The sequence below is a fragment of the Bradyrhizobium sp. USDA 241 genome (genome assembly GCF_049739505.1).
In the GTDB taxonomy this organism is placed as follows: Bacteria; Pseudomonadota; Alphaproteobacteria; order Rhizobiales; family Xanthobacteraceae; genus Bradyrhizobium; species Bradyrhizobium liaoningense.
This window is the reverse complement of record NZ_JBMGPZ010000005.1, coordinates 1650858-1763695: the sequence shown is the minus strand read 5'-3', so window position 1 is coordinate 1763695 and position 112838 is coordinate 1650858. Positions and strand designations below refer to the sequence as shown.

Here is a 112838-nt window from a genome sequence, read left to right as displayed (position 1 = left end):
TACGTCGAAGCGCACGGCCAGGAACTGTTCACGTAGCTCTTCATCTAGCAAACGTTCACCAGAAGGGCGAAGCACTCGCCCCAGTACTGAGACCAGGGAGACAAGGCCCATGCTGAATACCGCGACCAAGTCCGAAGCACCGGGCACCGAGCAGGAACTGACGGATGGTTTTCATCTCGTCATCGACGCGCTCAAGCTGAACGGCATCAACACGATCTATAATGTGCCGGGCATCCCGATCACGGATTTGGGCCGCATGGCGCAGGCCGCCGGCATTCGCGTGATCTCCTTCCGCCACGAGCAGAACGCCGGCTACGCCGCAGGCATTGCCGGCTATCTCACCAAGAAGCCCGGGGTCTGCCTCACGGTCTCGGCGCCCGGCTTCCTCAACGGTCTCACCGCGCTCGCGCATGCCACCACCAACTGCTACCCGATGATCCTGGTCTCGGGCTCCTCCGAGCGCGAGATCGTCGACCTGCAGCAGGGCGACTACGAGGAGATGGACCAGCTCGCGATCGCGAAGCCGCTGTGCAAGGCGGCCTATCGCGTGCTGCACGCCCAGGACATCGGCATCGGTTTTGCGCGCGCCATCCGCGCCGCGGTCTCGGGCCGTCCGGGCGGTGTCTATCTCGACCTGCCGGCAAAGCTGTTCGGCCAGGTGATGAACGCCGAGGCCGGCCGGAAGTCGCTGGTCAAGGTGATTGACGCTGCGCCCGCGCAGATCCCCTCGCCGGCTTCAGTGAAGCGCGCGCTCGACGTGCTCAAGAGCGCGAAGCGCCCGCTCATCATCCTCGGCAAGGGCGCGGCCTACGCGCAGGCCGACGAGGAGATCAAGAGCTTCGTCGAGAAGAGCGGCGTGCCCTTCCTGCCCATGAGCATGGCCAAGGGCCTTCTCCCCGACACGCATCCGCAATGCGCCGGCGCGGCCCGCTCGACGGTGCTGAAGGACTCCGACGTCGTCATGCTCATCGGCGCGCGGCTGAACTGGCTGCTGTCGCACGGCAAGGGCAAGAGCTGGGGCGAAGCGCCGAAGAAGTTCATCCAGGTCGACATCGAGCCGAAGGAGATGGACTCCAACGTCGAGATCGTCGCGCCCGTCGTCGGCGACATCGGCTCGGTCGTCTCCGCGTTCAACCAGGCGCTGGCGTCGGGCTGGACCGTCCCGCCCGCCGAATGGACCAAGGCCGTCGCGGCCAAGCGCGAAGAGAACGTCGCCAAGATGGCGCCGAAGCTCATGAACAACAAATCGCCGATGGACTATCACGGTGCGCTCGGCGTGCTGAAGAACGTCATCAAGGAGCACCCCGAGGCGATCCTCGTCAACGAAGGCGCCAACACGCTCGACCTCGCCCGCGGCGTCATCGACATGTACCGCCCGCGCAAGCGTCTCGACGTCGGCACCTGGGGCGTGATGGGCATCGGCATGGGCCAGGCGATCGCAGCCGCGCTCGAGACCGGCCATCCCGTGCTCGCAGTGGAAGGCGACTCGGCCTTCGGCTTCTCCGGCATGGAGGTCGAGACCATCTGCCGCTACAACCTTCCGATCTGCGTCGTCATCTTCAACAATGACGGCATCTATCGCGGCACGGATGTGAACAGCGCCAACGCCGACCCGGCGACCACGGTGTTCGTCAAGGGCGCGCGTTACGACAAGATGATGGAAGCCTTCGGCGGCGTCGGCATCAACGCGACCTCGCCGGACGAGCTCAAGCGCGCCGTCAACGAAGCCATGACGTCCGGCAAGCCGACGCTCGTCAACGCGGTGATCGATCCGGCTGCGGGCTCGGAGAGCGGCCGCATCGGCAACCTCAATCCGCAGAGCGTTCTGCAGAAGAAGAAGTAAGTCCACCCCTCAACCCAATATTCCCTGCCGGGTGCAGGGGCAGACCAAGAGTACGGAGCAACACGATGACCAAAGCGCTCGAGGGCGTTCGCATTCTCGACTTCACCCACGTCCAGTCCGGGCCGACCTGCACGCAGTTGCTGGCCTGGTTCGGCGCCGACGTGATCAAGGTGGAGCGTCCGGGCGTGGGTGACATCACCCGCGGCCAGCTGCAGGACATCCCGAACGTGGACAGCCTGTACTTCACCATGCTCAACCACAACAAGCGCTCGATCACGCTCGACACCAAGAACCCCAAGGGCAAGGAAGTCCTCACCGAGTTGATCAAGCAGTGCGACGTGCTGGTCGAGAATTTCGGCCCCGGCGTGCTCGACCGCATGGGCTTTCCCTGGGAGAAGATTCAAGCGATCAACCCGAAGATGATCGTCGCCTCGATCAAGGGCTTCGGCCCCGGACCGTACGAAGACTGCAAGGTCTATGAGAACGTCGCGCAGTGCACCGGCGGCGCCGCCTCCACCACCGGCTTCCGCGACGGTGTGCCGCTCGTCACCGGTGCGCAGATCGGCGATTCCGGCACCGGCCTGCACCTGGCGCTCGGCATCGTCACCGCGCTCTATCAGCGCACCCACACCGGCAAGGGCCAGCGCGTCACCGCCGCGATGCAGGACGGCGTGCTCAACCTCTGCCGGGTCAAGCTGCGCGACCAGCAGCGCCTCGCCCACGGGCCGCTCAAGGAGTACAGCCAGTTCGGCGAAGGCGTGCCGTTCGGCGATGCCGTGCCGCGCGCCGGCAACGATTCCGGCGGCGGTCAGCCCGGCCGCATCCTGAAGTGCAAGGGCTGGGAGACCGATCCCAACGCCTACATCTACTTCATCACCCAGGCCCCGGTCTGGGAGAAGATCTGCGACGTGATCGGCGAGCCCTCGTGGAAGACCGATCCGAACTACGCCAAGCCGGCTGCGCGCCTGCCGCGTCTCAACGAGATCTTCGCCCGCATCGAGCAGTGGACGATGTCCAAGACCAAGTTCGAGGCAATGGAGATCCTCAACAAGGACGACATCCCCTGCGGCCCGATCCTGTCGATGAAGGAGATCGCCGAGGACGAGTCGCTGCGCGCGACCGGCACCGTGGTCGAGGTCGACCACCCCACCCGCGGCAAGTACATCTCGGTCGGCAACCCGATCAAGCTGTCGGACTCTCCGAGCGACGTGCAGCGCTCCCCGCTGCTCGGCGAGCACACCGACGAGATCCTGCGTTCGGTGCTGGGCTTCAGCGACCACCAGGTCGCCGAGATCCACAAGTCCGGCGCGCTCGACCCGCCGCAGAAGCAGGCCGCGGAGTAAGCCAAGCCGCATCGAGTATGACGAAAGGGCCGCCCGAAGGGGCGGCCTTTTTGCTTGCTAGCGCCGTGCCATCACAGGCCTCAATTAAAAAACTGAAAAACAACCCCATGCACAGTAGCCAACCCTTTGACCCAGAATAGATTTCGTATTTTGCGAAGTCGGTTTGACGCGTCGGGCAAAACAGGGGTATTATGCCATCATCCGAAGAAACAATGTCGTGCCTGAAAAATAGCAATTCGCAGCGCTGGCCATAGTCGCAAGGAGAAACTACCTAATCGTGCCGGCGTGGATCGCGAGATGCTGAGAGCTCTCCGAGCTGCTCGCGAAAGAACCGAGCTATGCGGGAAACTGGGTGATGACGGAATGAGATAGGCGGCGTATCGAGGCGGGTGTCGAGCCTGCCAGAACCTCAAGGAGAGCGATACGCCATGAACGAGCATAGCAACATTGTCCCACTGCGTCAGCCCGATGAGATCGACGATCCACTGACGAATATTTTGCGATCTGGAGCTCGGCAGCTGCTTGCGCAGGCTGTCGAGATGGAAGCCGAGGCGTTTCTCGCCGCGATGAAGGGCTTGAAGCTTCCCGATGGCCGCGACCGCCTCGTGCGACACGGCCATGGTCCAGTGCGGACGATCCAGACGGGGATCGGCGCCGTCGAAGTCGCCCGGGTAAAGATTCGCGATCGCGCGGTGACCAGCGATGGCGAGCGGATCCGCTTCACCTCGGCGATCCTGCCGTTGTGGGCACGGCGCACGAAGAGCTTGGATGCACTTTTGCCGGTTCTGTACCTGCGAGGCATCTCGACGGGCGACTTCCAGGAGGCGCTGGCGGCGCTCTTGGGCAAGGATGCGCCGAATCTTTCTCCGGCGGTGGTTTCCAGACTGACGACGGAGTGGCAGCTCGAGTACGAGCGTTGGCAGAAGCGCGATCTGTCGGCGCGCCGGTACGTATACGTGTGGGCGGACGGCGTCTTCCTGCAGGCTCGCATGGAAGACCACAGCGAATGCATGCTGGTGCTGATCGGCGCGACGCCGGAAGGCAAGAAGGAACTCATCGGCTTCCAGGTCGGCGTGCGCGAGAGCACGCAGAGCTGGCACGAACTGCTCGTCGAGGCGAAAACCCGAGGGCTGAAGATCGCCCCGGAAATCGCCGTCGGTGACGGCGCGCTCGGCTTCTGGAAGGCGCTCGACGAGGTCTTTCCCGCCACGCGACATCAGCGGTGCTGGGTGCACAAAACCGCGAATATCTTGAACAAAGTCGCAGTGTCGGTACAGGCCAGCATGAAGAAGGACCTGCGCGAGGTCTATTTGGCGTCCAACCGAGCTTCGGCCGAAGTGGCGATCGATGTCTTTGCCGAGAAATACGGAGCGAAGTACGACAAGGCGGTCGAGTGCCTGACGAAAGATCGCGACGCAATGCTTGCGTTCTACGAATTCCCCGCCGAGCATTGGGACCACTTGCGGACGACGAATCCCATCGAAAGCGTGTTCGCGACGGTCCGGCACAGAACGGTGCGCACGAAAGGTTCGTTATCGTCAACGACTGCCAAGTTGATGGTGTTCAAGCTGCTCTGCGCCGCATCAAAGACCTGGCGGCGGCTGAAAGGCACAAATCAGTTGCCGAAGGTCGTCGCAGGTGTCAGATTCGAAAACGGCATCGAGGTCATCCAAGTGCCGGAAAACCACGCCGCCTGATCGCCTCGTCACCCAAAATCCCGCATAGCTCGAAAGAACCTGGCTACCGCCGCATTAAACTCGCGATGAAAGCCTGCCCGGTCGAATCCCGCTGGCGTGTCAGTGCAGATGCGCGGGACGGCCGCCGCGAGCTCCGGCGAGCAAGGTGCCAGGAATGCATAGTGGCCGGCCGCCGCGACGTGGACCTCAGGCTTGCCCGGCAATACCTCCGCGACGCGCGCCGTGCCCGAACCGTCGCCGACGCCAGGACCACCGAACTGCGACCGCCAGAACTGGAAAGGCACCTTAACGGCGGCGAGATTCTCCCGCGTCAGGACCGTCGGCGGAGGGTCGACGATCACAGCGGTGCGGATACGCGCATCCTGTATCGGATCAGGCGGCGTCTCGCCATTGTGAAGCTGTGCGCAAGCGCCGGTCGTCTCCTTACAGAGGCTGGCGACCCTTGCGAAATCCGGCTCGGTCCCCATCAGCACGAGGCCGGTAGAGCCACCGAGCGAGAACCCGAAGAAGCCGACTTTGGCAGGATCGATCGTCGCCCTGTCCTTCCAATCGTTCAGCATGAAATCAAGCAAACGAACAACGTCCCTCGGGCGCGATCCCCACACAGACAGGGTGTCGCGCCGCGAGGAGTCACTGTATGTGTCGCCTGGATGATTGATCGCCGCAACGATGAAGCCGGCATCGGCCAGCGCCTCCACTGTGTCATGATGTTGGCCGAACCATCCGCCACGGCCGTGCGAGAAGATCACCAACGGCAGCTTTGTGCCAGTAACGGGACAATCCTTGGAGCCTTGCAAGTTGAAATCGGCACCGACAGAAAGACGGCCAAGCGCCACATGCGTCGGCTCCGCCGCGCAAGGATACCAGATCGCGCCTGACAGCGACGGATCGGCGTCGAGCAGCTGAATGCCCGCAGCCTCGGCCGGCGAACCAAGACAGCAGAGCGTGATGGCAAAAGCCCAGAGCGTGCTGCGCAACGGAAGCCCCCTGATTTCCCGCAAGAGTTGAACGAGAAAATGATAGCGGAATTGTGGTTTCGGCTTGTCAAGCGCGCGCACCTTGCCACCGCTGTTGGCGTTGGGGCAAACTACCGCAAGAAGTCAGGGCTATCGCATATGACTGGTGGCGGCCTGCGCGCACGCCTCGCCCTTCGAGACGGCGCTCACGCGCCTCCTCAGGATGAGGCTAATCGGCGTCAGTGCTCGTTGAAGCTGCTGCCGCGCACTCCGTCCTCATCCTGAGAGCCTGACGCAAAAAGCGCAAGAACGCTTTCAAGGTCTGGCCAGTCGGCGAATTAGGCCCCTCAGATGGGCGATGAGCAGCCATGCGAGCTCGGTGGCGGCCGAGCCTTCGAAGTCTTTGGACAGGCGCCGGCATCTGCCGAGCCATGCAAAGGTACGCTCGACGACCCAGCGCCTGGGCAGGAGCTGGAAGCCTTTGACTCCGAGCGGTCGCTCAACGATCTCGATCGTCCACGGCCCACAGCCGGAGAGTGCGTTGACAAGCTGTTTGCCGCGATAGATCCGGTCGGCAAAGACATGCTCAAGCCTTGGGAAGCGGCCTCGCAAGTCCTCCAAACAGGGGAACGGCACCATGGACGTCCTGAATGTTGGCGGGATGAACATATGCAGCCAGCAGAAAGCCGTTGGTGTCGGTCACGATATGGCGCTTGCGCCCATGGAGACGCTTGCCGGCGTCGAATCCACGCGGCCCGCCGGCCTCCGTTGTCGAGGCCGTCTGACTATCGATGACGGCAGCTGTCGGTGTGGGCTTTCGTCCTAGCAGGCTGCTGCAAAACTGTTCTCGACGGCGATAATGACCTGTGATTCCGTGGAAGTGAAGGCACGGGGAGATTTGCATGCGAGGACGGGACGACCAGTCGGAAGGTTTGTTCGCATATGTTCGGCTTGAGGGGCGGATTCCGGCGGATCACCCATTGCGGGCGATCCGGGGATTGGCGGATGAGGCGCTGGGTTCGCTGAACAAGCGTTTTGATAGGCTTTATTCCTCGACGGGGCGCCCCTCGATTGCGCCAGAGATGCTGCTGCGGGCGACGCTGTTGCAAGCCTTCTTCTCGGTGCGCTCTGAGCGAATGTTGGTGGAGCAGATCAGCTACAACCTGTTGTTCCGCTGGTTCGTGGGGCTGCCGATGGACGCGGAGGTTTGGCATGCGACGGTGTTCACCCACAATCGCGATCGGCTTTTGGAGGCGGAGGTGGCGCGCGAGAGAGCTGGCCCCGCAAATTCGGACAGTAGCTTGAGTGGATTTTCTGCCTGACAGCGGCGAGGATTCTTGCTGCGAATCAGGAGCGAAGATGACGAAGAAGAGCCGCCGGACGCATTCTCCGGCATTCAAGGCGAAGGTTGCTTTGGCTGCGGTCAAAGGCGACAAGACACTGGCGGAGCTGGCGCAACTGTTTGATGTTCATCCGAACCAGATCACGATCTGGAAAAACCAGCTCCTGGAAGGCGCCGCCGGCGTGTTTGGGCATGACAAGACATCGGCCGAGACGCCGGTCGATTTGAAGGCGTTACATGCCAAGATCGGCGAGCTGGCGTTGGAAAACGATTTTTTGTCCGGCGCGCTCACCAAGGCGGGCCTGCTGAGCGCAAAGCGATGATCGACCGCGATCATGATCTTTCTATCGTGCGCCAGGCGAAGGTCCTGAAGCTGGCTCGCAGCACGGTCTACTATGAACCTCGGCCAGTTTCGGCCGAGGACCTTGCCTTGATGCGTCGGCTCGATGAGCTGCATCTCGATTATCCCTTCGCGGGAGCGCGTATGCTGCGATCGTTGCTGCGGCGGGAGGGCGTATACGCCGGTCGCCGCCACATCGCGACGCTGATGAAGCGCATGGGGATCGAGGCGGTCTATCGTCGCCCGAACACGAGCAAGCCGGCTCCGGGTCACAAGATCTACCCGTACCTGTTGCGCGGATTGAAGATCGAGCGGCCCGACCATGCGTGGGCAATGGACATCACCTACATTCCGATGCGGCGTGGCTTCGTCTATCTCGCGGCGGTCGTCGATGTGTTCAGCCGACGGGTCCTGGCCCATCGCGTCTCGATCACAATGGAGGCGGCCTTCTGCGTCGAAGCGGTCCAGGAGGCGTTGGCGAAGCACGGCAGGCCCGAGATTTTCAACACGGACCAGGGCAGCCAGTTCACCAGCCTCGAGTTCACCGATGTGCTGCTGGACGCGAAGATCGCCATCAGCATGGACGGCAAGGGCGCCTGGCGCGACAACGTGTTTGTCGAGCGGCTCTGGCGCACGGTCAAATACGAAGAAGTTTATCTCCGCGCCTACGACAGCGTGTCCGAGGCGCGAGCGACAATTGCCAAGTATCTGGCCTTCTACAATCAGGGACGCCCTCACTCGAGCCTTGACGGGCGCACGCCCGACGAGGCTTACTTCGGCACGCAAGCTATGGTGATGGCCGCATGACCGTCGCCGACGAAGCCCCGCGTTCAGCATAACCCGGCAGGAATCCACTTAAATCCAGCGGGGCGCTGTCCAAACAACCGGGGCCAGCTCTCACTTCTCGGTCGACGGGACACTGATCGATGCCTGGGCGTCGATGAAGAGCTTCCGACCGAAGGATGGCTCTGGCGAGCCTCCGGCGTCGGGCCGCAACGGCGAGCGAAACTTCCATCAGGAAAAGCGTTCGAATGAGACCCATAGCTCAACCACTGATCCCGACGCCCGGCTCTATCGCAAGGCGGCTGGCCGTGAGAGCCGGCTGTGCTTCATGGGGCATGTTCTGATGGAGAACCGCAACGGGCTTGCAGTCGATGCGATGCTGACACACGCGACGGGGACGGCGGAACGAGAAGCGGCGCTGACCATGGTCGATCGTCGGAAGGGCAGGAGGAGGAAGCAAAAGCGTCGCATGACGCTGGGCGCGGACAAGGCCTACGACGCGACCTCTTTTGTCCAACATTTGCGTAAGCGCGAGGTGACGCCGCACGTTGCGATCAACGGCACGGTCAGCAAGCATGGCGTGGTCCGCAAGACGGCGGTCGATGGCCGCACCACGCGGCATGCGGGCTACGGGATCAGCCAAATCTCGCGCAAGCGGATCGAGGAAGTGTTCGGCTGGATCAAGGCGCAGGCCGGCCTCGATCAGGTCAAGGTGCGAGGACTTGCCAAGGCCAACGCGGTGTTCACGTTTGCGGTCGCTGCCTACAATCTGATCCGCATTCCAAAACTACTGGCTCCAGCCATCGCCTGAGACAAGGCGACAGCGTTCCAGCTCGTTTGTCCGACATCCGATCTCGACCCGCCCCTGCAAAACGACTTAAATCACACGAAAGCGAGACTTCTTCAGCAGCCTGCTAGTTTCCGACGCGCCTTCCGAACCAAGGCTTCGACGATCTCCTGCCATCTACCCGTGTCGCGCCAAGCGTAAAAATAGCCCTGCACCGTCGAGTATGGCGGGAACTCCTTCGGCAAGGCTCGCCATTGGCAGCCGCTCGACAGAATATAGAAGATTGCCTGCACGATCTCGCGTAGGTCGACCTCCCGCGGCCGGCCCAATCGCCGGCGCGGCGGCATCTTCCGGGCGATCAACGCCCATTCTGCATCGGTCAGATCACTTGTGTAACGCAGCCCACTGCGCTGATACTGGAGACGAGCGGCTTTGGTCCACGGCATGGTGTCCTCCCTCGAATCTTTGCAAATCCGAAGGAATCACAGGCCCGCCAAAACCGCTCACCCTTTTTCGGTCAGGCTCTGAGGAGCCCGCCTGAAGCGGGCGTCTCGAAGGATGGCCGCAGGGAAAGCTCTCAAATGCGATAGCCCTGCGCAAAAGGGAGGTCAGCATGTCACTGCTCGGCAAGGCCGCCGTTGCGATGTGGTGGAGCGTTCGCCCGGAACAGCGCAGCGAGTTCAGCGACTGGCACTCGCATGAGCATTTTCCGGAGCGGATGAGCATTCCCGGCTTCCGGCGGGGATCGCGCTGGAGCAGCACGACGGATGCCGAGGGCTTCTTCGTGCTCTACGCTGGAACGATATGAGGTGCTCACGTCGCAGGAATATCTCGACCGGCTCAACGCGCCGACGCCGTGGTCGAGGAAGATGATGCCGCATCATCTCGGCATGGTCCGCAGCCAGTGCCGGATCATCGCGAGCTTTGGCGGTGGCGTGGCGGCCTCGCTTGCGACCCTCAGGCTTTCGCCGCAAGCTGGACGCGCTGCAGAGCTGCAGGCGCACCTCCTCGATACGCTCGGCGCCCTTGCGTCGAAACCGGGACTGACGGGCGCTCACCTCCTGCTGACCGATACACCGAAGACGGGTTTGCCCACCACGGAACAGCAGATCCGGGGAAAGGACGGCGCCGCCGACTGGATCGTGCTGCTGTCGGGTTACGACGCCGATGCCGTCGAGCGTGCCGTGATCGCGCAGTTGGCGTCCTCGGTGCTTGATGCGGCGGGCGCTCAGAATCAGACGGAGGGCCGCTACCGGCTGGCGTTCACGATGACGCCACAGGACGTGGCGGCGATTTGACATCGAAGTAAGGCCGGCCGCCGCCTGCCTTCGGCGAAAGCCCGCCAGCGCGGGCGGCTCTTCCTGGCGCAACTAACGCTTGAGCTCTCTGATGAGGTTCGCCAACCGTGGATCGTCAGGCCGGAGGAGCGCCAGTCGCTCGGCATAACCCAGCGCGGCCGCGATGTCTCCCTTCTCCCTGCTGATGTTCAAAGCGGCTGAAAGCAGCTCCATATTGTTCGGATGACCCCGCAGGCTCTGGTTCAGCACAGAAAGCGCATCGTCACGCCGACCGATTCCGTTCAGTCCTACAGCATAGACGTAGGCGTACCGCATTTGGCCGGGGTCAAGAGAGGCAGCCCGACGCAGCTCGTCGAGGGCCTCCTCGCTGCGCTTCTGGCGCACGAGTGTCAGACCAAGCGCGTGGTGGAGAGATGCGTCCTGCGCCGACGCGGAAAGCGCTTCTCGCAGGATTTTCTCCCCGTCACTGTCGCGTCCGAGTTGCCGGTACAGGTCGGACAAGTTGACGGCGGCCGCCGCAAACGAGGGATCGAGCCTGAGGGCGGCGCGGTATTCGGCTTCCGCCGCGCCGGGATTGGCCTGGCGCAGGAAGAAGTTGGCAAGCGCCGTTCGCGAATCCGGCCGATCAGCATTCAGCTTCTGCGCATCGACGAATTCGGCAGCCGCCCGCGCGAACTTGTCGCGATCGGCCGCTGGCTGGCGCGCTGGAGGCACGGCGGCCAGAAGTTCGGCGGCGCGAATGCGCACACCATGCACGGGATCGCGCAGCTGCGGCGAGACGACCGGCCAGAGCTGATCGGCGGGCGCTCCTTCGAGCCGATCGAGCCCGCCGAGCCTCACGAGCGGATCGGAATCGGAAAGCCCATGCCGGATCAGATCGAGAATCGGTGCCGGAAGCTCCGCCAGCGCGCTGGCCCGGACGATACCGGGAACGTCAGCCGATTCAGCGACTGCGGCAAGTTGCGCTTGCGCGTCGGCAGCTTCGCTCCAGGCAGCATGAAACGCACGCGCATAGGTCTGGTGGCCCCGCCGCTCCGGCCCGAACCAATCCTCGATCTGATGCGCTGCCCAGGCCGCTGGCTTGTCGCGATGACAGTCGTTGCACGCATTCGGTGCGCCCGTCTGCTCCGAGAGATCGGGACGCGGAACGCGGAAGCCGTGGTCGTGGCGGCGATCGAGGATCATGTAGCGGCGCTCCGGCATATGGCAGGCCGGACAGCCCAGCGGCGGCGAGACATGGGCGTGGTGCCGGTGCGCCACGGATTCATATTTGGCGGGCGTATGGCACTGCGAACAAACGCCGTCTCCGGGCGCCTTCAACGTTGCGCTGTGCGGGTCGTGGCAGTCACTGCAGGTCACGCCCTTGGCGAACATCCTGCTCTGTTTGAACGGCGCGTAATTGTAGGTCTCCTCGTCGTCGCGCATCTGGCCGTCGGCATAAAAGCGGTGTCGGTCGAGCAGCGATACGCGGTGTGTGTCAGAGAGCGGTCGGCCCGGTATCCAGTCTTCCGAAAGCTGCCCGCGGCGCGCGTGGCAGCGCCCGCAGGTCTCGACCTCCTTGCGCAAGCCAGGTGGCGGCGCGCTGCGTACCGGCGTCAATTTGCCCGCGGATGCGGCCCAGGTGATGCCGGTGCGCTCGTCGAAGCGCACCTGCAGGCCATCGTCAGGGCCGCGCGCCGCCGGGTTGGTACGAGCCCAGGTGACGTGGCGCGAGCCAGCGCCGTGGCACGCCTCACAGCCGACGCTGATCTCGGAAAAGGTGGTCGCGAAGCTGTCCCGGTCGGCATTGTAGCCCTTGTTCACGTTCGTCGAATGGCACTCCGCACACATGAAATTCCAGTTCTGGTTCAGCTTCGTCCAGTGCAGGGAATCGCTGCTGGTGACGGCGTTGTCCGGGTAGAGATGAAACCAGCGCTGACCGCCCTGCTGTTTCGGCCGCGTGTCCCAGGCGATGGACAGAGCCTGGACGCGGCCATCCGGGAATTGGATCAGATATTGCTGCAGCGGATCGATGCCGAATGTGTATTTCACCTCGAAGGTCGCGAGCTTGCCATCAGGCCCATCGGTCTCGACCAGGAACTTGTCTTTCTTGCGAAAGAAGCGCGAGCGGGTGCCGGCATAGTCGAAAGTCGCGTCGTTGAAATCGCCGCGCACGGACTGCGCCGTCGCATGATCCATGGCACGGCGGTGCTGCGAGGTCCGCCAGAGCCTTGCTTCCGCTTCGTGACAGCCAGCACAGGATTCGCTCCCGACGAAGGCCCATTCGGCAGGCGCTGACGTCTGGACGGGAGCCTTCGATGGTTCGAACCACAGCAGTCCGCCGGCGATCGCGGCAACAACTGCGCTCGCGCCGAGGATCCAGCGCCTCGCAGCGCCGTGAGGGACTTGCAGCGGCTGCGGCCCGGACTGCACTGGTTCGGGCGCTGGCGCCTTGCCGAGCTTGTCGCCCTTGCGGTTCTTTCGCGAGCCTCGTGTCACGTCCGCTTACCGCTCCAGCCGTTCCGCCACTCGGCTTACACGTGAAGGTCATTGTCGTGAAGCGCAATTCTGGTTTCGCGCGCCAGATCGACGAGGGCGGCGCTGAACATCAGCATGGCCGCCATGAACAGGATCGCCACGCCGTATTCGTGTGCGATTTGCAGGAGCGCACTGACGAATGCGACGAAGATGATGAGCGCCGTGAGGATCGCTGCGACGACGGAGCAGAACAGCGACCGGTTCAGAAGCCGCGGCAGATCGCCTTTCAGGAAGACTCTTGCAGAATCGCCTGCGGGAATACCGTTAATGAACTGCGAGCGGTCGATCACTCGGTTAACCCGTGAGATCACGACCGAGATGAACGCACCGACCGCGCCGAGCAGAAATGCCGGGGCAGCGACATTGGCGATGATGCGGCCAAGTTCGTCGATCGAAGGGGTGATTGGGATCAGATCGGTTACGCTTTGCATGTTGCCGCCGTTCGATGCGGTGCCGCGCGCGTCGTCACCGCAGCGGTTCGACCTTGGCGGCCATGTCCGGCGCGCGGCTCACCCGATAGCTCGCATTGCTGCATCTGAGCACCCAGACCGCATGATCGGCCCTCGAGTGCGCGGTGTCCTTCGTCGCGCCGAGCGCCTTGTCACACGTAAACCCTTGCGACCGGATCTGTGCGGCGAGCATGTCCTGCACCGTCTCCGCGCCCTGCGCCACAGCGCGGCCGACAGTCGGGGCGTCGATCAGTGCAAGCGCTGACAGGAATATCCAACGGCCGTTTGTCATGAGCTTCTCCGATCGTGCATCGCATGCATTTGGCCGACGGCAAGCCGGTTGGCTTCCCGTCGGTCTTGCGCCGAACTATCGGCGAACACATTCCTGAACGAACTTGACCCGGTCCACCATGCCAAGTCCCTTTGCCTCGGCATCCTTGCGGCAACCCTCGCGCTTGTCGATCCGCAACTGGATCTTCTCGACCAGGTTGAGGCCGATATTGCTGGAGACCTGGGGTTCCGCCGAGCCCATTTTTCCGGCATCCGCAGACGGGCCGTCGCCGGCCGCACGCGCGGCTTCCTCCATCCGCTTGATATCAGCCGGGCTCAGCTTGGGTCGGTCGATGTCCAGGGCGATCCTGTTGATCTTGCCGGTGAAGGCAAACGGTGCCGCGTAGTCGTTGTCGTCGACCGGCGTGCCGGTGTCCGAACCGATGTCCAGTGCTTCGTCCCATTGCAGGATGAAGGGAAGCGTGTGCTCCATCTTCTCCGTCGCCACCACATTGCCGTCGACCTTCAACGTGCCGGTGCCGCCCTTTCCGATGCCGCTGTAGTCGCCGAACAGCATCGTCGCTGTGCCGAGACCGTCATACGCGAAGGCAAACTCGATCACGTGCTTGCCGGGCGTGAGCTCCGTCCCCTCCCAGCGCACGCGCTTGAGGTCGACAAGGTTCCAGGTAAAGACGGCCTTGTTCTTGAGGACATAGAACCCATACCCGCCGAAACGGCCGCCCTGGGTGATCAGCATGCCCTCGGCACCGCCCTGAGGAATCTCGATGTCGGCCTTGAAGACATAGGACGCATTGAGCAGGCTCGGCGCGTCTCCGTTCGGCGTGCCGGTGAGCGGGCGCGTCCAGACGAAGCTCGTCCGGCCGGCGCTGAGACTCGGGCGCGGCAAAATAAGCCTGGTAGCCACTGAGCTGTCGAGCGGCAGCACCTGATACTTCTCGGCTTCCTTCCAGAACAGCGCCTGCAGCTCCTTCAACTTGTCAGGATACTTGGCGGCGACATCCTCGGCCTGCGTCCAGTCGTTCTTCAGGTCATAAAGCTCCCAAGGGTAATCGGCCAGGCTTGGCAGCTTGACGCCTGCAGTCACCCAAGGCGGTCGCAACACCTTGGTCGAGGCGATCCAGCCGTCATTGTAGATCGCGCGATCCGCAAACATTTCGAAATACTGGGTCTTGCGGGTCGACGGCGCGTTCGCATTGCTGGCGTCGAACGTATACATCATGCTGACGCCCTCAATCGGGCTCTGCTTGATACCGTCGACGATGTCAGGCTGCTTGATCTTCGCGGCCTCGAGGATCGTCGGCACGACGTCGATGACGTGGTGGAACTGGCTCCGGATGCCGCCCTTGTCCTTGATCACCGCCGGCCAGGAGATTGCCATACCCTGCCGCGTGCCGCCGAAATGGGAGACGATCTGCTTGGTCCAGGAGAACGGCGTGTCGAAGGCCCAGGCCCAGCCGATCGACATGTGGTTGTAGGTACGGTCGGTGCCCCAGACGTCGTAGAAGTACTTGAGCTGCTCCTCGACCGACGGGTTGATCTGGTTGAACATCGCCACTTCGTTGGGCGTGCCGTTCGGCTGCCCTTCGGCGCTGGTGCCGTTGTCGCCTTCAATGTAGATGATCAGGGTGTTGTCGAGCTTGCCGAGATCGTCGATCGACTGGATCACCCGGCCGATTTCGTTGTCGGCGTAGGCGGCAAAAGCGGCGAACACCTCCGCCTGACGGATAAACAGCTTCTTCTCGTCGGCGGAAAGCTGGTCCCACTCCTTGATCAGGTCCTTCGGCCACGGCGTGAGCTTTGCGTTCTGCGGGATGACGCCGAGCTTCTTCTGGTTGTCGAAGACTGTCTCGCGCAGCTTGTTCCAGCCCTGGTCGAACAGGTGCATGTCGCCGATCTTCTTCACCCACTCCTTGGTCGGATGATGCGGCGCATGCGTCGCGCCGGGCGCGAACTTGATGAAGAACGGCGTGTCGGTCGACAGCGCGTTCATGCGGTTCACATAGTCAATGGCGTCGTCCGCCATCGCCGTCACCAGATTCCAGCCGGGATTTCCTTGGTAGGGATAGATTGCCGTGGTGTTGCGAACGAGATTGCCGGGCTCCCACTGATTGGTATCGCCACCCATGAAGCCGTAGAAATATTGAAAGCCCATGCCGGTCGGCCACTGGTCGAATGGGCCGGCCTGGCTCGCCTGGTATTCCGGCGTGTTGTGGTTCTTGCCGAACCATGCCGTATGATAGCCGTGGTCGGTCAGGATGCGGCCGATCGTGGCCTTGTCCTTGGTGATGATGCTGTCGTAACCGGGGTAACCGGTTGCCTGCTCGGCAACCACGCCGTAGCCGGCGGAATGATGATTGCGTCCGGTGATCAGCGCGGCGCGCGTCGGCGAGCAAAGCGCCGTTGAATGGAAATTGGTATAGCGCAATCCGCTTTGCGCGATACGGTCGAGTGCAGGCGTTGGAATGACGCCGCCGAATGTGCTTGGCACGCCGTAGCCGGCATCATCGGTGATGATGAGCAGCACGTTTGGTGCGCCCTTCGGCGGCACCACGCGCGAGGGCCAGAAAGGTGTCGAATTGCGCGCATCGCGCTCGATCTTACCGCCGAATTTCTGCGGAGGCGGCGGCAGCTGATCGCCGGGAATAGTGATGGTCGCCGCAGGCGATCCGGGCGGCGGCGCAGCTTGTTGGACTTGTTGTGCCAATGCTGGCGCCGAAATCGCAAAGGTCAGTGAAAATGCGACAAGAAAGAAAGATCGGGCAGTGCTCATCGCAATTCCTCCCTTCAAATGAGGCGCCATCATTTTCCAGCGACCAGAAAAAGGCTTGATATGGATCAACAGATCAAGATGACGGATCAGAAGCGGAGACGTTGGAGACAGAGGAGCGGCGTCCGTAAATTCCCGGGAGCGCATCTCAATGCCCGTTGGTATCATAACGCTGCAGTGTTGTACCGTTACCACATCTGGCTGCCAAATATTCCCGGCGCAACGGAAGCTATGGCCTGCCCCTCGCCTGGATCATACTATCAGCAACAAATCAGGCGCTCCCAGGAAGCTGATCTGGTGTTTCGGGAGGGGTCACCATGCGAGTGACGAACGCGTTTGCTGGCATTGCATTTGCGGCCTTTGCATCGATACCGGCGATAGCCTTGGCCGATGAAAGCGGCATCAGCTTCTGGATTCCCGGCATGTTCGGCAGCCTTGCTGCGACGCCTCAGCAACCGGGCTGGACGACGGCTGCGATCTACTATCACACCTCGGTGTCCGCCGGCGGCGACGTGGCGCGTGCACGCGAAATCCAGATCGGCCGCATCCCCGCAAACTTGACGGCCACGTTGAACGCGAACCTCAACGCGAATGTGGATCTAGTACCCGGAATCAGAGCTGAGTGATACGGCGGCCTTTGAAACGGCGTTGACGGACCTTTTTCTTGGTCCAGACGAAGGGCTCGGCTCTGTCGTTGTATGCGTTGACGTAGGCATCGATGTGTTCCTGAAGCTGCTTGAGGCTCGTGAAGGAGGTGCCGCTGAGCGACTGCCCCTGCAAGATGGAAAACCATACTTCGACCTGATTGAGCCATGACGCACTTGTCGGCGTGAAATGAAATTGCACGTTGGGGTGGGCCTTGAGCCAGTCCTCGTTCTTTTTATGGGTGTTGAGGTTGTCGAGGATGACGTGAAGCTTGCGGTTCGGAAAAGCCGCGGTGACGCTGTTCATGAAATCGAGAAACTCGACGCGGCGCCGGCGTTTTGAATGGGTCGCGATGATCTTTCCGGTGGCGACTTCGAGCGCCGCAAACAATGTTGTGGTGCCATGCCGCTTGTAATCGTGGCTTTGGCCGGTCAAGGCGCGGCCATTGGGCAACTTCAGATAACCCTGCGCTCGCTCCAAAGCCTGGATCGAGGGCTTCTCGTCCACGCACAGCACAATGGCCTTCGCCGGCGGCGCGACATAGAGGCCGACAACATCGGCGGCTTTGGCCGTAAAGTTCGGGTCGTTGCTCTCGCACCAGGACTTGCGAGCCACCAGGTCAATCTTGTGGCTGCGCAGGAACCGCCAGACATATTGGACATCGACATCGCCCAGCGCCTCGGCCAGCAGGGGGCCGGTCCAGCGCGCAAACCCTTGCGGTGGCGGCTTATCCAGCAGCTTCAGAATCCGCTTGTCGGTCGTCTTCGTATAGATCGGCTGCTTGCCAGGCCGCGGCTTGTCTTGCAGCCCTTCAAGGCCATGGTCGGCATAGCGATGCCGCCAAAGGCTGACAATCCGCGGCTGGACCCCAACTTCCTTGGCGATCGACCGGGTGCTGCGCCCATCCGCCGCCAACAGAACTATCCGCGCCCGCTTCAAATCGCGCTGCAACGTCACCGGTGAGCGACAGCACGCCTCAAGCACCTTGCGATCTTTCCTCGAAAGGTGGACTTCTCTTGCTTCGGGTATCATCCCGACCTTGAATCACGACTCACGTTCCAAGAAAAGTGGGTACTAGGGATAGCTTCTGCATCATACCCGCTTTTAGAACGCCTATAAGCTACGCCATGGTTTGGTCGCAATCCAGACCTCCGTCGCCCGTTGGAATCCGGATATGCGTTCAATTAAATCGGCGACCAAAGTCGGCCGCGCACATAGCATCGCCGCAGACATAGCATGTTTGGGCACGAATAGGAACGATCGTTCCTAGAACGATCATTCCGGCTCAGTTCCCATATCGCCATGGATCTCAAAGAGATCATGGCTGTGAACTTGCGTCGGAAACGCCACGATCTACAAATGACGCAGGAGGAACTGGCCGAGCGCGCGGGTCTAAGTGCCCGTTACGTCGGCGCCATCGAGCGCGGCGATGTATCCGCAAGCGTCACCGTGCTCGGGCAGATTGCTGAAGCATTGGGGGTCGAGCCTGGGGACCTGCTCAAAAGGGCTGCGCGGCTTAGCAAATCGTAGGCCGCATCAGGCCGACCGCGAAGCGCCCCGCCCGGCGGACCGGACGGGGCTTGGTGGAGTGGCCCTACTCGCCAGTCTTGCGCGGCCGCGAGCAGAGCAGCGTGTAGCCTTCACCGCCTTCGTCATCGAACAGGTTCGCGTAGATCGGCGCGTTGAACGAGGGGTCGTCGAGCTTGAGCGAGAGGTAGTCGCGGCCTTCCTCGGAACGCTTCGACCAGGCCGCGCCGATCTCCGCGCGCCCCACATAGATGCGGTGGCTGGGTGCGTTGTCGTTGGACCGGTTGGTCTCGGCGACGATGCGGACGCCCTTGGTTTGCAGGCTCAGGGTGACGATCTCGCCCTGGAAATCGTTGCCGACCTTCTTGAAGGAACCGATGTTAGCCATGTCACTTCTCCTGTTGTGTTTCGAGCCCGAGACCACCGCGGCCTCGATGGCGATCTAGGGCCGAGGACGATCGGCGACGCACCCGCACGGGCCGGAGCGCGGCGGAGGACGTCGTTGTGGCGACTTTCTTGTCTCGCGAGGAATGGGCGAACCCCAGGGGAAGAAAGTCGCATCAACGGCGTTGCGGCTTAGACGATCGAGGCGAAGCCGGTCTTCGGCCAGATCAAGCCATCAACGAAGCCACGTGGGTCGCGTGCTGAACCACAATCTCTGGAGAAGCGTGGCTATCCCGGTTGTTTGCGAACAAGAGGTCGGAACGATTCAGCGAGAAAAGAGAAACAATCTGCTGCAAAGGGCGGTATCGTCTCCGAAGAAACGATCGAGACATCGCCGCTCCGCCTCAGTCTTAGTTGACCGTACAAAATGGGTGCGATTTGGTCTAGGCACTCCGACTGCCCCTCCCCCCTCATAAGCCGATCATCTCTCGTTCAATGCGCCGATCTACGTGAGTCTGCTCGACGACGAGTGCGCTGAACGGTCACGCCTCGCGCGTGGCAGCCGGAAGAACTGGTTGTGACGGATTCTCCACCACCCCGGCCAGTTCGAACGGGCGGGGCTCAGCAAAAACGATCAAGCGCATCCACGCTGTTCCGCCAACACAGACCGCACCCGGGCAGGCGAAGATCTCACGCCAAGCCAGCGAGGGCATGCCGATCTGGGACAGGGCGAACGCCACATGAAAGCCGGCGACGGCAGCGGAGACAGCAAATGCGGTCGCGATGGCGATGGCGATGCGCAAGGTCAAGGACGGGGTAATGGCAACGGCGACCTGACCCAAGGACGAGCGTCAGTGCGCCGCCCGCCGTTGCGATAAGCAGCGCACCAATGAGGCCGGCGCCGCTCTGAAACGCCGTCATTCCGATACTCAGTGCGACGAAAAACGGTAACGCATACACAGCGAGCGCAAAGATCGCCCAGCAGAACAAGCCGATGCCGAGTGTGTTGAGAACAAGCCCAAGGCCGAGCATGGTGGTGGCTCCATGTGCATGAATCTAGCCCGTCTTATTCGTAAGAGTGCGCCTGAGGGCTGGCGAGCGTGGTGTAAAGCGCTGATGCGGCGTAGGATTCGGTTGCGAAGCCACCCCATCACCTTCAACCGCGAACGCCACGCCCGCCATGACCGACGATACGATTCCGCCCTTCTCGTTTCCAGCCGTTCACGCCAAGAAAGTCACAGCTGCCTTCGATGGCGGTCGCCTGACCTCGAACGGGGGCGTGATGCTTCTGGCGATGGCCGAGCGGCGTCTCGGCTTGGCCGACAATCTGGCCCGGGTGTTCCCGGATCGGCGCGATCCGACGCGGGTCGTGCACAGCCTTGTCGATATGTTCCGCGCGCGCATGTTCGCGATCTGCTGCGGCTACGAGGACGCCGACGACCTCGATCATCTGCGGTCCGATCCCGCATTCAAGCTGGCCTGCGGACGGCTGCCGGACACGGGCCGCGATCTGTGTTCCCAACCGACGCTGTCGCGGCTGGAGAATGCTCCGCGCCTGCGCGACGTGATCCGACTGACCTACATTTTGGTCGACGCATGGATGGATAGCTACCCGCGCGAGCCGGCATCCGTCACGCTCGACATCGATGATACCTGCGATGTCGTCCACGGCCATCAGCAGCTCTCGCTGTTCAACGCTCATTATGACGAACGCTGCTTCCTGCCGATCCACGTCTACGACACGGAGAAGAGCCGTCCCGTGGCGGTCGTGCTGAGGCCCGGCAAGACGCCGGGCGGCGTCGAGGTGCGTGCCCTTCTGCGCCGCCTGGTACGGCATATCCGCACGCGGTGGCACAACACGCGAATTACGTTCCGTGGCGACGGGCACTATGCCCGGCCGGAGGCCATGGCGTGGTGCGAGACCAACGGCATCGACTACATCTTCGGTCTGTCCGGCACCAAGCCTCTCGCCAGAAAAGTCGACGAGGTCGCCGACGACATCCGCACCCGACGCGCCATCGAGAACCTGCCGGTTCTGCGTGGCTATACCGAGACGCGCCACAAGGCAAAGTCCTGGGATCGCGAACGGCGCACCGTCGCCCGTATTGAGGCGACGATGCTCGGCCTCGACATCCGTTTCGTCGTCACCAGCCTCGATGTCGGCTCGGCCGAGTGGATCTACGACAGCCTGTATTGCGCGCGCGGCCAAGCCGAGAATCTGATCAAGCTGCATAAGACGCAGCTCGCCTCCGACCGCACCAGCTGCCGTTCGGCGCTCGCCAACCAGGTCCGTCTCGTGCTCCATACGGCCGCTTATTGGCTGATGCTGACCGTGCGCGACGCCATTCCCAAAGTCCGGGAATTGGCCGCTGCCGAGTTCGCGACGCTGCGTCTTCGGCTCTTGAAAATCGCCGCCCGTGTCGTCGAGACCACGAGCCGCATTCGCCTTGCGTTTGCCGCGGCATGTCCCGAAGCCGACCTGATCTGCGGCTTGCCCGGCGCGCTGCTGCCGCTCGGTCCTTGACCGGCGGGGCGTCCGCCCCCGTTCGCCCAACCCATCCCTCAAGCGCGTTGCAAAGTACCGGTCGTCAGGCGGCGAAAAGCCGAAGGCAATCCTGTGCGCCTCGTCAGACAAGATGTGCGGCCGCATCAATCGGGCCCAAAAGCCGCACTCTCACGAATAGGACGGGCTAGCGGTCGCGACTTCCACCACCACGGCGCAACCTGGAAATAGGATCGAAACGAGGCAGAGTTGCGGCGCATGCACCTCGCTCCAATTGTTTGGAGGTGAGAAGACGGTACTCACGCGCCGCCGAACCTCCAGACGGGGATGCCGAGCCGCTTCGCCTTGTCCGCGAGATTGTCCTGGATTCCCGTGCCCGGGAAGTGCATGACACCGATAGGCAGGAGTTCGAGCATGGCGTCGTTGCGCTTGAATGGGGCTGCCTTGGCGTGCTTTGTCCAGTCAGGTTTGAAGGCGATCTGAGGCACCTTGCGATTGGTCGCCCATTTGGAGGCGATAAGCTCCGCACCTTTGGGCGAGCCGCCATGGAGCAGGACCATGTCGGGATGCTTGACGTAAAACCTTGTCAAGGCGGTCCCAAATGAGGTGGTGGTCATTGAAGTCGAGCCCGCCGGTAAGTGCGATCTTCGGTCCTGCCGGCAACAAGACCTCGGTTTCAGCGCGACGCTTGGCTGCGATGAAGTCGCGGGAGTCGATCATTGCTGCGGTCAGCGTGCGGTGGTTTACCAGCGATCCTGATCGAGGGCGCCAGGACGATCCGGTGTGCGCTTCAAAGCGTTCGATGGCCTGGTCGCGGAAGAGCTCCAGGCAGTTGCGGCGCTCGATCAAAGTGATGCCCTCGGCCGTCAAGCGCTCGAGTTCGACTGATCGGACCTCAGAGCCATTCTGCTCGCGCTGGCTCTTCTGCTGCGCCTGTTCGTTGTCGTCGAGTTGGCGTTCGATGCGGTCGACGGCTCGATGGAACAGGTTGACAGTCGACCAGAGCAGATCGCCCAGGTCCGGCTCGAGCCGCGTGTCGCTCAATGTCGCGACCAGGGCGTCGAACACATCGGCGACGGCGCCAACGATCATCTTGCCGTCGGGAAGTGGTCGTGGGTCAGGCTGGTCGTCGAAGGGACGGTAGCCGAAGAGCTGTAGTTCGGTGAGGACGTGGTCAGTTGGAGAAGAGGTGTGCGGCGGTTCAACGTCGTCGTGGTCGATCATTGGAGGGACCCTTTGCCGGATCGGCCGCGCCCATCGCGGCCTTCGTGGCGATCCTCTGACGGCAGGCGGAACGGGCCAGAACCCGACAGGGCCGAAGCGACAGCAGAGGATGGCGGAGGCCGGCTATTTTGCTTCGCGATGCAAAGCGCGCCCGTTTGACGGCTGTTGTGTCTGCACATCGCCGGCGCGCGGCGGAAAATATCCGGACGCAGCCATTGTCGACCCGGGCCGCCTGCCGTCCGATCGCCCTCGAGAAGGCCGAGGACGCGTGCACCTTTCGGAGGCGGCCTCGCGATGATCGATCTGTCCACGCCGATCGAAGCACCAGAGCTATCCAGCGGTTACTGTCGACCGATGGAGGAAACGGACAAAGTCCTCTGGGGCCAATTGAAGCCGCATCGCTGCTCGAAGGGCATCGGAGCCGAAGATTTGCAGATCCTCGTTGAAGTCACCCAGCTGCGGCGATAGCGGGATCACCTCAATGTTAACAGCTTCCGCGCGTTGGGTGAGAATAGCCTGTGCGGCATCTCCAGCGGCATCGGCGTCACGTGCGATATAGAGCCGACGCAGGCCAGTCGGCAGCAACATCGCTGCGAGGTGACTGGCCGAGAGCGCGGCTGCCATCGGCAAGGTCGGCAACACGTGGCGCAGCGACAGCATGGTCTCGAGACCCTCGCCAGCAGCGAGCACATCGTCCACCACGCCGAAGCGAACGGCGTTGCCGAGCAGGTCGCCCATGGCCCGTCGTGGCGTGTCAAGAGGAGCCTTGCCAAGCCGCTTCCGATCGAAGTCACCTGGATCGAGCCAGGTGCGGTGCACCCCGGTGATGCGACCATCGAGATCCGTGACACGGGCGATCATCGCTGGCCAGGTCTCGGTCGGCGAATGCTCGTCGGCTCGATAGTAACATCGTGGGTGGAAGCGCAGGCTGCCATCATCGTGGATGCGGGATATTCCACGACGCTGCAAATATGTTTCCACCGCCGTTCCCCCAATCGGGTTGGATATCGCAAAGAGCCGGAGGGCGGCCTTCTGAGATCCTGCCGGCACTGTTGGACGAACGAGAGTTGGGGAAGATTGCCGCTCCGAACGAGGTAGCTTCAGAAAGCGTCTCGCCTCTTCGGCGACCTCGCGGAAACTGCGCAAGCCTAGGCTCTCGCGGATGATGTCGAGCAGATCGCCGTGTTCCGTGGTCGCAGCATCGATCCACTTGCCCGGTGGGCCTTTAGGTGCTTCTTGGAGTGGGAGTGTCAGAAGTTTTGTGTAAGAGCGTCTCTGTGAGGGGTTTGCGGGGTCAGCGGACTGACCCCATGGGGTCAGTCCGCTGAGCCTGCAAAGCGCTCGCCGAACTGGATGGCAAACTGGCCCATTGCGGCCGTCCATGCAACCGGTCGTCGCCAATGGATGCCGGCATTTCTGATGGCGAGGTAAAGCAGCTTCATCGCCGCCTCGTCGTTGGGGAAGCTGCCGCGTGTTTTGATGATCTTGCGCAGCGAACGGTTCAGCGCCTCGACCGCGTTGGTGGTATAGATCATTTTGCGTATCTCCGGCGCGAAGGCGAAGAACGGAATGACGTGCTCCCACGCCCGGCGCCAGGCCGCCCCGATCGCGGGATAGCGCTTGCCCCACTCGGCTTCGAAGTCCTCGAGCCTGAGCAGAGCGGCGTCGGCATTCTCGGCATGATAGATCGCCTTGATCGAGGGAAGGATCGCCTTGCGATCCTTCCAGGACACGAAGGATAGGCTGTTGCGGATCAAATGCACGATGCAGGTCTGGACCATCGCCTTGGGAAAGACGCTGTTGATCGCCTCGGGAAAGCCCTTCAGACCGTCGACGACGGCGATCAGGATGTCGGCGACGCCGCGGTTCCTCAGATCGTTCATGACCTTGAGCCAGAATTTGGCGCCTTCGGTTTGCTCGATCCAAAGCCCGAGCACGTCTTTCTCGCCCGATGCAGTGATGCCCAGCACGACGTAGACTGCCTTGTTCTTGACCATCCCCTCATCGCGAATCTTGACCCTGAGCGCGTCGAAGAAGACCACCGGATAGATCGCTTCCAGCGGCCGGCTCTGCCATTCGCGGACCTCGTCGAGAATCGCGTCGGTGACCTTGCTGATCAGATCGGGGGACACCTCGGTGCCGTAGAGCTCGGCCAGATGGCCCTGGATCTCCCGTACCGTCATGCCCCGCCCGTAGAGACTGATGATCTTCTCGTCGAAGCCGTCGAAGCGGGTCTGGCCCTTCGCGACGATCACCGGTTCGAACGTGCCGGCGCGGTCGCGCGGCACCTCGATCTCGATCTCGCCGTCGTCCGTCAACAGCGCTTTGCTGCTTGTGCCGTTGCGGCTGTTGCCCGACCCGCGGCCCGCCGGGTCGCCCTTCTCATAGCCAAGGTGGTGGGTCAGCTCCGCACCCAGTGCGCGCTCCAGAAGCGCCTTCTTCAGTCGTCTGAAAAGCCCGTCTTCGCCGGCTAAGTCTTCTGGCTTGAGGCTGCCCCCGGCAAGAAGCTGGTCCAAAATCTCAGGTGAAAAATCCGTAGCCATGTGAGTCTCCTGTCAAAGGTAAACTCACAGAAACCATCTTACACCGAGTTACTGACACCCTCCTTGGAGTCGCACGAACAGCGAACGGCCCGGAGTGTTGTGGACGTCGCCGACAACCCAGTACCGACCCGACCGCTTGCCATTGGAGAGATAGTGTCGGCACACTGCCTCCGCCTCGCGCGCGAGGCGGCGTGCCAGTTCGGACGCATCGCGGGACATTACGCAGCCTCCCGGTCGCCAATGGGTACAAGCGGATAGCTGTCGACCACTATCAACCTGATCTCGATGCCGCTCACATCCGCGAGCACGTACATGCGCAGCCTCCAGAAGATGATCTCGTTTCCACCGAGACCTCCCTCGCGTGCGACAAAAGGTGCAGCCTGCACCTTCGCCATTTGCTTCTGCTTCGTGAGAAGTCCAAGTGCGCGGCAGCGAATGCCGTCTGCCGGCACCTCAAACATGCCAGTTTCATCGACCTCCACCTCCACAATCGGCCGTAGGTTGAGGCTCTGCGGCAGCGAACGCCGCGTGATAGTCTTGGCGAATTGCTCGATGAAAATCGCGGACCTAAGGGGCCGAACGTTCCATTGTCCGACTACCGGTTTGCAGGATGGGATGTCGCGTGAAGACGATTGTGTAAATTTTCTGGCAACCTTGGTCATCTCGATTCTCCATGACAGGCGGCCGGGAGCCTCTCTCTCGGCCTCCAACCCGTCGCGGAAAACCGCGCAACCCTTTCACTCTCCTCCAACCTCCCGCTCCGCTCGTGGTCATCATGTCGACCACGGGCCCGGCAAGGCTCCAAGGAGCCAGTTCATGACTTTGCTAGCTTGTGGAGAAGCTAGCCCGTCCTATTCGTGAGAGTGCGGCTTTTGGGCCCGATTGATGCGGCCGCACATCTTGTCTGACGAGGCGCACAGGATTGCCTTCGGCTTTTCGCCGCCTGACGACCGGTACTTTGCAACGCGCTTGAGGGATGGGTTGGGCGAACGGGGGCGGACGCCCCGCCGGTCAAGGACCGAGCGGCAGCAGCGCGCCGGGCAAGCCGCAGATCAGGTCGGCTTCGGGACATGCCGCGGCAAACGCAAGGCGAATGCGGCTCGTGGTCTCGACGACACGGGCGGCGATTTTCAAGAGCCGAAGACGCAGCGTCGCGAACTCGGCAGCGGCCAATTCCCGGACTTTGGGAATGGCGTCGCGCACGGTCAGCATCAGCCAATAAGCGGCCGTATGGAGCACGAGACGGACCTGGTTGGCGAGCGCCGAACGGCAGCTGGTGCGGTCGGAGGCGAGCTGCGTCTTATGCAGCTTGATCAGATTCTCGGCTTGGCCGCGCGCGCAATACAGGCTGTCGTAGATCCACTCGGCCGAGCCGACATCGAGGCTGGTGACGACGAAACGGATGTCGAGGCCGAGCATCGTCGCCTCAATACGGGCGACGGTGCGCCGTTCGCGATCCCAGGACTTTGCCTTGTGGCGCGTCTCGGTATAGCCACGCAGAACCGGCAGGTTCTCGATGGCGCGTCGGGTGCGGATGTCGTCGGCGACCTCGTCGACTTTTCTGGCGAGAGGCTTGGTGCCGGACAGACCGAAGATGTAGTCGATGCCGTTGGTCTCGCACCACGCCATGGCCTCCGGCCGGGCATAGTGCCCGTCGCCACGGAACGTAATTCGCGTGTTGTGCCACCGCGTGCGGATATGCCGTACCAGGCGGCGCAGAAGGGCACGCACCTCGACGCCGCCCGGCGTCTTGCCGGGCCTCAGCACGACCGCCACGGGACGGCTCTTCTCCGTGTCGTAGACGTGGATCGGCAGGAAGCAGCGTTCGTCATAATGAGCGTTGAACAGCGAGAGCTGCTGATGGCCGTGGACGACATCGCAGGTATCATCGATGTCGAGCGTGACGGATGCCGGCTCGCGCGGGTAGCTATCCATCCATGCGTCGACCAAAATGTAGGTCAGTCGGATCACGTCGCGCAGGCGCGGAGCATTCTCCAGCCGCGACAGCGTCGGTTGGGAACACAGATCGCGGCCCGTGTCCGGCAGCCGTCCGCAGGCCAGCTTGAATGCGGGATCGGACCGCAGATGATCGAGGTCGTCGGCGTCCTCGTAGCCGCAGCAGATCGCGAACATGCGCGCGCGGAACATATCGACAAGGCTGTGCACGACCCGCGTCGGATCGCGCCGATCCGGGAACACCCGGGCCAGATTGTCGGCCAAGCCGAGACGCCGCTCGGCCATCGCCAGAAGCATCACGCCCCCGTTCGAGGTCAGGCGACCGCCATCGAAGGCAGCTGTGACTTTCTTGGCGTGAACGGCTGGAAACGAGAAGGGCGGAATCGTATCGTCGGTCATGGCGGGCGTGGCGTTCGCGGTTGAAGGTGATGGGGTGGCTTCGCAACCGAATCCTACGCCGCATCAGCGCTTTACACCACGCTCGCCAGCCCTCAGGCGCACTCTTACGAATAAGACGGGCTAGCACCATTGCGCGATTGTCTTCAAAGGCCGCCGTATAAGCCCGCCATGGCAAGATTGCGTACCACGAGAGAATGCAAAATCTGCGACACAGACTGCTAGTGCTCCATTCGTGATGGGATTGAGGTGGTTGGACTGCACGCGTGGGCCGGGCGCGCGCCAACGGCACGTCGCCTCAACCGAAAATGGCACCCGGAGAGCGTGAGCATAGCGACCCGAAGGGGCACGCGGGTCCGAGTGCAGCAACGAGACCGGTTCAATAGCGGCACCCGGGAACGGGGCAGTGATAGCGATCGCCGCAGGCGAGCCCCTTTCCCGAGTGCCCCCGGCGAGGAGCACCGCTAGTCCTTGCGCGAGGGATCGACGCCGCGCGGCCGAGACGCAAAGCGGCTCGGTTCAACGAGAGCCCGGTGCGGCGGCAGCCGCACGCGCGCAATACCAGTCGGAAGACCGAAATTTCCTGACGCACACCCCTTTGCGTTTCGCAAATCTTGATCTGGAGCACGGGAAAATGTTCTTCAGCTCTTCTCTGAACTGGCGTCGCCTCCGGCCGCAAGTTCGGCTTTGAATCGACCGCTTTTCTTCAAACTATAGCTGAAGCCGACAGTTCACGGCTCGCTTGCGCAATGAGGCCGTCGGGAATGATCGGGCCGTTCGATAAAAGAGCGACCGGGCACATGCTCGAATCTTCGCTGCGTCGATAAAAGCCGGTCTGGTGCGGGGCGCACGCCCGAATTCCGACACCGGGAAACGCCCCGATATACTTAATGCAAATCCACTGGCGAATCTGTCGGAAAGGCCATTGATGATGCATCTAAAACAGTTGACTGCCTGCTAGCGGCCCCCGGGACCGAGAACTTTCGCTATCGGGATTTCGCCGACAGAATTTGGCTCTCCCGAGAACTGCACGCCAGGGCCTCCTTTTCGCGCGCTAATCTGGCCTATCCCCGCCTGGCTGCTCTGTGCAGTAGAGCGGAAAGCTCTTCGATCGTAAGAGTTCGCTCTATGACTCACCGCGACTCTCACTCCACCGACCACGAATAGGCATCAATCCAGATCTTTCAGACCGGACGTCATTGCGCAGCGAATTCAGCTCTTGCTTGCATCTAAGCGGGCACCCTCAGTGAGATCAGATCGCCCATCTTCACCACGCACAGCACTGCCTGCGCGCTACCCACCCGCTGGAACATGGCCCGCGATGATGAGAGCGGACATGGCTGCCGCCTACCTTGACTTTCGAGATACGGGCGAACTTGCGCGCGCGATCCGCCGGGGAGACGCACCGCCGCCGGTCAGCTGTCGCGGAACGGGTCGGCGGCGGCAGCCAGTCTGGTCGAAGACGACGATGGACCGCTTCGCAACCCCCATTGGAACAAGAGATGCCAGGGAGCCGGAGGACCTCTTATGTCTGGTATGACATCATCTGATGCGGCCGCAAGACTTCCGCGATATTGTCGACGAAAGTTGTTAGCAGATCATACGGTGGCCTATTACTTTGAACCGCCGATCTGGGCTCGCCGACAGGGCTGCCACCTAAGCCCTCAAGCCTTGGGAAGCGATTACGCAAGTGCGGTCGAGCGGATGGAAAAGGTCCTCTTACCAGCATTCGACAGTTGGCGCTCACGAGGTCTGACCGACATGATGCCAGCCTCACCCGAACCCGGGACGTTCGATTGGCTAATCGGCATCTTCCAAGCGCATCAGAAGTGGAATGAACTCGATATCACGACCCAACGTCAGTACAGGAAGAGCCTCGCACTCTTCGCCAATCACGAGCTGAAAGATGGAAGTCGCGTTGGGTCGAAGCAACTGTCCGATTTCACGAAGGCCTTCGTCGACGCAATTTATGGAAAGCTACTCGTCGTAACAGAAGTGAGCGACAATGGAGAGGTCGTTGTCCGCGAGCGCCGTCGCTATGCAAATGTCGCGATGGCGAGCTGCCGGCGCGCCTGGTTCGTTGGCCATCGCGCTCAAGAAAGAATGGTACCAGCGAGCAATCCATTTTCGCGGATGGGGTTAAGATCAAGGGCGCCCGGCCAGCCGATACGGCCCACACCAACCGCAACTTGGGACGAACTCGTCGCGTTCAGGGCTGCTGCGAAAAGGCTCGACTATCGTTCGATCGCAACCGCCGCTCTGTTGTCATGGGAATGGCTGCAACGAGAACAGCATGTGTTCGGCTCTTTCGACATCTCGCACTATCGACCTACCGAGCGCCCAAATAGCGTCAGGATCGTGCATCCAAAAAATGGAGAGGAAGCCTGGTGGCCGCTGCTGGACGAAACAGGCATCCCTCTTTTTCCTGAACTTATGGACGAGCTCGACAAGATTAAGCATATCTCGCCGCAGGGCCTGGTATTTCGACGCGACCATGCGCATCGTCGAGCGGCAACCCCGCTTCCATGGATGACGCCCCGTAAGGACCTGCGCTATCTGCGCAGCGTGGTCAAGAAGATAATCGCAGAGGCTGGCCTTCGTCAGGAACTCTCCTTTACTTCCTTTCGGCACGGAGGATTCACCGAGGGTGCCGACAGCGATCTCACGGATGCAGAGTTGCGCGCTGCGGGCCGTCATAGATCAAGCCGCCAACTGCCGACCTACGCCAAGCGCACCGGAAAACAGTTGATTACCGCCACAAAGAAACGGCGCGAGGAGCGGACTAGATCACTTTTTATTCGACTAAACGCCAATCGTTCCTCGGATTAAAGGCACGTCGATCAAACCGAAGCGTCACGTGCGCTGACATGTTCGCCTATCTTCCTGTCCATGACGGCTTTCGCTTCTCGCTGAACGCCTTCAACCCCTCCTTGGCGTCCTCGGTCATCGCCAGCAGCGCGATCTGGCTTTCGGTGTAGGCGATGCTCTCGTCGAACGACATCGAGGCGATTGCGCGCATGGCGTATTTGCCGCGGCGGATCGCGGTCGGAGATTTGTCCACGATGCGGCCGATCAGCCAGTCGACCTTGGCATCTAACTCGGCCGTGGGCACGACGTAGTTGAGGAGGCCCGCGGCCTGCGCGGTCTTGGCGTCGAACGGTTCGCCCGTGAGCGCCCATTCGTTGACGAGGCGCGGCGGCGCGATGCTCTGGAGCAGGCTCAGCACCTGCATCGGGAAGACGCCGACCTTCACCTCCGGCAGGCCGAAGACGACGTGATCGGCCGCGACCGCCATATCGGTCATACACAAGAGGCCCATGCCGCCGGCCATGCAGACACCACCGACCCGCGCAATCGCCGGCTTGGTGGCGTTCTGTGACAACCGCAGCAGATCGGCATAGTCGACATTTGGCTTGGAATGATCCAGTGCGAAGGCCGCGCCGGAGTTCTGCAAGTCGGCGCCGGCGCAGAACGCCTTGTCGCCGGCGCCCGTCAGCACGATGACGCGGACATCCTTGTCGTCATGCGCGTCGCGATAGCCTTTGCTGATGCCGGCGATCACGTCGCCGTTCAGCGCGTTGCGCTTCTCCGGCCGGTTGATGGTGATCCAGAACGCCTGCCCGCGCTTCTCGGTGATGACGGCTGTGGTGTCGGTCATGGCACGCTCGCTTCCCTGGCTCCGCTTGCAGCCATTTGCGGCAGCTCGGGCAGGAGGTGCAAGCGCAAACTGCGGCGGGCCGCTGCTTTAGCGCCTCGACACAAATTGCCGGCCGATTGCTGTGCGCGCTCAGGCGGCGACCGCTTTCCTGATCCAGACCTTGTTGTCGTGGAACGCGGCCCCGCCGATCGGCGCGATCGTGTCTGCGCCCGTCAGCATGTTGATGCCGCGGCCGCCGATGTGGTTCTTGTTGGGATGAACGGACTCTGCGATCAGCACACCGCGCCGCACGCCCTCAAACAGCGTTGCGACCAGCGTGGTCTCGCCGCGGCTGTTGCCGAGCGTCACGGCGTCGCCATCGGCGATGTCGAGCGCGGCCGCATCCAGGGGGTGGATCATCACACTCGCCTTGCCCTCGCGCGCCTGAGAGGACGGCGTCTCGTTGAACGTGGTGTTGAGGAAGCTCCGCGAGGGACTGGTCGCGAGCCGGAATGGGTGGGCCTGATCGGTGTGCTCGATTGCCGCCCAATGGTCCGGCAGCGCCGGCATCTTGTCGACATCGCCCATGGTCACACCGAACGGCGGATGCGCCCAGTCAGCCTTGAAGTGGAACTTCTTGTCGGCATGAGCAAAGCCATCGAGATAATGCGAGGTGCGGAAATCCGGCTGCAGGTCGCGCCAGAGATCGGCTTCGAGGCCGGCGATGTCGCCGTGATCGCTCAGCTTCAGCGTCGCATCGATCAATTCGCGCGACGTCATCTCGAAACCCGGATGCTTCGCGCCGAGCCGCGGCGCCAGCGCCTGCAAAACCTCATGGTTGGAGCGGCATTCGCCGGGGGGATCGATCAGCTTCGGCCCGACCGAGATGTGCTGGTGGCCGCCGCCGTAATAGAGATCGTCATGCTCCATGAACATGGTCGCCGGCAGCACGATGTCAGCCATTTGGGCCGTCTCGGTCATGAACTGCTCATGCACCGCGACGAACAGATGCTCGCGTGCAAAGCCCTGCCGAACCAGCGCCTGCTCAGGCGCAACGGTCATCGGGTTGGTGTTCTGAATCAGCATCGCCTTGACCGGGCCCTTGCCTTGCAGCGCTTCGGCATCGCCGGTGAGGATTCGGCCGATCTGCGACTGGTCGAGCGCGCGCGTCGACTTGTCGATGGCGTCGTGGGCTTCAATGATGGATTCGTTGAAGTGCCACAGCGCGTAATTGTTGAAGAACGCACCGCCGCCTTCGTATTGCCAGGCGCCCGTCACCGCGGGAATGCACAACGCCGCATGCATCTGCGTCGCGCCGTTGCGCGAGCGGGTGAAGCCGTAACCAAGGCGCAGGAAGGTCCGCTTGGTCTCGCCGACGGCCCTGGCAAAGGCCTCGATCTCCGCCACCGGCACGCCGCAGATGGCAGACGCCCATTCCGACGTGCGCGTCTTCAGATGCGCCTCGAGCTCGGCAGGACAGTCCGTGTACTTGTCCATGTAGGCGCGGTCGGCATAGCCGTCGCGGAACAGCACATGCATCACGCCGCAGGCGAAGGCGCCGTCGGTGCCCGGGCGCAGGATGATCTTGATGTCAGCCTGCTTCATGGTCTCGTTGTCGTAGATGTCGACCGCGGCGATCTTGGCGCCCCGCTCCTTGCGGGCACGCGCGGCGTGCGTCATCACGTTGACCTGGGTGTTGACGGGATTGGTGCCCCAGATCACGACGAGGTCGGACAGCGCCATCTCGCGCGGATCGACGCCGGCGATCTTGCCGGTGCCGATCGCAAAGCCGATGCGCGCGACATTGGCACAGATGGTCTGATAGAAGCGCGAATATTTCTTCACATGGGTGAGGCGATTGAGGCCGTCGCGCATCACAAGGCCCATCGTGCCGGCGTAGTAATAGGGCCAGATCGATTCCGCGCCGAACTCGCGCTCGGCGGCATTGAAACGCTGCCCGATCTCGTCCAGCGCCTCGTCCCAGGAGATCCGCGCGAACTGTCCGGAGCCCTTCGCACCCGTTCGGCGCATCGGATATATCAGCCGTTCGGGGTGATGGATGCGCTCGGCGTAACGGGCAACCTTGGCGCAGACCACGCCGGCCGTGTAGGTCTGCTTTTTCGAACCGCGGACGCGGCCGATGCTGCGGCCTTCGATCACCTCGACATCGAGGGCGCAGGCCGAAGGGCAATCATGCGGACAGGTCGAATGGCGGATTTCGATCTTGGCGTGCTGGTTCATGTCCCAGTTCGTAACACCAAAATACCAGCCAGCCGAGCGCATTTATCCGGCAAGGCCCATGCGATTTGCTCAAAGCGCACGCGCCGCGGGTTCCTGCTGCAACCGCGAAGACGGCTTGGTCAGGGAAAGAAGCGGAGGTTGCGCGCCGGCCGATTTCCGACGGACGCGCGCCGCCAGCTATACGGCCAGATGCGAATGTCTTCCCTATTTGTGCAGCTGGGTGAGACCAGTCGGCGGGCCGTCGACCGCCGTCCAGCCGCCGTCGACGAACAGCGTGCTGCCGCTGACATAGCTCGCGGCGTCCGAGGCGAGATAGGCCACCGCGGTAGCGACCTCGTCGGCACTGCTCCAACGGTTGAACACGGTATGGCGGGCGTAGAGATCGTAGATGTCGGGGCGCTGCTTGAACGGGCCGGTCAGCGCGGTCTCGGCGATGCTCGGCGCAATCGCGTTGACGCGCACGCCTGCGTGGCCGACCTCGGAGGCAAAGCCCTTCACCAGCAGGCCGATCACTGCCTTGGTCGAACCGTAGACGCCGAGGCCCGGCTCGATGGTGACCGCGCGCACCGAGGAGCAGGCGATGATGCTGCCGCCCTTCTGCTCGACCATGATGCGGCCAAAGGCCTGGAAGAACCAGACCGTGCCCTTGACGTTGAGGTTGAGGACGCGGTCGAGGTCCTCCTCGGTGTAATCGAGGATGGTCTTGCGAATGTTGAGCCCGGGCGTCGTCACCGCGATGTCGAGCCGCGGAAACTTCTGCATCACGGTCTTGGCGAGCGCGTTGACCTCCGCAGCACTGGCAGCGTCGCAGCTGGCCGCCTCCGCCCAGCCGCCCTTGTCGCGGATGCCGGCGGCGGTCGCCTCCGCGGCGTCAAGCGCGCGATCGGCGCAAACGACACGGGCGCCGAGCCCGGCCAGCGCCTCGGCCGACGATTTGCCGATGCCCGAGGCGGCGCCGAACACCACGGCCGTCTTGCCGGTGAGATCGAAGAGCTTGCGATAGTCGGTCACTGATAGCTTCTCCCTGGTACTGCTAGCCCTTGTAGCCCATCAAGAGGCGCGGCAGCCACAGCGAGAATGCAGGGACATAGGTCACGAACATCAGTGCTGCGATCAGCGCGGCATAGAACGGCAGGATGGTGCGCATCACGGCACCGACCGAGATGCCGCCGATGGCACAGCCGACGAACTGCGTGGTCCCAACCGGAGGCGTGTTGAGCCCGAGGGCACAGTTGATCAGCATCAGCATGCCGAACTGCACGGGATCCATGCCCGCCTTCATCGCGATCGGCAGGAAGATCGGGGTGCAGATCAGGATGGTCGCCGCCATGTCCATGAACGTGCCGAGCACGAACAGGATGACGTTGATGAGCAGGAAGATCATCCAGGGTTGCGTGGAGACCTTGCTCATCATTTCGCCGGCGAGGTCGGCAACCTCGTAAAGTCCCATCAGATACTGGAACATGGTGGAGACGCCGATCAGCAGCAGCACCACGCCCGTCGTTTTGACCGCCTTGGCGGCGGCGCGCAGGAAGTTGCCCCAGGTCATGCTGCGGTAGATGAAGAAGGTCAGCAGGATCGTATAGGTGACCGCGATGGCCGCCGACTCAGTTGCCGTGAAGACGCCGGACAGGATGCCTGCCAGGATGATACCGATGATCAGAAGGCCCGGCAGCGCGGCCGCGAGCGAGCGGAAAACCTCGCGCCAGCCAGGAAACTTGCCGGCCGGATAGCCGCGCTTCACCGCGACCGCGTAGGCGGCGACCAGCATGCACACCATCAGCACCAGTGCCGGCAGCAGACCCGCCGCGATCAGCGCTCCGATCGAGACCTTGCCGCCGGCGGCCAGCGCATAGATGATCATGTTGTGGCTGGTCGGCATCAAGGCTCCGACCAGCGAGGCATGGGTAGTGACGTTGACGGCATAGTCGGTGTCGAAGCCTTCCTTCTTCATCATCGGGATCATCACCGCGCCCATCGCCGACACGTCGGCCACGGGCGAGCCGGAGACGCCGCCGAACAGCGTGCAGGCGACCACGTTCGACATGCCGAGGCCGCCGCGGATGTGTCCGACGAGGTTCTTGGCGAGTTGCACGATCTTGTCGGCGACGCCGCCATGCAGCATCAGCTCACCGCTGAAGACGAAGAACGGAATGGCGAGGAACGAGAAGATGTTCATCCCCGACATCATCTGCTGGAAGATGACAGCGACCGGCAGGCCTTCGTAGAGGATGGTGCAGATCGCCGACAGGCCGATCGCAAAGGCGACGGGGACGCCGAGGATCAGGAAGCCGAAGAACGTGGCGCCGAGGATGATCAGTTCCATGAGGGCACGACCTCTTCGCCGCGCACGAGAGCGACAATGTGCTCGATGGAAAAGGAGACGATCAGGACGCCGGAAGCGATCAACGGCACGTAGCGGATGACTTCAGGCAGACCGAGATTGGGGATCTTCACGGTGCCGACCGACGCGCCGAGGATCCAGCCGTTATAGGCCATTGCAATGCCGAACACGGCGACCAGAGCGTGGATCACGATCTCGATCTTCTCCCGCACGTGATCCGGAAGCATGACCAGCAGACTGTCCATGCCGATGTGCCCGGCATCGCGCACGCCGACCGCGGCGCCGATCAGCGTGACGTAGAGGATCAGGACCAGGGCCAGGTTCTCCGTCCAGGTCGGGCTGGAGTTGAGCACGTAGCGGCCGAACACCTGGTAGAAGACAATCGTGACGATCACGAGCAGACCGGTCACCGACAGATACATCCCCACGCGCGCAACGGGGGCGTTGATCCGCGACAGCAGGCCAGTGGACGGGCGTGCCGCTACGGTGCCCTGCTCGTGGCTTGCGACGTGTGGGTCTGTCATCCCGCGCCTCCATGCGGAGTCCGGTGCCGCCTCGCGGCGACGCCGGACCCGGTCGCCGCCGTGTCTTACTTCGTGTCCTGGATACGCTTGACGAGGCTCTGGAGCTTCTCGTCGCCGGCGAACTTCTGGTACACCGGCTTCATCGCATCGACGAATTCCGCCTTGTTGGCGATCGTGACGACCTGAACGCCGGCGGCCTCGACGGTCTTGCGGGAGGCCTGCTCACGCTCGTCCCAGAGCTTGCGCATGACGGGCACCGATTCCTTGGCCGCCTTGCGGATCATGGCCTGATCGTCCTAGCTCAGCGTGTCCCAGACCTTCTTCGAGATCACGAGAACTTCCGGAGCGAGGGAGTGCTCGGTGATGTTGTAGAACTTGGCAGCCTCGAAGTGACGCGAGGATTCGTAGGACGGCCAGTTGTTCTCGGCAGCGTCCACGAGGCCGGTCTTGAGCGCGGTATAGACCTCGCCGTACGGCATCGGCGTCGGGTTGGCGCCGAGGCTCTGGATCATGCCGACCCACAGGTCGGACTGCTGGACGCGAATCTTCAAACCCTTCAGATCCGCAAGCGACTTGACCGGCGCCTTCACGGTGTAAATGGACCGGGCGCCGCTATCGTAATAGGCAAGCCCCACCAAGCCAGCGGGCTCCATCGCCGCCAGGATCTCGTCGCCGATCGGCCCGTCGAGGACGGTGCGCATGTGCTGCGTATCCCGGAAGACGAAGGGCAGGCACAGCGCGATGGTCTCAGGCACGAAGTTGTTGAGCGGCGATGCGTTGATCCGCATCATGTCGAGCGCACCGATCTTGAGCTGCTCGATCGTGTCCTTCTCGGAGCCCAGGGCGCCGTTCGGAAACACCTTCACGCCGAGCTTGCCCCCGCTCGCCGCCGCGAGCTGCTTGCCCATGAACTTGACGGCCTCGACGGTCGGATAGTCGGCGGGGTGAATGTCGGCGGAACGGAAGTCGCGTGCGGTCGCCAGGGGCGCTGAAACCGCCAGTGCAACGGCCATGATAATGCCGGTGATTCTCTTCATCTGGGCTCTCCTCCTGGATTGATTATATCGTTGTCGGGGCAGATGCTCGGCCGCCTTGGGTCGCTCCCCTTCTGGTGTGAAGTCAAGCGCCAATGTCGTCCCTAGGGCGGACGGCATTCTCTGTCCAAGCCAAATCCGGCATCGATCAATGCAGGAGTTGCATCGATCAATCTGGCGCAGTTCTTGGAGACGACGGACCGGGTTGACGTCGCCGGCACGTGACTTGACCCAACCAATGGAGGCCCCTCAAGATGCCGGAAACTTCGGACGATCTCGAGGAATACCCATGCCGCGGAAGCTGATCGATATCTCGGTGCCGCTCACGAACGACGTGACCGCCGATCCGCCGGGCAATCACCCGACGATCCAGTATATCGATCACCAGCAGGGGCTGCCGCGCATGCTGCAGTTCTTCGACGGCCTCAAGGCGCAGGATCTGCCTGATGGTCAGGGTTGGGCCGTCGAGCAGGTCTCGCTGTCGACCCACAACGGGACGCATCTCGATGCGCCTTGGCACTTCCATCCGACCATGAACCGCGGCGAGCGGTCATGGACGATCGACGAGGTACCGCTCGAATGGTGCTTGCAGCCCGGCGTGAAGCTCGACTTCCGGCATCTGCCCGACGGCTACGTGGCAAGTGCGGCCGACGTCGAGACGGAGCTGAAGCGCATCGGGCACACGCTGTCGCCGCTGGAGATCGTCGTCGTCAACACCAGCGCCGGCGCGAAGTTCGGAAAGGCCGACTACGTCAATTCCGGCTGCGGCATGGGCTATGAAGCCACCATGTACCTGCTCGAACGCGGCGTGCGGCTGACGGGCACCGACGGCTGGAGCTGGGACGCGCCGTTCGTCTACACCGCGCGGAAGTATGCCGAAACGAAAGATGCCAGCCTGATCTGGGAAGGCCACAAGGCGGGACGGCACATCGGCTATTGCCATCTCGAGAAGCTGCACAATCTCGACCAGCTGCCATCGACCGGATTCACGATCTCGTGCTTTCCGGTGAAGATCGAGCGCGCGTCCGCGGGCTGGACCCGCGCGGTCGCCATCATCGATAGCTAGCCCGTCTTATTCGCGAGAGGGCGCCTGAGAGGCTGGCGAGCGTGGTGTAAAGCGCTGATGCGGCGTAGGATTCGGTTGCGAAGCCACCCCATCACCTTCAACCGCGAACGCCACGCCCGCCATGACCGATGATACGATTTCAGACCACTATCGAGAAGCAAGAATTCAACACAAATAAAACCTCTGCCTCGCGCTCGATCTCTTCATGCTTGATAGTCTCGTTTCGGAGGCTGAGCACCTACCGCGTCTAATAGGCCGCTCGCGCCGGTTTCTTTGGACGCGGCACGACCGCGACTCCACGTTTCGGCACAGAAATGATCGGGAGTCACTCAATCTTTCTTCAACTTAACCCGTCTTATTCGTAAGAGTGCGCCTGAGGGGTAAAGCGCTGATGCGGCGTAGGATTCGGTTGCGAAGCCAACCCCATCACCTCCAACCGCGAACGCCACGCCCGCCATGACCGACGATACGATTCCGCCCTTCTCGTTTCCAGCCGTTCACGCCAAGAAAGTCACAGCTGCCTTCGATGGTGGGCGCCTAACCTCGAACGGGGGCGTGATGCTTCTGGCGATGGCCGAGCGGCGTCTCGGTTTGGCCAACAATCTGGCCCGGGTGTTCCCGGATCGGCGCGATCCGACGCGGGTCGTGCACAGCCTGGTCGATATGTTCCGCGCTCGCATGTTCGCGATCTGCTGCGGCTACGAGGACGCCGACGACCTCGATCATCTGAGGTCCGATCCGGCATTCAAACTGGCCTGCGGTCGCCTACCGGACACGGGCCGGGATTTGTGTTCCCAGCCGACGCTGTCGCGGCTGGAGAATGCTCCGCGCCTGCGCGACGTGATCCGGCTGACCTACACTTTGGTCGACGCATGGATGGATAGCTACCCGCGCGAGCCGGCATCCGTCACGCTCGACATCGATGATACCTGCGACGTCGTCCACGGCCATCAGCAGCTCTCGCTGTTCAACGCTCATTATGACGAACGCTGCTTCCTGCCGATCCACGTCTACGACACGGAGAAGAGCCGGCCCGTGGCCGTCGTGCTGCGGCCCGGCAAGACGCCGGGCGGCGTCGAGGTGCGTGCCCATCTGCGCCGCCTGGTACGGCATATCCGGACGCGATGGCACAACACGCAAATTACGTTCCGTGGCGACGGGCACTATGCCCGGCCGGAGGCAATGGCGTGGTGCGAGACCAACGGCATCGACTACATCTTCGGTCTGTCCGGCACCAAGCCTCTCGCCAGAAAAGTCGACGAGGTCGCCGACGACATCCGCACGCGACGCGCCATCGAGAACCTGCCGGTTCTGCGTGGCTATACCGAGACGCGCCACAAGGCAAAGTCCTGGGATCGCGAACGGCGCACTGTCGCCCGTATTGAGGCGACGATGCTCGGCCTCGACATCCGCTTCGTCGTCACCAGCCTCGATGTCGGCTCGGCCGAGTGGATCTACGACAGCCTGTATTGCGCGCGCGGCCAAGCCGAGAATCTGATCAAGCTGCATAAGACGCAGCTCGCCTCCGATCGCACCAGCTGCCGTTCGGCGCTCGCCAACCAGGTCCGTCTCGTGCTCCATACGGCCGCTTATTGGCTGATGCTGACCGTGCGCGACGCCATTCCCAAAGCCCGGGAATTGGCCGCTGCCGAGTTCGCGACGCTGCGTCTTCGGCTCTTGAAAATCGCCGCCCGTGTCGTCGAGACCACGAGCCGCATTCGCCTTGCGTTTGCCGCGGCATGTCCCGAAGCCGACCTGATCTGCGGCTTGCCCGGCGCGCTGCTGCCGCTCGGTCCTTGACCGGCGGGGCGTCCGCCCCCGTTCGCCCAACCCATCCCTCAAGCGCGTTGCAAAGTACCGGTCGTCAGGCGGCGAAAAGCCGAAGGCAATCCTGTGCGCCTCGTCAGACAAGATGTGCGGCCGCATCAATCGGGCCCAAAAGCCGCACTCTCACGAATAGGACGGGCTAGAGAAAGCCCCCACCCGCGCCTTCGGTGCGACCTCTCCCGCAAGCGGGAGAGGTTGCACCGAGCCCGTGGCAATCGATTTGACCTAAACCATTCCGCTTTAGGCAGACGCCGTCAGTCGTCGTCGAGGCCGCTCTCTGCGAGCTCGCGCAGCGCGTCCGTATCCAACACCACGATGGCGCCGTGCTCGAGGCGAACCCAGTTACGTCCGGCCCAGACGCGCAATTGCTTGTTGATGCTCTCGCGCGTCATCCCCACCATTTCGCTGATTTCCTGCTGCGTGATGGCGAGCGTGCCGCTGCCGGAATCGAGCTTGCGCTCCTCGGTGAGGCCGAGCAGCGCACTCGCGAGCCGGCCCGGCAGATTCTGGAGGATCACCTGCTCGACCTGCTGGCTGGTCCAGCGCAGACGCGCGCACAGCAGCTCGATGAATTTCATCGCCAGCGCCGGCTGGCTCTTGACGAAGGGCAGGAAGTCCCGGCGATCGATCACGTAGAGCTCGCAATTGGTGTTGGCGGTCGCATCCGCCGACCTGGGGGCGCCGTCGAGTACCGCGATCTCGCCGAAGATTTCACCCGGACCGATCAGATTGAGGATGGCGTTCCGTCCGTCGGGCGACGAGGACGAGATCTTCACCGTCCCCGCGACCACCGCGAACAGGCTGTTGCCGGGATCGCCCTTGGCGGCGATCGTCGCGCCGCGCTTGACGGTGGTGTGCTTGGCGTAGCGGCAGAGCTGATCGAGCGCTTCCGGCTCCAGATCCGCGAAGATCGGGTGCTTGCGCAGGACCGATAATTTGCTGCCCGCCGACTGTCGGGGATCGCCGGTCTTGTCCTGAGGCACGCCGCGGGGCTCCTAAGACTACGAGGCATTGGGTTCCTGCGTAGTCAACGTTATCAGGCTTTTCAACCGGAAAGCACGCGCGCGATTTGCGGTAAATGCCACCAAAAGGACGTGGTACGGCCGAGAATTCACATCCAAAGGATGCATGAATGCGTCTTGGCCGACGCAGAGTTGCGGGCAGCACTGGCTGTGATTGCGTCGAGCTGCCGCCGAGGGTCAGCGCCGGCCCGGCAAGAGCCGGCGGTCGACACGCCGGAAGCGGAGGAAGACCTGCGGCGCTTCAGCTTCAGCGCTTGGAATCCGGATCGAGCCGGCCCGCGCTGGTTTGCCGGTCTGCCCAAGCCAGAACCGCGGCGAATGCGACGAAGATCGCGACGACGACGATGGTCACCAGCAATGCGTCAGCAGGCATCATGCTCCTCCCGGATTGTTTGCAGCATTGTTTTGCTGCGCACGGCCGGCGTCATTGATCGGGATCAAATGCCCTGGGGCGTTGTGGACGGGAGGTCAGGCCGCAGCCATGGCCTCGACGCGAGCCGGATCGAGCAGGCTGATGCCGCCGTGGATGATCTCGATCACGCCCTGACGCTCCAGCTTGGTGAAGGTGCGACTGACTGTTTCGATGGTCAGGCCGAGATAATCGGCGATGTCCTGACGGCTCATCGGAAGCGGCACCGTGTTGGAGAGCCCCTTGAGCGCGACCAGCCGCTCACGCCAGCCGAGCAGAAAGGTCGCGACCTTCTCGTCGGCCGAGCGTCGGCCGAGCAGGACCATATGGTCGCGAGCCTGGCTCAACTCGCGAATGGCCAGCTCGTTGATTCGCCTGAGCAGCTGCGGCCGGTCCTCGATGAAACGGCTGAAGGACGCCTTTGCGAATTGGCACACGGTCACCGCGCCGATCGCATCGGCCGAGAAGTTGTGCCGGCCGGACAGATTCATCCCAAGGAAGTCACCGGGCAAGGCAAAGCCGACGATCTGCCGCCGGCCGTCGGGCAGCAGCTTGTACAGCCGCATGACGCCTTCGAGGACGTTGTAGAATGAGGTCGTGATCTCCTCCTCGGAGAACACGGTCTCGCCCGAGCCAAAATGGACGCGGCGGCCGAGATGTTCGAATTCCCTGAGCTCGGCCGCATCCAGCGACGAACAAACCGCAGCTCCGCGCACGGCGCAATCGTCGCAAAAATGTCCGGTCGGCTCAATCGTGACCACGGAAGGCTTCATCCACCGCTCCTCGCGCGGGCTGCCCACACCAGGCCGAGTCCACCGCGCGGCTGCATTTTACTGCATCGCGCCAAAGCCGATTGACTCAGATCAAATTTGAGTGGCATCCCCGTCTTATTCTGGCCCCACGGTTCGACGGGATCACCTTCCATGCTGCAAAGCGCTCTGCGCCACGGCCTGATCGGGCTGCTTCTGACCACGCCTGCGCTGGCGGCCCCCACGGCCGAACAGCGCGGCAAGGCCTTTGCTCGGGCCAATTGCGCGCGCTGTCACGCCATCGACCGCGTCTCCAAGAGCCCGGTCGAGATCGCGCCTCCGTTGCGCACCCTGCATCGCCGCTATCCGATCGACAGCCTTGGCGAGGCGCTGGCCGAGGGCATCTACACCGGTCATGCCGACATGCCGGTCTTCGAGCTCAATCCGGACCAGATCCACGATCTTCTGTCCTACCTGAAGACGTTGGAATAGTCGGCCTCACACCGCCTGCACGGTCCAACCGATCAGCTCCTTTACGATGCGCGCGAAGGCCGCATCGAAGGCGGCGACCGCCGCGGCCGGCTCGACCTTGTCGAGCTTTTCGCTGGTCTCAATGAGGCGCGAGGCAATCACCTTGCCGTTCTTGTCCACGATCCGCGCCGACAGTCCGATCTCGGCCCGAGTCTCGCCCTCCGTGACGATCCGGAAGCGCCGGATATCGATCAGGAGCTGGTAATCCGCCTGCCCGAGGTCCGACGTGCGCAGCGGGGCGTGGGCGATGTCGTAGTTCTCGAAGCTGTCGATCAGGCGCGCCTGCACCAGTTTCGGAATGCTGTCGGCCCAGAGGAACTCCCCAAAGCCCGGCCTGTCCCCGGCGGGCGCGAACAGCATCCGCTGGGTCTGCAGCATTGCGACCGCTGTCGGCTCGGGAATCGCCAGTGAAGCGGCCAGCGTCTTGCCGGCCGGTCCGAGGTTCTGCGGCGTGCGCAGGTCGTAGGTGATCTTCTGCGCGGGCGTGCCGCCGCCGGTCATCTTCTCGAGGCCCGCCAGAATCCCGTCGATCTTGCCGGTGTTGCGCGCGAGCCCGTCGGAGAAGGTCTTGAAATTCGCAATAGTGTCCTTCAACGGGCCGGAATTGTCCTCAAGCACCGTATCGACACGCCGGAGCGCGTCGCGCGCCGCCTGCGTCATGCTCTGGCCGGCGCCGGCCTCCGCGATCAAGGTCAAGGGCTCGCCGGATTTGGCGACGATCACGCCGCCCTCCAACGTCACCACCGGCACACCGGTGAGGCCCTGGAATTCGAGGCCGACCTTGGTGTCGGAGCGGACCGGCGTCGCGGTGGCAACCGAGATCGTCGCATTGACGAAGCGCGGGTTGTCCGGCGCGAGCCCGAGCTGGGTCACCTCTCCGACGCGAATGCCGTTGAACAGCACGCCGGCGCCGACCAGGAGGCCGGGCACCGGCCCCTGGAATTGCACGTGGTAGTTCGTGCGCGGCCCGATGCCGCCGGTGTTGTTCAGCCAATAGACGAAGCCGAACACCGCGAGGATCGCGGCCAGCACGAAACTGCCGATCAGCACATAGGGAGCGCGGGTTTCCATCTCTCATCTCATCTCGTGTTGCAGCATCTGCGAGCGCTTGCCGTGGAAATAGGCGCGCACCCAGGGATGCTCGGATTGCAGCAATTGGCGCATCGGCCCGATCGCCACGATCTTGCCGTCGGCGAGCGCGGCGACGCGGTCGCAGACCGTGGTCAGGCTCGCGAGGTCATGGGTCACCATGAACACGGTCAGCTCCAGCGTCCTTTGTAGCGTCTTGATCAGCACGTCGAATTCGCCGGCGGCGATCGGATCGAGGCCCGAGGTCGGCTCGTCCAGGAACAGGATCGGCGGATCGAGCGCGAGCGCACGCGCCAGCGCCACGCGCTTGGTCATGCCGCCGGACAGCTCCGACGGATATTTGTCGGCGTCCTCGGCGCGCAGGCCGACCATTTCGAGCTTCGCGATCGCGATCTCGTCCATCAGCTCCTGCGACAGGACGAGATTCTCACGGAGCGGAAACTGGACGTTCTGGCGCACCGTCAGCGAGGAGAACAGCGCGCCCTGCTGGAACAGGATGCCCCACGCCATCGCTGCGCCTCGACCGTGGTCGCCGGCGGATCGCCCCATGACCTCGATGGTCCCGCCGCGGCGCGGGATGAGGCCGATGATGGTCCGCATCAGCACCGACTTGCCGCCGCCGGACGCCCCTACGAGCCCGAGGATCTCGCCCCGGCGAACGTCGAGCGACAGATGGTCCAGCACGGTCTGACGACCGAAGCCGACCACGAGGTCACGGACGCGGATCGCGAACTCGTCTTGCGGTCCGTCCATCGTCACATTCCGATCGAGGCAAAGAAGACAGCGAACAGGCCGTCGAGCACGATGACGAGGAAGATCGACTTCACCACCGACGTCGTGGTCTGCCGCCCCAGCGACTCGGCGCTGCCCTTGACGCGCAAGCCCTCGCTACAGGCCACGATCCCGATCACCAGCGCCATGAATGGCGCCTTCAGGATGCCGACCTCGAAATGCGTAACGGAAATGGCCTCGTGCAGCCGTGCGATGTAGATCGCCGGTCCCATGTCGCCATAGAACTGGGCAACGAGGCCGCCGCCATAGAGCGCGGCAATGGATCCGATGAAGGTGAGGATTGGCAGGGCAATGACCAGGGCCGCAACGCGCGGCAGGATCAGGACGTCGACGGGATCGAGCCCCATGGTCGAGAGCGCGTCGATCTCCTCGCGCATCTTCATCGAGCCGAGCTCGGCGGTGTAGGCGCTTCCCGACCGGCCCGCGACCATGATGGCGACGATCAGCACGCCAAGCTCACGCAGCACCAGGATGCCGACCATGTCGACCGTATACGACTCCGCGCCGAATCTGCGGAAGTGGAAAAAGCCCTGCTGCGCGATGATGGCGCCGATCAGGAAGGTGATCAGCGCGACGATGGGGATCGCCTGCCACCCGATGCGGTAGAGCTGATAGACCAGTGACGTCAGCCGCAGCGAACGCGGCCGGCGCAGCACGCCGATCACGGCCATGAACAATGCGCCGAGCATCTGGAGGAAGATCGTGATGTCTTCCCGCGCTCCGACCGTGGACTTGCCGAGATCGCCCAGCCTCGCCAGAACCGGATTGGGCGCAGGCGCCGGGGCCGGCGTGTGGCGGTTGACCTGGCGCACCTCGTCCATCAGCCCGCTGAAATGGTCGGCGACGCCGACGAATTCAGCCGATCTGCCCGACGATGCGGCCCTGCGCGACAGCTTTTCAAGGACCCAGGCACCGAGCGTGTCGAGCGCGCTGATGCCCGACATGTCCAGTGTGACGACGCGCGACCGGTCGACGTCGCCTCCGACCGACCGGGACAAGGTTTCGAGCGTCACCACATTGGCGGCAGTCCAGGGCCCTTCAGGGCGCAATTTCAGCTCGTCGCCGGACGGCGTCGCGAGCAACAGCGGTTCGTGGTTCACGCTTCCACCTCATCGGGACAATCGGTCCCCATTCAGCCGGCATTTCTAGGCTAGCATGTGGCGGCCGGTTTGACCTGTCTCAAGAGACGAAGACGCCCTGCCTCTTGACGCAAATCAAGCGCGGTCGCACGGGTGGGTCTTAGACTTGCTTCGATTCAACGAGGATACCAGATCCATGTTCGACAGTGACAGGATGGGCGAAGAACTGCGGGCGCTGAAGGTCGACGTCACACGCCTGCTGAGCACCGCCGGCGAGGAGATGTTCGAGAGCTCGAAAGACCGCGCCGAGGCGCTCGCCGATCAGATCAGGGCCGCGCTCACCGAGCTCGGGGAGACCGCCGAACAAGAGCAGGAGCAGCTCCAGGGCCTCGTTGCGGAGCGTCCGATCACATCGCTCGCCTCCGCCTTCGCGCTGGGCGTGGTCGTCGGCTTCATGTTGAGGAGACACTAGGTGAATACCGAGAATGTCGTCAAACATCTGCGCGTGCTGTGGCGTACCGACAGGATCATCGCGGACATCAGGCTGCGCCATCTGCTGATCGGCCTCGGGCTGCGCGCCTTCGCGGCGCTGATCGCGGCGTTCGGGCTCCTGATGCTGGAGTTGTCCGCCTATTTCGCGCTGGTGCAGATCTGGAGCGCAATTGCCGCGGCTGCGATCCTCGGCGCCGTCAATTTTGTCATCGCGGCCGTTCTCTTCGTGATCGCCGGCCGCGCTCCGTCAGGACGTGACATCGAGCTTGCCAACGAAATTCACGGCGCCTCGATCGAAGCCCTCCAGCTCGAGGCGCGCGCGCTCCAGGCCCAGGTGTCGGGCGCGGTGCATCATCCGCTCAGCACGATCGTGCCGGTGCTGCTGCCGCTGATCGCAATCATCATCAAGAACCTGCGGACGCCGGCCAAGGCGTCCGCCGATGCGACATCGGCCGAAGCGCGCTCCTGAAGCCCCGCACCTTGCGCCGACATGCTCCAGCGCACGCTCAAAGCTTCAACTTGACGTCGCAAAGGTCAGGCTCGGACGGATCCGGCTTGACCTCGAAGCCGAGCTGCCGGCACATGTCGAGCATCACGGTGTTCTCCTGGAGCACGTCGCCCGATATGGCCTTCAGTCCTTCCGACCGCGCATAGTCGATGATCAGCTGCATGAGCGCCCAGCCGAGCCCCCTGCCCTTGAGATCGGACCGTAGCAGGATCGCGTATTCGCCGCTCTCGTAGATCGAGTCCGAATGGAGCCGGACGACGCCGACCATTTCGCCGGTGGCCTCGTCGAATGCGATGAAGGCCATCGCTCGCGCATAGTCGAGCTGGGTCAGGCGTGCGATGAATTCGTGGGTGAATTCCTTCATCGGTGCGAAGAAACGCAGACGAAGGTCATGCGGGGTGACGTGGCCCAGGAATTCGTGGATGATCGGCTCGTCCTCGGGCCGCATGGGCCGAACGAAGATGCGCCAGTCGTCCTTGAGCTTGAGACGGCGCTCCCATTGCGACGGATAGGCGCGAACGGCGAAATTGGCCGGGCCGGAGCCGACAAACTTCCGCTGCGGCGGCCCAACCGCAACGCGGGCATCGACCGCGGTCACGCCGGTTTCGTCCGCCAGCAGCGGATTGATGTCGAATTCGCGGATCTCGGGAATGTCGGCCGCCATCTGCGCCAGCTTGACCAGCACCATGGCGACGGCGTCCGGCTTCACAGCCGGCACGTCCCGGTAAGCGCGGAGCAGCCGCGACACGCGCGTGCGCTCGATCAGGTCGCGGGCCAGCTGCAGATCGAGCGGCGGCAGCGCGAGCGCCTTGTCATTGATGATCTCCACCGCCGTCCCGCCCCGGCCGAAAACGACCACCGTGCCGAAGGTCGGATCGTCGGCGAGGCCCAGGATCAGCTCGCGCGCTTTTGCCTTGACGACCATCGCCTGGACGATGACGCCGCCGATGCGCGCCTCCGGACGCAGCTTTTTCGCGCGCGCGATAATGCCCGTGGCGGCCACTCGGACTGCTTCAGGCGTGGTCAAGTTGAGAACGACGCCGCCGACGTCGGATTTGTGGACGATGTCCCGCGACATGATCTTCAGCACGACGGTGTCGCCCTGTGCGAAGATGTCGTTCGCATAGGCAACCGCCTGCTCGACATCGGTCGCCGCATAGGTCGGCACCATCGCGATGTCATAGGCTTCGAGCAGGTGCTTGATCTCGACAGGCTCGAGCCACTCACGGCCATCCGCGACCGCGGCAGTGACGATCTGCCTCGCTCCCCGGGCGTCCGGAACGAAGGTATCAGGCATCGCGGGAGGAACCTGGCTCAGCTCCTCCACCACCTCGCGGTGCCGGACCAGATACATGAAGCCGCGCACGGCGTCGTCCTCGGTCGGATAGTTCGGCACACCGGCGCTGGAGAGTGTCTGGATGATGTGCTGATCGGCTCCAACCCAGGCCGCCAATACGGGCTTCGCCCAGCTGCGGTGCTGCTCGCGATATTTTCTGACGAGCTCCGTCACGGTCGTGGCGATCTCGGCGGCCGAGGCGATCGCCGTTTGCACGTTGAGGACCAGGACTGCGTCGTTGTCGCGATCGGCCAGCAGTTCCTCCAGCGCCACCGCGTAGCGCGCGGCGTCGGCATCGCCCACGATGTCAACGGGATTCGCACCGGACCAGGTCGGCGGCAGCGCTGCATCGAGCTTCTTGCGCGCCTCAGCCGAGATGGTTGCCGGAATCCCTCCGAGTTCGACCAATCGATCGATAGCAAGGACGCCGATGCCGCCACCGTTGGTCAGGATGGCGAGACGCTTTCCCGTCGGCGATTCGACGCGGCCAAGTGTCTCGGCACAGTCGAACAGCTCACGCAGATCGGAGACCCGCAGGACACCCGCGCGGCGGAACGCCGCGTCGTAGACAGCGTCGGCGCCGGCGAGCGCACCGGTGTGCGTGGCAGCCGCCTTCGCGCCCTGCGCCATGCGGCCGGACTTCACCACGACGACGGGCTTGACACGCGCCGCGGCGCGCGCCGCCGACATGAACTTGCGCGCGTCCTTGATGGCCTCGATGTAGAGCAGGATCGCGCGGGTCTTGTGATCCATCGCGAAATGGTCGAGCAGATCGGCAATATCGACGTCGATCTGATCGCCGATAGAAACGATGCCGGAGAATCCGACGCCGCGCTGCGCGGCCCAATCGACCATGCCGGCGGCAATTGCGCCCGATTGCGAGATCAGCGCGAGGTTACCCGCCCCCGGCATATGCGCGGCGAAACTGGCATTCAGGCTGACGCCGGGCATCATGATGCCGAGACAGTTCGGCCCGATCAGGCGCATGCCGTGTTTTCGGGCAGCAGTGCTTGTGGCCTCGTGCAGCGATCCCGGTCCCTGGCCGAGCCCGGCCGAGACGATCAGTGCGCCCGCAGACCCGAGACGCCCGGCTTGGTCGACAATGCCTGGAATCTCGCCTGCGGGGGCGGTGATGACCACGAGCTCGGGCACGAAGTCCAGCCTGTCCAGGCTCTTCACCGCCGCGACGCCGCCGATCTCGGCATGGCGCGGATTGACGAGGCCAAACTGCCCCTTGAATCCGGCCTTGCGAATGTTCTCCAGAACGGCGCGTCCCACGGACCCCGAACGGGCGCTCGCCCCGACGAGCGCGACCGAGCGTGGCGACAGCAGGTTGTTCAGACGATAGGTTGACATGAAAGAAAATGCGCCGGGTCAGCGGCGGTTCCGATTGGTTGACGATCAGGACGAAAGAAGGAGCCTAGTGCGAGATCATAACCCAGCACGGTGGCTGGCCAATGACGGTCTTTGTCACACCGCCCCAGACGATCTCGTTCAGGCGCGAGTGATGATAGGCGCCCATGACGATCGCATCGATGCCATGGGAATTCGCCCAGCTTCCCAGTACCTTGCCGATCGAGCTGCCGCCGCATTTCGTGGTTTCGAACGAGGCATCGACCTCATGTTCCCTCAAATGATCGACGAGAGCCGTGCCGGACTGCACGACCGCCTCGGTCTTGTCGTCCGCCACGGTCACCACACGGACCGAGGTGGCAGCCCGAAGAATCGGCAACGCGTCACCGACCGCACGCGCGGCGCGAGCAGAGTGATCCCAGGCAATCATGACGCTTTCGAATTCAGGCCGAAGTTCGTCCGCGAGATGTTCGGGACAGAGCAGAAGCGGCCGGCCGGATCCGAACAAGAAGGCTTCGACAATACCCTCTGTTCGTGTCGTGCGGTTTCACGGGAACCAGCGTGAGGTCGCTGAAGCGGGCATGCTCGGCAAGGATCGCGCCGATCTGATCCGCAGGCACCTTGCCCGATCGGCTCTGGGCGCGAATGTTGGCGCGGGAAGCGGCGCTGGTGAAGGCATTCAGGAGCTGCTGCATGTCGCCGGCCTCGGGGCCGGCGTGCTCGGAATCGCGATCGTAAGGCAGCATCACCCTCGGTCGCTCGAAGACTTCTTCCTCGAGCGCGAGCGCGGTGATCCTGGCGCCGAGATCGGCGGCAACGGCCACGCATTTCTCTATCGCGGCCACAGCCGGCCCGCGCGGCTCGCCGACAAGGGGCAGAAAGACGTCCTTGATGGGCATCCGCATTCTCCTGGGGTCGCCACGATAGGCCGGCGCTCGTCGAGGCACTTGATCCTCGTCAAGGGCAAACTCTATCCGGTCACCCGGGAATAGGCGTTGACCGGCATCAAGGACTGGTCGCTTGGTCATTCTATGAATAATTCAATCGGAGCGGTTCGCCCCGGAGAGACTCATGCGTGCGATGGTGTTGCCCGCTCCACGAGCGCCGCTCCAGATGGAGGAGCGGCCTGATCCGATTCCGGGCGAGGGCCAGCTCCGGGTGAAGATCGGCGCCTGCGGCGTATGCCGGACCGATCTCCATCTCGTCGATGCCGAGCTGCCCGACATTCGCTATCCGATCGTGCCTGGGCACGAGATCGTCGGCCGGGTCGACCTCGTTGGGCCGAATGTGACAACACATGCGCCTGGCGACCGGGTCGGCATTCCCTGGCTCGGCTTCACCTGCGGAAAGTGTCGATTCTGCCGGGAGGGCATGGAAAACCTTTGTGACGCACCGCTCTTCACGGGCTATACGCGCGACGGCGGCTACGCGACCCACACCATCGCCGACGCACGCTACGCTTTTCCGCTCGGTGAGGCCGGCAGCGACGTGGAGATTGCGCCCCTGCTGTGCGCAGGGCTGATCGGCTGGCGCTCGCTGGTTCTGGCCGGCCCCGCCGACCGGCTCGGCCTCTACGGCTTTGGCGCAGCCGGCCACATCATTGCGCAGGTCGCGGTTTGGCAGGGACGATCCGTCCATGCATTCACGCGACGCGGCGACGCCGCTGCACAAGACCTTGCACGCCGTCTCGGCGCGGTCTGGGCGGGGTCATCGGACGAAGCGCCCGACGAGCCGCTCGACGCCGCCATCATCTACGCACCAGCCGGCGAGCTCGTTCCGGCCGCGTTGCGCGCCGTCCGCAAAGGCGGGCGCGTCGTATGCGCCGGCATCCACATGACCGACATTCCAAGCTTTCCGTATGACTTGCTCTGGCAGGAACGGCAGTTGGTCTCGGTCGCCAATCTGACCCGGCAGGATGGCCTCGATTTTCTAAAGGTCGCCCCGCAAGCCGGCGTGCGTACCGAGACGACGGCGTTTCCGCTCGATCAGGCCAACGAGGTTCTTGGCATGCTGCGGAATGGCCAGATTCTCGGCGCAGCCGTGCTGACGCCGTGATGGTGCTTCGGATGCCCGCTCCGATCGAGGATGAAACGGCGGCCCAGGAGCGCATCTTCCAGATGCTGACCGACCATCCCGGCGTGACGCGGATCGACACGCATGGAGCCTCGGTGTTCCTGGACGCAAAGCGCGCGCTGAAGATCAAGCGCGCCGTCCGGTTTCCCTTCCTTGACTATTCGACACTCGAGAAGCGCAGGGCGGCCTGCGAGGAGGAGATCAGGATCAACCGGCCGCTGGCGCCGCAGATCTATCACGGCGTCGTGGCGATCACTGAAGAGCCGGATGGATCTCTGAAGGTCGACGGCGCCGGCCGGCCGATCGAGTATGCGGTCGACATGTCGCGTTTCGACGAAAACAGGACACTGGATCATCTGGCAAAGGCCGGTCCGCTGGAGGCGAAGCTCGCCTCGGCTGCCGCTGACGCAATCGTGGCGTCGCACGCGGCGGCGACACGCGCCGACGGAGAAGCCTGGGTCTCATCCATCCCGGCCCTGATCGACGGCAACAGTGACGGCCTGCGGGCCGGCGGACATTTCAACACGGAAGACATCGAAAGGCTCGGCAAGGCGTCGCACGAGGTATATCTGCGTATTCGTCCCCTGCTCGCAGAACGCGGCCGCCAGGGCTTCGTGCGCCGCTGTCATGGCGATCTGCACCTCGCAAACATCGTTCTGATCGACGATCGGCCCGTGCTGTTCGACGCCATCGAGTTCGATGCGCAGATGGCAACGGTCGACGTGTTCTACGATCTCGCGTTCACCCTCATGGACCTGTTGCAGCACGACCAACTGCGCGCGGCCAATACCGCCCTGAATCGCTATCTTGCAGCGACGCCGGCCGACAATCTCGACGCGCTGTCGGCCCTGCCGCTGTTCATGTCCATCCGTGCGGCGATCCGCGCCCAGGTGGCCCTGGCACGGTTGAAGCGGCCGCATTCCGATGGTCCCGGCATTCTCGACCAGGCACAGCGCTATTTTGACCTCGCCAGGATGCTGATCCGTCCTCCTGCTCCGCGTCTGATTGCGGTCGGGGGACTGTCCGGCACCGGAAAGACCGTTCTGGCGTACGCGCTCGCGCCGTTCGTCGCGCCGCAGCCGGGAGCCGTCGTGCTGCGCAGCGATCTCGTCCGCAAGCAAATGTTCGGGGTCGAGGACACGCACCGCCTGCCGCCATCCGCCTATACGCCGAAGGTCACGGCCCACGTCTACGACACGCTGGCTCAGCACGCCCGGCGGGTGCTGGCGCAAGGCCATTCGGCGCTCATCGACGGCGTATTCGCCCGCGAAGACGAACGCGACGCGATCGCCGCGCTGGCGCGCGAGCGCAACGTGGTGCTGAACGGTCTATTCCTGGTTGCAGACCTCGCGACCCGGCAGGCGCGGATCGGAAGCCGCCGGGGGGATGCATCGGACGCCACGCAAGAGGTTGCCGCGCTGCAAGAGCACTATAAGATCGGCCATGTCGGCTGGGCGACCATTGATGCATCTGGGACAGAAGCGCAGACGCTGCAGAACTGCCGGAACGCGATCGCCAAGGGGCAAACAACGCAACCTGATTGATGCAGGCAAGGATGTCGGGACCCACCACAAGCTCGAGGTCGACCACGCGTGCCAAGCCGGCGACGCGGCGCAATACCCTGCCCGGCCGGCTCAGCCCCGGCATGGCCTGCGACACGGCCTTCCGGATCATCGCCCGCCGTCACCTCGATGCCGTGATCGCTCAGCACGACGGCACCTGCCGCGGCGATCCCGAAGCTCTGCACCAGATCCGGATCGCACTGACGCATCTGCGTACCGCCATCCGCTTCTTCTCGCCGATAGTCGACGACGCCCTGCGCCCGCACGTCTGGGCCGAACTGAAATGGCTGAACGGCCAGCTCGGCATGGTGCGAGACCTCGACGTGGCGATCGAGCGGGTCGTCGCCGAGAGTGGCGACGAACTCGCCGTGGTTGCCGAGCTTCAGCACTGGGACGAGAAACGGGCCGAGAGCCACCGGCTGCTGGCGCGCGCGCTGCAATCCGCACGGTACCGCCGCCTGGTCGAGCAGACCTCGACGTGGATCGAAAGCGGCCCCTGGTCAACGCGGCGCAGCAAGGAAGCCATTCGACTGCGCCGCCGCACGCTCGCCGAACACGCGATGGAGCGGCTGACCGAGTGGGAGACGAGGCTGCTGAAGAAAGCGCGAAAACTCCGCAATCTCGACGTCGAGAAGCGACACAAGCTGCGGCTTCTCAACAAGCGGCTGACCTATTCGATCGAATCGCTCCAGGATCTGTTCGCCGCGGAAACGCCGACGAAACACAAGTCCATCCTCAAGCAATTGCGCAAGGCACAAAGAGCACTCGGACAATTGAACGACGATGCACGAGGACAGGCGCTGGCCGCGTCCTTGAACGGCGCCGGCCTCGGTGCCGCCGGTCGCTTTCGCAACCGAAAGCGGGAAAAGAAGCTGTTGCGAACCGCGTCGGTGGCCTACCGGAAATTGGACAAGGCCAAGCCGCTCCGCTCCTCGGACCTCGCGCCGGGCTCCGAGCCGGAGGTCTAGGTGTGAACATAGTCTCCCGGCGCATCGGGCAGGCCGGGTGCGCCTCCAAGCCCGATCTGCGGCGGATCGCAGGGCGCGCCGGAGCGCGCCGCGAGCCATTTGGCCCATTCCGGCCACCACGACCCCTCAACTCGCGGGGCCAGCTTCAGCCATTCGTCCGCGCCGACATAGGGCGCATCAGCAGCCTTGGTCAGCACCTGATAGCTGTGGCCGGGCTCCTCCGGAGGCGCCACGACACCGGCATTGTGACCGCCGCTGGTCAACAGGAACGTCACGTCGGCATCGACCTGATAGTGGATCTTGTAGACGGATCGCCACGGCGCCACGTGATCGGCGAGCGTGCCGACCACGAACATCGGCACGTGAATATCGGAGAGCGAAATGCTCCGGCCTCCGACGAGATAGCGCCCTCCCGCCAGATCGTTGTCGAGGAACAGCTTGCGCAGATACTCCGAATGCATGCGATAAGGCAGCCGCGTGGCGTCGGCGTTCCAGGCCATCAGGTCGCTCGGCGACGCGCTCTCGCCCATCAGGTAGTCATGTGACAGCCGCGACCAGATCAGTTCGTTCGAGCGCAGCAGCTGGAAGGCGCCGGCCATCTGCGTCGTATCGAGATAGCCGCGCTGCCACATCATGTCTTCGAGAAAAGCCACCTGGCTCTCGTTGATGAAGAGCGTCAGCTCTCCGGCCTCGGTGAAATCGGTCTGCGCGGCAAGGAGAGTGACCGAGCCGAAGCGGTTATCACCGTCGCGCTCCATCGCGGCGGCAGCGATCGACAGCAATGTGCCCCCCAGACAATAGCCGAGCGCATGGGTCTTCCGACCCGGCATGATCAGGCCGATCATGTCCAGCGCCGCCATGACGCCCAGCCTGCGATAATCGTCGAAGGCGAGATCCCGATCCCTCGCATCCGGGTTGCGCCAGGAGATCGCGAACACGGTGAAGCCTTGACCGGTCAGATATTTGATCAGCGAGTTATGCGGCGACAGATCGAGGATGTAGTATTTCATGATCCAGGCCGGCACGATCAGGATCGGCTCGGGCCGCACCTGCGCGGTGGTCGGATAGTACTGAATCAGCTCGATCAGCTCGTTGCGGTAGACGACCTTGCCGGGTGAAACCGCCACCGTCTTGCCGACCACGAACTGCCCGTCGTCCGCCAGTTTCGAGTTGGAGAGCAGGCGCATCAAGTCGCTGCACCAGTTCTGCCAGCCGAAGACGAAATTCTCCCCGCCGCTCTGGAACGCCTTCTCCAGCACCTTCGGATTGGTCGCAGCGAAGTTCGACGGCGCCAGCATGTCGAGCAATTGACGCATCGAGAACTCGACGATGGCTTCATTTGCGTGCGACACGCCGCGTACGCCCGTCGCAGCATCGCGCCACCAGCGCTCTGCGAGCAGAAACGCCTGCGCCAGCAGGTTGAACGGCGGGGTCTCCCATTGCGATCCGCTGAAACGGCGATCCCGCTGCTGCGGCGCGATCACAGCCCACGGCTTTTGCCCAGGCGACATCGCGTGCGCAGCAGCTTCCACGAGCCGGCCGCTGTCGCGAAGGATGTTACGGGAAATCTCCATCTGGCGCTGCGGCGCCGCGGCGAGATGCGAGCTCCAATCGAGCCAGGCGAGCGACAAGGCAAGCGGCGATATCCCGCCTGTGAACCGCGCCAGCATCGCGTGAAAAGCGCGGTCAAAAGGATATGGCTCCGATCCAGGCAGAGGACCGGCGGCAACCGGCATGTGTTCGAGCCTTTTGGGGCTCGCCGTCGAGGCCTCCGGACCGGCGACGGGATGGGTGGGGAGAACCTGAACCGACGGCTCTTCTGCCCGTGGAAATATCTGCACGACGCTCATGGTCAAATTCCTGCGGGCTTCAGTTCAACGTCGGCAGCAGGATACGGCTCGGCCTCGACGACGTGTTGAGCTGCATCAAATCCGGGTCCGGATCGCAATTGCTACATCGGGATCAATCCATGTTCGCCCGATTGACTTGAGTCAAACCGCACTGCGATACCCGAGCTAGGTTTCGCGCATCGGAATCCCAACAAGCCAACGGAGTTATCCATGCGCGCCCACCAGATCATGACCCGGTCGGTCATCTCGGTCACCCCCGACACCAGCATCGTCGAAGCGGCAAACATCATGCTGAAGCGGCATGTCAGCGGTCTCACGGTGGTCGACGAGACCGGCAAGCTGGTCGGCGTCGTGTCGGAAGGGGATTTCATCCGCCGCAGCGAAATCGGCACCGGCCGCAAGCGCGGACGCTGGCTTCGCTTCATCCTCGGACCGGGCAAATCCGCGAGCGATTTCGTCCATGAGCACGGACGCAAGGTCTCGGAAGTGATGACCGACTCGCCCGTGACGATCACGGAGGATACGGCGCTCGCGGAGATCGTCGCTCTCATGGAGCGCAACAACATCAAGCGGCTGCCGGTCGTGCGCGGCGACAAGGTCGTCGGGATCGTATCCCGCGCCAATCTGCTGCAGGCCGTGGCGGGGCTCGCCCGCGAAGTGCCGGATCCGACCGCGGATGACGACCACATTCGCAGCCGCATCATCGATACCATGGAGAAGAGCGACTGGTGCCCATTCGGGCTGAACGTCATCGTGCGCAACGGTATCGTTCATCTCAGCGGCGTCATCACCGAAGAGCGCGCACGGCAGGCCGCGATCGTCGCCGCGGAGAACGTCGAGGGCGTGAAGAAGGTTCACGACCATCTGTGCTGGGTCGACACCATGTCCGGCGTCTATCTGAACTCGCCCGAGGACGATGAGCTCGCCAAAGCAAGCTAACCAAGGCGAGCTGACCAACAGAGCCGATCCCGGCAGATTTCAGCCAGGAATGACGGCGGTGGCTTCGATTTCGACGCGCGCCGCCTTCTCCACGAGGCGGACCACCTGAACCAGCGCCATCGCAGGATAGTGGGCTCCGAAGACGTCGCGATAGACCTTGCCCAGTTCCTTCAGATTGGCCAGGTACTCGTCCATGTCGACGACGTACCAGGTCAGGCGCACGAGGTGCTCGGGCCGGGCACCGGCCTCGGCCAGGATCGCGGCGATATTGCTCAAGGTCTGACGCACCTGCGCGACGAAGCCTTCCGCGAGGCGCTCTTCCGCGTCCCAGCCGATCACCCCGCCGGTGACGACGATGCGCCCTTCGGCAGCCATGCCGTTGGCATAGCCTTTCGGCACCGGCCAGCCTGACGGCTGGAGGATCTGCGCCTTGATGCGCGCTCCGTCCTCGGCTGCCGTCGGCAGCACCGCGAGTTGCGAGCCTTTCGGGGGCGTCACGGACAATTCTCTATCCTTCTCTCATTCCGCAGCGACGCCTGAGGACGTCGCCGCAGCCTGCGCCAGCTGCCGCAGGGCAAAGCGCTTCAGCTTGCCGGTTTCGGTCTTCGGCAATTGCGTCACGAACTCAATCGCGCGCGGATATTTGTACGGCGCGATCTCGCCTTTGACATGCTCCTGCAGCTCCGCCACGAGCTGCGCGTCCGCAGTCACGCCGGGCGCGGTGATGACGTAGGCCTTTACGATCATGCCGCGCGCCTCGTCGGGGGCGCCGACCACACCGCACTCGGCGACCGCCGGATGCGTGAGCAGCGCCGCTTCGACATCGGTCCCTGCGATGTTGTAGCCGGCCGACACGATCATGTCGTCGGAGCGCGACTGGTACCAGAAATAGCCGTCGCTATCCATCAGATAGGTGTCGCCAGTGATGTTCCAGCCGTTCTGGACGTATTTCCGCTGCCGCTCGTCGGCCAGATAGCGGCAGCCCGTCGGCCCGCGCACCGCGAGACGGCCCATCGTCCCGGGCGGCACGTCGCGGCCCTCATCGTCGACGATCTTGGCTTCGTAGCCCGGCACGGGCTTGCCGGTGGCGCCGGGGCGGATCTCGTCCTCGGTCGCACTGATGAAGATGTGCAGCATCTCGGTCGAACCGATGCCGTCCATCAGCTTGATCCCGGTCGCCTGGAACCAGGCATCGAATGTCGGCTTGGGCAGCGTCTCGCCTGCGGAGACGCATTTGCGAAGCGAGGAGATGTCGCGGCCCGGTAGCTTGCCGATCATGGCGCGGTATGCGGTCGGCGCCGTGAAGCAGACTGTGGTCTTGTACTGCTCGATCGCCGACAGCAGGTCGTCCGGCGTCGTCTTCTCCAGCACGACGAAGGAGGCGCCGATATGCATCGGAAACAGCACGCCGCCGAAGCCGAATGTGAAGGCGAGCGGGGCCGAGCCGATGAAGCGATCCTTCTGCCCGGCGCGCAGGATGTTGCGCGCGTAACCGTCGCAGACCGCGAGCATGTCGCGGTGGAAATGCATGGTGCCCTTGGGATCACCTGTCGTGCCCGATGTGAAAGCGATCAGGCAGATGTCTTCGGACGCGGTATCGACGGCTGTGAACTCAGAGCTGGCATCGGCGATCAGCGCCTCGAGTGAATTGTCGGTGTCATTGCCCCAATAGACGACACGCTCGAGACCGGGCGCGGCGGCCTTCGCCTTCTCCATCTCGTCGGCGAGTTTTCCGTCGCACAGTGCCAGCGTGATCGCCGCTTTCTGGATCGGATAGGACAGCTCCTTGGCGCGGAGCAGCGGCATCGTCGCCACGACGATGCCGCCGGCCTTGATCACCGCGAGATAGGTCGCAACCATCATGGGGTTGTTGGCAGAGCGCAACAGCACCCGGCCGCCGGGAACGAGCTTGAGCTTGCCGACCAGCACGTTGGCGATGCGATTCACCAGCGCCTGCAACTCGCGATAGGTGTAGCTGACGGAAGGGCTGATGACGCAGGGCGCCTCGCCATGTCCCTGCTCGACCCAGCGATCCAGGAAATAGCTGACGCAGTTCAGTCGCGGGGGGTAGTGCAGCTCCGGCCGCGTGAAGATGAATTCGGGCCAGAGCTCGCGCAGCGGCAGATGTTGCCGCGCGAACGTATCGACATGGGCCGTCGCGGCGTTGCCGTCACACGAACCCGACATTTGAATCTTGGCGGCGTTGGCCATCGCACGCTCCTTTCAGCATGGATTGCACCCGGCAGCACGATCTGGAAACATTTTAGGCTTAAAACAATTCGGCGCAATAGCGGATTTTGGGCACGCCGTGCTTTTTCCTGCGGCAAGAGGGATCGGCGATCCGCCCAGCGGCGGGGCTTACGACCGGCGGCGCGCGGCCGATTTCTGCGCGGACGCCTTCGTCTTGGCCAGGAGCCGCATCAGCTCGCGCACGTCCTTCGGGGTCAGGTCGGCGAAGAGATCGGCGATCCAGGTTTCGTGTTCCGCAGCCATTCGGCGAAACTCGGCGCGTCCGAGCTTCGTGAGTCGGATCACCTGGACGCGGCGGTCCGTCTCCGAGGTCCGGCGGTCGAGATGGCCGGAGTCCACCAGACGCTCCACGAGGCCGGTCACATTGCCGTTCGACACCATCATGCGCTTGGAGACATCGGACAGCGTCATGCCGTCAGGCGCCTTGTCGAGCTGCGCCATCAGGTCGAAACGAGGCAGCGTGACGTCGAATCGCTGCCGCAGCCGGCCGCGCACCTCGCCCTCGATCAGCGTCGTGCAGGTCAGGAGCCGCAGCCACAGCCGGAGCTCTTCGGCGTGGTCCTCCGGCGTTTCGACGGCCTTGGTCTCGGAATCGAGCATGTTGATGCAGCCACTCACGGCCGGCATTGGCGCCGGCACGGATTCCCCAACGTTTTGAGCTTCAAATAAATCGGAGCCGGCTGCAAGTCCAAAGCTGCAACAATCAACCGCAGGACAATTTCTTTAGGCTTCAAATAATTGGCGCGCCGCTTGCATGCGGCACTCCCCGCAGAATGCGACGCCTCGAGCTCGGCTTGCCGCGGCGACCATCATCGGCATAAGTTTGAATTTGGAGTACGTGGCTTGCAGCGCAAGCCAATCGTCACGAGGGACAGATCATGAAGACGCAAATGACCTTGGCCGCAGCCGCCGTGCTGCTCGGCACCGTGGTGACCCCTGCCCTTGCCCAGGACAAAATCAAACTGGGTGTGATCGTGACCCTGTCGGGGCCTGCCGCCGCGCTTGGCCAACAGGTTCGGGACGGCTTTGCGCTTGCAGTGAAAGATCTCGGCAGCAAGATGGGCGGCCGCGATGTCGAGGTCGTCGTCGTCGACGACGAGTTGAAGCCGGATGCAGCGGTGACCAAGGTCAAGGGCCTTCTCGAGCGCGAGAAGGTCGACTTCGTGGTCGGACCGATCTTCTCCAACATCCTCCAGGCGATCCACCGGCCCATCACGGAATCGAAGACCTTCCTGATCAGCCCCAATGCCGGGCCGTCGACCTTCGCCGGCAAGGACTGCAACCCGTTCTTCTATGTGACTTCGTATCAGAATGATCAGGTGCACGAGATCCTCGGCAAGGTCGCGCAGGATCGCGGCTACAAGCGCATGTACCTGATGGTCCCGAACTATCAAGCGGGCAAGGATTCCGTGGCGGGCTTCAAGCTCGACTACAAGGGCGAGATCGTCGAAGAATCCTACATGCCGCTGAACACGCTGGACTTCCAGCCGGAGTTGTCCAAGATCTCGTCGCAGAAGCCCGATGCACTGTTCACGTTCATGCCCGGCGGCCTCGGCGTCAATCTCGTCAAGCAGTACCGGCAGGCCGGCCTTGCCGACACCATTCCGGTGCTCTCGGCTTTCACGGTGGATGAATCGACCCTGCCGGCGCAGCAGGACGCCGCGGTCGGCATGTTCGGCGGCGCGAACTGGGCGCCCAATCTCGACAATCCCCAGAACAAGAAGTTCGTTGCCGCCTATGAGGCCGCTTATAACATCGTGCCCGGCACCTACGCCTTTCAGGCCTATGACGCCGCGATGCTGATCGACAGCGCGGTCAAGGCGGTGAAGGGCGATCTATCGAACAAGGACGCGGTTCGGGCGGCGCTCAAGAAGGCCGACTTCACCTCGCTGCGCGGCACCTTCAAGTTCAACACCAACGGCTATCCCATCCAGGATTTCTACCTGACCAAAGTCGCCAAGCGTCCGGACGGCAAGTTCCAGACCGAGATCGTCCAGAAGGTCTTCGAGAACTACGGCGACCGCTATGCCAAGGACTGCAAGGCGGCGAATTAAGGCCGCGTATCGCGTTACGGGAGGACTGCAATGAAGAGCGAAATCACCGGCATCACCCGGGCGAATGAGGGCATCCAGGGCATTTCCTGGAACATCCTCGGCCAGACCTATGTGCCGAAGAGCTACGCCGAACACAGCTTCTCCTGGCATGCGACACTTCCGCCGGGCACGTTCGTGCCGCCGCACATTCATCCCGATCAGGATGAGTATCTCTACATGCTGGAGGGCAAGCTCGATTTCGTGCTCGGCAATTCGGAGTCGCAGGCGACCGCCGGCGACCTGATCCGGCTTGGCATGGGCGTGCCTCACGGCATCTTCAACAAGTCGGAGCAGACCGCAAAAGTGCTGTTCTGGGTCTCCCCAAGCCGCAGGCTGTTCGACCTGTTCTGGGGCCTTCACAACATGAAGGAGCAGAAGCCGGAGGACGTGGTGACGATGGCCGCCGAGTTCAACATCCACTTCCTGCCGCCGCCTCCCGGCGGCTAGTACCCACTTTTCTTGGAACGTGAGTCGTGATTCAAGGTCGGGATGATACCCGAAGCAAGAGAAGTCCACCTTTCGAGGAAAGATCGCAAGGTGCTTGAGGCGTGCTGTCGCTCACCGGTGACGTTGCAGCGCGATTTGAAGCGGGCGCGGATAGTTCTGTTGGCGGCGGATGGGCGCAGCACCCGGTCGATCGCCAAGGAAGTTGGGGTCCAGCCGCGGATTGTCAGCCTTTGGCGGCATCGCTATGCCGACCATGGCCTTGAAGGGCTGCAAGACAAGCCGCGGCCTGGCAAGCAGCCGATCTATACGAAGACGACCGACAAGCGGATTCTGAAGCTGCTGGATAAGCCGCCACCGCAAGGGTTTGCGCGCTGGACCGGCCCCCTGCTGGCCGAGGCGCTGGGCGATGTCGATGTCCAATATGTCTGGCGGTTCCTGCGCAGCCACAAGATTGACCTGGTGGCTCGCAAGTCCTGGTGCGAGAGCAACGACCCGAACTTTACGGCCAAAGCCGCCGATGTTGTCGGCCTCTATGTCGCGCCGCCGGCGAAGGCCATTGTGCTGTGCGTGGACGAGAAGCCCTCGATCCAGGCTTTGGAGCGAGCGCAGGGTTATCTGAAGTTGCCCAATGGCCGCGCCTTGACCGGCCAAAGCCACGATTACAAGCGGCATGGCACCACAACATTGTTTGCGGCGCTCGAAGTCGCCACCGGAAAGATCATCGCGACCCATTCAAAACGCCGGCGCCGCGTCGAGTTTCTCGATTTCATGAACAGCGTCACCGCGGCTTTTCCGAACCGCAAGCTTCACGTCATCCTCGACAACCTCAACACCCATAAAAAGAACGAGGACTGGCTCAAGGCCCACCCCAACGTGCAATTTCATTTCACGCCGACAAGTGCGTCATGGCTCAATCAGGTCGAAGTATGGTTTTCCATCTTGCAGGGGCAGTCGCTCAGCGGCACCTCCTTCACGAGCCTCAAGCAGCTTCAGGAACACATCGATGCCTACGTCAACGCATACAACGACAGAGCCGAGCCCTTCGTCTGGACCAAGAAAAAGGTCCGTCAACGCCGTTTCAAAGGCCGCCGTATCACTCAGCTCTGATTCCGGGTACTAGAGTGGAAAGTTGGGCTTGTGAAGCGCGGCCACCTCTCCCCAACGGGGAAAGGTCGGATTGCGGAGCAGTCCGGGTGAGGGCCGCAGCGATCAGCGAGATTGTAACCCCTCACCCGGATCGCATCGTTCGATGCGATCCGACCTCTCCCTATGGGAGAGGTGATTTGCGTTCCGGGCTGGCGCCGATCCTCAAATTCATCCCGTTCTACCGGCGACTTCAGGCGCGTACCGCCGCAAGTCCCGGGACGGCGGCAAAGCCGGCCTTGGTGGCGTAGCCACGCACGATCGCCTCGCGCTGGGAATAGCTCAGGACGTTATCGACATTGTCGAAGCCATCAGGCGCAAGCTGCTCGACAGCGTCGATGCCCCCCTCAGGGCCGCCGCGCCGGTTGGAGCGAACGATATCCGCCGTCATCGGCAGGCGCTTCTTCTCGTATTCCAGCAGCGCCTGGCGCGGATGCTCGGCACGCACCAGCGCATCCGCAAGGCAGCGCGCGTCGAGGATCGCCTGCGAGGCGCCGTTCGAGCCGACGGGATACATGGGATGCGCGGCATCACCGAGCAACGTGACGCGCCCGGACGACCAATAGGGCAAGGGGTCGCGGTCGCAGGTCGGATACTCGTAGAATTCGGGCGTCGCCGAGATCAGGCTCTTGACGTCAATATACGGCACGGAGAAGCGTGCCACATGCGGCATCAGTTCCTCGCGCCGCCCCGGCCGCGACCAGTCTTCTTTCCGCGGCGGCGGTGCATTGCCCTCGCCCACTTTGACCAGCACCGCCCAATTGGTGAGGCGGCTTGCCGGGCTCGATCCTTCCGCGATCGGATAGATCACCACCTTGGCATTGAGACCGCCGGCCACGATCATCGATTTGCCGGTGAGGAACAGCGGCCAGTCGCGGGCGCCGCGCCACAGCATCAAGCCGTTCCAGCACGGCGGCCCCTCGTTCGGAAACAGCGTCTCCCGGACGCGTGAGTGGATCCCGTCGGCGCCGATCAGGATGTCGCCACGGGCGGTGTGGACATGCGCGCCGGCACGATCAAAGAAGTAAGCGGTGACGCCGCCCTCATCCTGCGTGAAGGCCCCGAGCCGGCAGCCGGTGTGAATTGCGTCCGGTCCGAGCCGCTCCTCGACCGCGCGATGGATGACGCCCTGAAGGCGCCCACGATGGATCGAGAATTGCGGCACATCGTGACCGGCGTCGATGCCGCGGGCCTCGCGCCAGACCTCCTGGCCGTGGCGGTTGAGGTAATAGAGCTGATCGGTGCGGATCGCGACGTCGTCGAGCCTCTGCAACAGACCGAGCCCGGCCAACTCGCGCATTGCATGCGGCAGCGTGTTGATGCCGACGCCGAGTTCGCGGATGGTGTCGGCCTGCTCGTAGATCTCGCAATCCAGGCCGCGCGAGCGGAACATCAACGCCGTGGTGAGACCACCGATACCGCCACCGACGATAATCGCCTTCATCGCCCTAACTCCACTCGAAACACAGGCAACGGGTTAACGTCGCACGGGCGGTCACTCCGCCGCAAGCGGCTTTGTCGCCTCTGCCTTGAGCTCGGCCCGGGTCTTGGGCTTAGCCTTAATTCTCAGCTCCTCGAGATCCTGCCGGTCGCGCACGCTGTTGCGGAAAATTTGCTCTTTTCCGGGCAGGTATTGCGGCGGACAGAATGCGTCGTTGGCCCCGTACCAGGCCGCCGCCTTCATGGTGAAGAAGGGGTCGACGAGATGCGGACGGCCGAGCGCGACGAGATCCGCGCGGCCGGCGGCCAAAATGGTGTTGGCCTGGTCCGCCGTGGTGATGTTGCCGACGCACATGGTGGCCACGCGCGCCTCGTTGCGAACCTGATCGGAAAAAGGCGTCTGGAACATGCGCCCATAGACCGGCTGCGCATCGCGCACGGTCTGGCCGGTCGAGACGTCGACGAGATCGACGCCCGCCTCGGCGAAGGCGCGCGCGATGGCGACGGCATCATCGCCGGTGACGCCGCCGTCAGCCCAATCGGTTGCGGAGATACGCACCGACATCGGCTTGTGCGACGGCCACACCGCGCGCAGCGCCTCGAAGATCTCAAGCGGAAAACGCAGCCGGTTGGCGAGCGAACCGCCATATTCGTCCGTGCGGGTATTGGTCAGCGGCGAGATGAAGCTCGCGAGCAGATAGCCGTGGGCGCAGTGCAGCTCCAACATGTCGAAGCCGCAGCGCTCGCCGCGCTCGGCCGCCGCAACAAAAGCGTCCCTCACCGCGTTCATGCCGGAGCGATCGAGCTCGCGTGGTACCTGGCTGTCGGGGAAATAGGGCAGCGGCGATGCCGAAACGGTTTCCCAGCCGCCTTCATCCAGAGGCCGGTCCATACCGTCCCACATCAGCTTGGTTGCGCCCTTGCGACCGGCGTGCCCCAACTGAAGGCAGATCCTTGCCGCCGAGTTGCCGTGGACGAAATCCACAATGCGGCGCCATGCGGCTTCCTGCTCGTCGTTCCACAGGCCGGCGCAGCCGGGCGTGATCCGGGCATCGCGGCTGACGCAGGTCATCTCGGTGAAGATCAGCCCGGCGCCGCCGATCGCGCGCGAGCCGTAATGAACCAGGTGGAAGTCTGTCGGCACACCCTCCTTCGCCGAATACATGCACATCGGCGACATCACCGCACGATTGGCGAGCTTCATCTCACGCAGGCGGAGCGGCTGGAACAGCGGCACCATCGGTCGATCGGTATCGACATCGAAGCCGCTGCTGCGCACCTGCCTGGCAAACGACTTCTCGACCTCCGCTACGAAATCCGGGGCGCGGAGTTTCAGATTGTCATAGGTGATCGCCTTCGAGCGCGTCATGACGCCGAAGGCGAACTGCACCGGATCGAAATCCCAGAAGCGGTCGACATGCTCGAACCAGACCAGCGAGACGTCGGCGGCATGCTGCGTCTTCTCGACCTCCTCGCGGCGGCCGTGCTCATAAACTTCCAGCGCCGCCTCGATGCTGGGCGCCTTCTCCATCGCTTCGGCCAGCGCGATCGCGTCTTCCATCGCGAGCTTGGTGCCCGAGCCGATCGAGAAATGCGCGCTCGCCTTGGCGTCGCCGAGCAGGACCATGTTGTCCTTGACCCAGCGCTTGCTGCGGATCATCGGGAAATTGCGCCACATCGAGCGGTTGGTCAGCAATCGATGCTCGCCGAGGAACCAGCCGAAGATATCAGCCATCCGCGCGGCGGACTGAGCCTCGTCCAGCCCCGTCAACCCGGCCCGCTCGAACGTCTCCGGATCGGTCTCGAAGATCCAAGTCGAATGCCCGGCCTCATACTGATAGGCATGGGCGATGAACGGCCCCCACTCGGTCTCCTGGAAGATGAAAGTGAAGGCATCGAGCGGCCTGGTCGAGCCCATCCAGGCGAACTTGTTGGAGCGGATGTCGACCTCCGGCTGGAAATGGTCGACGTATTTCTCGCGGAAGCGGCTGTTGATGCCGTCGGCGATGAGAATGAGATCGGCATCGGCAAAACGGGACTCGTCGTCGATGTCCACCTCGAAATGCAGGACGACGCCAAGCTCGCGAGCGCGCTCCTGAAGGATCAGAAGTAGCTTGCGTCGTGAGCAGCCGCAAAAGCCGTTGCCGCCGACCCGGTGCACCGTGCCGCGGAAATGCACGGCGATGTCATCCCAGTAGGCGAACTCCTGGGTGATGCGGCGATAGCTCGGAAGATCGTGCTTCTCGAAATTGTCGAGTGTCGCATCCGAGAACACCACGCCGAAGCCGAAGGTGTCGTCGGCCCGATTGCGCTCGTACACCGTGATGTCGGCGGCCGGGCGCTGCTTCTTCAGCAGGATCGCCGCATAAAGACCCGCAGGTCCGCCACCGATGATCGCGACTTTCATGGGAGCCTCGCCAATTCACCCGGCCATGGAAACTATTTTAAGCCTAAAATAATTTGGCGCAAGTCCTCGTTGCTGGCGTGGACGCCGTCAAGGCGATCGGTCTAGTCGCCCCTGAATACCGGCTTGACCTCGTTGGCGAAAGCCTCGAAGGCGCGCTCGAAATCCGCCGTGGTCATGCACAACGCTTGGGCAACGGCCTCCGCCTCGATCGCCTCCTCCACCGACATCGCCCATTCCATGGCCAGCATCCGCTTGGTCATGGTGTTGGCGAAAGTCGGCCCTTCCGCGATCTGCTTCGCCAGAATTTGCGCCTGAGGCAGCACCTGCTCCGGCGTGACGATCCGGCTGAAGAAGCCCCAGCGCTCGCCCTCTTCCGCGGTCATGAACCGGCCGGTGTAGAGCAGCTCGGAGGCGCGCGACTGCCCGATGATCCGCGGCAGGATTGCGCAGGCACCCATGTCGCAGCCGGCCAGCCCCACCTTGTTGAACAGGAACGCCACCTTGGCCCCGCTCGCCGCAAGGCGCATGTCAGATGCCATGGCGATGATCGCCCCGGCCCCGGCGCAGATGCCCTCGACCGCGGCCACGATCGGCTGCGGACAGGCCCGCATCGCCTTGACGAGGTCGCCGGTCATCCGCGTGAAGGCGGTCAACCCCTTGGTGTCCATCTTCACGAGCGGGCCGATGATCTCGAATACATCGCCGCCCGACGAGAAATTGCCGCCGGCACCGGTGACGACGATGGATTTGACTGCATCGTCGAAGGCGCAGGCACGGAAGAAATCGGTCAGCTCCCGGTAGCTTTCGAAGGTCAGCGGATTCTTTCGCTCGGGGCGGTTGAGCGTGACCGTCGCAACGCCGTCGACCACAGCCAGCATAAAGTGTTGCGGCGAGTAGTCTGCAAGCGGCACGGTGACGGGATTGGCGGGTCTGCTCATGCGATCTCCTTGGCTTCCTTGTTCCCCGACTGCACCAGGCACGCTAGACCTCGCCCCCGGCCACGGCAATCGCCTGCCCGGTGATTGCGCTCGCGCCTTCACCGCACAGCCAGAGAACCGTGTCTGCCACTTCCTGCGGCGTGATCAGGCGTCCTTGCGGGTTGTGTTTCGCGAGCTCTGCGATGGCTTGCTCGCGCGTCCGCCCCGTCTTCTTCATGATGTTCTCGACGCTGCTTGCGACGAGATCGGTGTCGGTGAAGCCGGGACACACCGCATTCACGGTCACATTGCTTCCAGCCATCTCGAGGGCGAGCGAACGCACGAGACCGACTACGGCGTGCTTTGCAGCAGCATACGCGCTGACATAGGCATAGCCCTTGAGCCCGGCCGTAGACGCGACCGCGACGATACGGCCATAGGGGCGATCCTTCATGCCCGGCAGCACAGCCTGGACGGCATGCACGACGCCCATGAAATTGACATCCATCATGCGCGCAAAAAGGGCGGCATCCGATTTCGCGAACGGCGCCGATTCAGCGCTGCCCGCATTGGCAATCAGAATGTCGATCGGCTTGCGCGCACTCGCTCCGGCAATGGCAGCTTTCAGGGACGCTTCGTTCGACACATCAGCGACGGCCGCAAAGTGCGCCGCACCTGCATTGACTGCCTCTTCGAGAACCGCCGCGTTCCGGCCAAGCACGGTTACGGTCGCGCCAGCGCCGACGAGAGAAGCAGCTATTGCACGGCCGATGCCGCGACCGCCGCCAGTCACCAGCGCGTGCGACGAATGCGGCAATCCGGACATGCGCTGGCTCCCTCGGATCTTGTGATCGTTCTTCCGATATATTTTAACCTTCAAGTTTTTGCAACGAAAGCTGCGCTCGCCCCCGAACACTGCCGCACAGAAGCGGCCCGGAAATTGCTTTAAGTATAAAATTATCTCTTCCCATCCCCTACAGGCCTGTTAGCATCAACGGGCCAAGCAAAAGGATGTCGCGTGTCGCAGCCTGCGCCAATGATAACAAAGGACGGACGCTTCGCCTATGAAGCCGCGGGCGATCCGGGCGCGATACCCCTGATTTTCCTGCATGGCATTGGCGGCGCGGCGCGAAGCTGGCGGCAGCAGCTTGCCACGTTCGACGACCGCTTCCACACGATCGCATGGGACATGCCGGGCTATGGCGGATCGGCGCCGCTCGCCAGCGTCAGCATCGCTGCCCTGGCCGATGCACTTCAGCAATTCATCGAGCAGCTTGGCGCAGCCAAGCCTATTCTGGTCGGCCATTCCATCGGCGGCATGATCGTGCAGAAGTGGCTGGTGCAGTCCCCCAAACTGGCACGTGCGGTCGTGCTGGCGCAGACCAGCCCTGCCTTCGGCAAGGCCGACGGCGATTGGCAGAAATCATTCATCGCGGCACGGCTCGGGCCGCTCGATAGCGGGGAGACCATGAAGTCGCTGGCGCCAACGCTGGTGAAGGAGCTGGTCGGCGATGATCCCGATCCAAACGGGATGGAGCTGGCGCGCGAATGCATGGGAAGCGTGCCCGAAGCAAGCTATCGCGCCATGATGCTGGCTCTCATCGGCTTCGATCAGCGCAGCACGCTTGGGGATATCTCCGTCCCCACGCTGCTGCTGTCCGGTTCCAAGGACAACAATGCGCCCGCCCCGATGATGGCAAAGACCGCGACCTATATCCCTGGGGCTGCATATGTCGAACTCGCCGGCGTGGGCCATCTCGCCAATCTCGAACGCCCCGCCGCCTTTGACGAAGCTCTCGGCCGGTTTCTGAACTCACTCGCGACCAAAGCCTAAGGTAACTGCGCGATGACCATGCAAGTCAGCAAGACTATTGGCACGACCAACAAGGTCGCGCTGGATGCGCCGATCTTCGATCCTGTTGCCTTCCGCCTGAGCGAGGAGCAAGCCGGCATCATTGCGCGCGCCCGCGAGATCGGCCAGAGCGTCTTTGCCGGTCGCGCCGCGACCTATGATCGCGAGGCGATCTTCCCGACCGAAAACTATCGCGACCTGCATCGCATCGGGCTGCTCGGCATCGCAGTCCCCAAGAAGCACGGCGGACTTGGCGCGAACTACCAGACCTATGCCTTGGCCGCCGCCGAGATCGGCCGCTATTGCGGCGCGACCGCGCTCACCTGGAACATGCATGTCTGCTCGACCCTGTGGTCGGGCCCCCTCGCCGACGATCTCGACATGGATGCAGAAACGCGCGCGGAGCACGAGCGGCGGCGCGCGGTTCACTACAAGCGCATCGTCGAGGACGGTGCGATCTACTCGCAACCCTTCTCTGAAGGTGGCGCGGCGGCGGCCGGCGGTGTCGCGTGTGGCACGGAAGCGAAGCCGGTTGCGGGGGGCTGGGTCGTCAACGGCAAGAAGATCTTTGCCTCGCTCTCCGGCCACGCCGACTATTACGGCGTGCTTTGCACGGAGATCGAAGAAGGCGAGAAGGCCTCGCGCCGCAACACGCTTTACCTCGCCATCCCCGCAAAGTCGCAAGGCGTCTCGGTTGTCGGCGACTGGGATCCGCTCGGCATGCGGGGCACGGTCTCGCGGACGCTTCTGTTCAAGGACGTTTTCGTGCCGGAGGATTCTGCGTTGATGCCGCGTGGCGTCTATTTCCAAGCTGCGATGCGCTGGCCGCACATGTTCCTGACGCTGTCGCCGACCTATATGGGCCTCGCACAAGCCGCCTATGACTTCACCGTGCGCTACTTGCGCGGCGAGGTGCCGGGCATGCCGCCGGTCAAGCGGCGGATGTACCCGACCAAGCAGATCGCGGTCGCGCAGATGCAGATCAAGCTGGAGCAGATCAAGGGGATCTGGTTCCAGGCCGTCACCGAAGCCTGCGCCAATCCGAGCAAGGAGCAGGTGCTCCGGGCCTATGCCGCGCAATATTCGGTGATGGAAGGCGCCAATGAGCTCGCCGCGCTCGCGATCCGCACCTGCGGCGGCCAGGCCATGCTCAGGTCGCTGCCGCTCGAGCGGATCTATCGCGACAGCCGCTGCGGCTCGCTGATGCTGCCCTGGACCGCCGAGCTCTGCCTCGACCGGATCGGGCGCGAAGCGCTGTACGAGGCCGGTGAAACGGACGACTGACGGTGGACCTCTGTAGCCTGATAGACCGCAACGCGGCGTTCGCTCCAGACAAGACGGCTATTTCCTTCGAAGGGAAGCGGCTGAGCTATGCGGCATTCGCCGCACGCATCGAGCGAACCGCGACAGCATTGAAGCAGGAGCTTGGCGTCGGCCGCGGCGACCGCGTCGCGATTCTGAGCCTGAACCGGCCCGATTATCTGGTGCTGCTCTACGCGTGCGCGCGGCTCGGGGCTATCCTGGTGCCACTGAACTGGCGGCTGGCTATCGCCGAGCAGCTGTTCATTCTCAGCGATGCCGGCGCCAAGGTTCTCGTGCTTGAGCAAGCCTTCGAGGGACTTCTTTCCACACTCGCGCAGTCCGCACCGGGGACTGCCGTCGTCGGCCTCGATTTCGCACCGCCCGGCGGCACAACGTTCGAAGGCCTGCTCGCCAGGAGCGACGGCACCAGCCGAAATCCGCACACCGATCTCTCGTGTCCGCTGCTCATCGTCTACACGTCGGGAACGACCGGGCGGCCGAAAGGCGCAGTGCTGCGCCAGGAGGCGCTGTTCTGGAACGGCGTCATGAGCCAGCACATGCACAACATGACGTCCGACGACCACGTGCTGACCGTGCTGCCGTTCTTCCACGTCGGCGGCCTCAACATCCAGACGACGCCGGCGCTCCAACTGGGCGCGACGGTCACGATCCATGCGCGCTTTACGCCGGATACCGCGCTTGCGGCCATCGAACAGGAGCGACCGACGCTCACGGTGCTGGTGCCTGCGATCATCCAGGCGGTGAGCGAGCATCCCGCCTGGGCGAGCGCCGATCTTTCGTCACTCAAGGCCGTCGCAACAGGCTCGACCATCGTGCCTCCACAACTGATCGAGCGTTTTGTCGCGCGCGATGTCCCGGTGCTTCAGGTCTACGGCTCGACCGAGACCTGCCCGATCGCAATCTACACGAGGCTCGGCGGCGATCTTTCGCGCGTGGGATCGACTGGCCTTGCCGGCCTGTGCTGTGAAGCCAAAGTGATCGATCAGGCTGGCAATGAGATGCCGGCGGGCACGCCGGGCGAGATCGCGGTGCGCGGGCCCAACGTGTTCTTTGAATATTGGGGCAACGAGGCCGCAACGCGCGATGCTTTGCATGACGGCTGGTATCGCACCGGCGATATCGGCCTGTGCGATTCTGACGGCTATTTCTGGGTTCGCGACCGCAAGAAGAACATGATCATTTCCGGCGGGGAAAACGTCTATCCGGCCGAGGTCGAGCGCGTCCTGCTCGAACATCCTGATGTCAGCGAATGCGCCGTGATCGGCCGGCCCGACCCGCGCTGGGACGAGGTGCCGATCGCCTATGTCATTGCGAGATCCGGTTGCCGGCTCGAGGCCGACGAACTGAGGACGCATCTTCAGGCGCAACTCGCGCGCTATAAGGTTCCGCGCGAGATCGTCTTCGTCACCGATCTGCCGCGGACGGCGCTCGGCAAGGTCCAGCATTTCCTGCTGAAGCAGCTTGATGCGCAGTCCCGGACGCAAGGAGAAGCATCTTGAAGATTGCGGTTCTGGGCGGGGGGAACGGCTCTTTCGCGGCCGCGGGCGATTTTGCGCTGTCGGGGCATGAGGTACGGCTTTGGCGCCGCGATGCCGATCAGGTCGCGGCACATCGTACCGCGGGCGTGCGCATCCTGGTCAAGGATCACAACGGCCGCCACGACGTGAAGCTCGCGCTGGTCACGACCGACATCGCCGAAGCCGTCGATGGCACCGAGCTGATCCTGTGTCCCGCCCCTGCCTTCGCACAGCCGGATATCGCCCGCCTGCTCGCCCCGCATCTGCGAGACGGCCACGTCGTGTTTCTGCCGCCGGCGACGTTCGGCTCGATGATCTTCGCCCAGGCGGCGCGGGATGCCGGCAACCACGCCAAGGCAAGCTTTGCGGAGACCGGCACCCTGCCGTGGCTGACCCGCAAGCACGGACCATTCGAGGTCGCGATCACCATCCGCGCCAAGCGATTGCCAGTCGGTGTGTTCCCGCTCGACCAGGCGCCCCACGCACTCGATGTCATCGGACGCGCTTTCCCGGGCGTCATCGAACCGTGCGGGGATGCGCTGTCCGGCGCGCTCATGAATGCAGGCCCCATCATCCATCCGCCGCTGATCGTGATGAACGCAGGTCCGATCGAACATTTCGAACGTTGGGACATACACAAGGAAGGCACGCAAGCCGCGATCCGGCGGGTCACCGACGCGCTCGATGCCGAGCGGATCGCCGTGCGCGAGGCGCTCGGCTATGCTGCGCCACATTTTCCGCTCGCTCATCACTACGCGAGAGAAGGCGAGATCTGGATGTATGGCCGCGGCTCGCACGACCGGCTCACCGATTCCGGCGACTGGCGGGAACGGATCGTGCTGACCGAGCACCGCTACATGCGCGAGGATCTGCGGCTCGGGCTGTCACTGCTGGTGTCCGTCGCCGATCTGTCTGCTGTGGCCACGCCGCTCGCCAAAGCGTTCCTGTCGATAGGTGGCGCGGTCTGCGGCGAGGATTTTGCGCAAGGCGGCCGAACGCTCGAGACGCTGGGCCTCGGCAATCTCAGCAAGGCTGAACTGCAGACGCTGCTTCGCAATGGATTCTGACCGATGACCAAACGCGTCAACATCGTCTGTCTCGGCGCCGGCCGCATGGGCCGCGGCATCGCCGTCGCGTTCGCCTATGCAGGCCACAGGATCACGATGATCGACGTCAAGGCGCGCTCCGCGGAGGATTTCACCAAGCTGGAAGCGGACGCGCTCGGCGAGGTCAGGAAGACCTTTGCCAGCCTGTCGAAGCTGGGGCTCTTGACCGAGGCGGATGTCGATCCGCTCATCGCGCGCGTCTCGGTGGTCGCGGTCGGCGGAAGCGGTGCAGCTCTGTCCGAGGCCGGCATGGTCTTCGAGGGCGTTCCTGAGGTGGTCGAACTCAAGCGCGAGGTACTGGCGGCAGCGTCGCGACAAGTCGGCCCGGACACCATCATTGCATCGACGACATCGACGATCCTCGTCGATGATCTCTCCGGCGCGATCGTGAATCCTCGCCGCTTCCTCAATGTGCATTGGCTCAACCCGGCCTATCTGATCCCGCTGGTCGAGATTTCACCCGGCAAGGCCACCGACCCGGCCGTCATCGACGAGGTCAAGGCGTTGCTCGAGGGCATCGGCAAGGTACCGGTTGTCTGCGCCGCCACACCCGGTTTCATCGTCCCGCGCATCCAGGCGCTGGCGATGAACGAAGCCGCGCGCATGGTCGAAGAGGGCGTGGCCAGCGCGGAAGAGATCGACAAGGCGATCCGCTACGGCTTCGGCTTCCGCTATGCCGTGCTCGGGCTGCTCGAATTCATCGATTGGGGCGGCGGCGACATCCTGTACTACGCGAGCCGGTATCTGGAAGGCGCGCTCGGCAGCGAGCGCTATCGGGCGCCGGACGTCATTTCACGCAACATGCATGAAGGCCGGATCGGCCTGCGCACGGGCGCAGGCTTTCTCGATTATTCCGGGCTCGACGTCGACGCTTATCGCGCGAAGCGGCTCCAGGCCATGGTCGATCTGCTCCGGCATTTCGGACTGGCGCGCCCCCCGGTGCTCGACCACAACTAGCCGAAGACGTCCTGGAGCACGCCCTCCCGGACCACCGCAACGCCGTCGAGCTCGATCGTCGTCCCCATCATCGGCAGGTCGAAATGTCCTGCCGTGTAGCGCCCTGCGAATTCATTCGCTCCGGTCGAGAACAGGAAATTGCCGGAGACGGCCCGAATCTCGGTGCCGTTGGTGTCGCGCTGATCGTACATCGACAGCGCCTCGTAGCGCGCACCCGGATTCATGCCGAAGCCGACATGCGACACGGCGTAGGCTTCGCGATCGCCCCAGGCGGCGAGATAGGCACGCATCATCGCAGCATCCGTGCCCTCCCCTTCCAACTCGACGACATAGTCGTCCTTCAACGTCATCTTCACAGGCGACGTCAGATAACGCTTGAAAGTGAGATTGATGTCGCCGGGCGCCATCACCAGCGTGCCGTTGATGGTTCCGCTCTTGGGGAAGCTGACGACGATTCCGCCGGGCCAATGCGCCAGGGTGCCGGGTTTATCGGTCCAACCCCACACACCGACCGTGGAGGCGCCAACCATGTCGATGTCGAGCGCCGTTCCGGCCTTCGACGTCACCCGCATCCGCTTGGTCCCGCGCAACATCTTGGCCGCCGCACGAACGCGCTTCTCGAGCGCGGAATCCGGCACCATGCGCTCCAGCGCTTCGGGATGCTCGTTGGAGATCACCAGGATCCGCGCGCCGGCTTTGAGGATCTCCGGCGTCTCGACCGCGTGCATCAGGCCTTCGATGGTGCAATCCACAACGAAGCCCGCCTGCTGAAGCGCGGTGATGACCGGACCAAGCCGCTGGATCGCCTCGCTCGCCCCGGTGGAGCGTACCGGGACGACGTTCCGGTTACGCGGAGTCGGCATCACCACGTGAAACGGACGCGCTCCCATCCGCAATAGCGCGAGCTCCGCCAGATGCACGTTCAACGCACGTGACTGGGTTTCCGAGAGGATCGCCGCGGTGTCGCCCGCCTTGACGGCGCATCGCTCGAATATCTCGCAGAATGCGTCGATCCATTTTGCCTCAATGCGGTCAGCCAGCATGGTCCACTCCCGGTCGTCAGGATTCTTGTTTGTTACGCTTCGGGGAAGCCCCGGAGCAAGTACGAGCGCAGCGCTCCCAGCAGGCCGTTCAGGATCAACCCCAGCAGCGAGATCGTGATCAAGGGCACGAACATATCGACGGCCTGGAAGGTTCGGGCCGCCGTCACAAGTGCATGGCCCAATCCGTCCGTCGACGTGATCATCTCGGCCAAAAACACCACGATGCAGGAAATGACAAGGCCGATCCGGCATCCCGTCAGGATCGACGGCATCGCGGCCGGCAGCACGACTTTGAAGAGGATTTCATAGCGCGGCGTTCCTGCCGCCATGGCCGACCAGATCAGCTTCTGCTCGACGGTCGATGCACCGTAATAGGTGGAGAGCAAAATGGGAAACAACGCGTCCGCGGCCACCAATGTGATCTTCGATCCGTGGCCGAACCCGAGCAAGAGCAGTAGCGCCGGATAAAGGGCAACCTTGGGCAACGGCGCCAATACGCGGACGATAGGACGGACCACGGCGTTGATCGCCGGATTGGCGGCGGCCGCGATACCGATACTGACCCCCAACACGACCGCAATCGCGAACCCCGCAAACAGCCGGATCAACGTTGCCGCGATCTCCTGCTGAAACGCGAACGTCACGAGTTGCTGAAGCAGCCGGCCGAAGACGAACCCCGGCGGCGGCAGCAAGACCGCGGGCGCAAAGCCGAATGACACCAAGCCCTGCCATACCGCGATCACCAGCACGATTGGGGCAATCCCAAGAAAGACGTTTGGGGAGAAAAAGCGCGACATCATGAGAAGCTCAGCGGCATGTCGAACTGCGGTTCGGACCAACGCACAAGTCTGGCACGAGCCCTTTCGAAAAGCGCGTCGAAGAAAATTCCCATCGCTCCCACGATGATGATCATCGCAAAGACGGTGTCGTATTGGCCCATGTCGAGCGCATTGAACAGGATATTGCCGGCGCCAGATTGACGGGCAATCATCTCACTTGTGATCATCGTGATCAGCGCCAGCACCAATCCTGTGCGGCACCCGGTCAGGATTTCCGGCAGCGCTGCGGGCAGCACGATCCGCACCAACCGTTGTGCGGGCGAAAGCCCCATCGCAGCCCCCGACCAAAGCATCTTCTCTTCGACCGCCTTGGCACCCTCGAAACTGTGGTAGATCACGGGGAGGCTGACGCCCAGAAAGATCACCAGTGTCTTGGTGACGTCGCCGACGCCCAGCCAAAGCATGATAATCGGCATCAAGGCGGCCTTCGGCACCGGATAAATCACCATCAGGAGCGGATTGAAGAAGGCCGCGACGCTCCGGCTGCGTCCCATCAACAGGCCCAGTGGAATCGAAACCAGCACCGCCACACCGAATCCGATCGCCATGCGGCGAAGCGAAGCAAGGATGTTGATCAGAGACTCCTTGTCGCCGAGAATGTCCGGAATTGCCCGAACCGCCTCAATCGCCGTCGGGAAGCTGTCGTTCTTCAGCGCCAGCGAGGCAACCTGCCACACCGCCAGCAATCCGATGCAGGCCAGTACCGGAGCAGCCCGTTTGGTCAACGCAGCCGGTGTCATCATGAGACAGGCCCGGCTTCGTCGCTCTCATCGAACATGCGCTCGATATCGACGACGTACTTCTGATAGCGGGGATCGAGCAACAGCTCATTGCGGCGGCGCGGCCGCGGCAGATCAATGTCGATGACCTGCCGGATGCGGCCCGGAGATTTCGACATCATGACAACCTTGTCCGAGAGGAAGACGGCCTCGTCGACCGAATGAGTGACGAACAGCACCGTCTTGCGGTCGCGCTCCCAGATGGTCAGAAGATCGTTCTGCAGGCGAGTCCGGGTGTGCGCGTCGAGCGCGCCGAACGGCTCGTCCATCAGCAGAACTTCGGGATGGTAGGCGAGCGTGCGCGCCAGCGCCACGCGTTGCTTCATGCCGCCGGACAATTCCTTGGGGTAGAAACTCTCAAAGCCTTTGAGACCGACCATCTCGATCAGGGCCCGGCTCTGCGCTTCGGCTTCGGCGGCGCGCACACCTTGCTGGCGTGGGCCATACATCACATTTCCCAGCACGGTCTTCCAGGGAAACAGGGCGAACTCCTGGAACACGGGTCCGCGATCCGGACCGGGCCCGGTAATCGCATGTCCCTTGATCTTCGCCATGCCGCTGGTCGGGCTGACAAAGCCGCCGACGATATAGAGCAGTGTCGACTTGCCGCAGCCGGACGGACCAAGGATTGAGACGAAGGCGCCCTCCTCGATCGTCAGCGAGATGTCCGACAGCGCCAAATGATCCTTGCGCGCCGAGGTCTGAAAGACCTGGGAGACGCGATCGATCTCGATGATTGCGGAAGCCGGCTCTTGTGATGTCACCGGTCTCATCCATTCGCTCGATCTCGCAGCCACTACAGTCATCCCGTATCTCGTCTCACTCGCGCGAACATTCAGCAGCACGAGCTTAGCAAGAAACCTGCCAGACAGGCCTTCGCCTTCGCACACGTGCGGTGCGTCATTCGAACCACGGCCATTCTGCCGGGCCTTCATGCGTAACGGCTCCACCCGGCGCTTGGCCGACCAGCCGCGCATATTTTGCGAGCGCACCTGCACGGTGACGCGGCGGGCGTTGCTTCCAATCGCGCCGCCGCGCGGTGAACTCCTGCTCGTCGAGCAGCACATCCATCCGCCGATTTGCGGCATCGATCCGGATCCTGTCGCCGTCGCGAACAAGCGCCAATGGACCGCCAACAAACGCCTCGGGAGACACGTAGCCGATGCACATGCCGCGGGTCGCCCCCGAGAACCGCCCGTCGGTGATCAGGGCAACTTTTTCGCCCATGCCCTGTCCGTAGATCAGCGCGGTGACGCCGAGCATCTCACGCATGCCGGGGCCGCCGACCGGCCCTTCGTTGCGGATAACGAGAATCTCGCCCGCCTTGTAGCTGCGGTCGCGAACCGCTTTGACGCAGGCTTCCTCATCCTCGAAAACGCGCGCGACGCCCTCGAAGAACTGGCTCTTCAAACCGGCAACCTTGATCACCGCACCGTCCGGACAGAGGTTGCCCTTCAGAACTGCAACGCCCCCATCTGGCATGATAGGCGCACGAGACGCGTAAACGACCTCGCCATCGGGAGCATTGGCCGCACCATATTCCTCGGCAAGCGTTCGGCCCGTGATGGTGATGCAGCTGCCATCGATATGCCCGCTCTGGATCAGCTCACGGATCACCACTGCCGCGCCGCCAATGTCGTAAACGTCTTTCGCCGTGTATTTGCCCCCAGGCCGCAGATTTCCGATCAGCGGCGTCCTGGCAAATACCTCGCCCACATCGTCGATCGTGAATGCAATGCCGGCCTCGTTCGCGATGGCAGGAAGGTGCAGCGCGGCGTTGGTCGAGCCGCCCGTCGCGGCCACGATCGCCGCGCCGTTCTCCAGGGATTTGCGCGTCGCGATATCGCGCGGCAGCGGTCCACCACGCTCCAGCATCTCCATGATCAGCCGTCCGGCACGCCGCGAGATCTGCGCACGCTCGGCGTAGACACCGGGCACCATCGAAACGTTTGGAATGGTCAGGCCCATCGCCTCCGACACCATTCCCATGGTATTCGCGGTGAACTGGCCGGCGCACGCGCCGATCGTCGGCAAGCAGGCGCGCTCGATCCGCTCGAGCGTGGCGCCGTCAATCTCGCCAGTCATGAAGCTGCCAACAGCCTCATAGGAGTCCAGCACCGTCAACGTTCGACCGTCCACGCGGCCCGGCAGCGAGCTGCCGCCATAGATGAAAATCGACGGCACGTTGCAGCGAACCATACCCATCATCACGCCGGGAAGCGTCTTGTCGCATCCGCCATACCCGATCAGCGCATCGTAGGCCAACCCATGCACGACGGCTTCGATCGAATCGGCGATCAGCTCCCGCGAGAACAGGGAGAACTTCATCCCCTCGTGGTTCATGCTGATGCCGTCGGAGACCGACACGGTCGAGAATTCGCGCGGTGTGCCGCCGGCTTCCTCGATGCCTGTCTTGGCCGCGGCGACCTGGAAATCGTGGGTCATGTTGCAGGGCGTCTGCTCGCCCTTCATGCTGACGATACCTACCATCGGCTTGGCGATCGCAACGTCGTCCAGCCCCATGGCGCGCATGAATGCACGATGCGGGGCCCGGTCGAGCCCGTCCGTGGTGACGCGTGATCGCAACTTCTTCATATGTGCATCTTCTTCGTTCAGCGTCCCGGATGATCCGGAACGCTGCGGTCTCGCGCACGATCGTTCGCCCGCTTCTATTCCAGCGGAGCGACGATCGTCTGATGCCTGAACTGCGCGACATCCAACTTTGGCAGCATTCCTGTCTCTGCATAGATATCCAGCATCTTCTGGATCGCGGGGAAGTTTGGCGCTGCGCCTGGATCGCGACCGAAATCATTGTCCTTGAGCAGATAGGTCTCGAGCACCGGAACGGGCGCCTTCAGCACCTCCAATACGACCTTCAGGGTCTCTTCGCGGTTCGCCAGCGCCTTCTTCATGCCTGACGTGATGTCGCGGACATAGGCTTTGACCAGCTCCGGATTCTTGTCGACGAAATCGGCACGGCAGGCTTCCAGGATGTGCACGATGTTCGGCATGGCCTGGGACAGCGAGAACAGCTTCCTTGTGCCGCCCTTGGCCTCCGCGCGTGCGGCAAACGGCTGGTTCATGTTGACCGCATCGACGCGGCCTTGGCGCAGCGCGTCCTCGGAAACTGCAAAACCGACCTCGACCAGCTTGATGTCCTTGGCCGGATCGACGCCATTCTGCTTCAAGAGCAGGTTGAATGGCCCTTGCGTGCCGCCACCGATCACGGAAATGCCGACCGTTTTGCCCTTGAGATCGGCGATTGTCTTGATGGGCGAGTCATCCTTGACGGCCCAATAGACCGAGAAACCGCCAGGCTTTTCGAAGACGTGTTGCGCGACGATATAGGCCTTGAGATTGCCGCCGACCACGCCATTGGAGAGCGACAGTGGCGCCTGCGTCGCGCAGTCCAGCGCGCCGGCCGCCAATGCCTGCGTCATCGGCGCGGTGCCCTGGAATTGGGTCCATTCGATGTTGTAGGTCTTGCCGATACTGGGAAACTCGGCCGGCCTGCGCATCATCCAGTACTTGGATTCTTCGGCCGGGATCGTCCAGCCGACGCGGATCGTCTGCTGCCCCCATGACGGGCTTGCCGCCGCGCTCACGGCTGCTGCCGCCCCTAAAGCCAGGATCCATTTCGAAACGGTTCGCATCGTACCCACTCCGCTGCTCCGGCGCCGACAGGCGCCCCCAACCCGACCGCCTCAAATGTTTCATGGTTCAAACAATCAGGCAAGCCATGCAAGCCGGGCGGTTTTGCCGTCGGATGCACAATGTATGGTAAAGGGGCCGTCGCATTGCGACAGAAGGAGGCAACCTATGGCTGATGAGAGCAAGGCAAACCCGCAAGGCACCGAGAGGCTCGGCTATCTCGGGCTTGGGCTCATGGGCACGCCGATGACCCGACGCCTGCTCAAGGCCGGCTATCAGGTCGCTGTCTGGAACCGCTCGGAAGGCAAGGTGGCGCCGCTCGCCGAGGCCGGCGCCAAGCGCGCGGTCACGCCTCGTGATCTCCTGGTGAACTCGGATATCATCTTCATGTGCGTGACCGATGCGGCCGCGGTCGAGGAGGTGATCTTCGGGCCCGAAGGTCTGGCAGCGGCACCCGGCGCGGGCAAGCTTGTCGTCGACTTCTCGTCCATACATCCCGACGCTGCGCGCGATCTCGCAGCGCGACTGAAGGACGCGAATGGCGCAGGCTGGATCGATGCGCCCGTGTCCGGGGGCACGAAGGGCGCCGAGGAAGGCACGCTCGCCATCATGGCGGGCGGGGAAGCTGGCGACATCGAGAGGGTGCGGCCCTATGTGCTGGCCATGGCGCGCAGGTTCACTCGCATGGGCCCGATCGGAGCCGGCCAGACCACGAAGCTGTGTAACCAGGTGATCGTCGGATGCGCCATGGCCGTCCTCGCGGAAGCGACGCGCCTTGCCGTGAATGCTGGAATCGATGCCAGCCGGTTGCCCGAAGCGCTCGCCGGCGGCTTTGCGGATTCCATTCCGCTCCAGCTGTTCGTGCCGCGGATGGTCCAGGGCATTCACAACCCGCCGCTCGGCCACATCGCTACGATGCTCAAGGACCTCGATACGGTCGCCGATGTCGCACAGGCGACGTCGACGCCGGTGCCGATGGCCACCCTTGCCGGGCAACTTTTCAGGCTGGCGAAGGCCGCGCGAGGTGCGGACGCGGACGCGTTGGAAATCTACAAGCTATCGGCGCCGAAACGCCAGGCTGTCTAGGGTCCAGACTCAATTGAGCCAATATGCGACGAGAGCGGCGAGATGAACAGCGGCCAAAAAATTACGGGCGAGCTTGTCATATCGCGTGGCGATGCGCCGGAAGTCCTTGAGCCTGCAAAAGCAGCGTTCGATGACATTTCGTCCTTTGTAGGCGCGTTTGTTGAAGCGATGGATGACGACACGGTTAGATTTATTGGGGATTACGGGCTTGGCGCCACGACGAATGATTTCGCCGCGAAGCTTGTCGCCATCATACCCTTTGTCGGCGAGGAGCACGCTCATGGGTGGCGCGAGCGCCAGGACATCGGGAGCCGCAGCGATATCGGCATCCTGGCCTGGAGTCAGATGCAGGACGACCGGCCGGCAGAGCGGATCGCTCAGCGCATGGATTTTTGTCGTGCGGCCTCCGCGCGAGCGGCCGATTGCTTGATTGTGCTCCCCCCTTTTCCGCCGGAGGCACACCGGTGAGCTTTAATCGAGGTCGAGTCGAGCGACAGTACGACGCCGTCTTCGCCAGGCTTGGCCAGCGCTTCGAAGATTGCGCACCATCGTCCTCGCTTGGCCCAGCGATTGAAGCGATTGTAGATCGTCGTGTAAGGGCCGTATTCACGTGGACAATCACGCCATCGTGCACCCGATTGCAGCATGTGAATGATGCCGCTGACGATGCGTCGGTCGTCGTCCCGATCCGGCCCCGTCAGTCCCCTCGGCAGATGCGGTTCGATACGCGCCCATTGCCTGTCGTTCAGCCAAAACAAACCAGCGCGCATTCTCTCGCCCCCGAATCAACACGTAGGCAAGAGAATCACGTGGCGCTATTTAGGTACAGACCCTAGGCGACCTGAAGCGCGTTACGGCGCCTTCTTGCGTTCATCGTCGGCCATGAAGCGGCCGAACGCCCCCCGCGCGAAGAGCAGCGGCTCCTTCGCATTGTAGGTGTAGGCCTCGACCGCGCCGAGAAAGATCACGTGGTCGCCGCCATAGTAGCGATTCACGGAGCGGCATTGAAAGTTGGCGACGCTCTCGGTGAGTACCGGCGCGTTGCCGAGGCCCGGCGCCCAGTCCACGCCGGTGAACTTGTCGTCCGATGATTTTGCGAATTTGTTCGCAAGCGCCTGTTGCGAAGCGCCAAGCACATTGACGGTGAAATGGCTGGCGTTCTGGAAGATGGTCAGGCTCGAGGAATAGACGACGAGACTCCACAGAACCAGCGGCGGGTTCAGAGAGACCGAGGCGAACGAATTGCACGTCAGTCCGTAAGGCTTGCCGTCAGGCGCTGCCGCCGTGATGATCGTTACCCCCGTTGCATAGGTTCCAAGCGCGTTGCGAAAGTCGCGAGGATCGATCTGCGAGTTGTCGCTCGCAAACTCGTTGGCGGGATCGGGAGCGCGGGGCTGCTTCGGCAGATCATTCATCGACCGGTCTCACAGCGTCAGATTCTCGGACGGCAGGCCGAGCGCCACTCGTCCATAATTGGTCCCGGCCGCATCGAAGTTGAACGCGAGATGCGAGTTGATCGCGTGCGCATCGCGGAACTGCCGCTGCAACACGCCGCTTGTGAACAGACCACGCGCGCCACTCGCGGCAAACAGCATCGAGACCGAGTCCGTGCACAAGTTCACTGAGAAAGATCCGTCGCGCCGGTATCTGGTCTTGGTCGCCATGTCAGGGATATGGCCGCGCCGAGCGTCCGTCATGGCATCGAGGCAGGCCGACCGCATGATCAGGCGTGCGGCGTCGATCTTCGCCGATGCCTCAGCGATCTTGATCTGCGTGCTTTGAAAATCGCTCAGCTTGGCGCGATTGTAGGTTGAAATGCGATGACGCGCGACCTCTGTGTAATCGTCGAGGCATGCCTGCGCATTCCCCAGCGCGACGCCGGAGAGAACGTATGGGAAGAGCGAGAACACGGGTAACGCATACAGCGGATTCGGATTGACCTTGCTTCCCGGTGTCGGGCCACCTGAGAGGTCACCGACAGCGACCGTCATGTAGTCGGCCACGAAAGCGTCCCGGACTTCGACGTCGCAAGATCCCGTCCCGCGCAATCCTGCGACATTCCAGGTGTCCAGCACCGTGTAATCGCCCTTCGGCAGCAGGAAGATCCGATACTCGATGCCGTCCGCCTCGTCCTCGGAGTAGACCACGCTTGCCAGCATGTTCCATTCGCAGGAGGCAACCCCCGAGGAGAACGGCCAGCTTCCGCGCAGCCGGTATCCGCCCGCGACCCGCGTAGCGCGTCCGGCGGGAAAAATGAACGAGGATGCGATTAGCGCGTCCGGATCACGACCCCAGACCAGATCTTGCGCCTTCTGCTCGAACATGCCGAGCATCCAATGATGGCTCGCCAGGTTGGCGAGATTCCAGGCTACCGACGCATCCGCCTGCCCGAGCAGCTCAGCGCAATCGACGAGGGCGACATAGTCGAGCTCGGCACCGCCGATCCGGGCCGGTTGGAGCATCCGGAACAGGCCGGCGTCATGGAGATCCTTTTCGGTCTCCGGCGGAAGACGCCGCAGCTCCTCCGTCCGCGAGGCACGCTCGCGTAGTCGCGGCAGGAGCGCCCTAGCCTTCGCAATCATTGCCGCATAGACTTCTCCGCCGTCTTGCTGTCCGGTGGGCTGAGTCATGCGCGGCTCCTGACCGAGCGCCATTCGTGTCCCTCGCTTTCACACATTTATGCGGCGAGACCTTCGCTAAATCAAGCCGAGGCAACGTCCTCAACCTGGCGTCGGAGGCTTGGCCGAGCCAAAGGCGCCCTTCTCGGCAAATTGGGCAATGCGGCGTTCGTCGTAACCGAGCGTATCATGCAGGACCTGCTTCGTATGCTGGCCCAACAGAGGAGCCGCAACGGGATCGATCGCGCCGGTCATGCCCATGGTAATCGGTGGCTCGATGTTTGGCACCCATTCCGCTGTCGGGTGCGGAATCCGGTTCAAGCGATGGCGCTCGCGCGCCTCGGGCGCATTGAACCCCTCCTCGACCGTGCGGAGGTAGCCGACCGGAATATTGGCCAGCTTCATCTTCGCCATCCAGTTCTCGAGCGTATCGCTTGCAAAGACCTCTGCAATGGCTGCCCGCAGGAGCTCCTTGTTTTCCGAACGCGCCTTGCGCGTGGCAAACTGCGGATCGGTGATGAGATCGGGTCGGTTCAGGACCTCCATCACGAGCCGGCGGTAGAGCCGGTCGTTGGCGCAGGCCATGTAGAGCGGTCCGTCGGAGGCCTCATAGACGCCGACGGTGGGAGACCCGCTCGGCGAATTGCCGAACCGGCCGTCCTACGCTCGCGTCGAGCGAGCGCAAGAGGGATCTCGGCCTCATGTCAATGCAGGAGGTCGAGGCCGATGCGAGTGGCTAGGCGGCGCAGACATTCCACAGCACCCATCACCCGCCGTCGCCATCCGCCTCCTCCTTCGGCGGCGCGTCCTGCGTCTTGCGCCCAAGAAACGTATCGGGTGGTGATTGCTTCAACAGCTCGCTGCATTCGCGCGCGATCCGCAGTACGCGTTCAGTCTGCTCGTGCTCGGCAGGCAGCGGCCGACAGACGCGCATCTCGGGGCTCCCTTCGCTTTGCAGGCGGGAGCACGATCGGTCTCTCAGTCACCGGCGCCCACGGAGGGAAAGCCTTGGCCGGTGAAGCGACGTCGACTACCGAGGTCGCTTTGGTTCAAGAATGAGCCTGGCATCACGTCGCGCGCAAAATGAGTAAGTGGCTCAAGCGGCTGAACTTGCACCCGAAAATTTAATCTGCGGCCGTACCAAATGATACAGACCTCTTCTCCGCAAGCGGTGTAGGATTGATCCATCACCGCAAGGCCCGTGGCACAGATCGGTGATGAGAACGCCAGTTGCGCTCCCGCCTGCTCGAACAAGGGAGATGCGCCATGCAGACACGGCGTCGTTTCAAACAGACCAAGACCCTGAGCGACAGACTCGCGGACGAAGCCGCCCGCTGTCGCGCGGAAGCGCGCACGCTTACGCCGGGGCGTCGCCGCGAGATGCTGCTGCGCCAGGCGCGACAGGACGAGACCGCCATGCAGATCGAGGCCTGGCTGCGCTCGCCCGGACTGAGGGCGCCGACATGACGCAGCAATATCGCGCCTATCTCGTCGGCGAGGACGGCGTCTTCCGATCCGCCGAAGCGTTCGAAGCCCCGTCCGATTCCTCCGCGCTGGTCTTTGCGAAGCAGTTCACGCGGCTGGGCAAGGTCGAAGTCTGGCAGCTCGGCCGCAAGGTCGCCGTGCTGGACTCCGATCAATCCCGGCCACCGTTGCACGCGCGATCCCGATCGGCACCGATGCATCAATGATCGCGTGACCGCGATCGCGACGTCAGATCTTCGATCTCGAAGCAGAACGTCACCTGCATGACGGGACCGCCGGCGTCGCGAACGCCGATCGCCATCTCCTGCCGGCTGCCCGTGAGCGGCGCGGACAGCACGGCATCGCGCGCCATGTCGGCAACCGACTTGGCCGCCTCGGCCTGAACCGCGCGCGGGCCGGACAATTCCAGTCCCTCCTCGTCCACCGCAGTTCCCTTCTCGTCGCGAAGGTCGAAGTAGTATCGGGGCATTGTTGCATCCTTTGCCGTAATAGCTCAGGGAGCGAACAAAGGTTTCCAAGAGGACGCAAAAATTCTCTTGGGATCAAAGGGTTTTGGGAACGGAGCGCGCACGCTCAGCCGGGACCGGAGTGCGTGAACTCGCGCACTCGCCCCTCACTCCTCCGCAAGCTTGCGCTCGATATAGGCGTCCACCGTCTCGGCGAACGAACGCTGCACGCCGACCGCGGCATCGTGCTGGTCGAGCGCGTCGCGCTGGAGCACGCGCAGGCCGCGCCCGCGGGCGCTTGCCGGCGCCGTGTTCAGGAACTGATCGATGGCGCCCCTGGCGAGCGGAATGGCCTTGGGATCACCCCTTGCGATCAGGAGCCGCAACAGGCTCTGGCATTCGGCCAAGCCGGGCATGGGTTCTCTCACCTTTGCTGCGATTTCGGCTTCGGCCGCTTGATCGGCTGGGTATGGGTGCCGAACAGCGCCAGCAAGAACGCGACTTCTTCCTTCGAACCGATCTGGATCATGATTGTCTCTCCTGTTCGCTTCGTTGGTCGAGGCGCGGAGCCGAGCCGTTCAGGACAATCGGGTTTCAGCACTGTTTCAGGCGTGTTTCATCGAGGTCATCCGCGTCGGCCCCCCGCCTGTTTGCGTCCTCAAAATCAGAGCCCGCGACGGATTGCTCCGCGCGGGCTTTCATCGATCGCGCTTGCCTCGGGAGGCGCCGAAGCCCTGGCGGGACCACGGGCACCGCGCCTTCCCGTCTCAGTGCATGTGACCGATCAGGCAGGCGCGCCACCAAGAAGGATCACAGCGGGATGGCCCAAAGCAAAAGCACAGGCATTTCCTCAGTGCGAGGTGCAGATCTTGACCGTCTTCATGCCGGCCTCGGCTTCAGACCTAGTCTTGTACACGGTGTCGCCGCTGACAACCGTCGTTTCCGTGGTCGTCGGCTTGGATTCGGTGATGGTGCACTTCTTGGTCTTGACGTCCTGAACCACGTAGAACGATTGCGCAAACGCGGGAGACGCAACTGACGTCAGCACAGCGGCTGCAATGATGGCTTTGATGTTCATCGTGTCCTCCTCCAGCAGCCCGGTCATCAGGCCTGTCATCTACAAACAGGACAGATTGCCACTTGTTCCCGGACCAAGATTCGAACCAACCGGCTCGGACTGCGTTGGTGCGCCAACAGGAGGCTTCGATGCTGAACGTGCGGCTCGTGACAACTTCTCTGGCGATGCTGGTCGTGCTGATGGCCGCAGCAGCAGCTGAGCCCGTCAAGGACCAGGCTCCTGTCGTTCAAAGCTCCGCCGAAGCCCGCCCCATCCGCGTCATACTTCCAGCGCCCTGGGAAACCACCCAGAGCCAAGGCGAGCCTGTGAAGTCTTCAAAGTAGCAGCCTGCCGGCGAACGCCCCTGCGGCAGACGACGGCCACAGCTCGCTCGACATTGCCGACCAAAGAGCCGCGGCAGACTCCTCCAGAACAGTAGCAACCAATTCGAATCTCGCATGTTGTCGCCGGCACAATCACTTGCAGGAGACAAAAACATGTCACGTCTAACTCTGCTGGCAGCAATCTTGTTGCTGCTCGGCGCGGTGCCCGCGGGCGCCCAGTCGCAGCCGGCGCAAAGCGGGCCCGGAAACAACGCCGTCAACAGCTCGGACCAGAACAACTCAAATGCTCCGGTCGCCGGCCGCAACAGCTTCACCGAGGGACAGGCGAAATCGCGGATCGAGGGCGCGGGATTTTCCAACGTCTCCGGCCTGCAGAAGGACAACGAAGGCGTCTGGCGCGGCAAGGCCGACAAGGCCGGCACCAAGACCGATGTCAGCGTTGACTTCCAAGGCAACGTCAATCCCGCCAAATAAGGAGAAATTAGCATGACGACCACCATTTCTCGTCTCTACGACAATTATTCCGATGCGGAGCAGGCTGTCAGGCGGCTCGAAAACGCCGGCGTACCGCACTCCGATATCAGCATCGTCGCCAACAACTCGGACAATTGGTACGACTCGTCGTCCGGCAAGGCCGGCCTCACATCGGGCGGCAAGGTCGATCGTGATCGCGACGGCACCGACGATCGCGCCGAGGGCGCGGGGACCGGTGCGGGCATCGGCGCCGGCATCGGCGGCGCGGCAGGCCTGCTCGCCGGCCTCGGCCTGCTGGCCATTCCCGGCCTCGGGCCGGTCGTCGCTGCCGGATGGCTCGCTGCGACCGCTGTCGGTGCGGCCGCCGGCGCGGCAACCGGAGGCATCGTTGGCGCCCTCACCGAAGCCGGTGTCTCCAAGGAGGATGCATCGCTCTATGCCGAGGGCGTTCGCCGTGGCGGCACGCTAGTCACAGCCAGGGTGCCGGATCAGGATCGCGCACGCCTCGAAGCGCTTCTGCACGAGAGGTCCGTGAACTTGCAGGATCGCAGCTCAGCCTGGAAGAAGTCCGGCTGGACCGACTTCGATGCCGCCAGCCCGCCACTTGCGCCCGACGATGTCCGGCGCGAACGCGAGCTATACGGCGCGGGCTCGCGGCGATAAGCCGGCAGTAGGCCCAACACGACAAAGGCCCCGCGATGCGGGGCCTTTTCATGCCGAACGCCGGTCATCATCGCGACGCCGGCACTCGTCCATGGTCTCATCTTGCCGGTGTTTTGCCTGACGGGTCAAACTTTATCTTAAATTCAGCAAAGCGGATTGGGCGAAGTGAAATCTCTTCGCGTCATGCTGGGACATGTCGCCTGGACGGGGCAAGCCGGGAGATCGTCAATGTACTACGTCGCCGCTGCATTGCTGGTGCTGTCGGGACTGTTCTATTCCGCGAGCCGTCATGAGCTCGGCCAATTCGGAGCGGACGTGTGCAGCTATGGCGGCACGTTCTGCGACAATCCGGTGGATCTCTTCACCGGCGCGGCGCTGGCCGCCGCCTGGGGCATGTTCGTCAGCGTGAAGTAAGACGACCCGGGCAGCTTCATCCCGCACTGAATTTCCGCCGCCGGTTGCGAGCCGCGGATGGCCGCCGTTTTCGAGACGTCTTGCGATGCTGGCAATCTACCCCTGTTTTGCCCGACGGAGCAAGCGAATTTAGTATTATCAGAAATTCCGGCGTTCGCGCGGCAGGAACCTATGTTCCCGCATTCGCATTTGCTAGGGACACGCCAGCACCCCTGCGAGGTCCCCGTACATGCGCGACAGCGCCCTCACGCCGACGAAATCCGCGCCGACGCTGATGCAAAGGCTGGGACCGGGCCTCGTCACCGGAGCTGCCGACGACGACCCGTCGGGCATCGCCACCTATTCGCAGGCCGGCGCGCAATTCGGCTACGGGCTGCTCTGGACCGTATTCCTGACCACGCCGTTCATGATCGCGATCCAGCTCGTCAGCGCGCGGATCGGCCGCGTCACCGGCAAGGGGCTCGCCGCCAACGTCATGCAGATCGCGCCGCGCTGGGCGGTGCTGGCCCTCGTCGCCATGCTGGTTGCCGCAAACACGTTCAACATCGCCGCCGACATCGCCGCGATGGCCGAGGCGCTCTCGCTCGTCATCGGCGGCCTCAACCACGAACACGCGCTGATCTTCGCGGCCGGCTCGACCCTGCTGCAGGTGTTCCTGCCCTACCGCCGCTATTCGCCGGTGCTGAAATTCCTCACCTTGGCGCTGTTCGCCTATGTCGCGACCGCCTTCACCGTCGACATTCCCTGGAGCACGGCGCTGCTCGCCGCGGTGTGGCCGAAGGCAAATGTCAGCGGCGACTATTTCATGATGGTGGTCGCCGTGCTCGGCACCACCATCAGCCCCTATCTGTTCTTCTGGCAGGCCTCGCAGGAGGTGGAGGAGATGAACCAGGGCCAGCGCGACAAGCCGCTTCGCGAGCTCAGGCACGGCGGCAAGCCGGAGCTCGCGCGCATCAGGGCCGACACCATCTCCGGCATGCTGCTGTCCAACGGCATCGCCTTCTTCATCATCCTCACCACGGCGTCGGTCCTGCATGCCAACGGCATCACCAACATCAATTCGGCGACGCAAGCGGCCGAAGCGCTGCGGCCGCTCGCCGGGGATTTCACCTTCGCCCTGTTTGCGATGGGCATCATCGGCACGGGCCTGCTCGCGATCCCGGTGCTGGCGGGCTCGGCCGCCTACGGCGTCGCGGAGATCTTCGGCTGGCGTGCCACGCTGGAGGCCAAGCCGGACGAAGCGGTCGGCTTCTACACCATCATCGCGGCGGCGACCCTCATCGGCTTCGGCCTCGGCTTCACCGGGATCGACTCGATCCACATGCTGGTGTGGAGCGCAGTGCTCAACGGCATCGTCGCCGTCCCCATCATGGCCATGATGATGCTGATCGTCTCGAGCCGCGCGATCATGGGCCGCTTCAGGGGCCGCTCATGGCTGATCGCGCTGGGCTGGCTCGGCACTGCGCTGATGGCGCTGGCCGTCCTCGCCCTGCTCGTCTCTTCGGTGGTTGGCTGACGAGACCGGCGAAAGCGCTGCCGGGATGCGCTCGCGGGCGCATCGCTGCGCCCTTCACGCAGGTCCTCGGTTGGCCTAACAATGCGGTCCGGGCCCGGATCGAGCCACAAGAAGAAGCCCGGGCGACAGGGAGCGACATGAGCAAATCATCAAAAGCAACAAGCCTCGAGATCCTTGCCTGCGATGCCGGCTGGAGAAATTACCATTTCGTCAAGCTGACGACCGAGGACGGCATCGTCGGCTGGAGCGAGTTCGACGAGGGTTTCGGCTCCCCCGGCGTTGGGGCTGCCATCCATCGCCTCTCCGCCCGTGTCATCGGGCAGAACATCTTCCAGCACGAGCGCATCTTTGCCGAATTGTTCGCAGCGACCCGTCCCGCCGCCGGCGGCGTGGTGGCGCAAGCCCTCGGTGCAATCGAGAATGCGCTGCTCGATGCCAAGGCGAAGTCTCTCGGGGTCCCCTGCTATGAGCTGCTCGGCGGCAAGATCCGCGACCGTATCCGGGTCTACTGGTCGCATTGCGCCACATGGCGCATCAATCACCCATCCTGGTACAAGCCGCCAATCGAAAGTCTCGACGGCGTCAAGGCCATGGGGCGCGAGGTCCGCGAGAAGAAGTTCACCGCGCTCAAGACCAACATCTTTTCCTATGACGACGGCAAGCCGACCGGCTGGCGTCCCGGCTTCGGCTCACCCTTCGCCCCCGAGATCAACGTCGACCGCAAGATCCTGCGCGACCTGCACATGCATCTGGAGGCGATGCGCGACGGCGCGGGTCCCGACGTCGACATTCTGCTGGACTGCAACTTCAACGCCAAGACCGAAGGCTATCTGAAGATCCTGCGCGCCATTGCCGACCTCGACATGTTCTGGGTCGAGATCGACAGCTTCAATCCGGAGGCGCTTGGTTATATCCGCAGGCAGAGCCCGCACCCGATCTCATCCTGCGAGACGCTGCTCTCCTTGCGGGAATTCCTGCCCTATTTCCACGAGCAAGCGATGGACGTCGCGATCATCGACACACCCTGGAACGGCGTCTGGCAATCGATGAAGATCGCGAGCGCTGCGGAAGCCTTCGAGGTCAACGTCGCCCCGCATAATTTCTACGGCCATCTCTGCTCGATGATGAACGCACATTTCTGTGCCGCGGTGCCGAACCTGCGCATCATGGAGATCGACATCGATCGTCTGTCCTGGGACCGCGAGCTGTTCACGCATGAGCCGGAGATTCAGGACGGCCATCTGATCGTCCCGGACCGGCCCGGCTGGGGCACCGAGCCCAACGAGGACGCCTTGCGCGCGCACCCGCCGAAGACGAGCGGGGGGCTCCTCAATTACGGCCGCAGGAGCTGAGAGCTACGGCGTCACGGGATTGACGGTCGGGGACGTCTTCGGCCCCGGGCGTGCCGGCTCGACCGGTGACTTCGGTTCGGTCGGAAGCACGGCGGCGCCTGCGGCGCGCGCCGCTTCTCCCGTGGTCGCGTACATCGCGACATGAGCCGGCTGGGTCTTGGCGCGGCTCCACGGCCCGTGGTCGACGATCAGCATTGCCGCAATCGTCACACCCGCCACGATCAGCGCGATCACACCGGGATGCCGAAGGGCGGTGGAGATGGAGATTGCGAAACGACCACTTGTCATCGAAGGATCCGCTATTTTCCTATTGCAGGTTAACTCGACTGCGCCCCACCCGGTTCCCCCCGCCCCCATCAAGCAAGTTCCAGGCCAGCGCGTCCGACCCAGCTGCTGCAGCCGAATCCCAGCTGGGAACACACCTCCGACCGCCTCGCCTTCAGCGCACAAGCGCCGTCCGCCGCTTCACTCACCCGGAGCGATTGCGTTGCTCGGCGTCGGCCGGTCTGTGATCTGCTGGCCGAACAGGCTGCCGATCAGCTCGACTGCAGCACGCGCCGTCCGTCCACGTTCGTCCAGGAAGGGATTGAGCTCGACGATATCGACCGATCCTACCAGGCCGGAATCATGCAACAGCTCCATGATCAGATGCGCCTCGCGATAGGTGGCGCCACCCGGCACCGTGGTGCCGACGCCCGGCGCCACGCAGGGATCGAGGAAATCGACGTCGAAGCTGACATGCAGCACGCCATTGCTCGCCTTGACCCGTTCGATGACGCGCCGGATCATGACGGCGACGCCGAACTCGTCGATCTGGCGCATATCGACGATCCTGATCCGACGCAAGCGCATCAACTCCTTTTCGAGCTTGTCGATCGAACGCGCACCGAACAGGTCCAGCCTGTCCGGGTCGATCGACGCGCGCGGATCGTCGCCGAGCAGGCCGTCGAGGCCGGGCTCGCCGCACAGGAACGCAGCTGACATGCCGTGCATGTTCGCGGTGATCGTCGTCTCCGGGGTGTTGTAGTCGGCATGGGCATCGAGCCAGAGCACGAAGAGTTCGCGTCCACGCTCCTGCCAGTGACGCGCCACCGCGTTGACCGACCCCATTGACAGCGTGTGATCGCCGCCAAGGAAGATCGGCAGCGCACCGGTTGTCGCGATCTCATAGCCTCTGCGGCTCAGGACTCGTGTCCAGCGCTGGATTTCTCGGTAGTGATTGGCATTTTCAGGCGGCGTGTCGGCGAGGTCCCGGACTTCGGCTACGGAAAGATCGCCATAGTCGACAACCTCGAAATCCAGGCTTTCGAGCAGTGTCGCCAGGCCCGCAGTGCGCAGCGCCGCAGGCCCCATCAAGGTGCCACGCTGCGAAGCTCCCATGTCGATGGGAGCGCCGAGCAAGGCGATGCGCCGGGCTCGATCCGTCACGGTCCGATCGGTCACGGCCGTCTCCTGACTTCAGCAAGGTTGACCCAGCCTAACAGAGATTCGCACCCGACGTTTCCCGGAGAAGGTGCGCTCCGGTCGAATCCTCCGGAACAAAATCCCGTGCGCTGAATTGCCATTCGAGGCCGGCACCCGCCGTAATCACGGCGCCTGTCGCGGATAGCCAAAGGTCGTCAGACCCGCTGTTCAGAACGAGCGCTCGCGCGGATAGCCAAAGGTGTCGGCTTCCATTAATCAGGCCTGGAGGACGCGCCTTGAGCACCGAGATACCGCAATCCACGTCCCAACCCGGCATGGCCGAGCGTGCCATCGATGCAACGGCGGATGTCTCCCGCACGATCGGTGAAGTCGCCGGAGGACTGCGCGCAGGCGTCGACCGCCTGACCTCTGCCGTCGAGGAATCGCGAAAGCCTGGCGGGGCTCTCGCGACGGTCGCAGCGGTCACCCGCGAAGCGCCGCTTGCCAGCCTGTTCGTTGCGTTCCTCTTTGGCATGGCGGTGGCGCGCCGGCGGTAGAAGCGAAGCCCCCACTCAGGCAGCGCTGGCAGCCTTGTGCCCAGCCGCGAGGAACTGCCGATCGAATGCTTCAGCCGGCATCGGACGGCCGAAGAAATATCCCTGTCCTTCCTCGCATCCCATGCTGACCAGGAAGTCGGCAGTTGCCTCGTCCTCGATGCCTTCAGCCACGACTGTCAGACCGAGCTGCTTGCTGAGACCGATCGTCGAGCCGACGATTGCAGCATCGTCGGAATTCGCGAGAAGACCAAATACGAACGACCGGTCGATCTTGAGCCCGTCGAGCGGAAACTTCTTGAGATAGCTCAGGCTCGCATAGCCGGTGCCGAAATCATCGAACAGGACTCGGACGCCTAGCTCCTGAATTCGCTTGAACATGGCGAGCACGCGGCGTTCGTCATGGAGCAGGATGTCTTCGGTAACTTCGATTTCGAGAAGCGATGGCGTCAGCCCCGTCGCATCGAGCAGCGCTGCAACCGAATGCGCGAGATCGCCGGATTGGAGCTGCGAGGGTGAGAGGTTGATCGCGACGCGCACATTGTTGCCGGACAGTTCCCAGGCTCGCGCCTGACGGCAGGCGGTTTCCATAACCCAGTTTGCGATCCGCTCCGACAAGGCCGAAGTGTTGACTACCGGCATGAACTCTCCGGGCGAGACGTAGCCGCGCACCGGATGTCGCCAGCGGATGAGTGCTTCGGCTCCGACAAGACCGCCGTCGATCAGACGGACCTGCGGCTGATAGAACAGTTCGAACTCGCCGCGCTCCACGGCAAGTGCCAGCTCGCTCTCCAGTGTCAGCCGGTTCTCGAGCTCCTGCCTGATCGCACTTTCGAAGATCACATGGCTGCCGCGCCGCGTCGCCTTCGCGCGGCTCAGCGCCAGATGGCCGTTGCTCAGGAGATCGTCAGCCGTCTGCCCGCCTTCCGGATAGACGGCAACGCCAACGCTGATCCCGACCCGGTGCTGCCGCGTGCCCGCCGCGAGCGGCGCCTCGAACGCTTGCGCGATCCGCTCGGCAAACGCCGCGATCGACTCGCCGACTTCCGCGCAATCGATCGCGATGGCGAATTCGTCGCCGCTGAGCCGGGCGACGACCGCCTGACCATCGACTTCGCGCCGGAGACGCTCGGCGACCGCGCGCAGCACGAGGTCGCCGGCCGAGTGTCCGAGCATGTCGTTGATCTCATGGAATCCGTCGAGCCCGAGCACGAGCAATGCGACGCCAGAAGACCGCCGCTCCGCCGCACTGATCAGGTCAGCGAGGCCCGCATGCAGCATATTCCGGTTGGCAAGCCCCGTCAGCGCGTCGTGTTCTGCCAGGTAGCGAATACGTTCGGCTTCACGTTTGCGGACCGAAATATCGCGCAGGATCGCTCCGTATTGAAAGCCATCCGTTCCCTGCCAGCCCGAGAAGCTCGCTTCGACTGGGAAGGTTTCCCCGTTCTTGCGCCGGCCCTCGAACTCGACCACGACCGCCCCGCCCGGAACAAGAAGCGCCTGGCGCGCGGCGTCGTGCATCGACGGCCTTGCACCGCCGTCCACCGGCAAAGCACACAGCGTTTCGAACGGGCGGCCGATGATCTCGACCGGCATGTAGCCGAAGATCGCACTCGCGCCGGGATTCCAGACCGTGATCCGGTGCTCCTCGTCGGTGCAGACGAGCCCGTCGCCGAGCGACATCGCGATGCGATGGAAGCGGCTCTCGGCGATGCGTCCGAACAGACTGCGGAAATCGATTTCGTCCAGCGCAATTGCCGTCAGATAAGCGATGATAGCGATGTGGAACAGCGATGTGTCGATGACGAGGGGCCACCTCGCCTGCACGAGGGCTGCGACCAGTTCGGCAGCCACCCCGGCCGCGACGAGGATTGCGACGCGAATTCCCGCAGCGAAGCGACGCCACGAAGACATCATCAGCAGGCAGATCGCACCCAGGCCCAGGATCATGCCGATATCGGACGTCCAGCGCAGCATCCGGTTCTGCAGGATCGATTCAGCGGCCAGCGCCTGGAGGATCGACCCTGAGATGATCTTGCCGTTCGGAACACTGAACCGGTCACCGAGCTCGAGCGCCGTAGCACCGATGACGATCTTCTTGTCTTTCAGCTTGCCGAGCGTGGCGGTATCGCCGCGCAGCACGTCAACATAGGAGACAGCGGGAATGGAAGCCGCACGAATGCTGAAGTCCAACAGAAAGGGCGGCCGTCGATTGACGTCCTGTCCCGCCAGCACAACGGCCATCGACGGCATCAAGGCGTCGCCGAGCTTCTCGCCAAACGGATAGCGGCGAACGAGCCCGTCGGATTCGACCGCGACATTGACGACAGCCGGCCACGATTGGTTGCTGAACTGCCTCAGGGGGCGGTTGACGTGAGCCGCGCCACCATTCGGCGCCGGCTGCTTGAAGGACGGAAGGATCGTCGAGCCGCCGACCTCCCGCAGCGCTCCGACGAAGGCTTCGTCGGAGGCCGGGTCGGACGGCGTGCTGAAATCGACATCGAAGGCGACGTCATGCGCCCCCGCCGCATCGAGCCTGCGCAGCAGCTCCGCATGCAACCGGCGTGGCCAGGGCCAGACCCCGATCTGATCGATCGACGGCGCGTCGATGGCCACGACGACGACACTGCCGCTGGCGTCACGCGATTGCCACGCGAACCGCAGGTCGGTGAGCGCGTTGCGAAGCGAGCCATGCCATCCCGTGGACAGCACGATCGCAAGCGCGATCACCACCAGAATATGCGGCCGATAGCGTTTCACCCGAACCTCCCGAGCACCCACTTCATCGGATGCGCCCCCTCATCCCCTTACGGAATTGCCTCAGTGTCGGTTGTGGCCGTACCCGTTGCCATGGCCGTTGCTACCATTCCCCCCGCCATTCCCGTTACCATTGCCGTTGTTGCCGCGGCCATTGCCAGTGGCCCCAACGTTGCCGTGGCCATTGCCGTTGTTGCTGCTACCATTGTTGCCGCTATTGCCGTTATTGCCGCTGTTGCCGCCATTGCCATTGTTGCCGGCGTTTCCGTTGTTGGCACCGGGGCCGTCATTAGATGCTCCGGCTGTTGCTGCGGCGATCACCGCACTTGCACCGGCCGAGCTGCTGCCGCCAGCCGTTGCAGCACCGCTCGTCGTCACCGCAGTCTGGACTGCGCTGTTGGATACTGTCGTACCGGTCTTGCTGTCGCTCCAGACTGTCTCGGCCCCGCTGCTGGCGTTCGCGTTGCGCACCTGGCCGGGAGCAACGACGCCGTGGGCGAGTCCGCGCGTCACCTTGTGGAAGTTCAGCTTGACCTCGCCGAGCGAGCTCGAAATGCGCACGACGCCGGCCTTGGAGGCATGGGCTCCAGCCGCCTGATGCGATGGCTTCTGTGCGCCGGCCGCCTTCGTGCCCTTGTCGATCGGGCCAAGCGCGTGGATTGCATGGCCGTTCGCCGCATTGCGCGGCGCCGACAGGCCTGATTTCGGCACGGGAATTCGCTCGATCGTGGGAACGCGCGGCTTGCCGTGCTCGATCGGATTGAACGTCCCGGCACCGCTTAGGCTGAGACCGGGTTTGCCGCGCTCAAAGACGGCCGCCGCTTGTCCTTGCATGAGCTGGGCAATCTGGCCCGTCTTGAAATCGGAGACTTCGACCTGCCCGCGGAGCACGCCGACCTTGGTGCTGCCGGCACCCACCGTGACGCTGAACTGCGTTCCCTTGACCACGGCGGCGAGATAGGGCGTCTCGACCTCGAAATGCTTGACGTTGCGCTTCTCGACCTCGAGCAGGATCGAACCCGCCTGCTGGATGATGGTGGTCGAGAGCCCCTCCTTCTTCTCGGCCGGCAGGCCCACCACCGAATTGGGAGAGATCAGAATCGTCTCCTCGCCGCGAACAAGCAGGACGCGTCCGTTGCGCCCGGTACGAATGGCATCGCCCGGCTTCAGCGTCCCTTCCTGGCTCAACGACACCTGCTGCGCGCCGCTCGTTGCAAGCCAGACCTCGCCGGAGGACTTGCTGACAGACCAGGCACCGTCATCCGCAGCGAATGCACCGGAAGCCGTTGCCAGGGCCAGCGCCACGACGAAGGCGCACCGCATTCCAACTTTGCCGAGCATGACGATCCTCAGTCCGCGTTACAGCCGGACCTGAGGCGTATCCGAAATCACTCAAGAGAGGATTAGCAGGAAGAAGCCGGTGGCGTGGCCTCATTAACCAATCGTTGACCATAAAAACCTAAGAAAAATCATGCAGCTAACGAACCCTTACCGCCACAGGGCAATCCCTCCGTCAGACTACGGAGACGGCTTTGCTGCACGCGGCGGGAAGCGGCATTTCATTTCCGTATTGGCGTTGTTGGCACCTATTTTCACGGGAGTTCCGCAGGCATTCGCACAACAGGCGAACCAGCCGGGTTTCGATCCGCGTCAGCCCGAGAAATATTTCGAGAACCAAACCGAACGGGAATCGCAGAGCCGACCTCCGATCGAACTGCCGACAGTCGACCGGCCCAGCGCCGACGGCGATGCCAAGCTGCAGTTCGTGCTGCGCGGAATCAGCATCATCGGCGCTCACGCTGTCTCCCGCGAGCGCATCGCCGCAGTGTATCAGCCTTTTCTCGCCAAGAAGGTCGCGCAGTCGGATCTCGCCGCGATCGCCGGCGCGATCAGCGACCTCTACCGCCAAGCTGGATTCCACTTGAGCCGCGCCATCGTGCCGCCGCAGGACATTGTCGATGGCCGGGTCCGGATCCAGGTCATCGAAGGCGCCATCGTGCAGGCCGAGCTGAAGGGCGACGGCGCCGAGCAGTTCGGCGTGAGGCCGATGCTCGCGCCGGTTCTGGCCGAACAACCGTCGCGGCTGGCAACGCTCGAACGTCAGCTCTTCCTGATCAACGGCAGGCCGGGCGTCCGGATCGTCGACACCGCGCTGGAGGAGATCGGCGGTACGACCGGCCACTTCCGCCTGACCATCTATTTGAAGGCCTGGCACGTCTTCTCCTCATTCGCCGTGGACAATCTCGGATCGTCATCGGTCGGCCCCTGGCAAACCTACGCGACCGGCGCATTCAACTCCTACCTCGCGCCCGGCGACGTGCTGGCGGTCAACCTGTCGACCATTGCCAACGACCCCCGCGAGCTCGGCTTCGCGCGCCTGTCCTATGACGCACCAATCGGCGTTGACGGTGTGCGCCTCGGCGCTTCCGTCTTCTACAGCGCAGTCCGTCCCGGCGACGCACGCCGTCTCGACAGCGACATCACCACGACCGAAGCTTTCGAGGTGCGGGCAAGCACAGTGCCCTTCATGTCGCAATCCTCGGGGCTGACACTTACCGCGGCTGGGAGCTTCAGCAACGTATCCGAGCACGACATTTACGGCCCCTGGTACAACGACCACATCAGGACCGCCAGCCTGACCGCCGACTACCGGCTCCAGGATCGCTTCGGCGGCACCAGTCTTGCGACGCTGACCTACCGCCAGGGTCTCGACATCTTTGGCGCATCGCATTTCGACGACGATCTGTTGTCGCGCGACGGCGCCTCGTCGAATTTCTCGGTCTTGAACTTCTGGTTCACGCGCTACCAGACAATCAACGGCGCCTGGTCGCTCAAGCTCTCGGCTGCGAGCCAGACGGCATCGCGGCCATTGTTCACCTCGCAGCAGTTCTATCTTGGCGGCGCGGCCTTCGGCCGGGGCTATGGCGCAGCCGAGATCAGCGGCGATAACGGGCTTGCCGGCTCGCTCGAACTGCGCTTCGATCAGAAGCTCAATTTCCACTCTTGGACCGGCTATCAGCTCTACGTCTTCGGCGACGCCGGCGCAGTCTGGAACGACGGTTACCGACTGAGCGACGGCCTGTCGCTGACATCAGCCGGGGCCGGTGTGCGGTTCTTCTTGCCGTACGATCTCCAGGCGGATCTCGGGGTGGCTGTCCCCCTGAGCTACCGGGCGCCGGACAACGAGCGCCGCAGCCCACGCTTCCTCTTCACACTGTCGAGCGCGTTCCGGGTCTGCCCCGAGCGCGGCAGGGCCTACTGTCTCTAGCTGTCCTGCCGTCGATCGAGCCGGCATGCGACCCTTTTGCGGCCACGTCACAGACTTGCCTAAATTTAATCCCGTAACCTGCTCACGATCGCTCGACCTGGAGTTCCCGATCACCATGTTCAGTCAAAGGTGATTTTGAGACAGAACCATGAGGAAGGTGTTTGGTATCCTGGCTTTGCTCTGCGTCCTTGGTGTTGGGCAGTATTTTGTCGTCAGCCAGTTCGCAATCCGCCATGAGACCCTGACCCTATTCGACGCCTCCCGCCAGCGGCCGATCTCGGTGGAGATTGCCGTGCGGCGCGACGCTGAGACCAAGGCCAATCTCGGTCTGTGGAAGCTCCCGCTCGCCATCATCAGTAACGGCAATACCGTCAAGGCCACAGAATATTCCTTCCTCGCCAACGTCCTCGCCGCACGAGGCTATCTGGTCGCCAGCATCCAGCAGGACTTGCCGAGCGATCCGCCGCTGATGACCCATGTCGGTCAGCCATATGTCGGCCGGCGTGAAGTCTACATCCGCTGCGAAGCCAACATTCTCTTCGTATTAGGCGAACTGAAGAGACGGCAGGAGAACGTCGAATACGACCATATCACCCTCGTCGGCCACTCCAACGGCGGCGATGTCTCCATGTACGTCGCCCATCAGCACCCGGAGCTGGTGTCGAAGGTGATCACGCTCGACAATCTGCGGGTGCCTTTCGTGCTCAGCGACCACATGAAGATCCTGTCGTTCCGATCGAAGGACCCGCGTTTCGTGACAGATCCCGGCGTGCTGCCGACGCCGGAAGAGGCCAAGGCGCGCGGCATCGATATCGTCCACACCGGCGCGCAGCACACCGAGATGAGCGATCGCGGTCCGAACTCGGTCAAGGAGAAGATCCAGGAGGCGCTCGACCGCTTCCTGCGTGACAGCGCAAGCAGCGCGCTTGCACCGGTGGATACGAAGAGCCCGATGATCATGAACCCAGGTGACTATTAGCCGGGAATGTTTTGCGGCAGATCAAAGGCGGCTCCAAAGCGGCACGATAGAAGAGCCATATGGCCTTGGAGAGACACGTGTCGCACTATACCGAAACTCTTGATACGAAAAGCCTTCATACGAAAGGCCTTGGCCTGCCCGCGGCAAGAATGCCGTCATTCCTACGGCATCTCTAGACCCGCAAGCTGCTGCGGTCGATCATCGCCCGAATTGACCTCTCGCAGTTTCCAGGATCATGCTGCGGATGAGCGCGGCGACCGCGTGCGAACGCAGAAAGATTGCCCTATGTCCCGGCATGTGAGACGGATTTGCCTGCTGCTTGGCGTAATCTCTGGCGTCGGCACGTCGTCCGCCCTCGCAGCTGACGCGGATCACGGTGCCGATCTCGCCAAGCGCTGGTGCGCGAGTTGCCATGTCGCGGCGAACGGGCAAACCCAGGCGAGCGCCGACGTTCCCTCCTTTGCATCTGTTGCGCGCAGGCCGGACTTCAGCCCGGAAAGGCTCGCCTTCTTCCTGCTCGATCCGCACCCGAAGATGCCGAATTTTCCCTTGAGCCGGAGCGAAGCCGCCGATATCGCGGCCTATATCTCATCGCTGCGTTAGCAGCCGCCGGACGATCACGACCCGGTGCAAACGCAAATCCCTGCCGGAGGCCGGCAGGGATCAAGATCTCGCCGCGGAAGAAGCTTTTCCCGAGCACCCCTTGTCCTAAAGTCCGGCCCTGTGCCGTTCCCTTCCTTTTTCTGCCTGGGCCGCCGCCCCGGCGTCGTTCCCCCGAGGCTGGCCGCTGGAAGGCGGTCGGGCAAGTGTGGTATTCAGTTGAAGAAAAGGGAGGAGTGCGACCATGATCGAACCGAAGCTCGAAGTTCCGGCCGAACTGCGCGACCTGGCTGAGAAGACGATTGACCAGGCGGAAAAGGCATTCGGCATGTTTTTTGACGCCGCCACCAAGTCGATGTCGTCCGTTCCGGGTGCGGGGACGGAGGTGTCGAAGCAGGCGCTGGCTTTCACCGAGCAGAACATGAAGTCGGCGTTCGAGCATGCACGCAAGCTGGTGCATGCCACCGATCTCCAGGAAGCGATGCGAATCCAGTCGGATTTCCTGCGCAGTCAGTTCACCAGCGCCGGAGATCACATGCGCGAGATGACCGGCACTCTCATGCAACAAGGCAAGGGCAAGTCCTGATTCTCGGTGTGTGCACAGGGTGCCCACAAATTGACCTTGTGCGGCGTGGAGATCCGCGCTTCGATACTGGCGCAGGTCCATGATGGGCCACCGAATGACCTCATTCGCCGTCCGTCATCCTTGATCACTTCGAAACGCTGTCGAGGCGCGAGCTTCAGGAACGCGCGTAGCAGGCGCAGACTTTCGACAGTGCTGCTTGCAGGCACACCGAGCTTGAGATGCAACTCAACCGCGAAATCGAGGTTTTTCATCTCGCACCTATGACAAGCACCGGCCCTCGTGATCCGCCAAGAACCGAACGCCGCACCAGAACCAATCGCGACGAGCCTCGGCCGGGGACCGCCGAGTTCGCACACTGAACTGCATCCGAACGATGGCCTCAACTGCTCGGTTGCAACTATGCCAAGGAACAACCCATCCGGCAAGCCCAACCGTGGGTGTAGCGACGCTTCGTCTGCATCGCCTCACCGCGATTTCCGGATAACAGGAATATCGACCGCCGTCACCCACCTGCGTCAAGAAGTTGCATCAATCACGCACACAGCCCTGATCGCGATCAATCCGCACAACGTTTCAGCTTGTTTCCGATGTGAATTCACATCGTGCGCACGAATTGGCGATGCTTCAGCATGCACACGTAATTGTTGAGCCCGACTTCGGCGGTTGTATCGCCGGCATGAGAGGTCGATCTTGCAGCCAGTCCTGGTCTTGATGCGACAGTTCGCAGCCGGAACCGTCGGTCCGGGTGCAACTCCGCCGTGAACCGCCGTCCGCGAGCGAGCGACCAAGCCGTTGCGGCACGGCCACGCAGATACGGGCGCCATGGCTGAAGACTCATCGATTTGGGCGCGCGTCAGCACCAAAGGACAACGGCATGCTTTCTCGCTGCGATCTCATCAAGGGCACCGCGGTCGCGCTTCTCACCCTCTCGATACAAGGCGCATGGGCGCAGGAGACCAGGATGAACCTGTTCAAGATCGTCACCATCAAGGACGAAATCGTCGTCGGATTGTCGCAAGAGGAGCTTCAGGCGCTCGGCGGCAATGATGCGAGCGCCGTTGCACACGCGCTGGCACAAAAGGGCGACCTCACTGTCTGGCAATACAGCGTGCATCGTGGCCCGAACGGCGAACTGCAGCAGGCGCCGACCGCTAAGATCGGGCTTTTGGCCAACGCCTCGCTCCGCGTCGAGCCCTACACGACGCCTTACCGGATTGTACCTCATCCGTAGCGGCAGGCCGGCACGCCTGCGGCCGATGCCACAGGCGTGCCGCAATCATCTGCGCCGGTCCGCGCGCTGTGTCCCGGCCTCCGTCGCGAAGCCATAGACCAGCGCCAGCCGATCCAGGCATTCGCGAAAGCGCCGCCCGAAATAGTCGTTCCAGCGCTGCGTCCGGACGGCCCGACGCTGCCCGATCTGATCCATCGTCAAACCCAGCACCAGCACGTCGTGCACCAGGGCGGCGCCATCGGTGCCGAGCTCGCGCTCGACCCGGTTCAGCCGCAGCACCGCCTGTCGCTGGCTCTCGGTGACCGGCTCGCGCGTGCCCGTACCATCGACATATTCGCGTGTCGTATCCACTGCCTGAGGGCCCCGCTCCGCCCGCTCCCAATCGTCCTGGAAGGCGCGCCCGCCCCGGTATTGCGCCTCGTCGATCTGGTGGTGTGCGTGCAGCCGGCCGAGCGGATCGTTGCGGATTGAGCGGATGGCTAGGATCTTCTCGCCTGAATCGAGCGCGAGCGGATTGTCGACCTCCACCTCCGCCACCTCGGCATTGAACGGGACCTCCCGCGACCGCCGGTCGTAGATCTGCGCCAATTTGTAGGACTTGGTACGTCGGGCACGAACCACTCGGATACTCCTTGCAAGACTGACGATTGAACGGACGGCTGCCGCTTCAGGCGGCCGAGACCAGCTTCAACACGACGGGGCCTGCGGCACGGGCTGACGCAGCCTCGGAACGGCGCGCCAGGCCGGCATGTGGTGCGCAGTAGCTGGAGCCCGGCTGGCGCGGGTGGCCGCAGAAGGTGATGTCCTCCCCGTCCTTGTCGCCACCATAGGGATAGCGGCAGTCGGCCGGCTCGAGTTCGACCAGTTGGATCAGGCGCGGCTGGACACCGACACAACGCAACTTCACCCGCACCGCAGGCTTCATTGCGGACTTCGGCGGCAGGCTCAGGTTCGGCAACGCCGACCGGCGCGGCGAAATGAGACTGGGCTCGCCCGGCAAAGTTGGCACGATCGACGGGCTCGTCATCCATTCCGGCACGACGAGCCCGAGCCGCTTGGCGCGGCCGACCACCGCGCTGCGCGTATAAGCCGTTCCAAACCTTGCGTTAATCTGTCTTCCGATCTCCGCGTAAGACATGCCTTTGAGAAAATAGTCGCGAAGCGCGTCGGAGTGCTCCGACGGCCATTGGCCCGGTTCCATGATGCTGTCCTGTGATGCGCCTTCCGATCAGGCGACCGGGAAGCGGCACACACATTCCGTTATTCCGAATACGATGTCAAGCGATAATTCTGATATTCATAATTGCATCAATTCCGAATTTCGGATTACAAGAGGCGAGACGGCGCGCAATCGAGGGAATCACCATGTTGGACGTTGCAATGATCGAACGAGGCCTGGAGAAGACGGGCAAGAGCAAGGGCGGCCTCGCAGCAGCCATGGGCGTGCGGCCCGGCGCGGTCTCGGAGATCCTCGGCGGCGAGCGTCTGGTGAAGGCATCGGAAATCATTCCGATCATGGAATATCTCGAGCTCAATCTCGCGCCGATCATGGGCCGCGTCGGAGCCGGCGCGGTGATCGAGCCGGACTATGAACAGGTTCCCCCGGAAGGTCTCGGCGACATCACATTGCCCTTTCCGATCATGGAAGAGACGATCGCATTCGAGATCGTGGGCGATTCGATGCTGCCCAAATACGAGAGCGGCGACGTGATCGTGGTCTACAAGGACCAGCGCCATCCGCTGTCGAGCTTCTACGGCGAAGAGGCGGTGGTCCGCCTCAAGACCGGCGAGCGCTATCTGAAGACCATCGAGCGGGGAAAATCACCCTCCGTCGTCAATCTCACGAGCTTCAATGCCAAGCCGATCGTCGGGGTCAAGCTCGACTGGGTGGGTGAGATCTGCCTGTCCATGCCCAAGGGGCAGCTCGAGCGGTTGCGTGCGAAATCGGCGCGTCCTCGCAAGAAGGGCAAGTAAAGGCCGCAGCGATTTCTGATTTATAGAAATCGCGGTTGACAAAGTTCCGTTTTTCGGAAATACTCTGCCGCGTCCCCGACCACGGGCGCGGCAGGATCGTTTCATGCAATACTTCGTCGTGATGATCGATTATGGGCGGCGGGGCCGCGAGGCGGTCGTCGATCCCGAAATCACGAGGCGGGAGGTCATCTCCCGCATCGCCTTGGGTGAATACCGGAACATCTCGTTCATCCACGAAATCGTGGAGAATACCGTCGAGGACGTGACCGAGGCCATGCTGACCGAGGCCACCCTGCCCCAGATTGCGCCCGAGGATGTCGACCTCCAGGCAATCCGCCTTGATCACATCCGCGATCTGCGCAAGTACGAGCGGACGTGACGCAGGCCAAGCAGCTTGCGTCACGGCCCGGCCGAACATCAGACCAGAAGAACGGTCGATCCCGTGGTCTTGCGAGCCGCAAGATCGGTATGCGCCTTGGCGGCGTCCTTCAGCGGATAGGTCTGGTGCACCTCGATCTTGACCGCGCCGGACTTGACGACGTCGAACAGTTCGTTCGCCATCGCGACCAGATTTTCGCGCTTGGCGGCGTAGGTGAACAGCGTCGGACGCGTGACGTAGAGCGACCCCTTCTGTGCCAGCAGGCCGAGATTGAGCGGCTCGACAGCTCCCGAAGACTGGCCGAACAGAGCCGCGACACCGAGCGGCGCGAGGCAATCCAGCGATTTGAGGAACGTATCCTTGCCGACGGAATCGTAAACCACCGGCACCTTCTTGCCGCCGGTGATTTCGTCCACCCGCTTTACGAAATCTTCCCGCGTGTAGATGATCACATGGTCGCAACCATGCGCCTTGGCGAGTTTTGCCTTCTCGTCGTTGCTGACGGTGCCGATCACGGTCGCGCCGAGATGCTTGGCCCACTGGCTCAAGATCAGGCCGACGCCGCCGGCCGCAGCGTGAAGCAGGATGGTATCGCCGGCCTTCACCCGATAGGTCTGCCGGATCAGGTATTGCGTGGTGAGCCCCTTGAGCATCATTGCCGCTGCGGTCTTGTCATCGACGCCGTCGGGCAATTTCAACAGCCGGTCGGCGGGGATCAGCCGCGCCTCGGAATAAGCCCCGAGCGGCGAGGCGCCATAAGCGACGCGATCGCCCGGCTTCAGATCGGTGACACCGGGCCCGACCTCCTCGACGACACCAGCCGCCTCGCTGCCGAGCCCGCTCGGCAATTGCGCCGGATACAGACCCGAACGGTTGTAGATGTCGACGAAATTGAGTCCGACAGCCGTGTGGCGGATGCGCGCTTCGCCGGCTCCAGGTGTGCCGACATTGACCTCCTCCCAGACCAGGACTTCCGGACCGCCGGTCTTGTGAAAGCGAATGGCATGCGTCATGGGCGTTGCTCCCTTATCGTTGCAGTGAAATCCAGTGAACCCAACCGGCCTACGAAATAGGCATCTGGTCCGCCCCTTACAGTACCATCCGTAACAAGAATGTCACAGCGAACGACAAACGCCGACCGTTCCGCCTCTGTTCGAAAGAGTTGATGAGGGCTCCGGGGTAACCGGCAGTAGCTTTCGCGCGGGGGTTGGTGGTCGCCTGCGAAGGAGAGCCGCGATGCCAGCTTACGTTCAGCATCATCAGGACGTTGAGATCGCGCCTGTGAATTGCCCCACCTGCATGGGGTTCCTGCCGATGTATGTGCGCGAGGTCGAGCCGCATTGGAGCCTTGCCAAGATCGACTTCGTGTATGAATGCGCCGATTGCGGCGCCGAGGTCAGACAGACGATCCGCAAGCCGGAGCTGCTGCGGCACTGATCGCGCGAACGGCGAACCGCTTAACTATTTGCGCTAAGCGGAAAAAACGCCGTTCACGCGGGTCTGATGCCTCCCAAACGAGGCTTGTTCTTTGCCGGGAACGCAGGCAGAACAAGCCTCAACCAAGACCTTTGGGAGCGCCCTTTCGTGGCTGATCAGAAGGCCTCGACCTCGATCGAGGCAGTGGAGAGCGGCCTCGCCGCGCAAGGCTACATCGCGAGCCGGCAGATCGCGACCGCCGTCTATTTGTCGCAGCAGATCGAGAAGCCGATCCTGGTCGAGGGCCCCGCGGGCGTCGGCAAGACCGAACTCGCCAAGGCGATCGCGGCCTGGCGCGGCATGAAGATGATCCGCCTGCAATGCTACGAGGGCCTCGACGAGGCCAAGGCGCTCTATGAGTGGAAATACGCCAAGCAGCTACTCTATACGCAAATCCTGAAGGACAAGCTCGGCGAGGTTCTCGGCGGCGCGCAGACGCTGCATGCCGCGCTCGACCAGCTCCACGATTTCGGCGACGTGTTCTTCTCCAAGGAGTTCGTCGAGCCGCGTCCCCTGCTCCAGGCACTGGAGCAGCCGGGCGGCTGCGTGCTCCTGATCGACGAGATCGACAAGTCGGATGCGGAGTTTGAATCGCTGCTGCTGGAGATCCTCTCGGACTTCCAGGTCACGATCCCCGAGCTCGGAACCGTGTCGGCCATCACGCCGCCGACCGTGATCCTCACCTCCAACAGCGAGCGCGATCTCGGCGACGCCCTGAAGCGGCGCTGCCTGCATCTTCATATCGGCTTCCCCGAGCAGCGTCTTGAGGAACGCATCGTCGAAAGCCGCGTGCCCGGCATCTCCCAGACGCTGCGCCGGCAGATGGTCGGCTTCATCCACGAGATCCGCTCGCTGGATCTGAAGAAGCTGCCGTCGGTCAGCGAGACCATCGACTGGGCGCGCGTGCTGGTGCTGCTCCAGGCTTCCGAGCTCGACACCGAGATCGTCAAGGACACACTCAACGTCCTCCTGAAATACGAGACGGACATAGAAGCAGCGGCACCGCAAGTGACCACCTTCATTGCCAAGACGGCACGGTCCAACGTCTTCGGTTGACGCCGATGCGCGAGAACCTCCATCGATTCTTTCGAGCGGCGCGGGGCGTCGGCGTTCACGTCTCGCCCGCCGAAAGCATCGATGCGATGCGCGCAGTCGCGCAGGTCGGCATCTCCGACCGCGCCGTCCTGCGCGACGCGCTGCTCCTGACACTTGCCAAGTCCCAGGACGAGAAGCTCGCGCTCGGTGACTGCTTTGATCTGTTCTTCAGTCAGCCGGAGCCGCGGCACGACAAGCCCGAGGCCGGCAACGACGACGCTCCGCAGGATGCAGATCAGCCGCCCTCCTCCGGCGCTCCCCGCGATGCCGGCGAAGGTCAGCCTCCCGAAGGTCTAGGCCCGCTCGCGCAGATGCTGCTGTCGCAGGACCGCAACACGATTGCGGCTGCGATTGCCAGCGCCTCCGGGGCGGCCTCCCTGTCCGACATCCGCTACTCCACTCAGCGCGGCATATTCTCCAGCCGCATCCTCGACGCCATGGGCCTCCAGCGCCTGCGCGACGATCTCGACGGGCTGACCGCGACCAACCCGGCACTGGCCGAGCGTCTGCGCGCCGCGCTGGACGCCTTGCGCGAGGCCGTGCGCGATACGGTCTCTCAGGGGCTTGCACTCTATGCCCGCGAGGAGGCCGAAAACCTCCGCAACGAGATCCTGCGCAATGCGCCGCTTGCCCGCATCGAGCGGCGCCAGGTCGCCGAGATGCGCGCCCTCATCCGTCGGATCGCGCGCCGGCTGCGCGAGCGCTACTCGAAGCCGCGCAAACGCCAGCGCCGCGGCCATCTCGACGTCCGTCGCACGCTCCGCCGCAATGCGGCCTGGGGCGGCGTGCCCTTCCTCACGGCATGGAAGCGCAAGCATCGCGACCGGCCGAAGATCGTAGCATTGTGCGACGTCTCGGGCTCCGTTGCGCAAGTGTCCGATTTCTTTCTGCTGCTCATCCACTCGCTGCACGAGGTGGTCGACGATGTCCGCTCCTTCGCCTTCTCCTCGCACCTGATCGAGGTCAGCGAGATCCTGGAATCGAAGTCGCCGGAGGAGGCGATGTCCGAGATCATGTCCAAGGTCGGTTTCGGCTCGTCGGACTACGGCTCTTCGCTGGTCGATTTCGAGAAGGGGTTCATGAGCACGCTGACGCCGCAGACCACGGTGATCGTGCTCGGCGATGCCCGCAGCAACAATCTCGACCCGCGCGCCGACATTTTGCGCCGGATCTCCGATCGCTCGAAGCGGCTGGTCTGGCTCAATCCCGAGGGGCGGCTCGCCTGGGGGTTTGGCGATTCCGAGATGCCGCGCTACGCGACCTTTTGCAGCGTCGTGCGCCGATGCACCACCGCGCACCAGCTCGAGCGCGCCGTGTCCGATATCGTGGCGACCTATCAGTAAGCAATATTAGCCGCCCGCGTCAGGCGGCATTCCGCTCGGCCTGCGCGAGATTGCTCTCCCGAAAGTGATACGCGATTTCGTCGAGCGCGCGCTGCTCCCATTCCTCGGCCTGTGCGAGCCAGAATACCCGACGTTCCGAATCGAGCGCCGCGCGCTCGCGGCATAAAAATTCCTGACTACGGATTTCAACCAGCCTCTTCATGCACTCACACCCCTGTCGTGTGAAGCCATTCCCACGGAATAACTTAGCAGAGCCCGGAACGACCCGTCTCGCCATTTCTGTGCATATCGCGACGCTGAATAGGACAGCGACGCTTCCCGTGCAGCGCGGCAATTCGCACTGCAACATCAAGCGCAGATCATCAATTAGTGATCGGAAGTTGAGACGATATTCGCGGGCAAACGATCTTAACTCTTGTGGCGCAACGAAGTGAGCTATGGCTGATTTTGGGTGACGCGGCCTGATCAGGCGGCGTGGCTTTCAGTGTTCGGAATGACTTCGATTCCGTCGATGAACTTTACACCGGCGATGACTTTCGGCAACTGGTTCGTGCTCTTCAATCGCCGCCAGGTCTTCGATGCGGCGTCGATGAGCTTGAACACCATCAGCTTCGCAGTTTGTTGCGACAGCGATCCCTTGGTCCGCACCGTTCGGTGGCGCACCGTGGCGAAGACGCTCTCGATCGGGTTCGAGCTGCGTAGGTGGATCCAGTGCTCAGCAGGGAAGTCGAAGAAGGCGAGCAGCGCATGGCGATCCTTGATCAGGCACTCCACCGCACGTCCGTATTTGACGTGGTATTTCTCGACGAAGACGTCGATCGCGGTTTCAGCTTCGGCCCGGTGTGGGGCCAGATAGATGTTCCGCAGGTCGTTCTTCATGGGGCCCTGCACGGATTTGGCGACCTTGTCGAGTACGTTGCTCACTTTATGGCACCAGCATCGTTGGTGCCGCGTGCCGGGAAAGGCCTCGTCCAGTGCCTTCCAGAAGCCGAGGGCGCCGTCGCCGATGGCGAGTTGCGGGGCAATCCGTAACCCGCGTTGCCGCAGGTCGATCAGGAGTTCGCGCCAGCTCTGCGCGCTCTCGCGCACGCCGACCTGGAAGCCGATCAGCTCCTTCTTGCCTTCCGGCGTGGTGCCAATCAGCACCAGCATGCATTCGCTGTGATCTTCCATGCGGGCCTGCAGGTACACGCCATCGGCCCAGATGTAGACATAGCGACGCGCCGACAGATCGCGTCTCTGCCAGCGTTCGTACTCGACCTGCCAATCGGCCTTCAGGCCGGCGATCACCGAAGGCGACAGGTTCGGCGCATCCTTGCCGAGCAGCGCCGAGAGCGCCTCCTGGAAGTCGCCGGTCGAGATGCCGCGCAAATAGAGGACCGGGATCAAGGCATCCAGGCTCTTCGTCCGCCGCGCCCATAGCGGCAGGATTGCCGAACTGAAGCGGAGGCGGTCGCCTGGCCCGCTCGCTCCGCGGTCGCGGACCTTGGGACGAGCGACCTCCACCGGACCGATGCCGGTCGCAATCTCGCGCACCGGACCGTGCCCATGTCGGACCAGGCGCGCTCGACCGTCGGGCAGCGTCAGATTGGCCGTGCTGGCCAGAAACGCGCCAACCTCGATCTCGATCGCCCTGGCAAGCAGGTCCCGCGCGCCGGCACGAACGATATCGGTCAGTGGATCATCAACCGCGGACGGCTGACGGAAAGCAAGAACATTGGTAGTCTCGGTCATGGCGTATCGCTCTCCTCGAGAGGTTCTGGCAGGCTCGTCACCCGCCTCGATACGCCGCCTTCCTCACACCGTCATCACCCAGATTCCGCCATAGCTCCAACGAAGTGCGGCAATTTGTGAAGAGACGTTCTAAACATCTCACCGAATTCCGGACTCATTGTCGTCGCATGGTCTTCATGCAGCGCCGATAACAGGGGCGCGTGAACGTTACGATCGACTGAGGCAACATGAACGACGATTTCGACTTTGAGCTTTCGCCGGACCAATGGGCGGCCCTGCGTTCGCTTCGCAACCCGTTGTCGAACGGCCGTCTCAAGGCCCATCTCGTCGAAAGCCTCGTCGCACTCGGCCTCGTCGTCATCAATGACGGCGTGCCTGCCATGACGCCGACCGGACGCAAGGTGCTGGTGCGCGGATCGTGCCGGCTGCTGGATCTCGTGGCGTGAGCGATATGTTACCGAGTGGATTCGTCAATCCACCGGAGCAGCGGCGTTCCATACGCCCTCCTCCAGACGGACAGGAAGCGCGGAAACCAGGAATGAGCCACGGCGCCCTTGTAGGCCCAAGTGCGATACTTCAGACCCTGTTCTGAGATCAGCTCCTGATAGCCGCCGTGAACCTCGGTCGCTGTCCGAATATCCTTCAATATTCCTTGGGCGCAGGCCCGATAGGTCTCGCCGCCAGTGAATTCGTCATAGTCCAGCATGCGATCCGCGAACTCGACGTTGAACGTCGGCCAGCAGGAACGCCCCTGATAGGCTGGTGCCGCAATCCTGTGGATCATCTTGTTTCTGGGATTATCGGCTGAGACCAGGAAATGAAACGTGCTGGGGATACGAAACCGCGGCTCCGCAATGATCAGATCCGTCGTGGCCGCGAACAGCGCCCGCTCGCTCGCATCGCTCATATTCCAGAATCCACGATGCACGCTGACAAAATCCAGCGCGACCGATGAGGCCGGCGAGCTCACCGGACCTTCCAGGGAATGCCTGATATGGCCGTCTTTGCCGAACAGGCGGAGCAGGTCCATCTTGTACTGCGCAAGATCACGCCCGAGCAGCCGCTTCAGCTCGTTCTCGTCGACGAGCCCGAGCTGCACGCCCCACACGAAGGTCGTGTAGACGGAAGCATTGGTCACGAAGCGCCTGCGTTCGGCGCGGGTGTCTGTCGCGGCGGAGCGCGGCGCGTGGACATCGCAAAGCAAATACCTGGTACCATCATCA

104 protein-coding genes and 9 pseudogenes (2 of these 113 cut by a window edge) are annotated in these 112838 nt (G+C 63.1%); 51 read left to right on the top strand and 62 right to left on the bottom strand.

From position 1 onward, the window contains the following. From ABIF91_RS30265 to ABIF91_RS30250, 4 genes are all read left to right on the top strand, one after another. A protein-coding gene (locus ABIF91_RS30265) for a GntR family transcriptional regulator (protein WP_162131044.1) crosses the window boundary here: on the top strand, nt 1–36 show its final stretch. Its footprint begins 660 nt before the window's first position; 36 of the gene's 696 nt are visible here — the last part of the coding sequence; the start codon falls outside the window, past its left edge; the stop codon is at nt 34–36. Nucleotides 37–109: 73 nt separating this feature from the next. Next, the gene (oxc, locus tag ABIF91_RS30260) at nt 110–1843 is read left to right on the top strand and encodes an oxalyl-CoA decarboxylase (RefSeq protein ID WP_028177201.1); all 1734 of its coding nucleotides are present in this window, start codon (nt 110–112) and stop codon (nt 1841–1843) included. Nucleotides 1844–1908: 65 nt separating this feature from the next. Further along, the gene (gene frc / locus ABIF91_RS30255; protein WP_028177202.1) at nt 1909–3186 is read left to right on the top strand and encodes a formyl-CoA transferase; all 1278 of its coding nucleotides are present in this window, start codon (nt 1909–1911) and stop codon (nt 3184–3186) included. Nucleotides 3187–3614: 428 nt separating this feature from the next. Next, complete coding sequence (locus ABIF91_RS30250) at nt 3615–4883, top strand: IS256 family transposase (protein ID WP_424578651.1); 1269 nt, start codon at nt 3615–3617, stop codon at nt 4881–4883. Between the two features lie 8 nt (nt 4884–4891). On the opposite strand, the gene ABIF91_RS30245 is transcribed toward ABIF91_RS30250, so the two are convergent. Continuing rightward, nucleotides 4892–5941: an alpha/beta hydrolase family protein gene (locus ABIF91_RS30245; protein WP_245285616.1), complete on the bottom strand. Its 1050-nt coding sequence runs from the start codon at nt 5939–5941 to the stop codon at nt 4892–4894. Between the two features lie 213 nt (nt 5942–6154). After that, nucleotides 6155–6662 (bottom strand): annotated as a pseudogene (locus ABIF91_RS30240) (IS5 family transposase); the annotation flags it as partial. A 79-nt stretch (nt 6663–6741) separates the two neighbouring features. On the opposite strand from ABIF91_RS30240, the pseudogene ABIF91_RS30235 reads away from it, so the two are divergent. The 3 genes and pseudogenes from ABIF91_RS30235 to ABIF91_RS30225 form a co-directional block, all read left to right on the top strand. Further along, nucleotides 6742–7107, top strand: a pseudogene (locus tag ABIF91_RS30235) (transposase); the annotation flags it as partial. A 91-nt stretch (nt 7108–7198) separates the two neighbouring features. Next, nucleotides 7199–8328, top strand: a protein-coding gene (locus ABIF91_RS30230) for an IS3-like element ISRj2 family transposase (protein ID WP_424579830.1) whose coding sequence is annotated in 2 segments (ribosomal slippage) — nt 7199–7451 and nt 7451–8328 — 1131 coding nt in all. Because the reading frame shifts where the segments join, the coding sequence is not laid out codon by codon here. Nucleotides 8329–8410: 82 nt separating this feature from the next. Further along, nucleotides 8411–9115: pseudogene (locus ABIF91_RS30225) on the top strand (IS5 family transposase); the annotation flags it as partial. Nucleotides 9116–9228: 113 nt separating this feature from the next. On the opposite strand, the pseudogene ABIF91_RS30220 reads toward ABIF91_RS30225, so the two are convergent. Then, nucleotides 9229–9537, bottom strand: a pseudogene (locus ABIF91_RS30220) (transposase); the annotation flags it as partial. 167 nt (nt 9538–9704) lie between these two features. On the opposite strand from ABIF91_RS30220, the gene ABIF91_RS30215 reads away from it, so the two are divergent. Together ABIF91_RS30215 and ABIF91_RS30210 are read left to right on the top strand one after the other, a co-directional pair. Next, entirely contained in the window at nt 9705–9899 is a 195-nt protein-coding gene (locus ABIF91_RS30215) for a hypothetical protein (RefSeq protein WP_424579557.1), read from the top strand. A 1-nt stretch (nt 9900) separates the two neighbouring features. Continuing rightward, a complete protein-coding gene (locus ABIF91_RS30210; RefSeq protein ID WP_424579556.1) occupies nt 9901–10389 on the top strand; it encodes a hypothetical protein in 489 nt (162 codons plus the stop codon). 72 nt (nt 10390–10461) lie between these two features. Here the strand turns inward: ABIF91_RS30210 and ABIF91_RS30205 are convergent, their stop codons facing one another. From ABIF91_RS30205 to ABIF91_RS30190, 4 genes are all read right to left on the bottom strand, one after another. Next, on the bottom strand, nt 10462–12567 hold the full coding sequence (locus tag ABIF91_RS30205) for a tetratricopeptide repeat protein (protein ID WP_284280965.1): 2106 nt from the start codon (nt 12565–12567) through the stop codon (nt 10462–10464). A gap of 335 nt (nt 12568–12902) precedes the next feature. Continuing rightward, complete coding sequence (locus ABIF91_RS30200; protein ID WP_063709778.1) at nt 12903–13337, bottom strand: DUF2721 domain-containing protein; 435 nt, start codon at nt 13335–13337, stop codon at nt 12903–12905. Nucleotides 13338–13371: 34 nt separating this feature from the next. Then, nucleotides 13372–13647, bottom strand: a complete 276-nt coding sequence (locus ABIF91_RS30195; RefSeq protein ID WP_035676553.1) for a hypothetical protein — start codon at nt 13645–13647, stop codon at nt 13372–13374. 75 nt (nt 13648–13722) lie between these two features. Then, nucleotides 13723–16416 carry an arylsulfatase gene (locus ABIF91_RS30190; RefSeq protein WP_035676552.1) on the bottom strand — a complete coding sequence of 898 codons (2694 nt, stop codon included), beginning with the start codon at nt 16414–16416 and terminating at the stop codon, nt 13723–13725. A 314-nt stretch (nt 16417–16730) separates the two neighbouring features. On the opposite strand from ABIF91_RS30190, the gene ABIF91_RS30185 reads away from it, so the two are divergent. Then, entirely contained in the window at nt 16731–17039 is a 309-nt protein-coding gene (locus ABIF91_RS30185) for a hypothetical protein (protein ID WP_424579555.1), read from the top strand. Here the strand turns inward: ABIF91_RS30185 and ABIF91_RS30180 are convergent. Then, complete coding sequence (locus tag ABIF91_RS30180; RefSeq protein WP_026192128.1) at nt 17026–18090, bottom strand: IS630-like element ISRj1 family transposase; 1065 nt, start codon at nt 18088–18090, stop codon at nt 17026–17028. The two genes, ABIF91_RS30185 and ABIF91_RS30180, sit on opposite strands and share 14 nt — an antisense overlap. Nucleotides 18091–18360: 270 nt before the next feature. On the opposite strand from ABIF91_RS30180, the gene ABIF91_RS30175 reads away from it, so the two are divergent. After that, nucleotides 18361–18588 (top strand): helix-turn-helix domain-containing protein, encoded by a 228-nt coding sequence (locus tag ABIF91_RS30175; protein ID WP_028181623.1) that lies wholly within the window; start codon nt 18361–18363, stop codon nt 18586–18588. Between the two features lie 64 nt (nt 18589–18652). On the opposite strand, the gene ABIF91_RS30170 is transcribed toward ABIF91_RS30175, so the two are convergent. Then, nucleotides 18653–18973: a DUF736 domain-containing protein gene (locus tag ABIF91_RS30170; protein WP_028181624.1), complete on the bottom strand. Its 321-nt coding sequence runs from the start codon at nt 18971–18973 to the stop codon at nt 18653–18655. Between the two features lie 538 nt (nt 18974–19511). Next, entirely contained in the window at nt 19512–19811 is a 300-nt protein-coding gene (locus tag ABIF91_RS30165) for a hypothetical protein (protein ID WP_424579554.1), read from the bottom strand. 338 nt (nt 19812–20149) lie between these two features. Here ABIF91_RS30165 and ABIF91_RS30160 point away from each other — a divergent pair, with 338 nt between their 5' ends. After that, nucleotides 20150–21493 carry an IS1380-like element ISBdi2 family transposase gene (locus ABIF91_RS30160; RefSeq protein WP_424578699.1) on the top strand — a complete coding sequence of 448 codons (1344 nt, stop codon included), beginning with the start codon at nt 20150–20152 and terminating at the stop codon, nt 21491–21493. Between the two features lie 278 nt (nt 21494–21771). Here ABIF91_RS30160 and ABIF91_RS30155 read toward each other — a convergent pair. The 6 genes and pseudogenes from ABIF91_RS30155 to ABIF91_RS30130 form a co-directional block, all read right to left on the bottom strand. Continuing rightward, nucleotides 21772–22696 (bottom strand): annotated as a pseudogene (locus ABIF91_RS30155) (DUF2493 domain-containing protein). A gap of 330 nt (nt 22697–23026) precedes the next feature. Continuing rightward, a complete protein-coding gene (locus ABIF91_RS30150) occupies nt 23027–24079 on the bottom strand; it encodes a DUF7146 domain-containing protein (protein WP_424579553.1) in 1053 nt (350 codons plus the stop codon). Further along, nucleotides 24013–25239 (bottom strand): IS256 family transposase, encoded by a 1227-nt coding sequence (locus tag ABIF91_RS30145; protein WP_038960272.1) that lies wholly within the window; start codon nt 25237–25239, stop codon nt 24013–24015. Before ABIF91_RS30145 ends, ABIF91_RS30150 begins: the two co-directional genes overlap by 67 nt. A gap of 63 nt (nt 25240–25302) precedes the next feature. Then, nucleotides 25303–25458 (bottom strand): annotated as a pseudogene (locus tag ABIF91_RS30140) (DNA primase); the annotation flags it as partial. Continuing rightward, the gene (locus tag ABIF91_RS30135) at nt 25458–25901 is read right to left on the bottom strand and encodes a plasmid stabilization protein (protein WP_284278430.1); all 444 of its coding nucleotides are present in this window, start codon (nt 25899–25901) and stop codon (nt 25458–25460) included. The pseudogene ABIF91_RS30140 and the gene ABIF91_RS30135, both read right to left, overlap by 1 nt. Before the next feature lie 349 nt (nt 25902–26250). Further along, a complete protein-coding gene (locus ABIF91_RS30130) occupies nt 26251–27594 on the bottom strand; it encodes an IS1380-like element ISBdi2 family transposase (protein ID WP_424578699.1) in 1344 nt (447 codons plus the stop codon). Nucleotides 27595–29196: 1602 nt separating this feature from the next. On the opposite strand from ABIF91_RS30130, the gene ABIF91_RS30125 reads away from it, so the two are divergent. Next, nucleotides 29197–30420, top strand: a complete 1224-nt coding sequence (locus ABIF91_RS30125; protein ID WP_284281969.1) for a hypothetical protein — start codon at nt 29197–29199, stop codon at nt 30418–30420. A gap of 46 nt (nt 30421–30466) precedes the next feature. On the opposite strand, the gene ABIF91_RS30120 is transcribed toward ABIF91_RS30125, so the two are convergent. The 6 genes and pseudogenes from ABIF91_RS30120 to ABIF91_RS30095 form a co-directional block, all read right to left on the bottom strand. Continuing rightward, complete coding sequence (locus tag ABIF91_RS30120; RefSeq protein ID WP_028181751.1) at nt 30467–31249, bottom strand: enoyl-CoA hydratase/isomerase family protein; 783 nt, start codon at nt 31247–31249, stop codon at nt 30467–30469. Nucleotides 31250–31378: 129 nt separating this feature from the next. After that, nucleotides 31379–33469, bottom strand: a complete 2091-nt coding sequence (locus ABIF91_RS30115; RefSeq protein ID WP_028181752.1) for a molybdopterin oxidoreductase family protein — start codon at nt 33467–33469, stop codon at nt 31379–31381. A gap of 204 nt (nt 33470–33673) precedes the next feature. Further along, a complete protein-coding gene (locus ABIF91_RS30110) occupies nt 33674–34480 on the bottom strand; it encodes an SDR family NAD(P)-dependent oxidoreductase (protein WP_028181753.1) in 807 nt (268 codons plus the stop codon). Nucleotides 34481–34502: 22 nt separating this feature from the next. Further along, a complete protein-coding gene (locus ABIF91_RS30105) occupies nt 34503–35795 on the bottom strand; it encodes a TRAP transporter large permease (RefSeq protein ID WP_028181754.1) in 1293 nt (430 codons plus the stop codon). Next, nucleotides 35786–36337 (bottom strand): TRAP transporter small permease, encoded by a 552-nt coding sequence (locus ABIF91_RS30100; RefSeq protein ID WP_424579552.1) that lies wholly within the window; start codon nt 36335–36337, stop codon nt 35786–35788. The genes ABIF91_RS30105 and ABIF91_RS30100 overlap by 10 nt, the downstream gene beginning before the upstream one ends. Before the next feature lie 65 nt (nt 36338–36402). Beyond that, a pseudogene (locus ABIF91_RS30095) lies at nt 36403–37374 on the bottom strand (TRAP transporter substrate-binding protein). Between the two features lie 286 nt (nt 37375–37660). On the opposite strand from ABIF91_RS30095, the gene ABIF91_RS30090 reads away from it, so the two are divergent. Next, nucleotides 37661–38437: a cyclase family protein gene (locus ABIF91_RS30090; protein WP_284281962.1), complete on the top strand. Its 777-nt coding sequence runs from the start codon at nt 37661–37663 to the stop codon at nt 38435–38437. Nucleotides 38438–38893: 456 nt separating this feature from the next. Next, nucleotides 38894–40237 (top strand): IS1380-like element ISBdi2 family transposase, encoded by a 1344-nt coding sequence (locus tag ABIF91_RS30085; protein WP_208086440.1) that lies wholly within the window; start codon nt 38894–38896, stop codon nt 40235–40237. 281 nt (nt 40238–40518) lie between these two features. Here the strand turns inward: ABIF91_RS30085 and ABIF91_RS30080 are convergent, their stop codons facing one another. Beyond that, complete coding sequence (locus ABIF91_RS30080) at nt 40519–41247, bottom strand: Crp/Fnr family transcriptional regulator (RefSeq protein WP_028181558.1); 729 nt, start codon at nt 41245–41247, stop codon at nt 40519–40521. A gap of 507 nt (nt 41248–41754) precedes the next feature. After that, nucleotides 41755–42468, bottom strand: coding sequence for a helix-turn-helix domain-containing protein (locus ABIF91_RS30075; protein ID WP_028181559.1), 714 nt, complete (start codon nt 42466–42468; stop codon nt 41755–41757). Between the two features lie 150 nt (nt 42469–42618). Between ABIF91_RS30075 and ABIF91_RS30070 the strand changes: the two genes are divergently transcribed. Beyond that, nucleotides 42619–42936, top strand: a complete 318-nt coding sequence (locus tag ABIF91_RS30070; RefSeq protein WP_028181560.1) for a c-type cytochrome — start codon at nt 42619–42621, stop codon at nt 42934–42936. Nucleotides 42937–42942: 6 nt separating this feature from the next. Here ABIF91_RS30070 and ABIF91_RS30065 read toward each other — a convergent pair whose 3' ends face one another. From ABIF91_RS30065 to ABIF91_RS30055, 3 genes are read right to left on the bottom strand one after another with little or no spacing between them, the layout of a single operon-like run. Beyond that, nucleotides 42943–44046 carry an ABC-type transport auxiliary lipoprotein family protein gene (locus tag ABIF91_RS30065; protein WP_028181561.1) on the bottom strand — a complete coding sequence of 368 codons (1104 nt, stop codon included), beginning with the start codon at nt 44044–44046 and terminating at the stop codon, nt 42943–42945. Nucleotides 44047–44049: 3 nt separating this feature from the next. Then, entirely contained in the window at nt 44050–44817 is a 768-nt protein-coding gene (locus tag ABIF91_RS30060) for an ABC transporter ATP-binding protein (protein WP_028181562.1), read from the bottom strand. A gap of 2 nt (nt 44818–44819) precedes the next feature. Further along, nucleotides 44820–45956, bottom strand: coding sequence for an ABC transporter permease (locus ABIF91_RS30055; RefSeq protein WP_028181563.1), 1137 nt, complete (start codon nt 45954–45956; stop codon nt 44820–44822). A gap of 175 nt (nt 45957–46131) precedes the next feature. On the opposite strand from ABIF91_RS30055, the gene ABIF91_RS30050 reads away from it, so the two are divergent. Continuing rightward, entirely contained in the window at nt 46132–46407 is a 276-nt protein-coding gene (locus ABIF91_RS30050; protein ID WP_028181564.1) for a hypothetical protein, read from the top strand. Continuing rightward, nucleotides 46408–46896: a phage holin family protein gene (locus ABIF91_RS30045; RefSeq protein ID WP_061877934.1), complete on the top strand. Its 489-nt coding sequence runs from the start codon at nt 46408–46410 to the stop codon at nt 46894–46896. A gap of 37 nt (nt 46897–46933) precedes the next feature. Here the strand turns inward: ABIF91_RS30045 and ABIF91_RS30040 are convergent, their stop codons facing one another. Continuing rightward, nucleotides 46934–49627, bottom strand: coding sequence for a bifunctional acetate--CoA ligase family protein/GNAT family N-acetyltransferase (locus ABIF91_RS30040; RefSeq protein ID WP_028181566.1), 2694 nt, complete (start codon nt 49625–49627; stop codon nt 46934–46936). A 64-nt stretch (nt 49628–49691) separates the two neighbouring features. Further along, nucleotides 49692–50523: pseudogene (locus ABIF91_RS30035) on the bottom strand (universal stress protein). Nucleotides 50524–50695: 172 nt separating this feature from the next. Between ABIF91_RS30035 and ABIF91_RS30030 the strand changes: the two are divergent. From ABIF91_RS30030 to ABIF91_RS30020, 3 genes are read left to right on the top strand one after another with little or no spacing between them, the layout of a single operon-like run. Further along, nucleotides 50696–51679 (top strand): zinc-dependent alcohol dehydrogenase family protein, encoded by a 984-nt coding sequence (locus ABIF91_RS30030; protein WP_028181155.1) that lies wholly within the window; start codon nt 50696–50698, stop codon nt 51677–51679. 11 nt (nt 51680–51690) lie between these two features. Continuing rightward, nucleotides 51691–53241 (top strand): AAA family ATPase, encoded by a 1551-nt coding sequence (locus ABIF91_RS30025; protein WP_424579551.1) that lies wholly within the window; start codon nt 51691–51693, stop codon nt 53239–53241. Nucleotides 53242–53252: 11 nt separating this feature from the next. Beyond that, nucleotides 53253–54227, top strand: coding sequence for a CHAD domain-containing protein (locus ABIF91_RS30020; protein WP_028181153.1), 975 nt, complete (start codon nt 53253–53255; stop codon nt 54225–54227). On the opposite strand, the gene ABIF91_RS30015 is transcribed toward ABIF91_RS30020, so the two are convergent. Beyond that, on the bottom strand, nt 54224–56077 hold the full coding sequence (locus ABIF91_RS30015; RefSeq protein WP_028181152.1) for a PHA/PHB synthase family protein: 1854 nt from the start codon (nt 56075–56077) through the stop codon (nt 54224–54226). The genes ABIF91_RS30020 and ABIF91_RS30015 overlap by 4 nt on opposite strands. Before the next feature lie 210 nt (nt 56078–56287). Between ABIF91_RS30015 and ABIF91_RS30010 the strand changes: the two genes are divergently transcribed. Then, a complete protein-coding gene (locus ABIF91_RS30010; RefSeq protein WP_028181151.1) occupies nt 56288–57016 on the top strand; it encodes a CBS domain-containing protein in 729 nt (242 codons plus the stop codon). A 39-nt stretch (nt 57017–57055) separates the two neighbouring features. On the opposite strand, the gene ABIF91_RS30005 is transcribed toward ABIF91_RS30010, so the two are convergent. The 3 genes from ABIF91_RS30005 to ABIF91_RS29995 form a co-directional block, all read right to left on the bottom strand. Beyond that, the gene (locus ABIF91_RS30005; RefSeq protein ID WP_028181150.1) at nt 57056–57520 is read right to left on the bottom strand and encodes a RidA family protein; all 465 of its coding nucleotides are present in this window, start codon (nt 57518–57520) and stop codon (nt 57056–57058) included. 15 nt (nt 57521–57535) lie between these two features. Continuing rightward, nucleotides 57536–59227 (bottom strand): benzoate-CoA ligase family protein, encoded by a 1692-nt coding sequence (locus ABIF91_RS30000; RefSeq protein WP_028181149.1) that lies wholly within the window; start codon nt 59225–59227, stop codon nt 57536–57538. Nucleotides 59228–59374: 147 nt separating this feature from the next. After that, entirely contained in the window at nt 59375–59893 is a 519-nt protein-coding gene (locus ABIF91_RS29995) for a MarR family winged helix-turn-helix transcriptional regulator (protein ID WP_028181148.1), read from the bottom strand. 251 nt (nt 59894–60144) lie between these two features. Between ABIF91_RS29995 and ABIF91_RS29990 the strand changes: the two genes are divergently transcribed. From ABIF91_RS29990 to ABIF91_RS29980, 3 genes are read left to right on the top strand one after another with little or no spacing between them, the layout of a single operon-like run. Continuing rightward, the gene (locus ABIF91_RS29990) at nt 60145–61320 is read left to right on the top strand and encodes an ABC transporter substrate-binding protein (protein ID WP_028181147.1); all 1176 of its coding nucleotides are present in this window, start codon (nt 60145–60147) and stop codon (nt 61318–61320) included. Nucleotides 61321–61350: 30 nt separating this feature from the next. Next, nucleotides 61351–61806, top strand: coding sequence for a cupin domain-containing protein (locus ABIF91_RS29985; RefSeq protein WP_028181146.1), 456 nt, complete (start codon nt 61351–61353; stop codon nt 61804–61806). Between the two features lie 42 nt (nt 61807–61848). Continuing rightward, nucleotides 61849–62913: an IS630-like element ISRj1 family transposase gene (locus tag ABIF91_RS29980; protein ID WP_026192128.1), complete on the top strand. Its 1065-nt coding sequence runs from the start codon at nt 61849–61851 to the stop codon at nt 62911–62913. A gap of 229 nt (nt 62914–63142) precedes the next feature. Here ABIF91_RS29980 and ABIF91_RS29975 read toward each other — a convergent pair whose 3' ends face one another. The 4 genes from ABIF91_RS29975 to ABIF91_RS29960 all read right to left on the bottom strand — a co-directional run bounded on the left by ABIF91_RS29975 (nt 63143) and on the right by ABIF91_RS29960 (nt 68539). Then, nucleotides 63143–64393 carry a flavin-dependent oxidoreductase gene (locus ABIF91_RS29975; protein WP_424579550.1) on the bottom strand — a complete coding sequence of 417 codons (1251 nt, stop codon included), beginning with the start codon at nt 64391–64393 and terminating at the stop codon, nt 63143–63145. Nucleotides 64394–64444: 51 nt separating this feature from the next. Next, complete coding sequence (locus ABIF91_RS29970; RefSeq protein WP_028180306.1) at nt 64445–66796, bottom strand: bifunctional salicylyl-CoA 5-hydroxylase/oxidoreductase; 2352 nt, start codon at nt 66794–66796, stop codon at nt 64445–64447. A gap of 101 nt (nt 66797–66897) precedes the next feature. Next, the gene (locus ABIF91_RS29965; protein WP_028180305.1) at nt 66898–67734 is read right to left on the bottom strand and encodes an enoyl-CoA hydratase family protein; all 837 of its coding nucleotides are present in this window, start codon (nt 67732–67734) and stop codon (nt 66898–66900) included. Between the two features lie 43 nt (nt 67735–67777). After that, nucleotides 67778–68539 (bottom strand): SDR family NAD(P)-dependent oxidoreductase, encoded by a 762-nt coding sequence (locus ABIF91_RS29960; RefSeq protein ID WP_028180304.1) that lies wholly within the window; start codon nt 68537–68539, stop codon nt 67778–67780. Between the two features lie 210 nt (nt 68540–68749). On the opposite strand from ABIF91_RS29960, the gene ABIF91_RS29955 reads away from it, so the two are divergent. Genes ABIF91_RS29955 through ABIF91_RS29935 form a run of 5 tightly spaced genes read left to right on the top strand, consistent with a single transcriptional unit; the run spans nt 68750 to nt 74468 of the window. Continuing rightward, nucleotides 68750–69547, top strand: a complete 798-nt coding sequence (locus tag ABIF91_RS29955; protein WP_051393938.1) for an alpha/beta fold hydrolase — start codon at nt 68750–68752, stop codon at nt 69545–69547. Nucleotides 69548–69559: 12 nt separating this feature from the next. After that, on the top strand, nt 69560–70849 hold the full coding sequence (locus ABIF91_RS29950; RefSeq protein ID WP_028180302.1) for an acyl-CoA dehydrogenase family protein: 1290 nt from the start codon (nt 69560–69562) through the stop codon (nt 70847–70849). Between the two features lie 2 nt (nt 70850–70851). Next, nucleotides 70852–72387: a class I adenylate-forming enzyme family protein gene (locus ABIF91_RS29945; RefSeq protein ID WP_028180301.1), complete on the top strand. Its 1536-nt coding sequence runs from the start codon at nt 70852–70854 to the stop codon at nt 72385–72387. Next, on the top strand, nt 72384–73472 hold the full coding sequence (locus ABIF91_RS29940) for an NAD/NADP-dependent octopine/nopaline dehydrogenase family protein (RefSeq protein ID WP_028180300.1): 1089 nt from the start codon (nt 72384–72386) through the stop codon (nt 73470–73472). The genes ABIF91_RS29945 and ABIF91_RS29940 overlap by 4 nt, the downstream gene beginning before the upstream one ends. A 3-nt stretch (nt 73473–73475) precedes the next feature. After that, nucleotides 73476–74468 carry a 3-hydroxybutyryl-CoA dehydrogenase gene (locus ABIF91_RS29935; RefSeq protein WP_028180299.1) on the top strand — a complete coding sequence of 331 codons (993 nt, stop codon included), beginning with the start codon at nt 73476–73478 and terminating at the stop codon, nt 74466–74468. Here the strand turns inward: ABIF91_RS29935 and ABIF91_RS29930 are convergent. The 6 genes from ABIF91_RS29930 to ABIF91_RS29905 form a co-directional block, all read right to left on the bottom strand. Then, complete coding sequence (locus tag ABIF91_RS29930; RefSeq protein WP_028180298.1) at nt 74465–75511, bottom strand: peptidase M29; 1047 nt, start codon at nt 75509–75511, stop codon at nt 74465–74467. The two genes, ABIF91_RS29935 and ABIF91_RS29930, sit on opposite strands and share 4 nt — an antisense overlap. A 32-nt stretch (nt 75512–75543) precedes the next feature. Next, nucleotides 75544–76311: an ABC transporter permease gene (locus ABIF91_RS29925; protein ID WP_028180297.1), complete on the bottom strand. Its 768-nt coding sequence runs from the start codon at nt 76309–76311 to the stop codon at nt 75544–75546. Beyond that, a complete protein-coding gene (locus tag ABIF91_RS29920; RefSeq protein WP_028180296.1) occupies nt 76308–77093 on the bottom strand; it encodes an ABC transporter permease in 786 nt (261 codons plus the stop codon). The genes ABIF91_RS29925 and ABIF91_RS29920 overlap by 4 nt, the downstream gene beginning before the upstream one ends. Beyond that, nucleotides 77090–77935, bottom strand: a complete 846-nt coding sequence (locus tag ABIF91_RS29915; protein ID WP_051393937.1) for an ABC transporter ATP-binding protein — start codon at nt 77933–77935, stop codon at nt 77090–77092. The genes ABIF91_RS29920 and ABIF91_RS29915 overlap by 4 nt, the downstream gene beginning before the upstream one ends. Before the next feature lie 94 nt (nt 77936–78029). Further along, complete coding sequence (gene ilvD / locus ABIF91_RS29910; RefSeq protein WP_028180294.1) at nt 78030–79724, bottom strand: dihydroxy-acid dehydratase; 1695 nt, start codon at nt 79722–79724, stop codon at nt 78030–78032. A 74-nt stretch (nt 79725–79798) separates the two neighbouring features. Further along, nucleotides 79799–80782, bottom strand: coding sequence for an ABC transporter substrate-binding protein (locus tag ABIF91_RS29905; RefSeq protein WP_284282846.1), 984 nt, complete (start codon nt 80780–80782; stop codon nt 79799–79801). A 166-nt stretch (nt 80783–80948) separates the two neighbouring features. Between ABIF91_RS29905 and ABIF91_RS29900 the strand changes: the two genes are divergently transcribed. After that, entirely contained in the window at nt 80949–81866 is a 918-nt protein-coding gene (locus ABIF91_RS29900; protein WP_028180292.1) for an NAD(P)-dependent oxidoreductase, read from the top strand. Nucleotides 81867–81875: 9 nt separating this feature from the next. On the opposite strand, the gene ABIF91_RS29895 is transcribed toward ABIF91_RS29900, so the two are convergent. The 6 genes and pseudogenes from ABIF91_RS29895 to ABIF91_RS29870 form a co-directional block, all read right to left on the bottom strand. Further along, nucleotides 81876–82636, bottom strand: a protein-coding gene (locus ABIF91_RS29895) for an IS5 family transposase (RefSeq protein ID WP_110115998.1) whose coding sequence is annotated in 2 segments (ribosomal slippage) — nt 81876–82297 and nt 82297–82636 — 762 coding nt in all. Because the reading frame shifts where the segments join, the coding sequence is not laid out codon by codon here. Nucleotides 82637–82717: 81 nt separating this feature from the next. Continuing rightward, complete coding sequence (locus ABIF91_RS29890) at nt 82718–83281, bottom strand: flavin reductase family protein (protein WP_028178929.1); 564 nt, start codon at nt 83279–83281, stop codon at nt 82718–82720. A gap of 9 nt (nt 83282–83290) precedes the next feature. Beyond that, nucleotides 83291–84520: an acyl-CoA dehydrogenase family protein gene (locus ABIF91_RS29885; protein ID WP_035717905.1), complete on the bottom strand. Its 1230-nt coding sequence runs from the start codon at nt 84518–84520 to the stop codon at nt 83291–83293. A 66-nt stretch (nt 84521–84586) separates the two neighbouring features. Continuing rightward, nucleotides 84587–85141: pseudogene (locus tag ABIF91_RS29880) on the bottom strand (CoA transferase); the annotation flags it as partial. Nucleotides 85142–85250: 109 nt separating this feature from the next. Next, nucleotides 85251–85418 (bottom strand): hypothetical protein, encoded by a 168-nt coding sequence (locus tag ABIF91_RS29875; protein WP_162832025.1) that lies wholly within the window; start codon nt 85416–85418, stop codon nt 85251–85253. 44 nt (nt 85419–85462) lie between these two features. Beyond that, nucleotides 85463–85738 carry a hypothetical protein gene (locus tag ABIF91_RS29870; protein ID WP_424579549.1) on the bottom strand — a complete coding sequence of 92 codons (276 nt, stop codon included), beginning with the start codon at nt 85736–85738 and terminating at the stop codon, nt 85463–85465. A 12-nt stretch (nt 85739–85750) separates the two neighbouring features. Between ABIF91_RS29870 and ABIF91_RS29865 the strand changes: the two genes are divergently transcribed. Further along, the gene (locus ABIF91_RS29865) at nt 85751–85951 is read left to right on the top strand and encodes a hypothetical protein (protein WP_028178927.1); all 201 of its coding nucleotides are present in this window, start codon (nt 85751–85753) and stop codon (nt 85949–85951) included. After that, a complete protein-coding gene (locus ABIF91_RS29860) occupies nt 85948–86175 on the top strand; it encodes a hypothetical protein (RefSeq protein ID WP_028178926.1) in 228 nt (75 codons plus the stop codon). The genes ABIF91_RS29865 and ABIF91_RS29860 overlap by 4 nt, the downstream gene beginning before the upstream one ends. Here ABIF91_RS29860 and ABIF91_RS29855 read toward each other — a convergent pair. The 3 genes from ABIF91_RS29855 to ABIF91_RS29845 form a co-directional block, all read right to left on the bottom strand. Next, entirely contained in the window at nt 86169–86438 is a 270-nt protein-coding gene (locus ABIF91_RS29855; protein WP_035676378.1) for a DUF6894 family protein, read from the bottom strand. The two genes, ABIF91_RS29860 and ABIF91_RS29855, sit on opposite strands and share 7 nt — an antisense overlap. A gap of 144 nt (nt 86439–86582) precedes the next feature. Further along, nucleotides 86583–86831: a hypothetical protein gene (locus tag ABIF91_RS29850; RefSeq protein ID WP_028178925.1), complete on the bottom strand. Its 249-nt coding sequence runs from the start codon at nt 86829–86831 to the stop codon at nt 86583–86585. Nucleotides 86832–87265: 434 nt separating this feature from the next. Next, nucleotides 87266–87493, bottom strand: a complete 228-nt coding sequence (locus ABIF91_RS29845) for a hypothetical protein (protein ID WP_028178924.1) — start codon at nt 87491–87493, stop codon at nt 87266–87268. Between the two features lie 128 nt (nt 87494–87621). Between ABIF91_RS29845 and ABIF91_RS29840 the strand changes: the two genes are divergently transcribed. From ABIF91_RS29840 to ABIF91_RS29815, 6 genes are all read left to right on the top strand, one after another. After that, nucleotides 87622–87816 (top strand): hypothetical protein, encoded by a 195-nt coding sequence (locus tag ABIF91_RS29840; protein WP_155251875.1) that lies wholly within the window; start codon nt 87622–87624, stop codon nt 87814–87816. Nucleotides 87817–87969: 153 nt separating this feature from the next. Continuing rightward, complete coding sequence (locus ABIF91_RS29835) at nt 87970–88290, top strand: hypothetical protein (protein ID WP_424579829.1); 321 nt, start codon at nt 87970–87972, stop codon at nt 88288–88290. 12 nt (nt 88291–88302) lie between these two features. Beyond that, on the top strand, nt 88303–88953 hold the full coding sequence (locus ABIF91_RS29830; protein WP_028178922.1) for a general stress protein: 651 nt from the start codon (nt 88303–88305) through the stop codon (nt 88951–88953). A 228-nt stretch (nt 88954–89181) separates the two neighbouring features. Next, complete coding sequence (locus ABIF91_RS29825) at nt 89182–89367, top strand: hypothetical protein (protein ID WP_028178921.1); 186 nt, start codon at nt 89182–89184, stop codon at nt 89365–89367. 229 nt (nt 89368–89596) lie between these two features. Further along, nucleotides 89597–90883: an NRAMP family divalent metal transporter gene (locus ABIF91_RS29820; protein ID WP_035676371.1), complete on the top strand. Its 1287-nt coding sequence runs from the start codon at nt 89597–89599 to the stop codon at nt 90881–90883. Between the two features lie 137 nt (nt 90884–91020). Further along, nucleotides 91021–92235: a mandelate racemase/muconate lactonizing enzyme family protein gene (locus ABIF91_RS29815; protein WP_028178919.1), complete on the top strand. Its 1215-nt coding sequence runs from the start codon at nt 91021–91023 to the stop codon at nt 92233–92235. Between the two features lie 3 nt (nt 92236–92238). Here ABIF91_RS29815 and ABIF91_RS29810 read toward each other — a convergent pair whose 3' ends face one another. Together ABIF91_RS29810 and rocF are read right to left on the bottom strand one after the other, a co-directional pair. Beyond that, nucleotides 92239–92523: a hypothetical protein gene (locus ABIF91_RS29810; RefSeq protein ID WP_028178918.1), complete on the bottom strand. Its 285-nt coding sequence runs from the start codon at nt 92521–92523 to the stop codon at nt 92239–92241. Between the two features lie 177 nt (nt 92524–92700). Continuing rightward, on the bottom strand, nt 92701–93678 hold the full coding sequence (gene rocF / locus ABIF91_RS29805) for an arginase (protein ID WP_028178917.1): 978 nt from the start codon (nt 93676–93678) through the stop codon (nt 92701–92703). A 257-nt stretch (nt 93679–93935) separates the two neighbouring features. Here rocF and ABIF91_RS29800 point away from each other — a divergent pair, with 257 nt between their 5' ends. After that, complete coding sequence (locus tag ABIF91_RS29800; protein WP_028178916.1) at nt 93936–94196, top strand: hypothetical protein; 261 nt, start codon at nt 93936–93938, stop codon at nt 94194–94196. A gap of 15 nt (nt 94197–94211) precedes the next feature. Here ABIF91_RS29800 and ABIF91_RS29795 read toward each other — a convergent pair whose 3' ends face one another. Then, nucleotides 94212–96953, bottom strand: coding sequence for an EAL domain-containing protein (locus ABIF91_RS29795; protein ID WP_424579548.1), 2742 nt, complete (start codon nt 96951–96953; stop codon nt 94212–94214). A 60-nt stretch (nt 96954–97013) separates the two neighbouring features. Then, nucleotides 97014–98291, bottom strand: a complete 1278-nt coding sequence (locus tag ABIF91_RS29790) for a FecR family protein (protein WP_028178914.1) — start codon at nt 98289–98291, stop codon at nt 97014–97016. Nucleotides 98292–98421: 130 nt separating this feature from the next. Between ABIF91_RS29790 and ABIF91_RS29785 the strand changes: the two genes are divergently transcribed. The 5 genes from ABIF91_RS29785 (at nt 98422) to ABIF91_RS29765 (ending at nt 103614) form a co-directional block, all read left to right on the top strand. Further along, nucleotides 98422–100218 (top strand): ShlB/FhaC/HecB family hemolysin secretion/activation protein, encoded by a 1797-nt coding sequence (locus tag ABIF91_RS29785; RefSeq protein WP_028178913.1) that lies wholly within the window; start codon nt 98422–98424, stop codon nt 100216–100218. A 148-nt stretch (nt 100219–100366) separates the two neighbouring features. Then, complete coding sequence (locus tag ABIF91_RS29780) at nt 100367–101197, top strand: alpha/beta fold hydrolase (RefSeq protein ID WP_028178912.1); 831 nt, start codon at nt 100367–100369, stop codon at nt 101195–101197. A 285-nt stretch (nt 101198–101482) separates the two neighbouring features. Further along, on the top strand, nt 101483–101800 hold the full coding sequence (locus ABIF91_RS29775; protein ID WP_028178911.1) for a c-type cytochrome: 318 nt from the start codon (nt 101483–101485) through the stop codon (nt 101798–101800). A 241-nt stretch (nt 101801–102041) separates the two neighbouring features. Further along, nucleotides 102042–102383: a phasin gene (locus ABIF91_RS29770; RefSeq protein WP_028178910.1), complete on the top strand. Its 342-nt coding sequence runs from the start codon at nt 102042–102044 to the stop codon at nt 102381–102383. Between the two features lie 874 nt (nt 102384–103257). Continuing rightward, nucleotides 103258–103614, top strand: coding sequence for a hypothetical protein (locus ABIF91_RS29765; RefSeq protein ID WP_028178909.1), 357 nt, complete (start codon nt 103258–103260; stop codon nt 103612–103614). 45 nt (nt 103615–103659) lie between these two features. Here ABIF91_RS29765 and ABIF91_RS29760 read toward each other — a convergent pair whose 3' ends face one another. After that, nucleotides 103660–104235, bottom strand: a complete 576-nt coding sequence (locus tag ABIF91_RS29760) for a hypothetical protein (RefSeq protein ID WP_028178908.1) — start codon at nt 104233–104235, stop codon at nt 103660–103662. Between the two features lie 46 nt (nt 104236–104281). After that, a complete protein-coding gene (locus ABIF91_RS29755; protein ID WP_028178907.1) occupies nt 104282–104815 on the bottom strand; it encodes a GcrA family cell cycle regulator in 534 nt (177 codons plus the stop codon). A 164-nt stretch (nt 104816–104979) separates the two neighbouring features. On the opposite strand from ABIF91_RS29755, the gene ABIF91_RS29750 reads away from it, so the two are divergent. Then, complete coding sequence (locus ABIF91_RS29750) at nt 104980–105588, top strand: S24 family peptidase (RefSeq protein ID WP_027576185.1); 609 nt, start codon at nt 104980–104982, stop codon at nt 105586–105588. Between the two features lie 103 nt (nt 105589–105691). Then, the gene (locus tag ABIF91_RS29745) at nt 105692–105967 is read left to right on the top strand and encodes a hypothetical protein (RefSeq protein WP_028178906.1); all 276 of its coding nucleotides are present in this window, start codon (nt 105692–105694) and stop codon (nt 105965–105967) included. A 38-nt stretch (nt 105968–106005) separates the two neighbouring features. Here ABIF91_RS29745 and ABIF91_RS29740 read toward each other — a convergent pair whose 3' ends face one another. After that, on the bottom strand, nt 106006–106980 hold the full coding sequence (locus ABIF91_RS29740) for a quinone oxidoreductase family protein (RefSeq protein ID WP_028178905.1): 975 nt from the start codon (nt 106978–106980) through the stop codon (nt 106006–106008). A gap of 223 nt (nt 106981–107203) precedes the next feature. Here ABIF91_RS29740 and ABIF91_RS29735 point away from each other — a divergent pair, with 223 nt between their 5' ends. The 3 genes from ABIF91_RS29735 (at nt 107204) to ABIF91_RS29725 (ending at nt 109881) form a co-directional block, all read left to right on the top strand. After that, nucleotides 107204–107404: a hypothetical protein gene (locus ABIF91_RS29735; protein WP_027545881.1), complete on the top strand. Its 201-nt coding sequence runs from the start codon at nt 107204–107206 to the stop codon at nt 107402–107404. 147 nt (nt 107405–107551) lie between these two features. Next, on the top strand, nt 107552–108499 hold the full coding sequence (locus tag ABIF91_RS29730; RefSeq protein WP_284282713.1) for an AAA family ATPase: 948 nt from the start codon (nt 107552–107554) through the stop codon (nt 108497–108499). A 5-nt stretch (nt 108500–108504) separates the two neighbouring features. Next, nucleotides 108505–109881 (top strand): VWA domain-containing protein, encoded by a 1377-nt coding sequence (locus tag ABIF91_RS29725; RefSeq protein ID WP_028178903.1) that lies wholly within the window; start codon nt 108505–108507, stop codon nt 109879–109881. 19 nt (nt 109882–109900) lie between these two features. Here the strand turns inward: ABIF91_RS29725 and ABIF91_RS29720 are convergent, their stop codons facing one another. Together ABIF91_RS29720 and ABIF91_RS29715 are read right to left on the bottom strand one after the other, a co-directional pair. Further along, nucleotides 109901–110083 carry a hypothetical protein gene (locus tag ABIF91_RS29720; RefSeq protein WP_028178902.1) on the bottom strand — a complete coding sequence of 61 codons (183 nt, stop codon included), beginning with the start codon at nt 110081–110083 and terminating at the stop codon, nt 109901–109903. Nucleotides 110084–110346: 263 nt separating this feature from the next. After that, nucleotides 110347–111615, bottom strand: coding sequence for an IS256 family transposase (locus ABIF91_RS29715; protein ID WP_038952271.1), 1269 nt, complete (start codon nt 111613–111615; stop codon nt 110347–110349). Nucleotides 111616–111842: 227 nt separating this feature from the next. On the opposite strand from ABIF91_RS29715, the gene ABIF91_RS29710 reads away from it, so the two are divergent. Further along, nucleotides 111843–112061, top strand: coding sequence for a hypothetical protein (locus ABIF91_RS29710; protein ID WP_035678447.1), 219 nt, complete (start codon nt 111843–111845; stop codon nt 112059–112061). 8 nt (nt 112062–112069) lie between these two features. On the opposite strand, the gene ABIF91_RS29705 is transcribed toward ABIF91_RS29710, so the two are convergent. Next, on the bottom strand, nt 112070–112838 hold the 3' portion of the coding sequence (locus tag ABIF91_RS29705; protein WP_028178900.1) for a hypothetical protein. 617 nt of this gene lie beyond the right edge of the window; only the last 769 of its 1386 coding nucleotides appear in the window; its start codon lies beyond the right edge, outside the window — the gene reads right to left on this strand; the stop codon is at nt 112070–112072.

Excerpts from the sequence above, each read along its gene's own strand:
- ABIF91_RS30135 (WP_284278430.1), bottom strand. The coding sequence starts at position 25,901 with ATGACCAAGGTTGCCAGAAAATTTACACAATCGTCTTCACGCGACATC.
- oxc (WP_028177201.1), top strand. The coding sequence starts at position 110 with ATGCTGAATACCGCGACCAAGTCCGAAGCACCGGGCACCGAGCAGGAA.
- ABIF91_RS29725 (WP_028178903.1), top strand. The coding sequence starts at position 108,505 with ATGCGCGAGAACCTCCATCGATTCTTTCGAGCGGCGCGGGGCGTCGGC.
- ABIF91_RS30085 (WP_208086440.1), top strand. The coding sequence starts at position 38,894 with ATGACCGACGATACGATTCCGCCCTTCTCGTTTCCAGCCGTTCACGCC.
- ABIF91_RS30015 (WP_028181152.1), bottom strand. The coding sequence starts at position 56,077 with ATGAGCGTCGTGCAGATATTTCCACGGGCAGAAGAGCCGTCGGTTCAG.
- ABIF91_RS30195 (WP_035676553.1), bottom strand. The coding sequence starts at position 13,647 with ATGACAAACGGCCGTTGGATATTCCTGTCAGCGCTTGCACTGATCGAC.
- ABIF91_RS29835 (WP_424579829.1), top strand. The coding sequence starts at position 87,970 with ATGTCACGTCTAACTCTGCTGGCAGCAATCTTGTTGCTGCTCGGCGCG.
- ABIF91_RS29775 (WP_028178911.1), top strand. The coding sequence starts at position 101,483 with ATGTCCCGGCATGTGAGACGGATTTGCCTGCTGCTTGGCGTAATCTCT.
- ABIF91_RS29850 (WP_028178925.1), bottom strand. The coding sequence starts at position 86,831 with ATGCCCGGCTTGGCCGAATGCCAGAGCCTGTTGCGGCTCCTGATCGCA.
- ABIF91_RS29765 (WP_028178909.1), top strand. The coding sequence starts at position 103,258 with ATGCTTTCTCGCTGCGATCTCATCAAGGGCACCGCGGTCGCGCTTCTC.
- ABIF91_RS29735 (WP_027545881.1), top strand. The coding sequence starts at position 107,204 with ATGCCAGCTTACGTTCAGCATCATCAGGACGTTGAGATCGCGCCTGTG.
- ABIF91_RS30030 (WP_028181155.1), top strand. The coding sequence starts at position 50,696 with ATGCGTGCGATGGTGTTGCCCGCTCCACGAGCGCCGCTCCAGATGGAG.
- ABIF91_RS29785 (WP_028178913.1), top strand. The coding sequence starts at position 98,422 with ATGCAGCTAACGAACCCTTACCGCCACAGGGCAATCCCTCCGTCAGAC.
- ABIF91_RS29820 (WP_035676371.1), top strand. The coding sequence starts at position 89,597 with ATGCGCGACAGCGCCCTCACGCCGACGAAATCCGCGCCGACGCTGATG.
- ABIF91_RS29960 (WP_028180304.1), bottom strand. The coding sequence starts at position 68,539 with ATGTCCGGATTGCCGCATTCGTCGCACGCGCTGGTGACTGGCGGCGGT.
- ABIF91_RS29710 (WP_035678447.1), top strand. The coding sequence starts at position 111,843 with ATGAACGACGATTTCGACTTTGAGCTTTCGCCGGACCAATGGGCGGCC.
- ABIF91_RS29860 (WP_028178926.1), top strand. The coding sequence starts at position 85,948 with ATGACGCAGCAATATCGCGCCTATCTCGTCGGCGAGGACGGCGTCTTC.
- ABIF91_RS29935 (WP_028180299.1), top strand. The coding sequence starts at position 73,476 with ATGACCAAACGCGTCAACATCGTCTGTCTCGGCGCCGGCCGCATGGGC.
- ABIF91_RS30250 (WP_424578651.1), top strand. The coding sequence starts at position 3,615 with ATGAACGAGCATAGCAACATTGTCCCACTGCGTCAGCCCGATGAGATC.
- ABIF91_RS30115 (WP_028181752.1), bottom strand. The coding sequence starts at position 33,469 with ATGAACCAGCACGCCAAGATCGAAATCCGCCATTCGACCTGTCCGCAT.
- ABIF91_RS29750 (WP_027576185.1), top strand. The coding sequence starts at position 104,980 with ATGTTGGACGTTGCAATGATCGAACGAGGCCTGGAGAAGACGGGCAAG.
- ABIF91_RS29970 (WP_028180306.1), bottom strand. The coding sequence starts at position 66,796 with ATGAAAGTCGCGATCATCGGTGGCGGACCTGCGGGTCTTTATGCGGCG.
- ABIF91_RS30020 (WP_028181153.1), top strand. The coding sequence starts at position 53,253 with ATGTCGGGACCCACCACAAGCTCGAGGTCGACCACGCGTGCCAAGCCG.
- ABIF91_RS29720 (WP_028178902.1), bottom strand. The coding sequence starts at position 110,083 with ATGAAGAGGCTGGTTGAAATCCGTAGTCAGGAATTTTTATGCCGCGAG.
- ABIF91_RS29875 (WP_162832025.1), bottom strand. The coding sequence starts at position 85,418 with ATGCGCGTCTGTCGGCCGCTGCCTGCCGAGCACGAGCAGACTGAACGC.
- ABIF91_RS29955 (WP_051393938.1), top strand. The coding sequence starts at position 68,750 with ATGATAACAAAGGACGGACGCTTCGCCTATGAAGCCGCGGGCGATCCG.
- ABIF91_RS30060 (WP_028181562.1), bottom strand. The coding sequence starts at position 44,817 with ATGGACGGACCGCAAGACGAGTTCGCGATCCGCGTCCGTGACCTCGTG.
- ABIF91_RS30040 (WP_028181566.1), bottom strand. The coding sequence starts at position 49,627 with ATGTCAACCTATCGTCTGAACAACCTGCTGTCGCCACGCTCGGTCGCG.
- ABIF91_RS30075 (WP_028181559.1), bottom strand. The coding sequence starts at position 42,468 with ATGAAGCCTTCCGTGGTCACGATTGAGCCGACCGGACATTTTTGCGAC.
- ABIF91_RS29790 (WP_028178914.1), bottom strand. The coding sequence starts at position 98,291 with ATGCTCGGCAAAGTTGGAATGCGGTGCGCCTTCGTCGTGGCGCTGGCC.
- ABIF91_RS29885 (WP_035717905.1), bottom strand. The coding sequence starts at position 84,520 with ATGGCGCTCGGTCAGGAGCCGCGCATGACTCAGCCCACCGGACAGCAA.
- ABIF91_RS29890 (WP_028178929.1), bottom strand. The coding sequence starts at position 83,281 with ATGAATGATCTGCCGAAGCAGCCCCGCGCTCCCGATCCCGCCAACGAG.
- ABIF91_RS30130 (WP_424578699.1), bottom strand. The coding sequence starts at position 27,594 with ATGACCGACGATACGATTCCGCCCTTCTCGTTTCCAGCCGTTCACGCC.
- ABIF91_RS29975 (WP_424579550.1), bottom strand. The coding sequence starts at position 64,393 with ATGAAGGCGATTATCGTCGGTGGCGGTATCGGTGGTCTCACCACGGCG.
- ABIF91_RS30000 (WP_028181149.1), bottom strand. The coding sequence starts at position 59,227 with ATGGCCAACGCCGCCAAGATTCAAATGTCGGGTTCGTGTGACGGCAAC.
- ABIF91_RS29745 (WP_028178906.1), top strand. The coding sequence starts at position 105,692 with ATGCAATACTTCGTCGTGATGATCGATTATGGGCGGCGGGGCCGCGAG.
- ABIF91_RS30215 (WP_424579557.1), top strand. The coding sequence starts at position 9,705 with ATGTCACTGCTCGGCAAGGCCGCCGTTGCGATGTGGTGGAGCGTTCGC.
- ABIF91_RS29825 (WP_028178921.1), top strand. The coding sequence starts at position 89,182 with ATGTACTACGTCGCCGCTGCATTGCTGGTGCTGTCGGGACTGTTCTAT.
- ABIF91_RS29930 (WP_028180298.1), bottom strand. The coding sequence starts at position 75,511 with ATGCTGGCTGACCGCATTGAGGCAAAATGGATCGACGCATTCTGCGAG.
- ABIF91_RS29715 (WP_038952271.1), bottom strand. The coding sequence starts at position 111,615 with ATGACCGAGACTACCAATGTTCTTGCTTTCCGTCAGCCGTCCGCGGTT.
- ABIF91_RS30105 (WP_028181754.1), bottom strand. The coding sequence starts at position 35,795 with ATGGAACTGATCATCCTCGGCGCCACGTTCTTCGGCTTCCTGATCCTC.
- frc (WP_028177202.1), top strand. The coding sequence starts at position 1,909 with ATGACCAAAGCGCTCGAGGGCGTTCGCATTCTCGACTTCACCCACGTC.
- ABIF91_RS29755 (WP_028178907.1), bottom strand. The coding sequence starts at position 104,815 with ATGGAACCGGGCCAATGGCCGTCGGAGCACTCCGACGCGCTTCGCGAC.
- ABIF91_RS30065 (WP_028181561.1), bottom strand. The coding sequence starts at position 44,046 with ATGGAAACCCGCGCTCCCTATGTGCTGATCGGCAGTTTCGTGCTGGCC.
- ABIF91_RS30010 (WP_028181151.1), top strand. The coding sequence starts at position 56,288 with ATGCGCGCCCACCAGATCATGACCCGGTCGGTCATCTCGGTCACCCCC.
- ABIF91_RS29815 (WP_028178919.1), top strand. The coding sequence starts at position 91,021 with ATGAGCAAATCATCAAAAGCAACAAGCCTCGAGATCCTTGCCTGCGAT.
- ABIF91_RS29915 (WP_051393937.1), bottom strand. The coding sequence starts at position 77,935 with ATGACTGTAGTGGCTGCGAGATCGAGCGAATGGATGAGACCGGTGACA.
- ABIF91_RS30205 (WP_284280965.1), bottom strand. The coding sequence starts at position 12,567 with ATGGATCATGCGACGGCGCAGTCCGTGCGCGGCGATTTCAACGACGCG.
- ABIF91_RS29740 (WP_028178905.1), bottom strand. The coding sequence starts at position 106,980 with ATGACGCATGCCATTCGCTTTCACAAGACCGGCGGTCCGGAAGTCCTG.
- ABIF91_RS29865 (WP_028178927.1), top strand. The coding sequence starts at position 85,751 with ATGCAGACACGGCGTCGTTTCAAACAGACCAAGACCCTGAGCGACAGA.
- ABIF91_RS29920 (WP_028180296.1), bottom strand. The coding sequence starts at position 77,093 with ATGATGACACCGGCTGCGTTGACCAAACGGGCTGCTCCGGTACTGGCC.
- ABIF91_RS30200 (WP_063709778.1), bottom strand. The coding sequence starts at position 13,337 with ATGCAAAGCGTAACCGATCTGATCCCAATCACCCCTTCGATCGACGAA.
- ABIF91_RS30025 (WP_424579551.1), top strand. The coding sequence starts at position 51,691 with ATGCCCGCTCCGATCGAGGATGAAACGGCGGCCCAGGAGCGCATCTTC.
- ABIF91_RS30050 (WP_028181564.1), top strand. The coding sequence starts at position 46,132 with ATGTTCGACAGTGACAGGATGGGCGAAGAACTGCGGGCGCTGAAGGTC.
- ABIF91_RS29810 (WP_028178918.1), bottom strand. The coding sequence starts at position 92,523 with ATGACAAGTGGTCGTTTCGCAATCTCCATCTCCACCGCCCTTCGGCAT.
- ABIF91_RS30175 (WP_028181623.1), top strand. The coding sequence starts at position 18,361 with ATGGATCTCAAAGAGATCATGGCTGTGAACTTGCGTCGGAAACGCCAC.
- ABIF91_RS29985 (WP_028181146.1), top strand. The coding sequence starts at position 61,351 with ATGAAGAGCGAAATCACCGGCATCACCCGGGCGAATGAGGGCATCCAG.
- ABIF91_RS30180 (WP_026192128.1), bottom strand. The coding sequence starts at position 18,090 with ATGATACCCGAAGCAAGAGAAGTCCACCTTTCGAGGAAAGATCGCAAG.
- ABIF91_RS29840 (WP_155251875.1), top strand. The coding sequence starts at position 87,622 with ATGCTGAACGTGCGGCTCGTGACAACTTCTCTGGCGATGCTGGTCGTG.
- ABIF91_RS29980 (WP_026192128.1), top strand. The coding sequence starts at position 61,849 with ATGATACCCGAAGCAAGAGAAGTCCACCTTTCGAGGAAAGATCGCAAG.
- ABIF91_RS29770 (WP_028178910.1), top strand. The coding sequence starts at position 102,042 with ATGATCGAACCGAAGCTCGAAGTTCCGGCCGAACTGCGCGACCTGGCT.
- ABIF91_RS29990 (WP_028181147.1), top strand. The coding sequence starts at position 60,145 with ATGAAGACGCAAATGACCTTGGCCGCAGCCGCCGTGCTGCTCGGCACC.
- ABIF91_RS30190 (WP_035676552.1), bottom strand. The coding sequence starts at position 16,416 with ATGAGCACTGCCCGATCTTTCTTTCTTGTCGCATTTTCACTGACCTTT.
- ABIF91_RS30150 (WP_424579553.1), bottom strand. The coding sequence starts at position 24,079 with ATGGACGGCCGCAATGGGCCAGTTTGCCATCCAGTTCGGCGAGCGCTT.
- ilvD (WP_028180294.1), bottom strand. The coding sequence starts at position 79,724 with ATGAAGAAGTTGCGATCACGCGTCACCACGGACGGGCTCGACCGGGCC.
- ABIF91_RS30170 (WP_028181624.1), bottom strand. The coding sequence starts at position 18,973 with ATGGCTAACATCGGTTCCTTCAAGAAGGTCGGCAACGATTTCCAGGGC.
- ABIF91_RS29950 (WP_028180302.1), top strand. The coding sequence starts at position 69,560 with ATGACCATGCAAGTCAGCAAGACTATTGGCACGACCAACAAGGTCGCG.
- ABIF91_RS29965 (WP_028180305.1), bottom strand. The coding sequence starts at position 67,734 with ATGAGCAGACCCGCCAATCCCGTCACCGTGCCGCTTGCAGACTACTCG.
- ABIF91_RS29845 (WP_028178924.1), bottom strand. The coding sequence starts at position 87,493 with ATGAACATCAAAGCCATCATTGCAGCCGCTGTGCTGACGTCAGTTGCG.
- ABIF91_RS29780 (WP_028178912.1), top strand. The coding sequence starts at position 100,367 with ATGAGGAAGGTGTTTGGTATCCTGGCTTTGCTCTGCGTCCTTGGTGTT.
- ABIF91_RS30145 (WP_038960272.1), bottom strand. The coding sequence starts at position 25,239 with ATGGCTACGGATTTTTCACCTGAGATTTTGGACCAGCTTCTTGCCGGG.
- ABIF91_RS30090 (WP_284281962.1), top strand. The coding sequence starts at position 37,661 with ATGCCGCGGAAGCTGATCGATATCTCGGTGCCGCTCACGAACGACGTG.
- ABIF91_RS30100 (WP_424579552.1), bottom strand. The coding sequence starts at position 36,337 with ATGACAGACCCACACGTCGCAAGCCACGAGCAGGGCACCGTAGCGGCA.
- ABIF91_RS29925 (WP_028180297.1), bottom strand. The coding sequence starts at position 76,311 with ATGATGTCGCGCTTTTTCTCCCCAAACGTCTTTCTTGGGATTGCCCCA.
- ABIF91_RS30160 (WP_424578699.1), top strand. The coding sequence starts at position 20,150 with ATGACCGACGATACGATTCCGCCCTTCTCGTTTCCAGCCGTTCACGCC.
- ABIF91_RS30070 (WP_028181560.1), top strand. The coding sequence starts at position 42,619 with ATGCTGCAAAGCGCTCTGCGCCACGGCCTGATCGGGCTGCTTCTGACC.
- ABIF91_RS30185 (WP_424579555.1), top strand. The coding sequence starts at position 16,731 with ATGCGAGTGACGAACGCGTTTGCTGGCATTGCATTTGCGGCCTTTGCA.
- ABIF91_RS29995 (WP_028181148.1), bottom strand. The coding sequence starts at position 59,893 with ATGCCGGCCGTGAGTGGCTGCATCAACATGCTCGATTCCGAGACCAAG.
- ABIF91_RS29900 (WP_028180292.1), top strand. The coding sequence starts at position 80,949 with ATGGCTGATGAGAGCAAGGCAAACCCGCAAGGCACCGAGAGGCTCGGC.
- ABIF91_RS29830 (WP_028178922.1), top strand. The coding sequence starts at position 88,303 with ATGACGACCACCATTTCTCGTCTCTACGACAATTATTCCGATGCGGAG.
- ABIF91_RS30120 (WP_028181751.1), bottom strand. The coding sequence starts at position 31,249 with ATGACCGACACCACAGCCGTCATCACCGAGAAGCGCGGGCAGGCGTTC.
- ABIF91_RS29855 (WP_035676378.1), bottom strand. The coding sequence starts at position 86,438 with ATGCCCCGATACTACTTCGACCTTCGCGACGAGAAGGGAACTGCGGTG.
- ABIF91_RS29905 (WP_284282846.1), bottom strand. The coding sequence starts at position 80,782 with ATGCGAACCGTTTCGAAATGGATCCTGGCTTTAGGGGCGGCAGCAGCC.